The 112,855-nt window shown below is 60.7% G+C and carries 116 protein-coding genes and 2 tRNA genes (2 of these 118 only partly in view); 28 read left to right on the top strand and 90 right to left on the bottom strand.

What is annotated here, in order from left to right; all coding sequences use genetic code 11:
* The 5 genes from M0654_RS08890 to edd form a co-directional block, all read left to right on the top strand.
* A protein-coding gene (locus M0654_RS08890; RefSeq protein ID WP_248682789.1) for a glutamine synthetase family protein crosses the window boundary here: on the top strand, positions 1 to 411 show its final stretch. It extends 1,044 nt beyond the left edge of the window; only the last 411 of its 1,455 coding nucleotides appear in the window; its start codon lies beyond the left edge, outside the window; its stop codon occupies positions 409 to 411.
* Positions 412 to 424: 13 nt separating this feature from the next.
* A complete protein-coding gene (locus tag M0654_RS08895; protein ID WP_248682790.1) occupies positions 425 to 1,726 on the top strand; it encodes an NAD(P)/FAD-dependent oxidoreductase in 1,302 nt (433 codons plus the stop codon).
* A 103-nt stretch (positions 1,727 to 1,829) separates the two neighbouring features.
* Positions 1,830 to 3,302, top strand: a complete 1,473-nt coding sequence (gene zwf, locus M0654_RS08900; protein ID WP_248682791.1) for a glucose-6-phosphate dehydrogenase — start codon at positions 1,830 to 1,832, stop codon at positions 3,300 to 3,302.
* A gap of 9 nt (positions 3,303 to 3,311) precedes the next feature.
* Positions 3,312 to 4,010, top strand: coding sequence for a 6-phosphogluconolactonase (gene pgl, locus M0654_RS08905; RefSeq protein WP_248682792.1), 699 nt, complete (start codon positions 3,312 to 3,314; stop codon positions 4,008 to 4,010).
* 93 nt (positions 4,011 to 4,103) lie between these two features.
* The gene (gene edd / locus M0654_RS08910; RefSeq protein WP_248682793.1) at positions 4,104 to 5,921 is read left to right on the top strand and encodes a phosphogluconate dehydratase; all 1,818 of its coding nucleotides are present in this window, start codon (positions 4,104 to 4,106) and stop codon (positions 5,919 to 5,921) included.
* A 65-nt stretch (positions 5,922 to 5,986) separates the two neighbouring features.
* On the opposite strand, the gene M0654_RS08915 is transcribed toward edd, so the two are convergent.
* From M0654_RS08915 to M0654_RS09075, 33 genes are all read right to left on the bottom strand, one after another.
* Entirely contained in the window at positions 5,987 to 6,343 is a 357-nt protein-coding gene (locus M0654_RS08915; protein WP_199925181.1) for a hypothetical protein, read from the bottom strand.
* A 176-nt stretch (positions 6,344 to 6,519) separates the two neighbouring features.
* Positions 6,520 to 7,608, bottom strand: a complete 1,089-nt coding sequence (locus M0654_RS08920) for an ABC transporter ATP-binding protein (protein WP_248682794.1) — start codon at positions 7,606 to 7,608, stop codon at positions 6,520 to 6,522.
* Positions 7,609 to 7,629: 21 nt separating this feature from the next.
* The gene (bglA, locus tag M0654_RS08925; protein ID WP_248682795.1) at positions 7,630 to 9,285 is read right to left on the bottom strand and encodes a beta-galactosidase BglA; all 1,656 of its coding nucleotides are present in this window, start codon (positions 9,283 to 9,285) and stop codon (positions 7,630 to 7,632) included.
* Positions 9,286 to 9,324: 39 nt separating this feature from the next.
* Positions 9,325 to 10,485, bottom strand: coding sequence for a carbohydrate ABC transporter permease (locus M0654_RS08930; protein WP_248682796.1), 1,161 nt, complete (start codon positions 10,483 to 10,485; stop codon positions 9,325 to 9,327).
* Between the two features lies 1 nt (position 10,486).
* Positions 10,487 to 11,500 (bottom strand): carbohydrate ABC transporter permease, encoded by a 1,014-nt coding sequence (locus tag M0654_RS08935; protein WP_248682797.1) that lies wholly within the window; start codon positions 11,498 to 11,500, stop codon positions 10,487 to 10,489.
* An 88-nt stretch (positions 11,501 to 11,588) separates the two neighbouring features.
* A complete protein-coding gene (locus M0654_RS08940) occupies positions 11,589 to 12,950 on the bottom strand; it encodes an ABC transporter substrate-binding protein (RefSeq protein WP_248682798.1) in 1,362 nt (453 codons plus the stop codon).
* A gap of 133 nt (positions 12,951 to 13,083) precedes the next feature.
* Positions 13,084 to 13,983, bottom strand: a complete 900-nt coding sequence (folD, locus tag M0654_RS08945; RefSeq protein WP_248682799.1) for a bifunctional methylenetetrahydrofolate dehydrogenase/methenyltetrahydrofolate cyclohydrolase FolD — start codon at positions 13,981 to 13,983, stop codon at positions 13,084 to 13,086.
* A 104-nt stretch (positions 13,984 to 14,087) separates the two neighbouring features.
* Positions 14,088 to 15,839: a hypothetical protein gene (locus M0654_RS08950; protein ID WP_248682800.1), complete on the bottom strand. Its 1,752-nt coding sequence runs from the start codon at positions 15,837 to 15,839 to the stop codon at positions 14,088 to 14,090.
* A gap of 149 nt (positions 15,840 to 15,988) precedes the next feature.
* Complete coding sequence (locus tag M0654_RS08955; protein ID WP_248682801.1) at positions 15,989 to 16,531, bottom strand: hypothetical protein; 543 nt, start codon at positions 16,529 to 16,531, stop codon at positions 15,989 to 15,991.
* Positions 16,531 to 16,896 (bottom strand): hypothetical protein, encoded by a 366-nt coding sequence (locus M0654_RS08960; RefSeq protein ID WP_118851415.1) that lies wholly within the window; start codon positions 16,894 to 16,896, stop codon positions 16,531 to 16,533. Before M0654_RS08960 ends, M0654_RS08955 begins: the two co-directional genes overlap by 1 nt.
* Before the next feature lie 26 nt (positions 16,897 to 16,922).
* Positions 16,923 to 17,474 carry a rod-binding protein gene (locus tag M0654_RS08965; RefSeq protein WP_118851414.1) on the bottom strand — a complete coding sequence of 184 codons (552 nt, stop codon included), beginning with the start codon at positions 17,472 to 17,474 and terminating at the stop codon, positions 16,923 to 16,925.
* Between the two features lie 199 nt (positions 17,475 to 17,673).
* Positions 17,674 to 18,084: a hypothetical protein gene (locus M0654_RS08970; protein ID WP_118848725.1), complete on the bottom strand. Its 411-nt coding sequence runs from the start codon at positions 18,082 to 18,084 to the stop codon at positions 17,674 to 17,676.
* 10 nt (positions 18,085 to 18,094) lie between these two features.
* Entirely contained in the window at positions 18,095 to 18,847 is a 753-nt protein-coding gene (gene fliR, locus M0654_RS08975) for a flagellar biosynthetic protein FliR (protein WP_118848724.1), read from the bottom strand.
* Positions 18,848 to 18,920: 73 nt separating this feature from the next.
* Positions 18,921 to 21,008: a flagellar biosynthesis protein FlhA gene (gene flhA / locus M0654_RS08980; RefSeq protein ID WP_248682802.1), complete on the bottom strand. Its 2,088-nt coding sequence runs from the start codon at positions 21,006 to 21,008 to the stop codon at positions 18,921 to 18,923.
* A gap of 126 nt (positions 21,009 to 21,134) precedes the next feature.
* A complete protein-coding gene (fliQ, locus tag M0654_RS08985; protein WP_118848722.1) occupies positions 21,135 to 21,401 on the bottom strand; it encodes a flagellar biosynthesis protein FliQ in 267 nt (88 codons plus the stop codon).
* Positions 21,402 to 21,433: 32 nt separating this feature from the next.
* Entirely contained in the window at positions 21,434 to 21,901 is a 468-nt protein-coding gene (gene flgD, locus M0654_RS08990) for a flagellar hook assembly protein FlgD (protein WP_248682803.1), read from the bottom strand.
* A complete protein-coding gene (gene flbT / locus M0654_RS08995; RefSeq protein ID WP_118848720.1) occupies positions 21,892 to 22,341 on the bottom strand; it encodes a flagellar biosynthesis repressor FlbT in 450 nt (149 codons plus the stop codon). The genes flgD and flbT overlap by 10 nt, the downstream gene beginning before the upstream one ends.
* On the bottom strand, positions 22,338 to 22,685 hold the full coding sequence (flaF, locus tag M0654_RS09000; protein ID WP_118848719.1) for a flagellar biosynthesis regulator FlaF: 348 nt from the start codon (positions 22,683 to 22,685) through the stop codon (positions 22,338 to 22,340). The genes flbT and flaF overlap by 4 nt, the downstream gene beginning before the upstream one ends.
* Before the next feature lie 36 nt (positions 22,686 to 22,721).
* Entirely contained in the window at positions 22,722 to 23,825 is a 1,104-nt protein-coding gene (locus M0654_RS09005) for a flagellar hook-associated family protein (RefSeq protein WP_118848718.1), read from the bottom strand.
* A 2-nt stretch (positions 23,826 to 23,827) separates the two neighbouring features.
* A complete protein-coding gene (flgK, locus tag M0654_RS09010) occupies positions 23,828 to 25,300 on the bottom strand; it encodes a flagellar hook-associated protein FlgK (protein WP_248682804.1) in 1,473 nt (490 codons plus the stop codon).
* Positions 25,301 to 25,343: 43 nt separating this feature from the next.
* Positions 25,344 to 26,633 carry a flagellar hook protein FlgE gene (locus M0654_RS09015; protein WP_248682805.1) on the bottom strand — a complete coding sequence of 430 codons (1,290 nt, stop codon included), beginning with the start codon at positions 26,631 to 26,633 and terminating at the stop codon, positions 25,344 to 25,346.
* A 108-nt stretch (positions 26,634 to 26,741) separates the two neighbouring features.
* Positions 26,742 to 27,413 (bottom strand): transcriptional activator Rem, encoded by a 672-nt coding sequence (gene rem, locus M0654_RS09020; protein ID WP_248682806.1) that lies wholly within the window; start codon positions 27,411 to 27,413, stop codon positions 26,742 to 26,744.
* 282 nt (positions 27,414 to 27,695) lie between these two features.
* On the bottom strand, positions 27,696 to 28,226 hold the full coding sequence (locus M0654_RS09025; protein ID WP_248683053.1) for a lytic transglycosylase domain-containing protein: 531 nt from the start codon (positions 28,224 to 28,226) through the stop codon (positions 27,696 to 27,698).
* Positions 28,227 to 28,359: 133 nt separating this feature from the next.
* Complete coding sequence (fliK, locus tag M0654_RS09030) at positions 28,360 to 29,802, bottom strand: flagellar hook-length control protein FliK (protein ID WP_248682807.1); 1,443 nt, start codon at positions 29,800 to 29,802, stop codon at positions 28,360 to 28,362.
* Positions 29,799 to 31,067 (bottom strand): chemotaxis protein MotC, encoded by a 1,269-nt coding sequence (motC, locus tag M0654_RS09035; protein WP_248682808.1) that lies wholly within the window; start codon positions 31,065 to 31,067, stop codon positions 29,799 to 29,801. The genes fliK and motC overlap by 4 nt, the downstream gene beginning before the upstream one ends.
* A gap of 3 nt (positions 31,068 to 31,070) precedes the next feature.
* Positions 31,071 to 32,354: a MotB family protein gene (locus M0654_RS09040; protein ID WP_248682809.1), complete on the bottom strand. Its 1,284-nt coding sequence runs from the start codon at positions 32,352 to 32,354 to the stop codon at positions 31,071 to 31,073.
* Entirely contained in the window at positions 32,351 to 32,992 is a 642-nt protein-coding gene (locus M0654_RS09045; RefSeq protein ID WP_248682810.1) for a hypothetical protein, read from the bottom strand. Before M0654_RS09045 ends, M0654_RS09040 begins: the two co-directional genes overlap by 4 nt.
* A 253-nt stretch (positions 32,993 to 33,245) precedes the next feature.
* Complete coding sequence (locus M0654_RS09050) at positions 33,246 to 34,214, bottom strand: flagellin N-terminal helical domain-containing protein (RefSeq protein WP_248682811.1); 969 nt, start codon at positions 34,212 to 34,214, stop codon at positions 33,246 to 33,248.
* 254 nt (positions 34,215 to 34,468) lie between these two features.
* Entirely contained in the window at positions 34,469 to 35,419 is a 951-nt protein-coding gene (locus tag M0654_RS09055) for a flagellin N-terminal helical domain-containing protein (protein WP_248682812.1), read from the bottom strand.
* 298 nt (positions 35,420 to 35,717) lie between these two features.
* Positions 35,718 to 36,734, bottom strand: a complete 1,017-nt coding sequence (locus M0654_RS09060; protein ID WP_248682813.1) for a UDP-glucuronic acid decarboxylase family protein — start codon at positions 36,732 to 36,734, stop codon at positions 35,718 to 35,720.
* 31 nt (positions 36,735 to 36,765) lie between these two features.
* Positions 36,766 to 37,824, bottom strand: coding sequence for a glycosyltransferase family 61 protein (locus tag M0654_RS09065; protein WP_248682814.1), 1,059 nt, complete (start codon positions 37,822 to 37,824; stop codon positions 36,766 to 36,768).
* A gap of 103 nt (positions 37,825 to 37,927) precedes the next feature.
* Entirely contained in the window at positions 37,928 to 38,542 is a 615-nt protein-coding gene (locus M0654_RS09070; protein WP_248682815.1) for an FkbM family methyltransferase, read from the bottom strand.
* A 93-nt stretch (positions 38,543 to 38,635) separates the two neighbouring features.
* Positions 38,636 to 40,552: an O-linked N-acetylglucosamine transferase, SPINDLY family protein gene (locus M0654_RS09075; protein ID WP_248682816.1), complete on the bottom strand. Its 1,917-nt coding sequence runs from the start codon at positions 40,550 to 40,552 to the stop codon at positions 38,636 to 38,638.
* Positions 40,553 to 40,840: 288 nt separating this feature from the next.
* Here M0654_RS09075 and M0654_RS09080 point away from each other — a divergent pair, with 288 nt between their 5' ends.
* The gene (locus M0654_RS09080; RefSeq protein ID WP_248682817.1) at positions 40,841 to 41,791 is read left to right on the top strand and encodes a flagellin N-terminal helical domain-containing protein; all 951 of its coding nucleotides are present in this window, start codon (positions 40,841 to 40,843) and stop codon (positions 41,789 to 41,791) included.
* An 80-nt stretch (positions 41,792 to 41,871) separates the two neighbouring features.
* On the opposite strand, the gene M0654_RS09085 is transcribed toward M0654_RS09080, so the two are convergent.
* The 16 genes from M0654_RS09085 to M0654_RS09160 all read right to left on the bottom strand — a co-directional run bounded on the left by M0654_RS09085 (position 41,872) and on the right by M0654_RS09160 (position 54,239).
* Complete coding sequence (locus M0654_RS09085; RefSeq protein WP_150132677.1) at positions 41,872 to 42,639, bottom strand: class I SAM-dependent methyltransferase; 768 nt, start codon at positions 42,637 to 42,639, stop codon at positions 41,872 to 41,874.
* A gap of 83 nt (positions 42,640 to 42,722) precedes the next feature.
* Positions 42,723 to 44,288: a glycosyltransferase gene (locus tag M0654_RS09090; RefSeq protein ID WP_248682818.1), complete on the bottom strand. Its 1,566-nt coding sequence runs from the start codon at positions 44,286 to 44,288 to the stop codon at positions 42,723 to 42,725.
* A 100-nt stretch (positions 44,289 to 44,388) separates the two neighbouring features.
* Positions 44,389 to 45,126 (bottom strand): flagellar type III secretion system pore protein FliP, encoded by a 738-nt coding sequence (gene fliP, locus M0654_RS09095; RefSeq protein ID WP_248682819.1) that lies wholly within the window; start codon positions 45,124 to 45,126, stop codon positions 44,389 to 44,391.
* Positions 45,127 to 45,267: 141 nt separating this feature from the next.
* Positions 45,268 to 45,783: a flagellar basal body-associated FliL family protein gene (locus M0654_RS09100; RefSeq protein ID WP_248682820.1), complete on the bottom strand. Its 516-nt coding sequence runs from the start codon at positions 45,781 to 45,783 to the stop codon at positions 45,268 to 45,270.
* 41 nt (positions 45,784 to 45,824) lie between these two features.
* Entirely contained in the window at positions 45,825 to 46,544 is a 720-nt protein-coding gene (gene flgH / locus M0654_RS09105) for a flagellar basal body L-ring protein FlgH (RefSeq protein WP_118848699.1), read from the bottom strand.
* Complete coding sequence (locus M0654_RS09110; protein ID WP_248682821.1) at positions 46,541 to 47,101, bottom strand: MotE family protein; 561 nt, start codon at positions 47,099 to 47,101, stop codon at positions 46,541 to 46,543. The genes flgH and M0654_RS09110 overlap by 4 nt, the downstream gene beginning before the upstream one ends.
* Positions 47,098 to 48,225, bottom strand: coding sequence for a flagellar basal body P-ring protein FlgI (locus M0654_RS09115; protein ID WP_199925178.1), 1,128 nt, complete (start codon positions 48,223 to 48,225; stop codon positions 47,098 to 47,100). The genes M0654_RS09110 and M0654_RS09115 overlap by 4 nt, the downstream gene beginning before the upstream one ends.
* Complete coding sequence (gene flgA / locus M0654_RS09120; RefSeq protein WP_390919864.1) at positions 48,222 to 48,707, bottom strand: flagellar basal body P-ring formation chaperone FlgA; 486 nt, start codon at positions 48,705 to 48,707, stop codon at positions 48,222 to 48,224. The genes M0654_RS09115 and flgA overlap by 4 nt, the downstream gene beginning before the upstream one ends.
* Positions 48,708 to 48,726: 19 nt before the next feature.
* On the bottom strand, positions 48,727 to 49,515 hold the full coding sequence (gene flgG, locus M0654_RS09125) for a flagellar basal-body rod protein FlgG (protein WP_118848696.1): 789 nt from the start codon (positions 49,513 to 49,515) through the stop codon (positions 48,727 to 48,729).
* 17 nt (positions 49,516 to 49,532) lie between these two features.
* The gene (locus tag M0654_RS09130; RefSeq protein ID WP_248682822.1) at positions 49,533 to 49,868 is read right to left on the bottom strand and encodes a flagellar hook-basal body complex protein FliE; all 336 of its coding nucleotides are present in this window, start codon (positions 49,866 to 49,868) and stop codon (positions 49,533 to 49,535) included.
* Positions 49,865 to 50,284 (bottom strand): flagellar basal body rod protein FlgC, encoded by a 420-nt coding sequence (flgC, locus tag M0654_RS09135; protein WP_118848694.1) that lies wholly within the window; start codon positions 50,282 to 50,284, stop codon positions 49,865 to 49,867. The genes M0654_RS09130 and flgC overlap by 4 nt, the downstream gene beginning before the upstream one ends.
* A gap of 7 nt (positions 50,285 to 50,291) precedes the next feature.
* Positions 50,292 to 50,681, bottom strand: coding sequence for a flagellar basal body rod protein FlgB (gene flgB / locus M0654_RS09140; protein ID WP_248682823.1), 390 nt, complete (start codon positions 50,679 to 50,681; stop codon positions 50,292 to 50,294).
* A 52-nt stretch (positions 50,682 to 50,733) separates the two neighbouring features.
* Complete coding sequence (locus M0654_RS09145; RefSeq protein WP_248682824.1) at positions 50,734 to 51,303, bottom strand: flagellar protein; 570 nt, start codon at positions 51,301 to 51,303, stop codon at positions 50,734 to 50,736.
* 4 nt (positions 51,304 to 51,307) lie between these two features.
* Entirely contained in the window at positions 51,308 to 52,705 is a 1,398-nt protein-coding gene (fliI, locus tag M0654_RS09150) for a flagellar protein export ATPase FliI (protein ID WP_248682825.1), read from the bottom strand.
* Between the two features lie 21 nt (positions 52,706 to 52,726).
* On the bottom strand, positions 52,727 to 53,461 hold the full coding sequence (flgF, locus tag M0654_RS09155) for a flagellar basal-body rod protein FlgF (RefSeq protein WP_118848690.1): 735 nt from the start codon (positions 53,459 to 53,461) through the stop codon (positions 52,727 to 52,729).
* Position 53,462: 1 nt separating this feature from the next.
* Positions 53,463 to 54,239 (bottom strand): DUF1217 domain-containing protein, encoded by a 777-nt coding sequence (locus M0654_RS09160; RefSeq protein ID WP_248682826.1) that lies wholly within the window; start codon positions 54,237 to 54,239, stop codon positions 53,463 to 53,465.
* Positions 54,240 to 54,444: 205 nt separating this feature from the next.
* On the opposite strand from M0654_RS09160, the gene motA reads away from it, so the two are divergent.
* From motA to M0654_RS09190, 6 genes are all read left to right on the top strand, one after another.
* Positions 54,445 to 55,314: a flagellar motor stator protein MotA gene (gene motA / locus M0654_RS09165; RefSeq protein WP_118848688.1), complete on the top strand. Its 870-nt coding sequence runs from the start codon at positions 54,445 to 54,447 to the stop codon at positions 55,312 to 55,314.
* On the top strand, positions 55,311 to 56,267 hold the full coding sequence (locus tag M0654_RS09170; RefSeq protein WP_248682827.1) for a FliM/FliN family flagellar motor switch protein: 957 nt from the start codon (positions 55,311 to 55,313) through the stop codon (positions 56,265 to 56,267). Before motA ends, M0654_RS09170 begins: the two co-directional genes overlap by 4 nt.
* Positions 56,268 to 56,339: 72 nt before the next feature.
* On the top strand, positions 56,340 to 56,921 hold the full coding sequence (gene fliN, locus M0654_RS09175) for a flagellar motor switch protein FliN (protein ID WP_248682828.1): 582 nt from the start codon (positions 56,340 to 56,342) through the stop codon (positions 56,919 to 56,921).
* Between the two features lie 31 nt (positions 56,922 to 56,952).
* Entirely contained in the window at positions 56,953 to 57,990 is a 1,038-nt protein-coding gene (gene fliG, locus M0654_RS09180) for a flagellar motor switch protein FliG (RefSeq protein ID WP_118848685.1), read from the top strand.
* Positions 57,991 to 58,217: 227 nt separating this feature from the next.
* Positions 58,218 to 59,297, top strand: coding sequence for a flagellar biosynthesis protein FlhB (flhB, locus tag M0654_RS09185; RefSeq protein WP_248682829.1), 1,080 nt, complete (start codon positions 58,218 to 58,220; stop codon positions 59,295 to 59,297).
* 5 nt (positions 59,298 to 59,302) lie between these two features.
* Positions 59,303 to 59,734 (top strand): hypothetical protein, encoded by a 432-nt coding sequence (locus M0654_RS09190; RefSeq protein ID WP_248682830.1) that lies wholly within the window; start codon positions 59,303 to 59,305, stop codon positions 59,732 to 59,734.
* Between the two features lie 28 nt (positions 59,735 to 59,762).
* Here the strand turns inward: M0654_RS09190 and visR are convergent, their stop codons facing one another.
* The 14 genes from visR to M0654_RS09260 form a co-directional block, all read right to left on the bottom strand.
* Positions 59,763 to 60,509: a transcriptional regulator VisR gene (gene visR / locus M0654_RS09195; protein ID WP_248682831.1), complete on the bottom strand. Its 747-nt coding sequence runs from the start codon at positions 60,507 to 60,509 to the stop codon at positions 59,763 to 59,765.
* 15 nt (positions 60,510 to 60,524) lie between these two features.
* A complete protein-coding gene (gene visN, locus M0654_RS09200) occupies positions 60,525 to 61,217 on the bottom strand; it encodes a transcriptional regulator VisN (protein ID WP_245450370.1) in 693 nt (230 codons plus the stop codon).
* Positions 61,218 to 61,641: 424 nt separating this feature from the next.
* Complete coding sequence (gene fliF, locus M0654_RS09205) at positions 61,642 to 63,315, bottom strand: flagellar basal-body MS-ring/collar protein FliF (protein WP_118848680.1); 1,674 nt, start codon at positions 63,313 to 63,315, stop codon at positions 61,642 to 61,644.
* Positions 63,316 to 63,464: 149 nt separating this feature from the next.
* The gene (gene cheT, locus M0654_RS09210; protein ID WP_118848679.1) at positions 63,465 to 63,854 is read right to left on the bottom strand and encodes a chemotaxis protein CheT; all 390 of its coding nucleotides are present in this window, start codon (positions 63,852 to 63,854) and stop codon (positions 63,465 to 63,467) included.
* 14 nt (positions 63,855 to 63,868) lie between these two features.
* Positions 63,869 to 64,426 carry a chemoreceptor glutamine deamidase CheD gene (cheD, locus tag M0654_RS09215; protein WP_118848678.1) on the bottom strand — a complete coding sequence of 186 codons (558 nt, stop codon included), beginning with the start codon at positions 64,424 to 64,426 and terminating at the stop codon, positions 63,869 to 63,871.
* A complete protein-coding gene (locus M0654_RS09220) occupies positions 64,423 to 64,812 on the bottom strand; it encodes a response regulator (RefSeq protein WP_118848677.1) in 390 nt (129 codons plus the stop codon). The genes cheD and M0654_RS09220 overlap by 4 nt, the downstream gene beginning before the upstream one ends.
* On the bottom strand, positions 64,813 to 65,850 hold the full coding sequence (cheB, locus tag M0654_RS09225) for a protein-glutamate O-methylesterase CheB (protein ID WP_248682832.1): 1,038 nt from the start codon (positions 65,848 to 65,850) through the stop codon (positions 64,813 to 64,815).
* The gene (gene cheR / locus M0654_RS09230) at positions 65,847 to 66,755 is read right to left on the bottom strand and encodes a protein-glutamate O-methyltransferase CheR (RefSeq protein WP_248682833.1); all 909 of its coding nucleotides are present in this window, start codon (positions 66,753 to 66,755) and stop codon (positions 65,847 to 65,849) included. Before cheR ends, cheB begins: the two co-directional genes overlap by 4 nt.
* Complete coding sequence (locus M0654_RS09235; RefSeq protein WP_118848674.1) at positions 66,752 to 67,219, bottom strand: chemotaxis protein CheW; 468 nt, start codon at positions 67,217 to 67,219, stop codon at positions 66,752 to 66,754. Before M0654_RS09235 ends, cheR begins: the two co-directional genes overlap by 4 nt.
* A 15-nt stretch (positions 67,220 to 67,234) precedes the next feature.
* A complete protein-coding gene (locus tag M0654_RS09240; RefSeq protein WP_248682834.1) occupies positions 67,235 to 69,481 on the bottom strand; it encodes a chemotaxis protein CheA in 2,247 nt (748 codons plus the stop codon).
* A 16-nt stretch (positions 69,482 to 69,497) separates the two neighbouring features.
* A complete protein-coding gene (cheY1, locus tag M0654_RS09245; RefSeq protein WP_038539665.1) occupies positions 69,498 to 69,863 on the bottom strand; it encodes a chemotaxis response regulator CheY1 in 366 nt (121 codons plus the stop codon).
* Positions 69,864 to 69,865: 2 nt separating this feature from the next.
* Positions 69,866 to 70,159 carry an STAS domain-containing protein gene (locus M0654_RS09250; protein WP_118848672.1) on the bottom strand — a complete coding sequence of 98 codons (294 nt, stop codon included), beginning with the start codon at positions 70,157 to 70,159 and terminating at the stop codon, positions 69,866 to 69,868.
* Positions 70,159 to 71,769, bottom strand: coding sequence for a globin-coupled sensor protein (locus tag M0654_RS09255; RefSeq protein WP_248682835.1), 1,611 nt, complete (start codon positions 71,767 to 71,769; stop codon positions 70,159 to 70,161). Before M0654_RS09255 ends, M0654_RS09250 begins: the two co-directional genes overlap by 1 nt.
* Positions 71,770 to 72,125: 356 nt before the next feature.
* Positions 72,126 to 74,534 carry a cellulose synthase gene (locus M0654_RS09260; RefSeq protein WP_248682836.1) on the bottom strand — a complete coding sequence of 803 codons (2,409 nt, stop codon included), beginning with the start codon at positions 74,532 to 74,534 and terminating at the stop codon, positions 72,126 to 72,128.
* Between the two features lie 249 nt (positions 74,535 to 74,783).
* On the opposite strand from M0654_RS09260, the gene bcsN reads away from it, so the two are divergent.
* The 3 genes from bcsN to M0654_RS09275 are packed head-to-tail and all read left to right on the top strand — an operon-like array spanning position 74,784 to position 80,550.
* Positions 74,784 to 75,866, top strand: coding sequence for a cellulose biosynthesis protein BcsN (gene bcsN, locus M0654_RS09265; protein WP_248682837.1), 1,083 nt, complete (start codon positions 74,784 to 74,786; stop codon positions 75,864 to 75,866).
* Between the two features lie 33 nt (positions 75,867 to 75,899).
* Entirely contained in the window at positions 75,900 to 78,077 is a 2,178-nt protein-coding gene (gene bcsA, locus M0654_RS09270) for a UDP-forming cellulose synthase catalytic subunit (RefSeq protein ID WP_248682838.1), read from the top strand.
* A 10-nt stretch (positions 78,078 to 78,087) separates the two neighbouring features.
* Entirely contained in the window at positions 78,088 to 80,550 is a 2,463-nt protein-coding gene (locus M0654_RS09275) for a cellulose biosynthesis cyclic di-GMP-binding regulatory protein BcsB (RefSeq protein ID WP_248682839.1), read from the top strand.
* Positions 80,551 to 80,556: 6 nt separating this feature from the next.
* Here M0654_RS09275 and M0654_RS09280 read toward each other — a convergent pair whose 3' ends face one another.
* Together M0654_RS09280 and M0654_RS09285 are read right to left on the bottom strand one after the other, a co-directional pair.
* Positions 80,557 to 81,144 (bottom strand): DNA-3-methyladenine glycosylase, encoded by a 588-nt coding sequence (locus tag M0654_RS09280; protein WP_248682840.1) that lies wholly within the window; start codon positions 81,142 to 81,144, stop codon positions 80,557 to 80,559.
* A 14-nt stretch (positions 81,145 to 81,158) separates the two neighbouring features.
* Positions 81,159 to 81,713 (bottom strand): DUF4334 domain-containing protein, encoded by a 555-nt coding sequence (locus M0654_RS09285; protein WP_248682841.1) that lies wholly within the window; start codon positions 81,711 to 81,713, stop codon positions 81,159 to 81,161.
* A 157-nt stretch (positions 81,714 to 81,870) separates the two neighbouring features.
* Here M0654_RS09285 and M0654_RS09290 point away from each other — a divergent pair, with 157 nt between their 5' ends.
* From M0654_RS09290 to M0654_RS09300, 3 genes are all read left to right on the top strand, one after another.
* Positions 81,871 to 82,770: an SMP-30/gluconolactonase/LRE family protein gene (locus tag M0654_RS09290; protein ID WP_248682842.1), complete on the top strand. Its 900-nt coding sequence runs from the start codon at positions 81,871 to 81,873 to the stop codon at positions 82,768 to 82,770.
* Complete coding sequence (locus M0654_RS09295) at positions 82,767 to 83,741, top strand: TIGR03885 family FMN-dependent LLM class oxidoreductase (RefSeq protein WP_248682843.1); 975 nt, start codon at positions 82,767 to 82,769, stop codon at positions 83,739 to 83,741. The genes M0654_RS09290 and M0654_RS09295 overlap by 4 nt, the downstream gene beginning before the upstream one ends.
* A 187-nt stretch (positions 83,742 to 83,928) precedes the next feature.
* Complete coding sequence (locus M0654_RS09300) at positions 83,929 to 84,381, top strand: helix-turn-helix domain-containing protein (RefSeq protein WP_248682844.1); 453 nt, start codon at positions 83,929 to 83,931, stop codon at positions 84,379 to 84,381.
* Positions 84,382 to 84,430: 49 nt separating this feature from the next.
* Here M0654_RS09300 and M0654_RS09305 read toward each other — a convergent pair whose 3' ends face one another.
* A complete protein-coding gene (locus M0654_RS09305) occupies positions 84,431 to 84,574 on the bottom strand; it encodes a hypothetical protein (protein WP_248682845.1) in 144 nt (47 codons plus the stop codon).
* Positions 84,575 to 84,709: 135 nt separating this feature from the next.
* Between M0654_RS09305 and M0654_RS09310 the strand changes: the two genes are divergently transcribed.
* Entirely contained in the window at positions 84,710 to 85,594 is an 885-nt protein-coding gene (locus M0654_RS09310; RefSeq protein WP_248682846.1) for an MBL fold metallo-hydrolase, read from the top strand.
* Between the two features lie 26 nt (positions 85,595 to 85,620).
* On the opposite strand, the gene M0654_RS22925 is transcribed toward M0654_RS09310, so the two are convergent.
* The 8 genes from M0654_RS22925 to M0654_RS22760 form a co-directional block, all read right to left on the bottom strand.
* Positions 85,621 to 85,854: a LuxR C-terminal-related transcriptional regulator gene (locus M0654_RS22925; RefSeq protein ID WP_390919876.1), complete on the bottom strand. Its 234-nt coding sequence runs from the start codon at positions 85,852 to 85,854 to the stop codon at positions 85,621 to 85,623.
* Positions 85,760 to 86,293 carry a hypothetical protein gene (locus M0654_RS09315; RefSeq protein WP_248682847.1) on the bottom strand — a complete coding sequence of 178 codons (534 nt, stop codon included), beginning with the start codon at positions 86,291 to 86,293 and terminating at the stop codon, positions 85,760 to 85,762. The genes M0654_RS22925 and M0654_RS09315 overlap by 95 nt, the downstream gene beginning before the upstream one ends.
* 851 nt (positions 86,294 to 87,144) lie before the next feature.
* A protein-coding gene (locus tag M0654_RS09320; RefSeq protein WP_248682848.1) for an IS3 family transposase occupies positions 87,145 to 88,256 on the bottom strand; the annotation gives its coding sequence in 2 pieces (ribosomal slippage) (positions 87,145 to 88,004 and positions 88,004 to 88,256; 1,113 coding nt in all).
* A gap of 782 nt (positions 88,257 to 89,038) precedes the next feature.
* On the bottom strand, positions 89,039 to 89,290 hold the full coding sequence (locus tag M0654_RS09325; RefSeq protein ID WP_248682849.1) for a DUF6894 family protein: 252 nt from the start codon (positions 89,288 to 89,290) through the stop codon (positions 89,039 to 89,041).
* Between the two features lie 118 nt (positions 89,291 to 89,408).
* A complete protein-coding gene (locus tag M0654_RS09330; protein ID WP_248682850.1) occupies positions 89,409 to 90,116 on the bottom strand; it encodes a hypothetical protein in 708 nt (235 codons plus the stop codon).
* 118 nt (positions 90,117 to 90,234) lie between these two features.
* Positions 90,235 to 90,513 carry an immunity protein Imm33 domain-containing protein gene (locus M0654_RS23035; RefSeq protein WP_449289662.1) on the bottom strand — a complete coding sequence of 93 codons (279 nt, stop codon included), beginning with the start codon at positions 90,511 to 90,513 and terminating at the stop codon, positions 90,235 to 90,237.
* Positions 90,514 to 90,680: 167 nt separating this feature from the next.
* Complete coding sequence (locus M0654_RS22755; protein WP_282571589.1) at positions 90,681 to 91,244, bottom strand: CatB-related O-acetyltransferase; 564 nt, start codon at positions 91,242 to 91,244, stop codon at positions 90,681 to 90,683.
* 180 nt (positions 91,245 to 91,424) lie between these two features.
* The gene (locus M0654_RS22760) at positions 91,425 to 91,559 is read right to left on the bottom strand and encodes a hypothetical protein (RefSeq protein WP_282571590.1); all 135 of its coding nucleotides are present in this window, start codon (positions 91,557 to 91,559) and stop codon (positions 91,425 to 91,427) included.
* 224 nt (positions 91,560 to 91,783) lie between these two features.
* Between M0654_RS22760 and M0654_RS09340 the strand changes: the two genes are divergently transcribed.
* Entirely contained in the window at positions 91,784 to 92,305 is a 522-nt protein-coding gene (locus M0654_RS09340) for a tyrosine-type recombinase/integrase (RefSeq protein ID WP_248682851.1), read from the top strand.
* 63 nt (positions 92,306 to 92,368) lie between these two features.
* Here M0654_RS09340 and M0654_RS09345 read toward each other — a convergent pair.
* The 11 genes from M0654_RS09345 to M0654_RS09395 form a co-directional block, all read right to left on the bottom strand.
* Positions 92,369 to 92,444, bottom strand: a tRNA-Phe gene (locus M0654_RS09345).
* Positions 92,445 to 92,676: 232 nt separating this feature from the next.
* Positions 92,677 to 92,892 carry a DNA gyrase inhibitor YacG gene (yacG, locus tag M0654_RS09350; RefSeq protein ID WP_118848660.1) on the bottom strand — a complete coding sequence of 72 codons (216 nt, stop codon included), beginning with the start codon at positions 92,890 to 92,892 and terminating at the stop codon, positions 92,677 to 92,679.
* A gap of 65 nt (positions 92,893 to 92,957) precedes the next feature.
* Positions 92,958 to 93,578 carry a Maf-like protein gene (locus M0654_RS09355; RefSeq protein WP_118848659.1) on the bottom strand — a complete coding sequence of 207 codons (621 nt, stop codon included), beginning with the start codon at positions 93,576 to 93,578 and terminating at the stop codon, positions 92,958 to 92,960.
* 26 nt (positions 93,579 to 93,604) lie between these two features.
* Positions 93,605 to 93,823 (bottom strand): translation initiation factor IF-1, encoded by a 219-nt coding sequence (gene infA / locus M0654_RS09360; protein WP_069060068.1) that lies wholly within the window; start codon positions 93,821 to 93,823, stop codon positions 93,605 to 93,607.
* A 128-nt stretch (positions 93,824 to 93,951) separates the two neighbouring features.
* On the bottom strand, positions 93,952 to 94,374 hold the full coding sequence (locus M0654_RS09365; protein WP_118851410.1) for an arsenate-mycothiol transferase ArsC: 423 nt from the start codon (positions 94,372 to 94,374) through the stop codon (positions 93,952 to 93,954).
* A 65-nt stretch (positions 94,375 to 94,439) separates the two neighbouring features.
* Complete coding sequence (locus tag M0654_RS09370) at positions 94,440 to 94,913, bottom strand: UPF0262 family protein (protein ID WP_248682852.1); 474 nt, start codon at positions 94,911 to 94,913, stop codon at positions 94,440 to 94,442.
* A 5-nt stretch (positions 94,914 to 94,918) separates the two neighbouring features.
* Positions 94,919 to 96,232 carry a histidinol dehydrogenase gene (gene hisD / locus M0654_RS09375; protein WP_248682853.1) on the bottom strand — a complete coding sequence of 438 codons (1,314 nt, stop codon included), beginning with the start codon at positions 96,230 to 96,232 and terminating at the stop codon, positions 94,919 to 94,921.
* Positions 96,233 to 96,285: 53 nt separating this feature from the next.
* Positions 96,286 to 96,717 (bottom strand): DUF2948 family protein, encoded by a 432-nt coding sequence (locus M0654_RS09380; protein WP_248682854.1) that lies wholly within the window; start codon positions 96,715 to 96,717, stop codon positions 96,286 to 96,288.
* A 481-nt stretch (positions 96,718 to 97,198) separates the two neighbouring features.
* Complete coding sequence (locus M0654_RS09385) at positions 97,199 to 98,041, bottom strand: oxidoreductase (RefSeq protein ID WP_248682855.1); 843 nt, start codon at positions 98,039 to 98,041, stop codon at positions 97,199 to 97,201.
* Between the two features lie 132 nt (positions 98,042 to 98,173).
* Positions 98,174 to 99,466, bottom strand: a complete 1,293-nt coding sequence (murA, locus tag M0654_RS09390) for a UDP-N-acetylglucosamine 1-carboxyvinyltransferase (RefSeq protein WP_248682856.1) — start codon at positions 99,464 to 99,466, stop codon at positions 98,174 to 98,176.
* Positions 99,467 to 99,561: 95 nt separating this feature from the next.
* The gene (locus tag M0654_RS09395; RefSeq protein ID WP_248682857.1) at positions 99,562 to 99,792 is read right to left on the bottom strand and encodes a hypothetical protein; all 231 of its coding nucleotides are present in this window, start codon (positions 99,790 to 99,792) and stop codon (positions 99,562 to 99,564) included.
* A gap of 149 nt (positions 99,793 to 99,941) precedes the next feature.
* On the opposite strand from M0654_RS09395, the gene M0654_RS09400 reads away from it, so the two are divergent.
* From M0654_RS09400 to M0654_RS09415, 4 genes are all read left to right on the top strand, one after another.
* Positions 99,942 to 100,016 (top strand) — tRNA-Thr (locus M0654_RS09400).
* Positions 100,017 to 100,332: 316 nt separating this feature from the next.
* Positions 100,333 to 101,754: a phosphomannomutase gene (locus tag M0654_RS09405; protein ID WP_248682858.1), complete on the top strand. Its 1,422-nt coding sequence runs from the start codon at positions 100,333 to 100,335 to the stop codon at positions 101,752 to 101,754.
* A gap of 49 nt (positions 101,755 to 101,803) precedes the next feature.
* Positions 101,804 to 103,231, top strand: a complete 1,428-nt coding sequence (locus tag M0654_RS09410; protein WP_248682859.1) for a mannose-1-phosphate guanylyltransferase/mannose-6-phosphate isomerase — start codon at positions 101,804 to 101,806, stop codon at positions 103,229 to 103,231.
* Between the two features lie 230 nt (positions 103,232 to 103,461).
* Positions 103,462 to 105,240: an ABC transporter ATP-binding protein gene (locus M0654_RS09415; protein WP_248682860.1), complete on the top strand. Its 1,779-nt coding sequence runs from the start codon at positions 103,462 to 103,464 to the stop codon at positions 105,238 to 105,240.
* Between the two features lie 42 nt (positions 105,241 to 105,282).
* On the opposite strand, the gene M0654_RS09420 is transcribed toward M0654_RS09415, so the two are convergent.
* The 5 genes from M0654_RS09420 to M0654_RS09440 all read right to left on the bottom strand — a co-directional run bounded on the left by M0654_RS09420 (position 105,283) and on the right by M0654_RS09440 (position 109,647).
* Complete coding sequence (locus M0654_RS09420) at positions 105,283 to 106,146, bottom strand: alpha-1,2-fucosyltransferase (RefSeq protein WP_248682861.1); 864 nt, start codon at positions 106,144 to 106,146, stop codon at positions 105,283 to 105,285.
* Between the two features lie 29 nt (positions 106,147 to 106,175).
* On the bottom strand, positions 106,176 to 106,955 hold the full coding sequence (locus M0654_RS09425) for a glycosyltransferase family 25 protein (RefSeq protein WP_248682862.1): 780 nt from the start codon (positions 106,953 to 106,955) through the stop codon (positions 106,176 to 106,178).
* Between the two features lie 21 nt (positions 106,956 to 106,976).
* Positions 106,977 to 107,759, bottom strand: a complete 783-nt coding sequence (locus M0654_RS09430; protein WP_248682863.1) for an FkbM family methyltransferase — start codon at positions 107,757 to 107,759, stop codon at positions 106,977 to 106,979.
* Positions 107,760 to 107,858: 99 nt separating this feature from the next.
* Positions 107,859 to 108,929 (bottom strand): glycosyltransferase family 10 domain-containing protein, encoded by a 1,071-nt coding sequence (locus M0654_RS09435; RefSeq protein WP_248683055.1) that lies wholly within the window; start codon positions 108,927 to 108,929, stop codon positions 107,859 to 107,861.
* Positions 108,892 to 109,647: a DUF268 domain-containing protein gene (locus M0654_RS09440; RefSeq protein WP_248682864.1), complete on the bottom strand. Its 756-nt coding sequence runs from the start codon at positions 109,645 to 109,647 to the stop codon at positions 108,892 to 108,894. Before M0654_RS09440 ends, M0654_RS09435 begins: the two co-directional genes overlap by 38 nt.
* 240 nt (positions 109,648 to 109,887) lie before the next feature.
* Here M0654_RS09440 and M0654_RS09445 point away from each other — a divergent pair, with 240 nt between their 5' ends.
* From M0654_RS09445 to M0654_RS09460, 4 genes are all read left to right on the top strand, one after another.
* Positions 109,888 to 110,277, top strand: a complete 390-nt coding sequence (locus M0654_RS09445) for a hypothetical protein (RefSeq protein WP_248682865.1) — start codon at positions 109,888 to 109,890, stop codon at positions 110,275 to 110,277.
* A 117-nt stretch (positions 110,278 to 110,394) separates the two neighbouring features.
* Positions 110,395 to 111,798 carry a sensor histidine kinase gene (locus M0654_RS09450; protein WP_248682866.1) on the top strand — a complete coding sequence of 468 codons (1,404 nt, stop codon included), beginning with the start codon at positions 110,395 to 110,397 and terminating at the stop codon, positions 111,796 to 111,798.
* The gene (locus M0654_RS09455) at positions 111,792 to 112,460 is read left to right on the top strand and encodes a LuxR C-terminal-related transcriptional regulator (protein ID WP_118848645.1); all 669 of its coding nucleotides are present in this window, start codon (positions 111,792 to 111,794) and stop codon (positions 112,458 to 112,460) included. Before M0654_RS09450 ends, M0654_RS09455 begins: the two co-directional genes overlap by 7 nt.
* Before the next feature lie 362 nt (positions 112,461 to 112,822).
* A protein-coding gene (locus tag M0654_RS09460; RefSeq protein WP_248682867.1) for a DUF1236 domain-containing protein crosses the window boundary here: on the top strand, positions 112,823 to 112,855 show its 5' portion. Its footprint extends 762 nt past the window's final position; only the first 33 of its 795 coding nucleotides appear in the window; it begins with the start codon at positions 112,823 to 112,825; the stop codon falls past the right edge of the window.

The raw sequence follows: 112,855 nt of genomic DNA on the forward strand, positions 1-112,855 counted from the left end.
ACACCGGACATGTCTGCCCCGGTGAACACCGCCTGGGGTTACGACAACCGGACAACCGCCTTCCGCGTACCGGTATCGGATGCCGCCGCGCGGCGCGTCGAGAACCGCCTGCCCTCGTCGGACGCAAACCCTTACCTTGCGCTGGCAGCATCGCTCGGTTGCGGCCTGCTCGGCATCATGAACGGCATCGACCCGACGCCGCCGACGGAAGACACGGCCAACGAAGGTGATATTGAACTGCCACGCGGCCTGCTCGAGGCCGTTTCGCTGCTCGAATCTGATCCGGCGCTCGCCGACGTGCTGAGCTCAGAGTTCATCGGCCTTTATGCCGGCGTCAAACGTGGCGAGTTCGAAACCTTCATGCAGGTGATCAGCCCCTGGGAACGCGAGTTCCTGCTCCTCAACGTCTGAGGAGGCTTGGATTTTGGATCAATGGCAGAGCCCGATCGCCTCAGGCATTTCGTGGTATCAGGAAAGCGTCGGCGAGCGGCCGACCTATCCGACCCTCGACGGCTCCAGAACGGTGGACGTCGCTATCATCGGCGGCGGCTATACGGGGCTGCAGGCGGCGTTCAATCTCGCCCGTGCCGGCGTTTCGGTGGCACTCCTGGAAGCGGCGCGGCTGGGTGATGGCGCATCGGGGCGCAATGGCGGGCAGTTGAACACCGGGCAACGGTGGTGGCCGGAAGACCTTGAAAAGCAGGTCGGCTACGAACGTTCGAAGATCCTGTTCGACATGGCCGAGGATGCAAAACGGCATCTCCTCGATTTCGCGTCCGCGCACGGGATCGAGATGGACTACAGGCCCGGCCAGTTGAACGTATCGCACAAGCGCGGCCACGAGCGGGAATACCAGGCGAACGCGCAGATCGCTGCTGAGCGCTACAATTACCCGCATATCTCCTTCATGGACGGCAAGGAAACGGCGGAACGGCTCGGCAGCACCAGTTACCACTGCGGCGTGCGAGACACCGGCACCGGCCATGTCCATCCCTTGAAGCTTCTTGTTGGCCTCGCTCGCGTGGCAAGCAGCGCCGGCGCGCAGATCTACGAGAACACCCGCGCGACGGCGATCGAGAAAACGCGCAACGGCCCGGGTGGCAAGATCCTGGTCAAGACCGCCAAGGGCACGCTGAGCGCGGATCGGGTGCTGATCGCCACCAACGCCTATATCGGCAATCTGGAACCCGTCACGGCCGCGCATATCATGCCGATCGGGTCGTTCATCGCCGCCACCGCACCGCTCGATGATTTTCCGGACGTGATCCCCGGTGGCGAAGCGGTCGCCGACTCACGATTTGTTGTTCGCTATTTTCGCAAGGACAAGGACAACCGGCTGCTGTTCGGCGGGCGCGAGGTTTATTCGTCGAAGAACCCGCAGGACACCGCCCAGGCAATCCGCAAGCAGATCGTCGAAACCTACCCTGCTCTGAAGGACGTGCCGGTCACCCACGCCTGGGGCGGCAATGTTGGGATTACCCTGCCGCGCCAACCCTTTGTGCGCGAGGTCATGCCGGGGGTCACCTCGATTGGTGGCTATTCCGGCCACGGCGTAATGCTGTCAAATTACTGCGGCAAGCTCTACGCAGACACGGTTCTCGGCAAGGCTACCGATCTTGACCACCTCGCTGCGCTCAACATCCGCGCATTCCCCGGCGGGACACATATGCGCACGCCCCTTCTGTTCCTTGCTCTCACCTGGTTCGCCTTGCGCGACAGGCTCTGACAAGCCAACAATATTAGTGGCGCCTTGACGGCAATTCGGGGCTAGCGATTTTAAATCGATTAGATTACATAAGCCCCAACAATGCAGGAAGAAAGAATTAGCGATGAGCAGCCAGATCATCCCAGTCGAACCTTTTGATTGCGTCGTGTTCGGCGGCACAGGCGACCTTGCAGAACGCAAGCTCCTTCCCGCCCTCTACCATCGGCAAATCGAAGGCCAGTTCATTGAGCCGACTCGCATCATTGGAGCTTCGCGCAGTTCGCTGTCGCATGACGAGTACCGCAAGTTTGCCGAGGACGCGCTGAAGGAACACCTGAAGCCGGCCGAGTATGACGAAGCGGAGGTCGCAAAGTTTTGCCAGCGGCTTTATTATGTTTCGGTCGATGCCAAAGCTGACGGTGGCTGGCCGGAACTGACGGCACTGCTTCAAGAGGGCGAAGATCGCATTCGCGTCTTCTATCTTGCCGTTGCCCCCGGCATCTTCGGCGCGATCTCCGAAAAGATCCGCGACCACCAGCTCATTACAGACAAGACCCGCATCGTCGTCGAAAAGCCGATCGGCCGTGATCTTGCGTCCGCGCTGCAGCTCAACGACACGATCGGCAAGGTGTTCAGCGAAGAACAGATCTTCCGCATCGACCACTATCTCGGCAAGGAAACCGTCCAGAACCTGATGGCGCTCCGGTTCGCCAACGCGCTTTACGAGCCGCTCTGGAACGCCCAGCACATCGACCACGTGCAGATTACCGTGGCGGAAGCCGTCGGCCTGGAAGGCCGCGCCGGCTACTACGACACGGCGGGCGCCCTGCGCGACATGGTGCAGAACCATATCCTGCAGCTTCTCTGCCTTGTCGCCATGGAAGTGCCCTCCTCCATGTATTCGGAATCGGTTCGCGACGAGAAGCTCAAGGTCCTGCGGGCCCTGAAGCCCATCACCGAAGCGAATGTCGAGCAACTGACGGTGCGCGGACAGTATCGCGCTGGGGCTTCGGCGGGCGGCGCGGTCAAGGGCTACCTGGAAGAGCTCGAAGGTGGCGTATCCAACACCGAGACATTTGTCGCCATCAAGGCCGAGATCGGCAACTGGCGCTGGGCCGGCGTTCCCTTCTACATCCGCACCGGCAAGCGTCTCGCCAACCGTGTTTCCGAGATCGTCATCACCTTCAAGCCGATCCCGCACAACATCTTCGACAGCTCGGCCGGTCGCATCTCCGCCAACCAGCTGATCATCCGCCTGCAGCCCGACGAAGGCGTCAAGCAGTCGTTGATGATCAAGGATCCGGGCCCGGGCGGCATGCGCTTGCGCGAAGTGTCGCTCGACATGAGCTTCGCGCAGGCCTTCAACGTCCGTAATCCGGACGCCTACGAGCGCCTGCTCACCGACACGATCCGCTCCAACCAGACGCTGTTCATGCGTCGCGATGAAGTGGAAGCGGCTTGGCGCTGGGTCGACCCGATCCTCAAGGGTTGGGAAGCGACCGGACAGCAGGTCCAGGGTTATACCGCGGGCACTTGGGGCCCGAGCCAGGCCATTGCTCTCATCGAGCGCGATGGCCGCACCTGGCACGAATCCTGAGTGGTCGCCATGACGGACCGGATGCACGAATTTTCCGATGCCGCGTCTCTTGCCTCCGCATTGGCGGATGAGGTTGCGGCACGCCTTGCAGCCGCCCTTCGTGATCGAGGCACAGCTTCGATCGCGGTCTCCGGCGGGTCGACGCCGAAGAAGTTCTTCGAGGCGCTTTCGACACGCGACATCGACTGGAGCAAGGTCACCGTCACCCTGGTGGACGAACGTTTCGTCCCTGCCGACAGCGACCGTTCCAATCATCGCCTCGTCCAGACGCATCTGCTGAAGGACAAGGCGGCGAATGCTAGGTTCCTTCCGCTGTTCTACGACGTCGCGTCGATCCAGGACGCGGCCGACAAGGCGACGGAGGAAACTGCCGGGATCGACAACCCGTTCGACGTGGTCATTCTCGGCATGGGCAATGACGGGCACACGGCCTCGTTCTTCCCGCATGGAAACAACCTGGCGCAGGCGATCGACCTGTCTGGCCCGCGTGGCGTGCTGACGATGCGCGCCGACGGAGCAGGCGAGGAACGGCTTACCTTCTCCTTTGCGAGCCTCTCGGATGCGCGCTTCCTGGCGCTTCACATCGAGGGCCAGGGCAAGAAGGACGTCCTGGACCAGGCGAAGGCCGGCTCCGATGAAAACGAAATGCCGATCCGCGCCGTGCTGAACAGAGCCGCGACGCCGGTGGACATATATTGGGCGCCCTGACCGCCCTGATTTGTAAAACAACAGCAATCCCGTTCGGCACTGACCCTCGTCCCTGCCACTCCCAGAGCGGGATTGATGACAAGAGGACATGCCATGGCCGCTCACTCGCGCATCGAGGCGATTACCGCCCGTATCGTCGAACGCTCCAAACCTCATCGCGAAGCCTATCTCGATCGGCTGCGCCGTGCGGCATCCAAGGGACCACATCGGGCGACCTTGTCCTGCGGAAACCTGGCGCATGGCTTTGCCGTCTGTTCCCCCTCGGAGAAGGCGGCGCTTGCGGGTGACGTGGTCCCGAACCTCGGCATCATCACCGCCTATAACGACATGCTCTCGGCCCACCAGCCCTACGAGACTTTCCCGCCGATCATCCGGGAAGCGGCGCGCGAGGCAGGCGGCATTGCGCAAGTGGCCGGTGGCGTACCGGCCATGTGCGATGGCGTGACCCAGGGCCAGCCGGGCATGGAGCTGTCACTGTTTTCTCGTGACGCGATCGCCATGGCGGCCGGTATCGGCCTGTCGCACAACATGTTCGACGCGGCCGTTTATCTCGGCATCTGCGACAAGATCGTTCCGGGCCTTGTGATTGCCGCACTGTCCTTCGGCCACCTGCCGGCCGTCTTCATCCCAGCGGGGCCCATGACATCCGGCCTTCCAAACGACGAGAAGTCGCGCATCCGCCAGCTTTACGCGGAAGGCAAGGTTGGACGGGCGGAATTGCTCGAAGCGGAGTCCAAATCTTACCACGGCCCCGGCACCTGCACCTTCTACGGCACAGCCAACTCCAACCAGATGCTGATGGAGATCATGGGTTTCCACCTGCCCGGTGCCTCCTTCGTCAACCCGGGCACCAAGCTGCGCGAAGCGCTGACCCGCGAAGCCGCAAAGCGGGCGCTGGCGATTACCGCGCTCGGCAACGAATTTACCCCGGCCGGCGAGATGATCGACGAGCGCTCGATCGTCAACGGCGTGGTCGGCCTGCATGCAACAGGCGGCTCCACGAACCATACGCTGCATCTCGTTGCGATGGCGCGCGCCGCTGGCATCCTTCTCACCTGGCAGGACATTTCCGAACTTTCGGACGTCGTACCGCTTCTGGCGCGCGTTTACCCCAACGGCTTGGCAGACGTGAACCACTTCCACGCGGCAGGCGGCATGGGCTTCCTCATCAAGCAGCTCCTGAAGCAGGGCTACCTGCATGACGACGTCCGCACCGTCTTCGGCCAAGGGCTTGAAGTCTATACGGTCGAGGCAAAGCTTGGCGCCGACGGGCAGATCGTTCGTGAGCCTGTTCCGGAAGAGAGCGGCGACCCAAAGGTACTGACGACGGTCGAAACACCGTTCCAGTCCAATGGCGGGCTCAAGATGCTGACCGGCAATATTGGCCGCGGCGTCATCAAGATCTCGGCGGTAAAACCTGAGCGGCATGTGGTCGAAGCGCCCGCGATCGTTTTCCATGACCAGCAGGAACTGCAGGAGGCCTTCAAGCGTGGAGACCTCAACCGCGACTTCGTGGCGGTCGTGCGCTTCCAGGGCCCCAAGGCGAATGGCATGCCGGAACTGCACCGCCTGACGCCGCCGCTCGGCGTCCTCCAGGACCGCGGCTTCAAGGTCGCACTCGTCACCGACGGGCGCATGTCCGGCGCCTCCGGCAAGGTGCCGGCCGCCATTCATCTCACGCCGGAAGCCTCCGACGGCGGCCCGATCGCCAAGATCAAGGACGGCGACATGATTCGTCTCGACGCCGTCAACGGCACGCTTGAAGTGCTGGTGGACGAAGCCGAGTTGGCGGCCCGCGCTCCGGCTGTTGCCGATCTGTCGGAAAACGAGTTCGGCATGGGCCGCGAGCTGTTTGCCGCGTTTCGCCGCAACGTCGGCCATGCTGACCAGGGTGCCAGCGTCTTCGCCTGAACAAGAAGCCATAAACGAGAAAAGGCGGCTCCAGGCCGCCTTTTTCATGTCTAAGTGCTCGATCCTTACCAGGAGCGGACGTCGAGCTTGAAGTCCTTGTGCCGGGGATGTGTCGAGAACACAAAGATCCGGTTCAATTCCTTCTCGGTCAGCACCCGCAGGAACCGAACCTCGATGGTGTTGTTCTGATTGGCGCGCGTCAGGAGGCAGCCAATCTTGCTGATCCGCGCGTCCGGAATATCGAGATAGAATTGCGACGGCAGGTCGTAATTGGTCAGCAGGCCGAGCACTGCCTGGCTGCGCGAAATGCGGATAACATCGCACCGGCGCTGGGCCATGTTGAGAACGCCTTTTTCCGTATATTCGATACGGCCTGCATTCATCGTGTCTTCCATTTTGAACCGCGTTTCGCGGTCGTACATGAAAGACTCTTCCTTATTCAAAAAATGATCTTTGTTCGCTGGAGCCGCTACCACGACACTCTCCTTGGCTTTATGGCCGCAGGCTAGTGGTGGAAGTTTAACAGAGGGTTTGGCAACCGCGCCGCATGCAGGTTTCCAACATCTGCGCCGGATTCTGGTGAACCAAGGCTTAAACGTTACTGCCGGTAGCTGCGCCCATCTGCATCGAAGAGGTGCAGCTTTGTACGATCGGCAGCAAACCGCATCGTGTCGCCCTTCTTGACGTTGAGGATGCCGGGGATCTTGGCGATGTTCGGCTCCTCGCCCGCCAGCCCGTCGATGTAGAGCAGCGTTACTTCGCCAAGGGCCTCGACGATCGAAACACGTCCCTCGAACAGATAATCCTCGCCGGACGCGACCGTCAGGTCTTCGGGGCGAATGCCGAAGCTTGCGTTCTTTCCGTTCGCGGACGCCGGCGTCTCGATCGGGATGGTCAAGGCCTTCCCACCCGCAAGGGCCACCGAAGTCTCCGGGCCAGCCGAGGAGATGGTGACCGGGATGATGTTCATGGCCGGGGAGCCGATGAAGCGGGCGACAAAGAGGTTCTTCGGGCGCTCGTATAATTCCAGCGGCGGGCCGACCTGCTCGATACGGCCAGCAGACAGCACGACAATCCGGTCGGCGAGCGTCATCGCCTCCACCTGGTCGTGGGTAACATAGATCATCGTCGTATCGGCCATCTGCTCCTTGAGCTTGGCGATCTCGATGCGGGTCGCGACACGCAGCGCGGCATCGAGGTTCGACAGGGGCTCGTCGAACAGGAAGACCTTTGGGTTGCGGCAAATCGCTCGACCGATCGCAACGCGCTGGCGCTGGCCGCCGGAAAGCGCCTTCGGCAGGCGGTCGAGGTAAGGGGTCAGTTGCAGGATGTCGGCCGCCGCGCGAACGCGCCGGTCAATCTCGGCCTTGTTCTCCTTCGCGATCCGCATCCCGAAGGCCATGTTGTCGTAGACCGTGTAGTGCGGATAAAGCGCATAGGACTGGAAGACCATGGCGATGCCGCGACGCGAGGGAGGAACGTCATTGACGAGCTGTCCATCGATGTACATCTCACCGCCGGTGATGCTCTCAAGCCCTGAGATCATGCGCAGGAGCGTGGACTTGCCGCAGCCGGACGGCCCGACAAACACCACGAACTCGCCCTGCTCGATGTCCAGGTCGATGCCGTGCAGCACCTTCACCTGGCCATAGGACTTGCGGATATCCTTCAGAACAACACCAGCCATGACTTCCCTCCCTGATCCTCGTTACGCGTGACGGGCGAAGAACGCCCCCCAAGCCGGCAGTTCCAAATGCCTGTCTTCCAGCCGCGCTTCGAAGCCGTGGCCGGTCAGGACTTCCCATTCACCAACAGGTAGCTGCGTGCTCACGCCTTCGGGGCTCATGTTGAACATGCACAGCAGGACCTCGTTGCCATACTGCCGCTTGTAGCCAAGGACCGATCCGTCTTCCGGCAGGAACAGGATATCCCCCTTCGACAGGGCCGGATGCTGCTTGCGGAAAGCGAGGAAGCGGCGGTAGTGCTCAAGCACGGATGCCGGGTCGCCATATTGAGCGCCGACTGCGCGCAACTGATGCTCGACGGGGATCGGCAGCCAAGTCTTCTCTGCAGTGGAGAAACCTGCCTGCAGTGCCTGACTGTCCCACACCATCGGGGTGCGGCAACCATCGCGCCCCTTGAACTCCGGCCAGAACTGGATGCCATAAGGGTCCTGCAGGTCAGCGTAAGCGATATCGGCTTCGGTGAGACCAAGCTCTTCGCCCTGGTAGATGCAGATTGAGCCGCGCTGCGTCATCAGGATGGCCGAGACCATCTTGGCGTAGCTGTCGCGGTCGAGCACGTCCTGGCCCCAGCGGCTGACATGGCGCACGACATCATGGTTGGAGAAGGCCCAGCAGGCCCAGCCTTCGGGTGCTGCGGCAGAAAAGGCGTTCTGCACCTCGGCAACACGCGTCGGTGTCAGCGGGTCCGGCGCCAGGAACTCAAAGGCGTAGCACATCTGCATCTTGTCGCCCCCGGAGGTGTATTCCCCGACGATCTCCAGACCGCGCTGGCTGTCGCCCACCTCCCCCACGGCGGCAATCGCCGGGAACTCCTCGAGCACGGCGCGGAAGCGCTTCAGGAATTCCAGGTTCTCCGGCCGGTTCTTGTCATAGAGGTGTTCCTGGAAATTGTACGGGTTGACCGCCGGTGCGGTCGAGGCATTGCGACGCGATGGATCCAGCGACGGGTTGTCGCGCAACAGCTTGTCATGGAAATAGAAGTTGATGGTGTCGAGACGGAAGCCATCGACACCGCGCTCCAGCCAGAACCGCGTCATGTCCAGCAGCGCATCCTGAACTTCCGGGTTGTGAAGGTTGAGGTCCGGCTGCGAGATCAGGAAGTTGTGCATGTAATATTGCATGCGGGTCGGGTCCCAGTGCCAGGCCGAACCGCCGAAGATCGACAACCAGTTGTTGGGCGGCGTGCCATCCGGCTTCGCGTCGGCCCAAACGTACCAATCCGCCTTGGGATTGAAGCGGCTCGACCGGCTCTCGATGAACCAGGGGTGCTGGTCGGAGCTGTGCGACATCACGAGGTCGATCATCACCTTGATGCCGAGCCGGTGCGCCTCTGCGATCATGCCGTCGAAATCCGACAACGAACCGAACATCGGATCCACATCCGTATAGTTCGACACGTCATAGCCGAAATCCTTCATCGGCGACGGGAAGAACGGCGAGATCCAGATCGCATCGGCACCGAGCGCTGCAATATGCGGCAGGCGCGCGGTGATGCCCTTCAGGTCACCGATGCCGTCGCCGTTCGAGTCCTGGTAGGACCGAGGGTAGATCTGGTAAATAACGGCCCCACGCCACCAGTCCTTATCCGGCGCTGCAGGGGCCTCTGCGGGAATGCTCATTCACTATCCTGTTGTCGTTCGATTGTTTGTCGCAGCCGGTTAACCGCCCTTGACCGAGCCGGCAAGCAAGCCCCGTACGAGATATCGCTGCAGTGCAAAAAAGACGATAATCGGGACAATGATGGTGATGAATGCGGATGCGGTGAGAATTTCCCACTTGCCGCCCATCGAACCAAGCAGAGCATTCAGTGCGCCCGTCAGAACCAGTTGATCCTTGCCGGTACCAAGGAAGACCATGGCGACGAGAAGGTCGTTCCAGGTCCACAGGAACTGGAAGATCGAAAAGGAGGCAAGCGCCGGGAAGGACAAGGGCAGGATGATCTTCACGAAGATCTCGAAATCGCTTGCCCCATCGACCCGCGCCGACTCGATGATCTCGCGCGGCAGGCCGGCAATGTAGTTGCGCAGCAGGTAGATCGCGAGCGGCATGCCAAAGGCGGAGTGCGCCAGCCAGATACCCGCATAACTTCGAGACGGCAGGCCAAACAGGTTGCCGATCTCGTTATACATGCTCAGCAGCGGAATGAGTGCCATCTGCAGCGGCACGACGATCAGCCCGACCACGAGCGCGATGATCAGCGCCCTCCCCGGAAACTCCATCCATGAAAGCGCGTAAGCTGCAAAGGCGGCGATGAGGATTGGAATGATCGTGGCCGGTACAGCCACCGTCAGCGAGTTGACGAAGGACTGGCCGATCCCCTGCGAGGTCAGCACGGTGCGGTAGTTGTCGAGCGTGAAGGTGGGCGGCTGGGCGATCGACAGGTAGACGCGCTTGCCGCGGCCGTCACCGAAGGGCGCGTTCTTCGTATAGGTGTAGGTGCCGTCCGCGTTGACCACCAAGGTTTCGCCGTCACCGATGTCGGCGGCTTCACCGGCATCGTACTCGGTCGGTGCAGCAACACGGGTGCCGAAAGCCCGCACGGTGCCGGATTTCCCCTCCTCGAACACCGAGCCGGAGATCACGTAGTTCGAGCCCTCCTGCTTTGCCGTCGAAGGGTCGGCGAGGCGCGCCGCGCTGGTCTCGGCTGCACCGGTCAGCGCCGTCCACCAACCCGACGCGGTGATCTGACCAGCTTCCCGGAACGACGTGACAAGAATGCCGGCCGTCGGGATGAGCCAGAGGAGGCAGATCAGCAGCACCGAGAGATGAAGGAAAAGACGGGGGAGGCCGATGCGGCGAAGGCTTGCGGTCGCGTTCATGTCAGTGGCCCCCTGTTTCCTTGTTCGCCTGACGGATGTTCCAGATCATGATCGGCGTAACGGCCGCCATCAGGACAAGCGCGATCACCGCGCTTCGGCCGCTGTCGCCGCCGCCGCGGAACATCCAGTCGAACATCAGGTTGGCGAGCACCATCGTGTTCCACTGGCCGTTGGTCATGGTCAGCACGATGTCAAAGACCTTGAGCACGAGAATGGTGATGGTGGTCCAGACCACGGCGATCGTGCCCCAGATCTGCGGCACCATTATCTTCCAGAAGATCTGCCAGCCATTGGCTCCATCGATGACCGCCGCCTCAATGGTTTCTTCCGGAATGCCGCGCAGGGTGGCCGAGAGGATCACCATGGCAAAGCCGGTCTGGATCCAGACCAGGATCGCCATCAGAAAGAAGTTGTTCCAGAACGGCAGCGCGATCCACACCTGTGGATCCCCGCCGAAGAACTGAACGATTGCGTTGAGGAGGCCGATCTGCGTTTCGCTGCCGCCGCGATATTCGTAGATGAACTTCCAGATGACGGAGGCGCCGACAAACGAAATCGCCATCGGCATGAAGATCAGGCTTTTGGCAATATTACCCCACCAGATGCGATCGGTGAGCACCGCGATCACCAGTCCGAAGAAGGTGCAGGCGGCAGGCACGACGGCAAGCCAGAGGATGTTGTTGAAGATCGACTGGCGGAACTGCGCGTCCTGGATCGCCCAGCGGTAGTTGGCGAGACCGACGAAGTTGGTGCCGGAGCGATCGTAGAAGGACAGGATGAAGGTCGCCACGACCGGGTAGACGAGATAGACGGCGAGCAACACGAGCGCGGGCCCGAGGAACAGCCACGGCCGCACCACCGCACGCCGGTTGAGGTTGACCGATGCCTTGCGGACGTTATCGACCGGCACCGGGAAGATGACCTGCAGAACCTTGTCGGACAGCCAGTAATAAAGTGCACAGACAAACACGCCGGCGATCACCACGCCGACGGACGAAACAATCTGCCATGCCATGCCCAGCCCCTCCGACCAGTTGTGCGGGTCTTATTATCCGAGCCGGAAGTTTCCGGCTCGGTCAGTCGTCAAACGCGTTCCCACGGAATTATTTCAGCCCGTCCCAGGCCTTCTGGATATCGGCGCCGACCGTCTGCGCGTCCTTGCCGCCGACATAGTCGATCATCCCGGTCCAGAAGGCACCGGCACCGATCTTGCCCGGCATCAGGTCGGAGGCATCGAAGCGGAAGGTGGTGGCCGTCGTTAGGATCTCGCCCTGCTTCTTCAGGATGTCGTTGGCATAGGCTTCCGGATTGACTTCCTTGTAGGGGGTCAGGAACGAGGCCTGCGCCATCCAGACTTCATGCGCAATCGGCGTCTTCAGGAATTCGATGAATGCCTTGGCGGCCGGCGAATCCTTGGTGATGGCGAACATCGTGCCTGCCCCGAGAACGGGCGTGCCGAGGTCCGGCTTGGAGGCATAGGTCGGCATATAGAAGAAGTCGGCATCGACGCCGAGTTCGGTATCCGGCGGGAAGAAGGATGGAATGAAGGATGCCTGGTGGTGCAGGTAGCACTTCGGCGGAATGCCGAAGAGGCCCTTCGGGCTGTCGCGGAAGTCGGTCGAGGCGACGGCCGCAACGCCACCGCTCACATATTTGTCGTTCTTGGCAAACTTGCCGAATTCCTCGATCGCACCGACCACGGCCGGATCGTCGAACTTGATCTCGTTCGATACCCACTTGTCGTAGGTTTCCGCTGGCTGGGTGCGCAGCATCATGTCTTCCACCCAGTCGGTTGCCGGCCAGCCGGTCGCGCCGCCGGAGCCAAGCCCGATGCACCACGGAACGCCACCGTCTTCAACGATCTGGTCGCTGAGCTTGATGAGGTCTTCCATGGTTTTCGGAACCTCGTAGCCGGCTTCCTCGAAGTTCTCCGGCACATACCAGACCATAGACTTCAGGTCGGCCTTGTAGGGGAAGCCGAAGAAGGCCTCGTTGCCGTCCTTGCCCTTGTAGGTGCCATAGCGGATCCAGTCTTCGCCGGAGCCGTAATTGGTCTTCACCCAATCCGCGTTTTCCTGCCCAAGCGGCGTCAGGAACCCCTTGGTCGCGAGGTCCGCCAGAAGGCCCGGCTGCGGTATGATGGCGATGTTCGGCGGCGAGCCGGCTTGCGTATCGATGACGATCTGCTGCTCATAATTTTCGGAAGAGGAGTAGCGGCCGTTCACCCCGGTGGCGGCATTGAAATAAGCGAGCACGCTGTTGAAGAGCACTTCATCTTCGCCGCGCCAGGGTCCGAAAAGCGTCAGGCTCTGGCCCTTCAGGTCGGCATGTGCTGCCTTGAACTCGTCATAGCTCTTCCATGTGAAGCGCGAGTCTTCGCCCGGTGCGAATTTCAGTTCCTGTGCTACCGCGCCTCCCGCAATCAGCGCCGCGACAGCCGTTCCGATCCAAAACGAAGTTCTCATCAAACGTCCTCCCATTATCCGGCGTTGTACGCTGCCGGATGTTCAAGCATGGGAGGAAATTTAACGCGCTCTTGAAGGAGTCAAGGGTTGCACCGACACACGGGAACAATTCGCAGTTTCCCGCAGCCGGATGTCAGAACTTCGGCGGGGTCTTTCCGGCCGCGCGATGGGCGGCGATCACCGTGTTGGCCATCAGCATGGCAATCGTCATCGGGCCCACGCCGCCGGGAACGGGCGTGATTGCGCCAGCGACTTCTGCGGCCTCGGCGTAAGCGACATCGCCCACGAGGCGGGTCTTGCCCTCACCTTTGTCAGGCGCATCGACGCGGTTGATGCCGACATCGATGACTGTGGCGCCCGGCTTGACCCAGTCGCTCTTGACCATCTGCGCACGGCCAACCGCAGCCACCAGGATATCGGCGTTGCGGCAGACGGCAGCGAGGTCCTTGGTGCGCGAATGCGCCATGGTGACGGTGGCATTGGCGGCGAGCAGCAGAAGCCCCATCGGCTTGCCGAACAGGTTGGAGCGCCCGATCACCACCGCATTGAGGCCAGACAGGTCGTCGCCATGGATCTGCTTGACGAGCAGCATGGCGCCGGCCGGCGTGCAGGAGATGAGGCCCGTGGACAGGTCACCGGTGGCGATCTTGCCGGCGTTGACGACATGCAGCCCGTCAACATCCTTTTCCGGCGAGATTGAGAGAATGACCGGCTCGGCATTCAAATGCTTCGGCAGCGGCAACTGCACGAGGATCCCATGGATCGCCGGATCAGCATTCAGTTCGGCCACGAGCTTCTCGAGCTCTTCCTGTGTGGTTTCTTCCGGCAGGCTGTGCTGAATCGAGTTGAAGCCGCACTGCTTGGCCATCTTGCTCTTGGAATTGACATAGGCGTGGCTTGCCGGATCGTTTCCGACAATGACGACCGCCAGGCCCGGCTTGACGCCCACTTCGGCTTCGAGCTTGCCTGCCGCTTCCGTTACGGCTGCAACAACAGAGGCTGCCGCCTGTTTTCCATCGATAACCAAAGCCACGCTTCCCTCCAAACTGACTGTCCATGTATACACGAACGTGCTGAGCTAGCGCCTACGGCTATGCGACCCGCAGGCACCAAAAGCAAGCAGATTCGGGACGCGGATTACCTGCGGCCAGCCATACGGCTAGCGGAATGTAGTTCGACACGCTCGCGCAGATCCGCCATGTGCTGGCGCAGCCTGCGAAGCTCTTCCGCCTTCTGACGCTCTTCGTCTGACATGCGCGGAGCATAGGTCGGTGCGGTGTGCAGGCCTGAACTGACGGCGGCGACGAGCGGCGGGAGCGCTTCGGTCGCCGGGCGACGGTTTGCCATCAACAGGTCACGGATCTGGTCGCCCAGAAGCACATCGTTGGCCGCGGCCGGATAGGCGCGATATGCGGCAGTAGGCCGGTAATCGTCGTCGTCGAAATCGTCTTGCGGCTCTTGGACGTAGTCGTCGTAGAACGCAGGTTCCTCGGCGTAGTCGGCGGCTTCGTCTGGCTCGGGATACGCTAGAGCCTCGTGCTCGTGTTCAACAGCGTGCGAAGTCTCCGCCTCGACCTCGTCCTCATGCTTCCGTCTGCCGAACATGCTGAAGAACGCGCCGAGACCAACGCCCGCAAGCGCACCGCCCCCGGCCATCTGCTCCAGTGTCCAGCCGAGCCGCGTCGCCGCCGCTGCCGTGGCAGGAATGATCACTTCCGTCTCAGCGAGCGGACCTGTCGGCTGCGTTTCGGCGCGCTGCTGCGCCTCAAGATAGTTTTCGCGCGCCTCACGCACCGCCGTTTCCAGAACCTGAAGACGGGCGGCGGCATCGGCTGCAGTCTTATCCTGTGGGTCTGTCTTCTGCTTCGCCTTGAGGTCGGCGAGAAGCTTGTTGTTTTCCGCCTCCTGCTGCCGAAGAGAGGAAACCAGCCGCTTCAGCGCATCCTGGATGCCGCTGCGGACTTCGTCCAGTGCGGTCTGAGCCGCGAGAAGCTTTGGATGGCGGGGGCCAAGACTGCCCGAAAACTGGTCGACCAGCAGCCTTGCCTCGACGTAATGCTGCCGCTGATAATCAAGTCCGGTATATTCCAGTGCATCAGGAAGCGGGTTGGCCAGCACGTCAGCGAGCTTCAGCGCCGAAGCCTGGGCAATCTTCGTCTTCAGCTCAGCCGCGCGTGCTTCGGCCGCAGCAATCTCGGCTGCACGCTGGCTGCTTTCGCGTCCGCGGCGCCGCAACTCCCCGACCTTCTGCTGGCCGACCTTCTCGACATAACCCGAAAGTGCAGCTTCCGCACGCTCCAGCGTCTGCCGCAGCTTCTCAACGATCGGCTGCGACGCCTCGGACTGCGCCCGGATCAACTCGTTGCGGAAGGTCTGGCCTACCAGATTGGCAATGCGGGCTGCTTCGGCGGGATCGGCCGCGGTGGCTGAAATTCGTGCCTGTCTTGCCGCTTCGTCATAACGGAAGTCGATCGCCTTCCCCAGCGTCTCGCGCAGAGCGCTTTCGGCTTTGGCCACAGTGTTTTCACGACCGGTGACGATATCGGAAACGATCCGAACAGCGCTTGGCCGCGCCGTCTCGCCATTGAGGTTGAGCGCGCGAACGAGATTGTCGAGGTTTGTCTTCGAGCGCAGCATGGAAGAGGCGTTGGCAACGGTGATTTCGCCGGCGCCTTCCACCTTGAGCAGTGTTTCGGCACTGTATTCCCCCGGCGTCATGGCGAACAGCCCGGCGCCCGAGGCAAGACCGACCGCCGCCCAGAGCCCGAGCTTCAGCGGCATACGCCGCAGCGATCGCGACGGACGAAATGCTGCCTTGTGCTCATGGGCCTCTTCGTCACGGCCCTGATCCGGTTCTAGCCAATGCTGCATAAGGGCGACCACGCTCATTCCTGCTACCGGCGGGCAGCATATGAACACAGCCTAAATTTTCATGGCAAAGAAATCGTTAATGCAACGGAGGAAGACCATGCGCAGCCGCCCATAAAACGAGAAAAGCCGGCCACAAGGACCGGCTCTCGTAGTTTCCAGAATGACGATCAGTGGCCGGCGGTTTTTGCCGGTTCCTCGATCTTCACGCCCTCAACGATCTTCTGGCCGGGATTGGGGTTCTTGTTGCCCCGGGATGAATTGTTGCGAATGTCTTCCTTGGAAAGGTAGTCCAGCTGTTCGACCAGCACCTCAGCAACCAGGCCGTCGCCGAGCCTCTTGTTGATGCTGTCCTTGATGTTCGAGCGGAACTTGTCGAGCTCGAAGCTGCCCGGCTTGCTCAGATCGACCATCTTGTTGCCGATCAGATGCGTGAAAAGCTCGTCGGTCGTCAGCTCCGTCATCGGCAGCTTGACGCCCTTGATCTTCTCCTTGTCCATCATGAACGAGATCCGGCTCAGGAAGTAGCCGGTAATCACGCCATCGGACAGTACCGGCACGGTGATGGACTCACCGCGCACCAGTTCCTGCATTTCCTTTTTCTTGGCCTCTTCGTCCACCGGGGGTGCCGGCTTGTTCATCTGCACGGCGCCATAAACCGCGCCGAGCGTGACAACGCAGACCCAGAGACCTGTCAAAAGGATCTTGATCATCAGACTTCGCCGTAAGTGAACTGTTCTTGCGTGTAGGTGCCGTCACCGTCGGCGTCACGTGCTGCATTCTTCAAGAGGTCAGCGACGGTGCGAACGGCATGAAGGTGAGCCTCGACGCGGCGTGCGTTGACCGCGAGCTTTTCCTTCAGGCCATGCATCTGGTCGATATAACCGACAGCCAGATCCTTCGGATCGGTGCCGCGGAACAACATGGTGAGTTCGTAGAGGCAGCGGCTCTTGTGGGCATTCGAGACCTTCAGGTCGAATTCCGGGTCGCGGCCAATCCGTTCATTTTCATTATCGATTATCATTTCCAGGCGTCCGAGGACGGTCTTGATTCGATAATCGTTCGATACGACTTCCATGTTCTCTGTCCCAGTCTGAATCATTATCAGGCCTCATCCTTTTTGCCGACGCCCAGAACCTGACGTTCGAAATCGGTCACCATGCTCATGGCGCGGCTGCGGTCTGTCTCATTTGTGGTCGCGTTCAGTTCGCTCTTGTTCGCCGCCCGGTTCAGGGCCTGCGCATACATCTGTTCCGCAATGCCGACGCCGCCGCGTTGCGACATCTCCTCGGCAATCTTTTCGGCCATCATGCTCTTCCAGAATTCACCGGCAGAGCCCTTGCCGTAGACTTCTTCGGTTTCCTTCGGCAGCATGGTGTTGATGAAGTTCTGCAAGATCGTGGCCTCGAACTTGCGGTATTCATCCGGCATTTCCGCCAGCTTCTTCGGCGCTTCGGCATTTCCAAGCCCGGCGCGCGTCGCCGACTGGTCGATGATGTTCATCGCCGCGCCGAATCCCTTGCCGGTTTCAGCGAGACTGGAAGCCGCAAATGCAGCCTTGTTCGCCTTCAGCTTTGCCTGTGCCTCCTGCACGGCATTGGGATCGGCGGCACGGACAACGTCCAGAACCAGATCGCTTGGAGGTGAAATCGCCACGTCACGTCCTTTCATCAGCACCTGGCGCATTCCCTGGGATGTGCCGGCGCGCAGCAAGAGTTGAATCAGCATCTGATCCACCAGCGCCACGTCGAAGAGCGGCGCGTGATCAGTACTAGATCTCAACTATGACAATTGAAGCTTGCAGGAGGCTGATCAGTGTAAAGGGCAGCGCTAATTATCGCATAGGTTGCCGCAATTAGTCCTTTGGTTCGATGGCCTGGAGGCTCATCGTCATGTCGATCAGTTCGTAGATCGCGTTATCGGCAGCCTCGCGGTCTTCATGTTCGCGCGCTTCCTTCATGTTGTCCTGCAGGCGGTCACCTTTGGTGCGCTCGCGCATCACCTTCATTTCCTGGATCTGCTGGACGCCCGCGAGCTGCTTTTCCTTGACCGTCAGGCGGCTGAATCGCTCGGAATATTGATAGGCGAACTGGCGATGAATCGGGTTCACCGAGCCGATTGCCTCAATGACCTCTTCCATGGACTGGTTGACCTCGGCGCGATGGCGCGTGGTCGCGGCAAGCTCGTGTTCGGCCATCTTTTCCAGGTGCCGCTGGACCGCCACGAGGCGCTTGAGCTTTTCGGATCGCTTGACGGGAGAGGCCATGTTCCAGCTCTCAGAAGGATGTGAAGATCGGCGCGAACCCGCCGGCATACTGGCGGATGAGCGCTGCAATCGAAAGGTACATCATGAACAGCCCGCCCATGATGAGGAAGGGCGCCGAAATGAAGAAGATCGGGATCTGTGGCGCGAGCTTGTTGATGAGGCCGATGCCGACGTTGAACATCAGGCCGAGAATCAGGAACGGGCTCGCAAGCCGCAACATGATCATCGTTGATGCGCGCAGGGTGTCGGTCAAGGTGATCAGCATCTTCTGCGGATCGACGATCGCGCCGACGGGCGTCGCGTTGTAGGAATCGACCAGCGCGCGGAACACCAGATGGTGGAAGTCCATCATGAACAGCAGCAGCAGGCCGCTCAAGGTCAGGATGTTGGTGAGTGCGTTTTCCTGCGTGTCTTCGATGACGTCCGCACCACCAGGAGCGGTGAAACCGATCGACATCGCGGTAATCGTGCCCGCATACTGCAGCCCGAGCGTATAAAGCCTGGCGATCAGGCCGTAGACCATGCCAACCAGCGCCTCAGTGAAGATCAGGCCGATGAAGGTTGCGCCGGGTGCGGACGCTTTCGGGTAGATCATGTCCCAAAGAACAGGCAGGACCGCCATCGAAAGTGCGATCGCGGTCAACAGCTTGATCTGCTGCGGAATCCGCGAGCTTCCGAAACCCGGAAGGGTCATCACGCATCCGCCAATCCGGCAGAAGCAGAGAAACAGGGCAAGTATGGTCCCTTGCGGATCCGTGATCATGAGAGAATCGTCCTTCGCGGACAATGTAGAACACGCCGGAGCGGAATACCAATCACCGCTCCGGCGTATCCCCTTACGAGATTGACCCGAGGATCTTGATGTCGAGACCCTTCGCGAGTTCGACATGCGAGAGCACGGGCAGCGTGGCAAACAGTCGCTCGATGATCATGCGGACGTAAGAGCGCGTCTCCGGCGAGGTGACGAGCACGAAGGGCAGGCCTCGGTCCATGAACTCGCGGATCACCTTGGTCGCCTGCTCGCTGAACTCCTCAAGCGTGCGCGGGTCGATGTCGAACTCGATCACTTCGCCCTTGTTGTCGCGCTTCAGCGCCTGGTGGAACAGCATGTCCCACTTGTTGCCGAGGCGCAGCACGCGCAGGACGCCGTTGTCGGCCAGGTCGCCGCAGAGTTGCTGCGACATGCGAACGCGAACGTGCTCGACGATCTGCTCGGTCTTGCGGACATGTGGTGCAAGCTCGGCCACCGCTTCGAGGATGAGGTGCAGGTTGCGGATCGAGACGCGCTCGGCAAGCAGCAGCTTCAGCACCGCCTGCAGGCCGGAATACGACATATGCGAAGAGCAGATCTCGTCGGCGAGCTTCTTGTATTCCGGATCGAGACGATCGATCAGGATCTTGACGTCCTTGTAAGACAGAAGCTGCGGCAGGTTGTTGCGAATGACTTCCGACATATGCGTCAGCACGACCGAAACGTTGTCGATCGGATGGAAGCCTTCGCGCTTCAAATCTTCGGCGAAGGTTTCGAGGATCGAGACCGCCGGCATGCCGAATGCGGGTTCGCGGATCTCGTCGCCCGGGATGCTCGGCTTGCGGCCCGAACCCGTGACGACCAGAACGTCGCCGACGCGCAGCGTGTTCGAGGCGATCGTCGTGCCGTGGATGCGGATCTGGTAGGACTTCTCGGCGATTGCGATGTCGTCGGAGACCTTGATCTCGGGCACCACGAAACCGTATTGCGTCGCGAACTTCTTGCGCATCTTGCCGACGCGGAAGGCCAGTTCCTGGTGCTGTCCAAGCAGTCGGGTCGAGACCTGCTTGCCGAGCGCCAGTTCGATCTCGGCGGTCTTGAGCGCAGACTTGACGGAATCCTTCTCGGCTTCCTTGGTCTGGACGACCTTCTTTTCCTCGTCTTCGCGACGCAGCTTGTTTTCAGCTTCGATACGACGTGGAACAAGCCAGGCGCCAAAGCCCAACAGGCCGCCCAACGTCACGAACGGCAGGAAGGGCAGACCCGGAATAACTGCAAGCAGGCCCATCAGGCCACCGGCCATCGAAAGCGCGCGCGGGTAACCGCCGAGCTGGTCGATGACCGCCTTGTCGGTCGAACCGGAGGTGCCGCCGCGGGTGACCAGAAGGCCGGCTGCCAGCGAAACGATCAGGGCCGGGATCTGCGAAACAATACCGTCGCCAACCGACAGCTTGACAAAAACGTCGGCCGCTTCGCCAATCGGCAGGCCGTGGCGGAAGTAACCGATAATGATGCCGCCGAAGACGTTGATCGCGGTGATGATCAGGCCGGCGATTGCATCGCCACGGACGAATTTGGATGCACCGTCCATGGCCCCGAAGAAGGAGCTTTCTTCCTCGAGTTCGGAGCGACGACGCTGCGCCTCCTTCTCATCGATGATGCCGGCCGAAAGGTCGGCGTCGATCGACATCTGCTTGCCGGGGATGGCATCAAGGGTGAAGCGGGCGCCGACTTCGGCGATACGGGTAGCACCCTTGGTGATGACGATGAAGTTGACGGTGATCAGGATCATGAAGACGATCACACCGATCACGAAATCGCCCGACATGACGAGGCCGGAGAAGCCGGCGATCACGCCGCCGGCGGCGTCGTGGCCTTCGTGGCCATGCGAGAGGATCACACGAGTCGTCGCGATGTTGAGCGACAAACGCACCATTGTCGCGATCAGCAGGATGGTCGGGAAAGAGGAGAAGTCCAGTGGCCGCTGGATCCACAATGCCACCATCAGGATCAGCACGGAAAAGGCGATCGAGAAGGCAAGACCGACGTCGATGAGGAACGCCGGGATTGGCAGGAAGAGGATACAGAGAATGGCGACGATACCGGCAGCAAAGCCGACGTCTCTGCCGTTCGGTGTCACCTTCGGGATGGATAATGCAGGTGGTTGCGCCATGGTGCTTCCGTCTCTTCATGAGAAGGTGGCAGGGAGTTTCCTGCCAATTTCACCACCGGCTCTAAAGGATGAAGCTTGCGCGAAGGTGGGCAAGCTTGCGCTTTTCAGCCTGTGCGGCTGAACCGGTCAGAAGCCTGACTGGACGCGGGAGAAGACAAGGTTGGCGAAGAGGTTGATCTGCCCGCCGATGAACGGCGCCGTGATGCCGATCGTGACCATGATCGCAACGATCTTCGGGACGAAGGTCAGCGTCATTTCCTGGATTTGTGTCAGTGCCTGGAGGAAGGCGATGGTGACACCAACCACCATTGCCACCAGGACCGCCGGACCGGACGCCACGAGGACAGTCCAGATGGCGGCCTGCATGATATCAAGGGCATCGGCTTCATTCATTGCGCCGGCTCCAACATTCTAGATGCTCGGCGTCATGCCGAAGTTTCGTCACTGCCCGTGTCGTTGCCGCCGGTGCTCGGTCCAGGCTGATTCGAAATCACGATGCCAGGCTGGATGAGTACCTTATCACCCTTCTCGGTGACAGCCACCAGACCATCGGAATAAACTTCGACCTGCTTCACCACGCCGGTGATCTTGTCGTCGGCGCTGGTGATGGTCTTGCCCACCATGTCAGCGGCCTGCGAGAAGGCGTTCGCCTGGATCAGCGACTGCAGGTTCGAGTTCATCTTCACGGACTGCTCGACCTGGGAGAATGTGGCCAACTGGGCAACCTGCTCGCTCGCGTCCATGGGGTCGGTCGGATCCTGATACTTCATCTGCGCGATGAGGAGTTTCAGGAAGCTGTTGTAGTTCAGGCTCGCCGCCGACGAGTCCGTCTTGGCCGCTGCGCCATTGCCGGCAGCGTAGGGGTTGTTGGCGTTGATGCCGTCTACCGCCACGGTGCGATCTCCTTGCGGATGAGCTCGACCGTCGCCGGTGCGATTTCCTGGTTGTTCAGGATCCGGTCCTCGATCGGGTAGAGAGCGCGGATGGCCTTCAGTGCGTCGAAGGCGCGACCCGAGGCAACCATGCCATCGATACGCTTCAGTTCAGCCAGCACCTCGTCGTCCTGGAAGCAGGTGAGCAGCATGGCCACCGACTTGCGGAACAGCGCGCTCGACTGGTCCTTGCCTTCCGGGTTGATCAGCATCATCTGGGCGATGAAGTAGAGCTGACGCAGCGGCGTCGTGGCATCTTCCGGCTGAAGAACATGGTTTTCCAGAAGGAACGTGACGTCGTTGAGGAATTCCAGCGCGACCTTGCGATCAACGCGCAACACGGCGCCGTTGATGAAGATCCGCTCGCCGGACTTCAGAGAGATGCGAAGCGTACTTTTCATTTAAGTCCATCCCTAATGATGGTTGTCACGTCGATGATGCCCTGGAAGTTGGTGGATTCACGCTTCCGGATCTTTTCGCATTCCTTGAGGATCCAGATGGCAATCGAGATCAAGTCTGCGCGAAGTTCAGTGGCAAGTTCGTTATCAGGCTGCTTCAGATCCTCGATGAAACGGATCCAGACGCGCCGGGTATAAAACAGTGCTTCAATCGTGGTGCGGGAGTAGCTTCCCTCATCACGAGCTGCCGCCAAAAGCTCAATAGAGCGATCGAGGGCCTGCCGTTCACGATCCTTGGCGTTGGCAACGCCATCTTCCATGATTTCGGCATAAGAAAACTGGTACATCATGTATCCTTCATCTTCACGAGCTTCCCCTGATCATCAAAGGAAGTTTGCTAGACTTAACTGTTGTATCTTGGCCGTGACCGCGTAGGCGGTTTCGAGAAGCGTCTTCATCGTATTGAGGCGGGTCGCCGCCTCCTCCGGATCGACACCTTCCATCGCCACCAGACCCTTGGTCAGAATATCTTCTTGCGCCTGCAAGCTTTCGCCAGCCTTGGCAACGCGTTCGGTCGAGATACCAATCGTGGTGCGCTGCTGGTTGATGCTGTCGACGCCGTTCATGGCGCGAGCAATGACGGTGGTGGTGCGGGTTGCGACAGCTTCGCGCGCGCCCTGGCTCATTTCGCCCTTCAGGAACTCCATCGAGATGATCGAGGCGAAGGCGAAGTTGCGCATCCCCTGGCTGTTGGCGTTGGTGGAACTTTCCACCACTTCGCTCGGGCTGATACGGACCTTCATGTTCTCGTCGCTGGCATCAGAGAACACAGCCTTCCAGAGATCCTGGCCGGCGATCGCTGCTGCGTGCGGCGGAGACGACAGAGGCACCTCACCCGTGAACTTCTTCTCGAGGCCGGTGAGGAAGCTCTCCATCTGGTCCTTGGTCATGGCCGAAGCAGAAGCGATGCTGTTCGAGCTCAAGAAATGATTGAATTCCGCATCGATAGCCGCCTTGGCCGGTGAACCTGCGGCAAAGTAATCGTTCATCGGCTTCACGTCGGAATTGATGCCGGCGAAGATATACTCGCCCTGGACCGCCGTGTTCGCGAAGGTCGTGAAGGATTCAAGCGCGTTGGTCATGGCCTTGCGCGCCGTTGCCAGGCTTCCCTCGTCGCCGGAGTTACCGAGCGTCAGGATTGCGCTCTGGATGGTCAGCGCCGATTCGTTCATGTTCGCCAGCGCAAGCTCGGTCGTCTCGAGACGCTGGGTCGCCAGCGCCGCAGAGCTGACCAGGCTGTTTATGCGGGTGATTTCACGAGACAGATCAAGCGCGCGGGAGGTGTTTGCGCCAAGCGCTACGCCCAGGTCCGCGTGCTTCATGGTGACGGCTTCCTGGTTGGCCTTCACCATTTCACGCTGAACGCCAGCGATCGAATTACGCATCGTCGTCTGGATGGACAGCGTGGATACGAAAGAAGTCTTCATGATCAGCTCGCCATTGCCAAGAGTGCTTCCATCATCTCGTCGATGGTCGACAGAAGCTTGGTTCCAGCCTTGTAAGACTGCTCGATGTCGAGGAGCAGCGAGAGTTCTTCATCAAGGCTGACACCCGTGGTGCTGGAAAACACTTCCAGCGTGCGCGTCAGGAGCGCGGTCTTCGTTTCGTCCGAAGACGTTGCCGTGCTGCGGATCTGTTCGAGCCAACCCATCGAGTCCGCCGTCAGCGAAATGAGGTTAGGCGCATCACTAATCTCGGTGCGGCTGTCGAAGGCCATCGGGTTGGAGAGGTTTTCGTTGTACTTGTCGAGGAGCGCGCCGTAGCTGCTGCCGCCGGTGTTGACGACGTAAGGCCCGCCATTGATACCGCCGTCGCGCAGCTTGTCGGGGGAACCTGCCGGCGGCACGACGACCGGATTGACCAGGATGCGGGATGCGAGACCCGGAATAATGGTGCCGACTGGCGGGACATCGCTCTGCTGGACGCCCGATGTATCGCGGAAGGTGAACAGGCCGGTCTTTGGCGTCAGTGTGCCGGTCGGGCCGGTTTCGGCAAAGGCCGTGATCAGGCCGCGGGCGATTTCGTCGAGCTGGTTCTGGAAGGTCGGCGCGATCTTGTCGCGAAGCTGGAGATGGGCCTGCAACGAGCCCTTGGCAGTCGTGCTTGCGCCGTCACCGGCCTTGAGCAGGACGCCATCGATATAAACGCCATTGCCGACCGTCGACGCGTCGTAGCCGATCGTGGCTTCGAAGGTCACTTTGCGTGGCACCGCTTCGAACAACGTCACGCCGTCGGTGGTGTAGAGCACCATGTCGTTGTTGTCGCCGCGCGTGTAAGAGGTGACGCCAACGATCTCGGAAATCTTCTTGACCAGCGCATCACGCTCATCGAGCGCGTCGTTGGCATCAGCGCCCGTCGCGCTGGCATTCTTGACGCGATTGTTGGCGACTTCGAACTTGGCCAGAAGCGAGTTCAGGTCATTGACGTTCTGCTTGATCTGGTCGTCCGCATCCTTACGGATCAGCTGCAGCTTGTCGGAGGCCGTGTTGAGCGCGGTTGCAAGGTCGCGGGCACCGGAAATGACTGCGATGCCGATGCCGCTATCATTGGCCTTGGCCGAGAACGCATCCAGGTTGGTGCGGAAATTGGCGATCAGGACGGCGGGGGAGAACTCGTTATTGTTGCCCCCCATCAGGCTCTTGATCTCGGATACGCCATTCAGAAGTGTGCGCTGGCCTACGGCGATCGACGTGCTTTCGATCGTCTGGCGCATGAGCGGGGAGTTCCCCGCTCGTGCGATTTCTCCGATCATCGCGCCGTTGCCGCCGGTTACGACGAGTGCCGAACGGCGGACGTAGTCCGGGTTCTGGGCATTCGCGATATTCTTCGAAACAACGCTGGCCTGGGTGCCTGAATTGTTGAAGATCGACTGCGCCGTGGATAATGCGGATGCGAGCGACATTTTTTATGAGCCTCTTGAGATTAATTCTCGCGATCAGTTCGAACTATCTCTTCAGATTGATAAGAACGTCCATCAAATCGGAGCCGGTCTGGAAGACCTTGGAGTTCGCGGTGTAGACGCGCTGCGCCTCGATCATGTCCGTCAGCTCGCTCGCAATATCGACGTTCGAGCTTTCCAGAGCACCGGAGTAGATCTGGCCGAAGGAACCCGACTGCGGGAAGCCGATGGTCACGACGCCGGAGTCATTCGTCGGCAGGTAGGTGTTGCCGTTCTGGGGTTTCAGCTTGTCGATGGCCGGCACGGTCGCGATGGCGATCTGGTAGATCGGCCGGCGTCCGCCGTCCTGGTAGACAGCCGTGACCACGCCATCACCACCGATTTCAACGTCGGTGATCGGGCTTGGCGCGTTGCCGTCGATGATGCCCTTGCCGGGCGTGAAGTCGCTGGCAAACTGGGTCATGTTCGACAGATCGATCTCGATATTGAGGCCGCCGGTTGCTCCGTCATTCGGATCAGAGATCACGATCTTGTCTGGAGACGACGACGCCAATTTATTGGTGTTCGGATCAAAGGTCAGGGTAACGACAGACTTCACCAGATTTGCTGCCGGCGTTGCCGTGTAGGGGAAGCCCCCGTTGGTGGACTGGTCCTGACGATAGACTGCAACCTCCCACTGATTGTTGCCGGTCTTCGTGTAGTAGAAGTCGTACAGAACTTTTGCGCCGGCATGGTCGTAACCGGTCAAGGAGCTCTTGTTGCCAACCACCGCGCTCGCATTATTCGTGCTCGGTCTATCCGCTAAAACGGTGACCGCGTCAGCCCGCTTGTCGAGGTTTGCCGGGAAGCTACCGGCGCTCGACGGCGAGGAGACCAGGCCGAAGTCGTTGATGTTGATCGCTTCCAGACCATTGAAGCCGTTGACGACGGCTGCCGGCGGGTTGGAGCCGTAGGGGTAACCCATCAGCTGGAAGCCGGCCGTGTTCGTGAGGTAGCCGTTGGCGTCCTTCTGGAAGGCGCCTGCACGGGTCAGATATGGCGTGCCGTTCAGGTCACTGACGATGAAGAAACCTTCGCCCTGGATGGCGAGGTCGGTATTCGACGTCGTGTACTGGATGCCGCCCTGCTCGGAGATGCTGTAGCGAACGTTGGTCGATACGCCACCCGATGAATACGAGCCCTGCGTGGAAGGCAGAACCAGCGTCGAAAAAGCCGTCGACGAACGCTTGTAGCCGACAGTGCTCGAGTTGGCGATGTTGTCGCCGACAGTTCCGAGACGGTTTGCCTGAGCATTCATACCCGAGACCGACGTCTTCATCGTGCCGAAAATACTCATCGGAAATCTCCTTATTGTGTGATTTGGAGAGTATCGTGCGGGCCTTGCGTGAAGCTGTCTGCTTATCGGTTTCCGCCGAAATTGCGGAATGCAAGGCCCTGCTGAAAATCAGTTCCAGTCGATGCAGTAGCCGAGGAAACGCTTGGAATCGACCGGGTCAAAGCCGAGCTTCTTGCGCAGCTTCTTGCGCAGCTTGCTGATGTGGCTTTCGACGACGTTCTCTTCGACTTCTTCGTCGAAGATGCCGTAGATGGCATTGAAGATCTGGGTCTTCGACACGCGACGTCCGCGGTTCGCGACTAGGTATTCCAGGATGCGGCGCTCGCGGCGCGGCAGGGGGAAGACTTCGCCGTCGATTTCCGGATCACGGCCGTCGGAGAAAACCCGGATCGCGCCGATGTCGGTGTAGTTCGAGATTGCCTTCAGCCGGCGACGGATCGCAGCGGCACGCGCCAGGATCTCGCGGGGATGAACAGGCTTCCTGACAACATCGTCAACGCCGCTGTCGAAAAAGGCCAGGGTGGCTTCCAGGGATGGATGGTCGCTGACTGCGATTACCGGAGCCATCGAACGGTCGCGAATGGCCCTCGGCAGCTCGAGCGAACGATCGCCCTGGCCGATGAGGAAGGCTTCGACTGCCGCGATATCCGAGTCAGCTGCCGTGTTTACCCATTCGCCGAACTCCCGCGGGTCGAAACCCGTGGAAGGTATACCTTCGCGTCCAAAAAGGGATGTGTATCCGTCTTTAACGAGCTCGCGCTCATCAACCACTACGATCATTCGTCCGCCTCCGAATCAGTTGTGGTGTTTCAATGGAGCTATGGGTACGAATCGACGGAATCTGGCACAAGCTGTGTGAAGTTAACCAAACAAATTAATAGTTGATTAAGAGTGGTGCCGCGATTTGCACTAGATCTAGTGTGTGCCTCGATTTGGCACACAAAAATCCAGTGGAAAAATTAACACATCGTAAATACGTGCTTGCGTGGCAAAATCTTGCCACATGAGTGCCACAATGCAATCCAGCAACTCTGGACACTGGGCGAAACAATCTGTGGTTGCTTAGCCGTTGCAGAATCCGGACGCGTTCGGCGTCCATTGGCCGTAGCCGGTGGCGACCAGATTGCTGATCACGCGGCATACATATCGCTTCTGAGCGGGGTTGTTATTTGGCCCCGCATGGTATCTTGCTACCGCCATAGTCCAGGTTTCATGCCTGTCATGAAGGTTGCGGAGAAACTTCGCCGCATACTCGACGTTGCGCCGAGGATCGAACATTTCGGCAGGCGAGGAAAAGTGTTCGCCATGAAAATGATGGTTGATCTGCATGCAGCCGATGTCGATCAGCTTCTTGCCGCTCTGCCGCGCCGCGTAGAAGGTGTTCATCGCCTCCTGCTGCGAAGGCGGGAAGAAGGCCTTGCCTTCGACATTCATAGCAAGCGGACTGAGGTTTCCCTTGCGGCCGCTCTCCGTCAGCCCGACCGAATATAGTACCCCTTCAGGAACGCCATACTTTGCCGCTGCAGCCTGGATCTCACGCTCACAGACACCGCCATGCGTCGACACAGCTGCGTTGGCAGGCGCACGCCCCATGGGAGCCACTTTGGTTGGTTGCACCTGTGATCGCGGCGCAGGCCGGGCTCTGGGGGCTGACTGGGAGACAACAGGTGGCGCCTCGACGTTGCCGCCCCAGCCGCCGGGGCTGAAGAGCGAGCCCGCCTGAGCGTCAAAGGTAGAGCTGACCAGGCCGACCGTTACCAGAACCCGCAGTTTGAGAGTCGTCTGATACCGCATCGATGCCCCTCGCGCCCTGCACCGTTCTCTGGCGTGCTTCTGGCTGTTCCTGTCCCCTGCCGGCGGAGAAGCCCTGCTTCCCCCCGTCAGCGGCGCTCTGCTGGCTCTGCTGGCCCGCCTGGTCCTGTCGGCCGCCGCTCTTGTCCGAGTCCGCCGTTGGCGAAATGCTGATGGTCACCTGGTCGACTGCAAAGCCCTGCGCCCTCAGCGCGTCAACGATGCCGCCGCTGTCTTCGCTGAGCTGCCTGTAGGCCGCACGTGTTTCCACCACGAGATGGACATTCAGTTCCTCGCCATGCAGGCGCAGCGTCGCCGTCACCTGACCGAGGTCATGCGGGTTCATCTGCAGCTTCAGCATATTGACGACCGTGCCGGTACCGCTCTGCGCAGCTGCATTGGACAAGCTGGAGCTTGGCTGCATCGCTGCCGACCACTCGGAGTCCCCCGAGATCAGTGCCGTCAGGTTGGCGCTGTTGGAATTTGGCGCCAGACCAAGGAAACGGCGCGAGTCGATCACGGTAACCGTCTCGGCACCTGTGTTTGAAGATGCCTTGAACTCGACCGAGCGCTCTGCGGCATTGCCGCCGATGCGCATGTCGACGCGCTGGTCGTTGCGCGCATTCGTCAAACGGAATGTCCGGCCTGCCGCATCGGGGGCTTCAGTGCCCGCCGGCATGGCAAGCGGATCCGGAGACGTGCGCGTGCCAGCGACGGCGTTCTTCGAGCCCGCCTCGGAAACGATCTCGGCCGATTGAGCCTTGCCCTCGGTGTCGCGCACACGCTTCGATGGCGCGTTCGCCGCCGGTCTCTGAATCAGGCTGCTGATTTCGGCAGCGGGTCCCGCGCCTTCGCCCAGCAGCGACAGCATGTCGGCCACCTTCGCATCGTCTGCCTTCAGAATGGTAGTATCCGGCTCGGACGACATCGCAGCATCGGCTTGCAAGTCGCTCTTCGCAGACTTCACCCGCTCAAGCTCCTCGGACTTCTTCACCGCGTCCTTGGCGCTCAAGAGAGCGTCACGCAGCTTGCGCTCTGCCGGCGTCAGCTTGACGTCCTTCGGCGCGTCGCCACGTGCATTAGCGATCTCGCCGCTTGCGCGCTTCGCAAATTCAGGCCGGATGTCGATGATCGGCCTCGCCTTGACCGGCTTGGCTTCGACCTGGACCTCAACCGCATCTTCTGCGGCGACGTCCATCTCCAAGTCCTCGGCCGCGCCCCCCGCATTGCCCTTGCCGCCCTCGCCGTCGAAGCCGGACAGCGCATCGGAAAAGCCGTTGGATTGCGCGCCGGCACCCTTTTGGCTGGAGCCAGCCTGCTTTGCCGTCGTGGCCGCGTCCACGCCGGGCGCCTTGCCACCAAGAATGTCGGTAATCATTGAGACAGCCCCTCATCCTTCAACAACGCGTCAACGGCATCCAACCTCTTGCGACCGGTGTCGACATAGGTTCGGAAAGCGGGATCAATCGCCGCAGCCGCCTCGTCGGATTGTTCCGGCGCGGCAGGCGCTTGTGCTTGATCCCGTGTCAGTGAAGCATTTGTCTGTGTGTCTGTTCCTTGGGGCACTCTGACTGGATCGTCTTGTGCGAAACTGTCCACGCTTGGACGACTAACAACTTGTTCGGCAATGGCTTTTGCCGCCTGCCTCAAGGCTCTGTCGCGCGGCGTCAGCGTTTCGTCCGCAACGGTGTCCATGGCTTGCACGGCGGAGGTGATATCCTTCGTGGGAACGCCTGCCAGCCCACCGTAGAGGCGCGCCAGGGCTTCCGGCGTCGGCCGCCCACCCAGCGCTTCCGCCTTGGCCGAGATCATGCGCGCCAGTTCCGTCTTGCCGGCAATCGCCGCAGAACGGGCAATGCGCAGGAAGATCTCCCGGCGGCGGTCGATATCCATCGCCTCCAGGGCTCCGTCGATATCGTCTTCGGTGATCTCGCCGAAATGCGCCACGACCAGTTGTACGAAGAAATCGGCAAACTGCGAGGCGTAGGGCGAATGGAGGAAGCGTCGTGCGTATTTGCGCGAATACGACAGCGCCTGCGGCACCATGTTGCCATCGACAGTGATCGCGACCGAGCGGCGCAGGGCCGCCTCCTCGATGATAGTGCCCGGTGCCGTCAGACGCGCCCAGTCATACGCCGACAGTGCCGCCTTCGGGTCTTTCTGGACGAGCACATTGCCGCTGACGAGCGCAAGGTATGGTCCGATCTTCTGGTCGCGATATTCTGTCGCCAACTCATTCAGCGTGTTCGACGCAAGGGTACCCTTGCCGCCGAGATATTTCCGAAGCGCATCGGCAACACGGTTGTCGAACTGGCCCGACAGGTCGCGCGAGGCGAGATACTCGAGCGTTGCCGGATTGCCGCCGCTCATCGCATAGATGAGCGCCGCATCGACATTGCGCGGATCTTCGAACACGGACGGATCTGCCGTGCGTAGCCGCTGGTCGATCGTGCCGAGCATGAAACGCTGCATCTCGCCAGCCGAGTGGTCGCCGTTGACGACCGAGTCCTGCACGAACTGCAGGGAGCGCAGCATCGCGTAAGGAGCCAGATCATTTCGCTCCTCTGCAGAAGCCGAATGGACCGGAATGCCCCCCAGCACGAGCCCGACAAGAAGGGCCGATCTTAACCGCGCCAAAGCCATGAACTATCCCTCATCGGCCTGGAGAAGGATCTCGATGCGGCGGTTGCCGGCAGCAAGCGGATCATTGGTGACCTGAAGGCGACGGTCCGCGAAACCGGAGACCTGCTTGATGCGCTCTTCCTTCAGCCCGCCGCGAACCAGCATGTAATAGGCACTGTGGGCGCGGGCCATGGAAAGCCGCCAGTTGTCGTTCTCGGTGCCCTTGAACTGGCGCCCGTCGGTGTGGCCGCGCAATACGACGCTGCCCTTGCGATCGGTGAGGATCTTGCCGATCTTCTCCATCGCCAACACCATTTCGCGGCGCGGGACGGCCGAACCGATATTGAACATCGCATCATCGGCCTGATCGGAGATTGTCACGAGCAGACCGCCTTCGGCCGGCGTCACGACAAGACCTTCGGCCAGCTTTCCGGCAACACCCGAGATCTGCGCCTGGATCTGCTGGCGCAGTTCCTCGGCGGCCTTCTTTGCCTGGGGATCGGCGTTCACGGCATCATCAGGCTTCTGTCCAGGAGCACCGGACGCCTTGTCGGTCTGGGCAGCATCGGGACGCGCGCTCGGCACGGCCATCGCGACCTGCGCATCGTTCGACTGCAGCTGGTTCTTGGTTTCGGTCGATTGCGGCATCGTCGCGGGGCTTGCCAGATCCGCCATCGGATTGTCGCTCGGCATCGACTTTGCAGGCTGCTCCGGCCCTTCGGACGACGTCACCTGCATCTGCTTCGTCCAGAAATCCGGATCGAAGGGATCACGATAGGCCTCGCCGCCATCGGCACCGGTTGCCGGACCGGAATCGGCAGCACCCGCCTCGCCCTTCGAGCTGACATTTGCCTGCTGGCCGATCTCCTGCGCGATCTCGGCCAGAACCGAGTAGGGGTTCTCGAAGTAATCCGCTTCCGAATAGTTCGGTTCATCGCCGGAGGTCGAGGTCATGTCGTCGCCGGTTGCGGCCGCGGTCCCCTGGACCTCGCCCTCACCCTTGACCTTGGACTTCTCGCTCTGCTCCTGACCGTCCGCTGCATCGACGGGCTTCTTCAGGCCCTTTTCGGCCGGCGTCTCGTCGGAAAGCTTGATGGGATTGAAGTAACTCGCCATCGAGGCCTTGGTTTCCTCATTGGCGGCGTTGACCAGCCACATGACGAGGAAGAAGGCCATCATGGCGGTCATGAAGTCGGCATAGGCGATCTTCCACGCGCCACCATGGTGGCCGTCGTCATGCCCGCCGCCATGTTTCTTGACGACGATGACTTCGTTCTTGCCGTGGTGGTGGTTTTCGCCCTCGCTCATTTCATTACCTTCTTAAGGGAAGCCGACCAGGCCGAAATCCGTGTCACAAGCGCCGTCTCACCAATGTCGACGGAGATGTCGAGATCCGGTGCCTCGATGTGGCGCAGAGCAGTGTTCTCCGCCCCGAGCGCCTCCTGCAGTTTTTCAAAAAGATGCACCGGGCCGCGCACCGTCAGCACGCCGGCATCACCGTCCAGGATGGCGGCACGAATGAGCGCTGCCATTTCACCGACGGCCTGGGCGGCCAGAGCCTCATCAACCAACGGCGCGAGAATCGCTGCCGTCTGGTCGCTGACGGCCTGCGCCGTCACCGCAGCAATCTCTTCGAGGCGGGAGGCGATCGTAGCCGCCGCCTGATTTTCGTATTGCTCACGCAAGCCGGCCAGTTCTGCCGCATGTGCGGCCACGAGCGCCTGGCGCTCCTCCTCGAACTCCCGCCGCAGTGTCTCGGAAGCTTCCTGGTAACCTTGCTGATGGGCCTCTGCCCGCTCCGCCTCAAGATCAACCAGCGGGGCCGCCGGGACCTCGAAATGAAGATCATCGTCAGTGCCGTGATCAAAGGCCGCACCCATCATGTCCGGTGGTGGTGCTTCCGGCTCGCTGAAATCGCGCAGGTAACGGGCAAGCATTGCACTCATCGCACAATCCCCTGCCCTGCCATAGCCGATCCCCGCCTGCTCATCATGAGCTTGCCGAAGGAGCGAATTTGCGCCGCTGCCATCATTGCATCATCCGATAGGTTGCCTTTTCCATGGCCCGACAAAGACGCAGCTCCGCCGGACCCTATGGGAACGGTACGCAAGGAAACTTGTGCGAGGATGAATCGAGGGCGTCTCCACCCCACGTTCATGAAGGAGCGCGCGAAACATCTGCCGCGCGCTCTTGATCGCCTTACTGCCGGAACAGCTGGAGGATGTTCTCTGCGTTGGTGTTGGCGATCTGCAGCGCCTGGATGCCAAGCTGCTGCTGTGTCTGCAGTGCCTTGAGCCGTGTCGACTCCTCGTTCATGTCCGCATCAACGAGACGGCCGATGCCCTTGTCGATCACGTCCGTCAGGGAGGCGACGAAGCTTTCCTGCATGTCGATGCGCTTGGTGATGGCGCCGAGCGTCGAGGCTGAATCCGTCAGCCGCTGCAGCATGGTTTCCACCGCGAGCAACATGCCGGCGAGTGAATCCGCCGAGGTCGTCGTCGTCAGCTTGATTTCCGATCCAGTGGCGGCCACGTCCGAATTGGCGTTCACCAGGTAATAGCTGACGCTTGTTGTGCCTGCCGTACCGTTAGGCTGAACAACCGGCCAGTCGCGTGTCAGCAACCCACGGCTTGCATCGTACTTGTCGATCAGGACAGACGCGGACGCATCAAATTTGAGCGTGGTCAGGGATATGCCGCCATCCGGCGCACGGTTGAAGGACGCCACGATGTCCTTGGTCCCGGCACCCGTGGTGGCCGTGTTGTAAAGCCAGTTTTCACCGGAGAAAGATGCAGACTCGGCTATCGATGCGAGCTGGTTCTTCAGCTGGGACAGTTCCTTGTCGATCTTCGTCTTGTCGACGCCCGGCTCGGAAGCGGCGGTGATCTTGGACTTGATTTCGTCAACGACGGCGATGGCAGCTTCGAGACCGGTGTAAGCCGTGTCAACCTTGGCGGCGCCAAGCCCGAGAGCATCCTCGACGGTGGAAAGGGCCTTGCGGTCAGAGCGCATGGTGGTCGCGATCGACCAGTATGCAGCGTTATCAGCTGCCGTTTCGACACGGTAACCGGACGAGATCCGGCTCTGCGTCGTTTCCATGTCCTTGTTCGTCTGCCGAAGCGTCTGGAGCGCGGAAAGCGCGCCTACATTGGTAATAATACTGGCCATAAACACTGCCCCTGAAGGATGACGGGACATACCGGAGCTTCGCCGGTTACGCTCCACAGCATCATGCTTCCGGGCCTACTCGGAGCAGGCTTGCCGGTGGGCGTCATACATGGCTGAGGGTCGCTGAACGTGATCTGCCCCAACCAATCCATGGGGCACTTAAAACCATAGAGCCTGTGCGAAGCTTTCGGCGCAGAAATGATAAAGGCCGCACGAGGCGGCCTTTATGCTTGAGCAGAGTGTTTTGATGCCGATTAACGGAACAGCGTAAGGAGGCTCTCCGAGGAGCTGTTGGCGATCGAGAGTGCCTGGATGCCGAGTTGCTGCTGCGTCTGCAGAGCCTTGAGGCGGGTCGACTCTTCGTTCATGTCAGCGTCAACCAGCTTGCCAACACCGGATTCGATTGAATCAGTCAGGTTTTCTACGAAGTTCTTCTGCAGTTCGATGCGCTTGTTGACTGCGCCGATGTCAGCAGCAGCGTTGGTCATCTCCTTCAAAGCCGATTCGGTCGCAGCCAGCGCAAGCGAAAGTTGATCCACGGTCAAGTTGGTAATATCAAGGCCAATGACGCTCGTTGCGGCGCTACCGTTAACAACAGTACCGGCCGAGTTGGTGTAGGCGACCGAGTGGATCTTGGTCAGGATGCCGGTGGTCGTCAGGTTGGTGGTGCCGGTCTGGGCGATCAGCGACGAGCTGCCGGTGTTGTATTCCAGCGTCGTCAGGCTGATGTTACCAGCGTTGTCGCGGTTGAATGAACCAACAATGGCCTGCGTGCCGACGGTGTTGGTGCCGACCTGGTGGTAAACCCAATTCTGGCCAGAGAAGGCAGCAGACTTGGCGATCGAGATCAGTTGGTCCTGCAACTGGTCGATTTCCTTCTGGACCTTGCTCTTGTCAACGCCTGGCTGCGAAGCAGCCGTAATCTTCTGCTTGATTTCGTCTACAACCGAGATCGAGTTTTCAATTGCAGTGTAGGCAACATCGGTGATGGCAGCACCGAGGCCCAGCGCGTCCTTGACGGTGCTCAGTGCCTTGTTGTCGGAACGCATGGTCGTTGCAATCGACCAGTAAGCGGCGTTGTCGGAAGCTTTTTCGATACGGAAACCAGAGGATACCCGCTTCTGCGTGGTTTCCATGTCACTGCTGATGGTGCGGAGAGTGGAGAGCGCAGCCATAGCTGCGTTGTTCGTGATAATGCTGGTCATGATAGATGGCCCCTACAGTTTGGGTAATAAATGGGGACATTCCGGTTTAGGCCCGGCAAGAAGTGTTCCGCATCATGCTGCCTTGTCGATCTCCATCGACGGTGAGACACACTACTTGAGTGCGCTCAGATAATGCGATCATGGTTAAAGAAGACTTACGGCAATCGAGAATGTGTGAATTCTTCGATTTAACCGCGCGGGAGCGCCGTCACCGCCTCAGTGTGGAGACGGCTCCTTAGGGAACAACAGCTTTTCGAGCGGCTATGGCCGCTCTCGCCTCAGCGTCGCCGCACGCGGATCAGGATGCGCGTGCGACCGGTGTCATCATGCTGGCGTGCAGGTCGCGCAGCACCGGCACGTGGGTGTCGGCAGATACGCCGGACAACAGCTTGTCAAAATAGTCGATGGTGCGCAGCAATCCGTGCTCGATCTTGATGGCGGGTGTCCATTGCAGCTTGGTTTGCGCCAACTCGATATCAGGCTTGCGCTTCATCGGGTCGTCCGTCGGAATCGGTCGGTACACGATCTTCGACTTCGATCCGACGAGACGGATGATTGTCTCGGCGAGCGACGCGATGGTTTGCTCGACCGGATTGCCGAGGTTCACCGGCCCGGTGAAGCCATGTTCGGTCGCCATCATCCGGACCATTCCGTCAACAAGGTCGTCGACGAAACAGAAGGAGCGGGTCTGCTGACCGTTCCCGTAGATGGTGATGTCCTTGCCTTCGAGCGCCTGGACGATGAAGTTCGAGACGACCCGTCCATCGTTGCGGTGCATCCGCGGACCATAGGTGTTGAAGATCCGGATGACCTTGATGTCCACCTTGTGCTGGCGATGGTAGTCGAAGAACAGGGTTTCAGCGCAACGCTTGCCCTCGTCGTAGCAGGAGCGCGGACCGATCGGGTTCACATTGCCCCAATAGGACTCGACCTGCGGATGGATGTGCGGGTCGCCGTACACTTCCGAGGTCGATGCCTGGAGAACCGGGACCCGCAGCCGATGTGCAAGCCCCAGAACATTGATGGCACCCATGACACTCGTCTTCACGGTCTGCACCGGATCGAACTGGTAATGAACAGGGGATGCCGGACAGGCAAGATTGTAAATGCGATCCGCCTCAACATGCAGCGGCTGAGACACATCATGGCGCATCAGCTCGAAGCGCTTGTTGTCCATCAGGTGGAGGATGTTCTCGCGTCGTCCGGTAAAGTAGTTGTCAACGCACAGGACTTCGTGGCCTGCGTCCAGCAGGACCTCGCAAAGATGCGATCCAATGAAGCCGGCACCACCTGTGACCAAGATCCGTTCAGACATCATTCGTTTCCCACAAGTGGTGTTGATTTCCCTAGAGCTTGGCGATCACCGACTCGATCACGCCAAGATCGGCGAGGCATACCAAATCATTGACGGAGACACTGGTCGGCCGCGGCTCATTCTCATCGAGAAGGAGCCCGCCGGGGCTGACGATCGCCGTATAGTCCAAACCCTTGGCCTGGCAGATGCGGGCGTAACACGCATTGACGTAGTGCGACTGGAACAATTCTACTACACGCGGCCCCTTGGACGCCTGCGAGAACAGCAGGTTGGTCATGCCGGCGCCGTGCGCCCCGACAATGACGTCGGCATCGCGGAAAGTGGTGATCTGCTCTTCGACCGTCAGCTTGCCCGGCGTGATGATCTCGAAGCCATACGAGGCCATGAGCTCGCACACGGCGTCCTCGTTGAGGATGCGGCGCGTCGAACCCGCATCCAGGCGGGAGGCATAGATCTTTCGCCCGCGCTCGCTTGGCACGTCCACCGCTTGCGCGATGTCTTCGAACTGCGACGTCACGAGGACATGCGGCGCGAATGCGAACTCACCACCAGTCAGGTTGCTCCGAAAGCCTTTGCCGCAGAAGAAGATGTCCGTCTTGTCGAGTTCGAAACGCTCACCTTCGAAGTCGATCATCGACAGTGTTTGTGACTGCCAACTGTTCAACGCCGGCATCACGGTCACGAACTCTTTCCAGGGGGCGAACTGCCGGAACAGCAGGAGGCTCGCCAGGCACTGGAAGTTCCAATGGTAATAATTATCCGACGCCATGTTGCCGATGACGAGCGCCGGCATATCGCCGTCATAGCGCGACACCGTGGCATCAACCCGCAGCGTCTGTTCCCACGACAGCTTTGGGATCAGATAAAAGGAGTCCTGGACGACCCCCATTTTTTCCGATTTCACGGTGAAGGCGCTGCCCGTTACGACCGTCGTGCCCAGGTCGGAGAAAACGATCTCAGGCGTCTCATACGCTAGCGGTGCGGTCTTCAGAAAGTTCCGGAGGGACTCATCTTCCCCGACATCGTCAGAGACATGTACGGCAGGGTTCCATGCAGGGACCACGACCTTATCAATGCAGATTGATTGCATCTATGATTCGTTTCAGCGCGTTGTGAACGTCTAATTTAGTTATCGCACGAAACTTGTGCGGGATTGTCCCCGCAGAGCCCATGCCCGAACAGCTACCGCGTCCTCAGACGCGGGAGTAGAGAAGGTCCCAGCCGTGAGTGTCGAAGCCCAAGCCCGCTTCGCGGTATCCGCAATCGACCAGGTGCTGTAGGACGGCCGGCTTGCGGTCATGCAGATGGAGGATCTCGAAGGAGATGTTCTTGACGTTAAGCTGGGTCCAGTCGGTGTTAAGAATGATCTCCGCATCAAGACCTTCGATGTCGAGCGCGAGATATTCGACCGGGCGATTGCCAAGCGTGGTCTTCAGGAACTCGCTGAGCGTCATGACCTTCACCGACAAGCTCTTCAGGTCACTCTGCGGGTAGTGTTTCTTCACATGCTCCAAGCTGCATGAAAACACCTGGAAATGCGGACCGTCTTCGGGAGCCCAATAAAAGGTCAGAGACGTGTCTGAGACATTGTCCGGCACCACGCCCATCTGGAAGATGGCAGCCTGGGGATAATCGACCCAGCACTCCTGCAGCTTCGTGATGTTCACCGGGTTCGGCTCAACCAGAACAACATTTGCGACGTCGGTCTGCGGCAAGCCTTTTACGAACTCGCTGAAGCCGTCACGGAAGTTGGCGCGGGGGTCACGGTCACCTGCCCCCGCCCCGATCTGCACGAAAGTCTTTGCCATTCTTGTTCTCTTTCGGCGAGCGCAGACCCGATCCATGAATCCGCGCAAGCGCCATTGTGTTGAGCAGCCCTGATGACTGCTGAAAATTCCTGATTACTCAGACACAAAAAATGGTTCGGTCCGAGGCGGCAGGACCGGGACGTCGATGTGGTCAGGCTCCAGGTTCTGGCGCGCACGATCGACCATCATCTCGTAGGCTTTCTCGAGATGCTGACGGAAGCGGTCATGGTCGAACAGCGGCTTGATGCGCTTGTTCTCGACCAGGCGCTCCTTGTAGCTCTTGATCAACTCGCGGTTCTCGTAAAGCGCGACTGCCTTCTGGAAGTAGGCTTCTTCGGACTCGGCAACCAGTTCCGGCAAGCCGATCGCATTCAGCAGGCTTTCGCTGACGCGCGACGCGAAGTGATTGCCCTTCTTCGTCAGCACCGGGAGATTTGCCCAAAGCTGCTCGGAGGTGGTCGTATGGCCGTTGACCGGGAAGGTATCGAGGCCGAGGTCCGCCAGTCCCATGCGGGAGACATGCTCTTCGTAGCTGACGAGCGGCGTGAACTTGATACGCTTCCGGTTGATGCCAGCGCTCGTGATCTTCTTGATGATATTGTCGTGTGCTTCGTTGCTCGTGCACAGGACCCAGATCATGCTGTCAGGCGTAGCCTTGAGGATCCGGATCCACAGCTCGATGTTCTCGGTCGAGATCTTGCGGCTCGCATTCAGCGAGGCGAAGACGAACATGTCTTCCGGCAGGTTCGCATCCTTGCGGGTCAGCGGGATCATCTTCGGACGGTAGATCGGGTCGTTCGGCTGGTAGCATTCCGGCAGACGGACGAACTTTTCCCAATAATGTGGCTTTGACTCATCCGGCAGCACGTAGTGGTCGCCGATTACGTAATCGAGGTCGATGTTGACGGTCGTTCCGGGGAAACCGAGCCATGCGACATGGATCGGGGCTGCCTTGTGGTTGAGGATCGTCGAGCGGCTGAACCTGGTCTGGCCCTTCAGGTCGACGAGGATGTCGATTTCGTGGTCGCGGATGGTCTGCGCCGCCTCTTCGATCGACATGTCCCGGATGTTGACGATCTTGCCCCATTTCTCGCGGATCTCGTCCGGCTCGACATAAACCTTATCGGTGTAGCAGAACAAGGTGATGTCGAACTTCTCGCGGTCGTGATGCTCCAGCACGCCACGCACCAGCTTCATGGTCGCATGCGCTGACCAGAAGTCGCTCGACACATAACCGACACGAATGCGCTTGCCCCACGTGTGGGGCATCTGGCGGCGCTCGCGGGTGTGGCTCTCCGGTACCGCTGCCGGGTCATGCGCGACAATCTTGTTGATCGCCTCGTCCGGCAACCAGTGCAGGTTATAGAATGGCGACTCGTGCTTGAGGAACTTCAGATCGCCCATCTCGAGAAGACGATCCAGTACAGGCTGATATTTCGCCATGCCGTCGTAGTCGTTTACTTCGCGGCAGGTCACGAGGTAGGACTGGATGAGGAAGGTGCTCTGCGGATAACGCTTCAGCAGGAGCCGCATGATCTGCCGGTCGCGCGCGTCTTCCGGCATGTTGGTCAGAAGCAGGACCGCCAGGCTGTTGTGCTTGGAGTTGTCGCTTTCCGCCAGCACCTTGATGTAGACGCGGACGATGTCCTTGTCCTTTTTGTGCAGGAAGCAGGAGGCGATGTAGAAGGCAAGGTTTGCGTCCCGCTGAGCCTTTTCGGCAAGCGGACGCCCGACGGCAAGCGCATTGTCAAACTCGTTCAGCTCGTACCAGAGCTTCATCGCCTCTTCGCGATAGGCAAACTCTTCCTTGCCGCCGGCTTCCGCAGCGAGCTGGTAGGCGTGCGCTGCTTCCCGCTTCATATCCAGGCATGCCAGCGTCTTGGCCAGAAGGCAATAGGTTGCGGCATCGGCCTGCATGTCCAAGAGCTTGTTCAGGACAGTCAGCGTTTCGGTGTATTCACCCCGCCTGAAGCTTTTCTTGGCTGCGCTGAAGAGAGGGTTCTGGGACACTATCGGACTCCGGTTTCGGCATGACGACATGCAGTCAGGCAGTGCTTTACCGGCTAAAACTTGTGGCAGGCTGGTCTTCTATTCGCTTTGGCTGCTGCCATAGACGTTGCTTCAGCCAACGCAACTTAAAATTTATGCTTAAATATTTATCAACAATTATGGTTCATATTAACCATAGATGACGAGGCGAGGTTAGCAATCACCAGCAAGGCATGATGCCTATAGTCACTGCCGGTGCGTAAATCCGGCATGTCCCATCAGTAATTCGTTTTCAAAAAGGGACTGCGCATGACAAGTATTCTTACTAATAATTCGGCCATGGCCGCCCTTTCCACGCTCCGGACCATTGGTCAGGACATGGAACGGACGCAAAGCAGGATCTCCTCCGGTTACAAGGTCGAAAACGCATCCGACAACGCCGCCTACTGGTCGATCGCAACCACCATGCGTTCGGACAACAAGGCGCTGAGCACCGTCAAGGACGCTCTCGGCCTCGGTGCAGCCATCACCGACGTCGCCTATACTGCAATCGAAAATTCCATTTCCGTTGTTGACGAGATCAAGCAGAAGATCACCGCAGCTTCCCAGCCGGGCGTCGACAAGTCCAAGGTCCAGAAGGAAATCGACCAGCTGCAGGACCAGCTGATCTCGATCGCCAAGTCTGCTGCCTTCTCGGGCCAGAACTGGGTCTACCACCAGACCGGCAACAACACTGTCGGCACCCAGGCCATCGTTGGTTCGTTCAACCGCGACAACTCCGGCGCCATCAGCCTGACGACGCTGGAATACAACACCGGCAGCTCGTCGCTGATCGCCCAGACCGGTACCACCAACCTAACGAATGCAGGCATCCTGACCAAGCACCATGCGGTCACCTATACCAATTCGGCCGGTGCAACCGCGTCCGTTACGGCGACAAGCAGCGTCATCAGCCTCGACATCAGCACGATGGGTGCCGACCTGCTTTCCATCTCCCTGGCTGCGACCGAGTCTGCGCTGAAGGAAATGACCAACGCCGCTGCCGACATTGGTGCCGTCAACAAGCGCATCGAGCTGCAGAAGGCCTTTGTTGAAGATCTGTCTGACTCGATCCAGACGGGTGTTGGCAAGCTGGTTGACGCTGACATGAACGAAGAGTCGACCCGCCTCAAGGCTCTGCAGACGCAGCAGCAGCTCGGTGTACAGGCCCTGTCGATCGCCAACAGCGAAGCGCAGAACATCCTGACGCTCTTCCGCTAATCCCTAGCGCCAAAGCAAAAAATAGCGCCCTCGCGGGCGCTATTTTCGTTTGTGTGACGATCTAATCGACCGAAGCAGCCTTACGTGTTGAAGAACAGGCTGTGATTCATGTCGGCCAGAACCGCGTCCGTCTGGAAGACGTTGTTGCTGCGGTAGTGACTGACGATGGCTTCCTGGTCGTTCGGCTGCGTGAAGTAATCGCGCACGATATCCAGGTAGTTGTCCCGCAGCACCGTGTTCTGCGGGTCGAGGTTGGTCACGAAGACAAGACCGGTCGGCGGCGCATCGACAAGCATCACACGAAGGTCCGGACGATATTTCTGCAGGATCGGCACGATCTTCCAGACGTCACCGGTCCACCAGCCGGGATAGGCCGTATGAGCGCTGTTCTGGTTCGCGAAGTCCATGCTCCGGTGGGCCATGATGTGATTCAGCGGCAGGCAGTCATGGAGGCAGATCAGCGTGTTGCGGCTGCTGATCCGCTCGGTGTTGTAGAAGTCGCGCAGCAAGTATTCGAAGAGGTGCATCCCGTCCAGGAAGCACATGTCCGGATGGCCGCCGAATTCTGCTACGACGTCAACGTCCCGGAAAAACTCGTCGCTGGTCATCTGGAACAGGCGCGTCTGCTTCTTGTTCGCCGCCACATTCGCGTTGACGATGAATTCCGGATCCACGCCAAAGGCAATCTCTGCCTTCACGCCGCTGAACGTAATGCCACGCTGAACGCCGACTTCGAGATAGCGTTTGACGTTGCGAAGCGCGGATAGCCTCGCGATCACCTCATTGTAGTGAGTGCCGGGATGCTGTTGCGGTAGAGCTCCTGCCTCCAGGGAGACTATTGCGTTCATGATGGTTATCCTATTCAGATCAGGTCAATTAGCATTTTCTTGCATAGACAGCTTGCGCATAGCTGTTGGAAATCAGTCCGCACTCAGTTTGCGTAGGCCATGGAGTCGATCAGCGATCGCAGGAACATCGACTGAGGCCGGCTCGACATGAGACGGAAGCCTTCTTCCGCAAGCTTCTGCCGGCGCTCTTCATCGGCCACGAGTTCAACACAGCGGCTCACGAGTTCGTCGTAGGCCGCGACTTCAAGCCCGCCCCGATAAGGCGCGATCTCCGGATCGCCGGGGCGCCCTTCCGTCAGGACGCAGATGCGGTTGGCGAGCAGGTAGGACACCCGCACGATTTCGAACACGCCGTTTTCGCAATGCTGGACATTAAGGACGACCTTGGACCGACCGATCGCCGCATCGCGCTCCTCGCCATAGATCCCGAACAGGTGGACCACGTTGAGGCCCTGAGCACGCATCGCGTCAAGAAGCTCACCGCGGCGCTGGGTCATCGAGCCGTAGAACAGGACGTCGATATCCTTCACCGGTGCATGCTCGATCCGCGTCAGGCGATCGCTGTAGCCGATCTCAAGCGTCCGCACATGATCGAGGCCACGCCGAGCGATCTCCTTGCGGTTGCGCTCGGAGTAGTCGACAGTCGGGAATGCCTGCATGATGCTGATATACAGGTTGTTCATCCACTCGCTGCCCGGCAGCACCTGTTCCAGGTTCACGATGACCGATTCCGCCGGAAGCAGCCGTGCGACCTCGGCCGGCAACAACGTGGCGCCGAATACGATCGGGATGCGTCCGTTGAACTCCTCCATCGAGGTCACAACGGGAGCGGAACCGCCCATTTCCTCGAAGGCACATTGCAGCGTGAAGGCGACTTCCGCGAAGGCCTGCGAATGGACGTAGCCTGGAGGTGAGACAACCCAGATGCAATGCTTGTCCTTGTGGTTCTCCCACCCGCCTGCAAATGGGCGCAGGTCACGTATCGGCTGTGCGGGATGAGCAGCGACTGGCGCCGCTACGGGGTTTGGTTGGACCGGCGCTGCAGGAGCCTGCTCCGGCTCCGAATCCAGTTCTTCGGACGTGGAGACCTTCTGGAGCACTGCCGACAGACCCGCGATGGCGCGCGGATGACGCGCGACCTGTTCGGCCGCCATGCCAGTCTTGCTGAGTTCAACGCCAAAGGCGCTCGGGATGAAGTTCAAGGCCGCGAGCTCGAAACGGCTCTCCGCGTCCATGTCCTCCGCCATCCGCGCACAGAGCATCTGGAAGGTCAGCTCATTGAAGGCGCGCCGATTGGATGGGTCACCCCAGGCTTCAAGCGAGAGGTCGTATGGCACCGTCACTTCCAGCGTGCCCCCATCCTGAAGCAGGTAGAGGCAGGCTTCGATCGCCGCATCGAAGTCGCTCAGCTGCTGGAAGACATTGCGCGCCACGATGCGGCGAAAGCTCCCGCCCGTCAGCTCTACGAAGCCAAACCGTCGGCTATCGACTGAAAGCATTCCGCCTGGTTTGAAGTTGCTGATGTCGAAGGTAACATCTGCTTCCTGCGATGGCACGCGTCCAATGTTGAATGCGTCAGGCAGACACGTCGAGGCTCCGACCAGGTTGAGGACCTCGGGCAACAGTGTTTTTGTCACGGAACTGTTCATGGAGCGCTTTCTCTCAGGTTCAGTCGCTCTGTTAGCGGCTCAACCCTGCATAAAGCTTGCGCCTCAGCCCCTGACGAACATTATCTGAACGAAATATACGCTACCCGAACGAGCGGATCAGGCTTCCGACGAGCAGATTCCAGCCATCAATCAGGACGAAGAACAGGATCTTGAACGGCAGGGAAATCGAGGTCGGCGGCAGCATCATCATGCCCATGGCCATGGTGATGGCGGCGACGATCATGTCGATCACCAGGAACGGCAGGATGATCAGGAAGCCGATTTCAAAGCCGCGACGGATTTCCGACAGCATGAAAGCCGGGATCAGCACCCGGTAATCGATCGCTTCCGGCGTGCCGACTGACTGGTTGCGCTCGCGGGCGATCTCCACAAAGAGCTGGAGGTCGCGGTCGCGGGTGTTGGCCGACATGAAACCGCGGAAGGGTTCGGCGATCCGCTGCACGGCTTCCGCTTCGGTGATCTGGTTCTGCAGCAGCGGTTGCACGCCTTCGTTCCAGGCCCGGTCGAAGGTTGGCGACATGACATAGAAGGTCATGAACAGCGCCATCGAGATGAGGATCAGGTTGGAAGGCGCCGAGGCCAGGCCCATGCCGGAGCGCAGGATGGAGAAGGCGATCACGAAGCGCGGAAAGCTCGTGACCATGATCAGGATGCCGGGCGCCACCGAAAGGACGGTCAGAAGACCGAAGGTCCGGATGATCCAGGCCGCTGCAGATCCATCGACCGGCAGGTTCAGAAGATCGGCCGGCGACTGCTGCGCCGCCGCCAGATCTGGCAGGAACGCAAAGGCGACAAGGGCAAAGATCAGCCGAATCATCAAATCAGGACCATGGTGGACATCGCCCTCGATACGCCCCGGCGCGAACGAAGGTCAACACCAGGATCTTGTCCGTGTGCCATTCTTGAACAGGAAGCTTTCCCGGTGTGCCCTTGCCGCCCCAGCGGCAGGCGTTGCGGCCTATTCGATCACGAAGGTCCGCAGCATCACTTTGGCGACCTTGCCCTGCGAGCGCAGGTCGACGCGCTCCTGGATGTCGTCGCGCAGATACTGGAAGCCGCGCGGCCCCTCGATCTGCTGCAGGGAGACCGTGCGCATGTAAGCCAGGATGTCCTGGTGGATGCTCTCGGCCAGCGGCATTTCCGGCTGGCCCTTGAAGGCAAGCGCCACTTCCAGGCGAACCCAGTTTTCGGAAGGATAGGCTAAGTTGGTGGTGATCGGCTCCAGCATCACGACGCCACTAGCGGGCGTCGAGATATGCGGGAGGCCTTCATCCTTCTTGCCGGCTTCGCCATGCGCACCGGCCGCGGCCTCTTCATGCTCGGCGGTCGCCGCAGGCTCCTTCGGCGCAATCATGCCGCCGACAACCCAGCCACCACCGGCGCCGACAAGCGTCAGGATGCCGACGCCTGCGATCAACATGATGCCGGCCTTTTTCTTGGCGCCGCCTTCGGCTGTCTGTGCTTCGTCCGCCATGCTCAATCAAGCCTTCACTAGCAAGAGGTCTTCGCGCTTCATCAGAAGGGCGCGAAGAGATCCACGACCTGCTGGCCAACCGGAGGCTGCTGGACCTCTGTCAGGCGACCGCGTCCGCCGTAGGAGATACGGGCTTCGGCGATCTTGTCGTAGGAGATCATATTCTGCGAGTCGACGTCCTGCGGCCGCACGATACCGGCGACGTTCAGGATGCGGATCTCGTGGTTGACGCGAACTTCCTGCGAACCGCTGATCAGCAGGTTGCCGTTTTCGAGGATGCCGGTGACGACGGCCGCCACGAGAAGCTTCAGGGTCTCGGAACGCTTGGTCTTGCCCTTGCCTTCCGATTCGCTGCTCGAATCGTGGCCGAGGTCGCCCGTGGTTCCGGCTTCCGGCGTCCAGCCAAACAGGTTCGACAGGTTCAGGCCCCAGGTGAGGCTGGTCGAATTCTTGCGGTTGCGCTCGGTTTCGTTATCGAACGAGGCCTTGTCATTGATCTTGATGTCGACGGTGAGAATATCGCCGACGTTCAATGCACGGCTGTCCTTGAAGAGCGCCGCCTGGCTGTCGCTCCACAGTGAATAGCCGCTCGCCAGCTGGCGCGGCTGCTTCGGATAGGAAGACATCTGCGTCGTCTGCGCATATTGCAGGCCGCTGCCGATCGGGCTCATCGACGGTGCGTTACCGATCTCCTTGATCGTCTGGCTCTGGCAGCCTGCCAGAAAAAGAACAGCCGTAACGGCGGAAATGCGCTTCGTCATGAGGGTACTTTCGCGGAATCAGGAGTACGTGCTTTCGACGTATTGGGATCGGAAGCGCTGGAGATGATGGTGGAGATCATGCCCGCCTTCTGCGGGTCCATCTCGCTCAGGAACAGGGCCGACTGGCGTGCCGGAAGCTGCATGATGATTGCCGCTGCGACATCGAGCTTCATTTCGGCAAGCGCGGGTGCTGCGGCATCCGGCTTCATGGTCTTGTAGATATCGACGAGCCCTGCCTCTGCGCGTGCCAGGAAGTCGTTCCGGCGCTTCAGCCAGTCCTGGTATTCGGCGGTACGCTCTTCAAGCGTCTTGATGCGCTGATCGACATCGGCCTGCAACTGGTCGAGCTCCTGCTTCTGCAGCAGGTAACGCTGGTCGCGCGCGGCGTCTGCGATGTTGGTGCAGAACTTCTGGATTTCGTCCGCGGTCGAGGTTTCCGAGACGGTCGCCGGCTGCTGGGCGCCAACCTGGCTGACAACGGTCAGGACAGCTGCGGCAGCAAGTACGCGGCGCGCCATCCGCTTGGTGATGGAAATGGTGAACAAGGTCTCGGTCATTGCAGGACGAGCTCCGCTTGAAGGGCGCCGGCAGACTTGATGCCCTGGAGGATGGCGATGATGCCATCGGGCTTCACGCCGATGCCGTTGAGGCCGGCAACGAGGGTGCGCAGGTCCGGTCCGTTGAGGATGGCAACCTGGCCGCCGTCCTTCATCGCCATGATGTCGGTCTGGGGCTGAACCGCAGTTTCGCCGCGCGAGAATGGCTCCGGCTGGATGATTTGAGGCGTTTCGGTAACCTGGACGGTGAGCGTGCCGTAGCTGACGGCAACGCGGGAAATCTTCACGTCCGCACCGATGACAATCGTACCCGTGCGCTCGTTGATGACGACCTTGGCCGGGGTATCGGCTTCGACGACGAGGTTTTCGAGTTCGGCCATCAGGCGCGCCAGATCCGCACTGCGTGGCTTCTGGACCACCACTTCCTGGCTGTCACGCGCTTCGGCAATCGGTCCGCCGTAGCGGCGCTTCGCAAAACTGTTGACGGTGTCCGATACGCGAACCGCCGTCGAAAAGTCGGGGTTGCGCAGTTGCAGGACGAGGTTGACCGAGTCCTTGAACTTCGAGGGCAGCTCGCGCTCGATGATCGCGCCGTTCGGAACGCGCGCCGAGGTGGTGACGCCCTCGGTGAGCGTTGCCGCCTGGCCCTGCGCCGAGAAGCCCGACACGACGAGCGCGCCCTGGGCAACGGCGTAGATCTGGCCGTCGGCGCCCGAGAGCGACGTCATCACAAGCGTGCCGCCGCGCAGCGAAGTGGCGTCCCCGAGCGAGCTCACCGTCACGTCGATGCGGCTGCCGGGGCTTGCGAACGGCGGCAGGTTTGCCGTGACCATGACCGCCGCGACGTTCTTGGCGTTGGACTGGCTGCCCTGGGTGGAGATGCCGAGGTTTTGCAGCATCGCCCGCATGGACTGGTCGGTGAACGGCGAGGACCGCAGGCTGTCGCCCGAGCCCTGCAGACCCACGACCAGGCCGTAGCCGATCAGCTGGTTTTCACGACCAGCCTGCAGCGAGGCAATATCTTTGATGCGTGCTGATACGGAATTTGTCTGGCCGACGGCCGGGGCAGTCGCAAGCAAGGCGCCCACGAGCGCGATTGCTGCCATGAAGCAGTTCTTCTTCATTTTGCCACCACTTGTACTGAGCCATCCGCCATGACGGTGCCGCTGACCGTCACTCCGGAATCGATGTTGCGCACGCGGATGAGATCACCCACCGCCGCGTTTTCCAGCGGCGCGCCCTGCGCCGAGATCGTCATGCTGCCGACGGTGAACATCAGCCGGACCGCCTTGCCGCGGGTGACGGCGAAGGCTTCGCGCAGGGCAGAGACCGGGACGGTGCGACCCGGCAAGAGCGTGCGCTTGGCCACCATGCCGACGACCTGGCGCGTCTTGGTGGTGTAGTCGCCGGTGAGGTGGGGATTGGTCACCTCGACCTCCTGCACCATGCCCGGCATGATTTCCTCGCCGGGATAGATGGTTTGGGTCGGAACAACCGCGGTGCGCATCTGCGCGGCGGCCGGTGCGAAGGACGCGGCGGCGACCAACGCTGCCATCAGCAGTCGTGCCGCGCCCGCACCAATCATGTTCATCCGGCGAAACATCATGTCTGCCTGTCTCCTGGTCTTACTTCAGGTTCTTGCTGACGATCGAAGCCATCTCATCTGCGGTGGTGATGACCTTGGAGTTCATCTCGTAGGCGCGCTGGGCAGAGATCAGGTCCGTGATCTCGCGCACCGCATCGACGTTGGAACCTTCCAGGTATCCCTGCTTCAGGTAACCGAAGCCCGGATCTTCCGGAGCCGCCACGATCGGCTCGCCAGAGGCGGCCGTCTGCTGGAACAGGTTGTCGCCGAGCGGCTTCAAACCGGCTTCGTTGACGAAGTTGGCGATCGTCAGCTGACCGATTTCGGTGAAGTCCGGATCGTTGCCGATACGGACCATGACCTGGCCGGTGCGGGTGATTTTGGTTTCGCTGACATCAGCCGGGAAGGTGATGTTCGGAACGACGGCGTAACCGTCGATCGTTACCATCTGGCCTTCGGCATTCTTGTTGAAGGTGCCGGCGCGGCTATAGAGCGTCTGCCCGTCCGGGGTCTGGATCTGGTACCAGCCACGGCCCACGATTGCGACATCGAGGTCGTTTTCCGTGTGCGTCAGCTCACCCTGGGTGTGGATGTTGCGGACCGCCGAGGTCTGCACACCGAGACCGATATTGGCACCTTCCGGCACGATCGCCTGGTTGGCACGGTTCGGCACGCCGCCGGCACGTTCGGTCTGGTAGAGCAGATCGGAAAACTCGGCGCGGGCGCGCTTGAAACCGGTCGTGTTGATGTTGGCGATGTTGTTCGCGATGACCTCGAGATTGGTCTGCTGGGCTTCCATGCCCGTGGCTGCGACGGAAAGCGCTCTCATGTCTTCGTCCTCAAACTCTAAATTTGCATCTTCGTGATATCGAGATAGGCGGAGACGATCTTGTCGCGGAGCGCGGTTGCCGTCTGGAGCGACTGCTGGGCCTCAAGAACGGCGTCCACGACTTCGCGCGTGTTGGCCTTGCCCTGGATGGCCTTGAAGGACATTGCTTCGGCGCCCTTCAGGCTCGTCATCGTGTCGGTCGCCATGTTGCCGAGAACGGTGGCGAAATCCATGCCAGGAGCCTGGCCGGGCGTCGCACCCGGTGTGCCCATGATGGAGCTTGCCGTCTTGCCGATCTGATCGACACCGTTGGAGCCGGTGAGCGAAGCGATGCTTTGGATCCGGTTAATCATTGTGCCGCCTTCAGCAGGTCAATCGTTGCAGCCACGAGTTCGCGCGTCTGCTTGATGGTTTGGAGATTGGCTTCGTAGGAGCGGTTGGCTTCCCGCATGTCGGCCATCTCGATGAGCATGTTGACGTTCGGCACCTTGACCATGCCGCGTTCATCGGCCGCCGGATGAGCCGGGTCGTATTCCTCGATGAACTTCGACTTGTCTTCGCCGAGCTTCTTGACCTCGACGAGATCGACACCGCTTGCCCGGTCGAGCTCGGACCCGAAGGTGATCGTCTTGCGACGGTAGGGGTCGGCGCCTGGCGTGTCGCCCGTGGAGCGGGCGTTGGCGATGTTTTCCGAGACGATACGCAGGCGGGTGGCCTGCGCTTCCAGGCCGGAGCCTGCAATCTTGGAAGCGGCTGAAAGCGGATCCATTTGCTTCTTACCTTCTGACTGTCAGCAGCATCATGCTGTGAAACGACTTCACGAGACCTGCACCTAATTCGTATTGACGCTTGATTTCGCCCGTCTTGGTCATCTCTGCGGTGAGCGAGACGGTGTTGCCCGATTCCTGTACGCCGATTTCCTGGTTGAGCTTCGACTCCTTGATGTCGATTTCGTCGCTCATCGAGTTTGCGGCGATGTGGCCCGGATGCGTGCGCGCCATCGCCATGTTCTGGGTCTTGTCCAGAACCGCGTCGAAGGGCGTTACATCCTTGGCCTTGAATTTCGGGGTGTTGGCATTGGCGATGTTGCCCGCCACGACCTCCTGACGAACCGATAGCCACTGAGCTTGACGACCGGCCAGAGCAAAGAGTTCAATCGAGGACATATGCTTTCTCCATCATTTGACTGGAGAGTAGCCTCGTAACCTTGCGTCGGACTTACGGGCTTGCAGCGCCGTTTTCGGTGTAAAGCTGGCCCGTCGAAGTAATGATCACCCAGCGACCGTCGCGTTGCTCGAGCGTTGCGAGCTTGCTGTTGTCAGGCAGGATCGAGCCCACCTGAACCATATACATGCCGGAGCCGTCTTCGATGAGCGCACGGCCGTTTGCGACGTGCAGGAGGCGGAATTCGCTCTTGCCGGGAAACGGTTGTTCTTCCCGGAAGGCACCGTTGTCGCGTGCCTTGCCGAGCGCCGAGGTCGTCGCCGTGGTGAGCTCGTCCATCGGATCGGGCGCGGTCGGACGATCGTCCTTGGTGCTGTCGGTCATGGCAAGCGGCGAAACGCTGACCACCGGGCGGCCATTGCCGGGCGGCAGGTCGCGGGTGCGGTCCATGGCTTCCGGACGGATACCGAACTTGTCTTCGTTGAGGAAGACATACCAGGGAAAGAACGCCGCAGCTGCGGCCAGCGCCACGCCGGTTGCCGCAAGCAGCGTGTCGCTGAGGCGCGAGGTGCTCGCTTCGGGCTTGTGAGCTGCAATCTTGTCTTCGGACTGTTCCACGCTCATGTTCCTATCTTCTCGCTGCACCCGGCTGCATGCCGCCCTGCCCTGCCGCAGCGCGGAGGGCATTGGCGAGATCTCCATAGGCATCTGCTGAAGGGCGCTCGCCCGGCGTCTGCTTCAGGACCTCGTAGATGATCGGTACCTGCTTGATCGCCATGTCGAGATCCGGATCGCTGCCCGGGCGGTAACCACCGATGAGGCGCAGGTCGCGCGTTTCCTCGTAGCGGTGGACGAGCGCCTTCAGCCGCGACACCAGCTTTTCCTGGTCGTCGGTCCAGGCCTTGCGGGCGAGACGCGAAATCGAGGCGAGCGGGTTGATCGGCGGATAACGCCCTTCTTCCGCCAGCGAACGATCGAGCACCAGGTGCCCGTCCAGAATGCCGCGAACGGAGTCGGCGATCGGATCGTTGTGGTTGTCGCCGTCGACGAGGATCGAGATGATCGCGGTGATCGTCCCGGCACCCTCGACGCCCGGCCCTGCCCGCTCCAGGAGCCGCGGCAGTTCCGTGAAGACCGAGGCCGGATAACCCCGCGCGATCGGCGGCTCGCCGGATGCGACGGCCACTTCGCGGATGGCGTGGGCAAAACGCGTCACGCTGTCGGCGATGAACAGGACGTTCTGGCCCTGGTCACGGAAATGTTCTGCGATCGAGATCGCGACCAGCGGCGCCATCTTGCGCAGCATCGGGCTTTCATCGCTGGTGGCAACCACGGCGATCGACTTCGCCATGTCTTCCCCAAGCGTATCCTCGATGAATTCGCGCACTTCGCGGCCACGTTCGCCGACAAGCGCGATCACCACCTTGTCGAAGGCGTCAGCGCGCGCCAGCATCGACAGGAGCGTCGACTTGCCGACGCCCGAACCTGCGAAAATGCCAAGACGCTGACCGAGGCAAAGCGGCGAGAAGATATCGATGGCACGAACGCCGGTCTTGAACCCGGTCTCGACGCGGCTGCGGGTCATGGACGGCGGCGCAGTCGCCGCAATCGGGCGCGGATGAAGCCCACGACCAATCGCTCCCTTGCCGTCGATCGGCTCGCCGAGCGAATTGATGACGCGGCCACACCAGCTTTCATCCGGGGCGACCCGGAACGCACCCTTGCGGATCACGGTGTCGCCGATGCCGATCGGTTCGCCCGGTTCGATCGGGCAAACATAGACCACGTCCTGCTCGACGCGCACGACCTCGCCGAGGTGAATGCCCGAGGCGCTCCGATGCGCCACGAATTCACCAAGCCGTACATGCTTGGAAAGGCCGGCCACGGTATAGTGACCGGCTGCGATCGCCCGGACATGGCCGCCATAGGCCACCGAGACGGCGGGATCGGCATAATGCTTCGCAAGTGTCGCGAGCTGTGCCAGCTTTCCGCCGTTGACCGCATTGAGGATAGCCGCTTCCATCATGGTGGGCTCACGTCCTTACGCCTAGTTGGAACCGCCAAGGGTCCGGATGGCTTCGTTGAGCGCGGACTCGCTGTCGCGCATCAGAGCCGAGATGCTCTCGAAGGCGCGATTGACCTGGATAAGCTGCGTCATCTCGCTGATGCCATTGACGTTCGACTGCTCGACATAACCCTGGGCGATCGAGTTCTCGATGCCTTCCACAACCGGCTGCGGGTTATCGACGGGGATGACCCCTTCGTTCTCGTAGCGGATGAAGCCCTTGGTGATGTCGGCCGTGAAGAGGCCAAGCGTCGCGACCGGCTGGCCGTTCTGCAGGATGATGCCGTCAGCGCCGATGGTCGGCGGGCCGGCGTCGCGGTTGAGCTGGATCGGCGCACCGCCGGCATCCATCACGGCATAACCGCGAATAGAGCGCAGCTGGCCGTTCTCGTCGATCGTGAAGCGGCCGTCGCGAGTGAGAACCTGGCCAACCGGCGTGTCGATCGCGAAGAACGCCTCGCCCTTGATGGCGAAGTCGAGCGGGTTGCCGGTCTGCTGCAGCTGCCCGGTGCGGGTTGAAAGATAGTCGTTGCCCTGGGTGACGAAGGCGACCTTTGCGTTGAGGTCGTTACGCGTCTTGCTCAGCACCTCGTCGAATTTCACTTCCGTGGCACGGAAGCCAACGGTGTTCATGTTCGCCATGTTGTCGGCGATGGTGTTCAGGCGACGCTCGAGCGCAATCTGGGATGACACGCCGACATAAAGTCCGGATTGCATATCATTTGCCTCCGAGTTTCAGTTTGTTGATGGAAATGAGAAGGTCCGTCGAAATGCCGTTCGACGGAGCGTTGAAGGCAGCCAGCGGATCGTAGTTGTCCGATGGATTGTTCATTTCCCACATCGCTGCAAAGCGCTCGAGGAACTTGGCGACCTTCTTCGGATCCTGGAAATCGGGGATGTTGACGACTTCCTCGATGTATTTTGCCTGGCGGTCGATGTCGGCGCCGGCGATCTCGCTCGGCATGCCGAGTGCGGTACGCACGACTTCGGCAAGCGCATCGTCGGCGAGGATTTCCATGCCGGACTTGATGGTGGGAGCGGTGCGCTCGAAATAAAGCGCCAGGCGCACGCCCATGTTTTCGGCGCCGGCTTCTTCTTCGAGCGTCTGGCGCTGGAACTTCTCGACGACCGCCTTCTGGGCCTTGTCGAAGCTCGTCGCGGCCGCGCCGAAAGCAGCAAAGTTCAGCGACTCGACCAGCGACTTGTAACGCGGATCGGAAAGCTTTTTGGCGAAGTCGGCATCGTCATCGACGCCTTCCGTCAGCACCTTGCGGACGAAGGCCTTGGCATAAGCCATGTCTTCAAGACCGTGTGCCTTCAGCGCATAGTTATAAATGCGCGTGTCGGCCATGAAGTCGTCGATGGTCTTGATCGAGCCGATCTTCGACAGATAGTACTCGGTCTCGCGCGCTACATCCGGTTTCTCGGCGACCCGCGCCAGCGACTTCGGAAGGTCGCGGCTGATCATCGTGTAACTTGTATAGGTCGTGATCACTTCTAGCTCACCCAAGGTCCGCGGAAGCGGCGGACAGCGCCCGGCAACCGGCAATCCGGTCCCCAATCGTCGCGGAAGCTATGTGTGAAGACTTGTGCGAGGCTGGCCCTTTACCGATGCCGCCAATGAGGTCCGACAATCAGCCTCACGCAAGCCAGAGCCCGTATTTCCCGAAACAACGAACACGATCGGGCACAGGTACGCGATGAATATTGTTATTGGATTTGTCATCACCGTTGGCTGTATTCTCGGCGGCTTCATGGCGATGGGCGGTCATCTGGACGTCCTGTTCCAGCCCTACGAGCTGGTGATCATCGGCGGTGCGGGTCTCGGCGGCTTCATCATGGCCAACCCGATGAAGGTGGTGAAGGATTCCGGCAAGGCACTGGGCGAAGCCTTCAAGTATGCGGTGCCGAAGGAACGCCATTACCTGGACGTTCTCGGCGTCCTGTATTCGCTGATGCGCGACCTTCGCACCAAGTCCCGCAACGAGATCGAAGCGCATATCGACAACCCGGATGAATCCTCGATCTTCCAGACGGCCCCGACCGTTCTGAAGAACAAGGAACTCACGGCGTTCATCTGCGACTATGTCCGCCTCATCATCATCGGCAACGCCCGCTCCCACGAGATCGAGGCGCTGATGGACGAAGAGCTCGACACGATGTTTGCCGACAAGATGAAGCCGTACCACGCGATCACCGCGATGGGCGACAGCTTCCCGGCCATCGGTATCGTCGCGGCCGTTCTCGGCGTCATCAAGGCCATGGGCAAGATCAACGAGTCGCCTGAGGTTCTCGGCGCTCTCATCGGCGCCGCGCTCGTCGGCACCATGCTCGGCATCATCCTGTCCTATTCGGTCTGCAACCCGCTGACCTCGCAGATCAAGATCGTGCGCACCAAGCAGCACCGCCTGTTCATCATCGTCAAGCAGACCCTGCTCGCCTACATGAACGGCTCTGTACCGCAGGTCGCGCTCGAATACGGACGCAAGACGATTTCCAACAAGGAACGACCCTCGATCGACTCGGTCGAGCAGGAAATGATGAATCCTGGTGGTGAAAAGGCAGCATGATCATGATGAATCAGGCAATTCAAACGGGCGCACCCGGAATGGACCTCGCGCTTCTCGCAAAGCTCACCGGTGGCCTGGGTGACAAGCGTACGGTGGAGCGGATCAGCGGCGACTTCGCCCAGCTCTATTCCGAATTCCTGCCGGACGTCTTCCACAGCGAGACCGGCATCCGTATCGAATGCGCCTATGCCGGCTGCACCTCCGGCCTGATGGAAGACCTGGTGGCCGACCTCGGCGACAACTTCGTGCTGACGGACGGCGCCCTGCGCAACTGGTCGCCCAACTTCGTGCTTGCCTGCGGCAGCAGCTTCATCATTGCGCTGATGGAACTGATGCTCGGCGCCGCACCTGGCAACATCTCCCAACCGGAAGATCGCCCGCTGTCCGCTATCGAGCTCGACCTTGCTGTCATGGTCTTCGACCGGATCGCCAGCGTGCTTCGCTCCGGCGTCAATGCGCCGGGCGGTTTCGAAGCAAGCCTGGAGCGTCCCTACAATGCCGAAGATCGTCCGAAGGCCGATGATCTGGCACGGCCGGAATTCGGCGTGGCAATCCGCATGACGCTCGGCTTCGGCTCGATCAAATCCAATTTCGCACTGGTGATCCCGCAGCGCGCCTTCCTCAAGACGAAGGTTGAAGCGCCAAAGGCGAAGAACCAGCCGGCAAAGACCCAACAGGAATGGACGGATCGCGTGCAGGACCAGGTAAAGCGCTCGCAAGTCACACTGGAAGCCCGCATCCGGCTCCAGAACCTGACGCTTGGCACCATTTCGCGGCTCGCCGCGGGCGACGTCATCGCCTTCCAGGACCGGGGCGACGTCAAGGTGCAGGTCAGCGCCAACGGCCGTGACATGTATTCCTGCGAGTTCGGCCGCGCCGGCGAGCAGTACATGGTCCGCGTCAAGGACAACATCAGCACGGATGACGAAATCCTGCAGCACCTGATCGGCTAAGGCAGCTTCCGGCTGCTCTCGGATCGGCGTCGAGGGCAGGCTGACGCAAGTTTCAACAGGAATAATGACCGCATGGCTACGAAGAAGACACCTCTCACCGAAGACGACTCGCTGATGCCGCTCGGCAATGAGAACGAGCTGGATCAGGCAATCGACGATCTGCGCGGCGTGTTGAAAGCTGACGCCACCGGCGATGCCCCGGCCTTCGATGCCGATTTCAACGCAGCTCCGGCCGGCGACTTCTCCGCCGACGCGGGCTCCTTCGGTGGCGGCTTCGAGGCTCCGGCCGAAAACTTCGACGCTTCGCCAAGCCTCGGCGGCAGCGATTTTGGCGCAGGCAGCAGCTTCAACAGCGCGCCGGCCACCGCACCTTCCTACCAGCCCCCGGGCAGCGCGCTGAACGCCAATCTCGACCTGATCATGGATATCCCGATCGATGTCGAGATCGTCCTGGGCACCAGCCGCATGCAGGTTTCCGGCCTGATGAGCCTGGAAGAAGGCGCAACGATTTCCCTCGACAAGAAGATCGGTGAACCTGTCGAGATCATGGTGAACGGCCGCCGCATCGGCAAGGGCGAGATCACCGTACTGGAAAATGACGACACGCGTTTTGGCGTGAGACTGACGGAAGTGCTGAGCACGAGAAGAACCTGATCCCGGTGTATGGGACAGGAGAAGGAAGACCATGATGGACTTTGAGGATTTCGGTGGCGGCGCGCTTTCAACGAAGCCGCTGTCGCAGGCCGAAAAAGCGGCGGCTGTGCTCCTTGCCATGGGCAAGGGGGTCGCTGGCAAGCTTCTCAAGTATTTTACCCAGAGTGAACTGCAAAACATCATCGCCTGCGCTCAGGGGCTCAGATCAATCCCGCCGGACGAGCTGCTCGAGCTCGTGAATGAATTCGAGGATCTGTTCACCGAAGGAACGGGTCTCATGGACAATGCCGCGGCCATCGAGGACATTCTCGAAGCCGGCCTGACGCCGGAAGAGGTCGACGGGTTGCTTGGTCGCCGCACCGGGTTCGAGAGCTACGAAGCCAGCATCTGGGATCGTCTCGGCGAAGCCGACCCGGTCTTCGTTGGCCAGTTCCTGTCGCGCGAACATCCCCAGACGGTCGCCTATATCCTCTCGCAGATGCCGTCGAGCTTTGGCGCCAAGGTTCTCCTGCAGCTTCCCGACAACCGCCGCGCCGACATCATGAACCGCGCCGTCAACATGAAGGAAGTGAGCCCGAAGGCCGCCGAGATCATCGAGAAGCGCGTGATGGAACTGGTGGCAGCGGTCGACGCGGAACGCGCATCGAACGGCTCCGCGAAGGTTGCCGAACTGATGAACGAGCTGGAAAAGAGCCAGGTCGATACCTTGCTCACCTCGCTCGAGACGATCAGCAAGGAAGCCGTCAACAAGGTTCGCCCGAAGATCTTCCTGTTCGAAGACCTCCTCTACATGCCGCAGCGCAGCCGCGTGCTGCTGCTCAACGACGTGGCGGCCGACGTGCTTACCATGTCGCTGCGTGGCGCGAGCGAAGAGATCAAGGAATGTGTGCTCTCGGCGATCAGCCCTCGCCAGCGCCGCATGATCGAAAGCGACCTTGCCGTCCAGCCGGCAAGCCTCAACCCGCGCGAAGTGGCCATGGCTCGCCGCGCGGTTGCCCAGGAAGCCATCCGGCTTGCAACCTCCGGCCAGATCATCCTCAAGGAAGAGAAGCCGGCCGAAGCGGCCTGATCAAAAAAGTTAATGCACGAGGAAGAGAACGGAGCGGGCTTTGTCCCGCTCCGTTTTCGTTTCGGCCGGCGCCTGTGCACGCCGCTTCCGCCCCCGAAGGCCCGAAACCCACAGTCTTTTTGTTGACTCGATTCGCGGCTACGGGCGGTTTCGCTATCATGGGGGTGTAACGGCGGCCGATTCGTTGTGCCACGTCCTCCAACACGAAGGTCGATTGGTGCCCGCACGTGGCTGACGACGATAAAGACAGTAAAACAGAAAACCCTACCGCCAAAAAGCTGGCCGACGCGGCGGAGAAGGGTAACGTTCCGCTATCGCGAGAGGCGACGCTTTTTGCCTCGATCCTCGCCTTCTATGTCTTCCTCGTCTTCTTCATGCCGTCCGGCATGGCGAAAATGGCCGAGACGCTGAAGGACCTGTTCGAGCAGCCGGACCAGTGGCGGCTTGAAAACGCAACCGACGTGGTTTCCTTGAGCGTCCACCTCGGCTGGGCGATTTCCGCCTTTCTGCTGCCGCCGATGGCGATCTTCATCATCTTCGGCCTCGGATCCGCCTTCGCGCAGAACATGCCGTCCATGGTGCTCGAACGCGTGCGGCCGCAGGCATCGCGCCTGTCGCCCATGAAGGGCTTCAAGCGCATCTACAGCCTTCCCGGCTTCATCGAATTCTGCAAGTCGATCTTCAAGATCCTGGTCGTGTCGCTGATCATGTATTTCGCCCTTCGCAGCGAATATTTCGCGGCGATCGAGGCCATGCTGTCCGATCCACAGGTGATCTTCGTCAAGCTCGACGGCATCGTTCGCAAGATGGTAGTCGTGGTGATTCTGGCCGCCGGCCTGCTGGCCGTGGCCGACGTCATGTGGACGCGATACCACTGGTACCAGCAGCTGAAGATGACCAAGCAGGAGGTCAAGGACGAATACAAGCAGTCCCAGGGTGACCCGGTCGTCAAGTCGCGCCAGAAGTCGGTCGCCCGCGATCGCGCCCGCCGCCGCATGATCAACAACGTGCCGCGCGCCACGCTCGTCATCGCAAACCCGACGCACTATGCGGTGGCGCTGCGTTATGTGCGCGAGGAAAACGACGCTCCGGTGGTTGTTGCCAAGGGTCAGGACCTCATCGCGCTCAAGATCCGCGAGATTGCAGAAAGCAACGGAATACCCGTTTTTGAAGATCCGCCACTCGCCCGCTCCATGTTTGCGCAAGTCTCGGTGGATAGTGTCATCCCACCTGCCTTCTACAAGGCGGTGGCAGAACTCGTGCATCGGGTCTACGCAGCCCGATCGCGCCAGAAACGGACACGCTGAGCGTCATGATGAAAAGCGCCTTTTCCGCGGAACGTGAAGAAATCGTCGCCAAGGCCCTCAGCCCGGTGGCAACAGAATTGCGCCTGCTCGACGCAGGCGATCTTATCTCGCTCTTACGTCTGGAATGCTACAGCAGCCTTGCCGATCTCGTTTCGTCGGCAGCCGAACTGTATTTCCACCCCGGCACGGTAAGCTTCGGCGCCGGCGGCGAATACAAGCTGGAATGGGGCGGCAAGCCGGAGGTCGCGCTCGACCTCGAGATCAAGCCACGCGGCGTTTCCGTTTATGCCCGCCTGACGCTTGCCGACCAGATTGCCGGCGTCGAGATCGACCATATCGCCTTCCATGAGCCGTCCGACGATCCGGATGAGAACACGGCGTTCCTGGCGCAGACGCTGCAGGACGCCAAGTTCGTCAAGATGAGCGCAACGCAGTAACAACTGCCGTCGCCCCACCCTACTATCATCAGTGGATGTAACCGAGCCGGATCGCCTTGGCGATCGCCTGGATGCGGTTGACCGAGTCCAGTTTGATCGTTGCTGATCCGAGATATGCGTTGACGGTGTGGACCGACAGGCCGAGCTTTTCGGCAATTTCTTCGCTGATGCGGCCGTCGCCCGCAAGCTGCAGGCAGGCGATCTCGCGCTCGCTGAGCGTCTCGGCCGGCACGCTGCGTCGCTCGTCGAGCGCCAGCAGGTCCATCATCACCTGGCAGCTGCGCACATGCTGGTCGATGATGACATCGCTGCTCAGATCCAGCGTGGTTGCTAGGAACGTCACATAGCCGTTGCCGAGCGCGCCGAGGCGCACCGGGAAGGCAACGCCGGAGAACGGCACCGCATCAGCGCCAAGGCGGCGCGTGAGCGGCGAAAACTCGCCGGCTTCCGCAAAGGCGGTGTTCTCGGAGCCATTCCAGATCAGGGGAAGAAGCGACAGCTCAATGTGGTCGAGCATGACTTCGCCAAAGGCGTTGATCAGTTGCTGCCCGGATTCCAGCGTTCCTGTCGCCCAGTTGTCCAGTTCGCAGACCAGCTTGCGCTTGTTGGGCAGCCCTGCCCCGGCGATCCGAAAGACGGCGAAGTTGCGCGCCTTGAGGCTCTTCTGCATCGCGATCAGCTTGGGAAAGATGTCTGACCGGCTCGAAGCGCGCTGGAGACGCAGATACTGGATACTCCCAGGTCCCTCTGCCGTACCGCTCCGCGAATAACTCATTAAAAGTCTAAGCCCCTATACCAGATTGTTCCGGACTGCGTAGGCAATCGCTTCCGAGCGTGTCTTGGTGGCAGTCTTGCGCATCACGCTCGTGATGTAGTTGTTGATGGTGTTGCGCGAGATGCCGAGGATGACCGCGATCTCGTCGCTGGTCTTGCCTTCGGCGATCCAGAAGAGACATTCCAGTTCGCGCTCGGTCAGTTCGAAGTCACGTTCGGTGCGGTTGTCGGTCTCGTCGCCGAAGCTCGTGCCATAGGCGGCAAGCAGCCCCACTTCCTTCAGGCGCTCCTGGGAGAGGATGATGCCCTCGAGGAACAGCAGCATCAGCGAGAAGCGGGCGCGGCCGACGCAGAAGGTCAGCGAACAGTATTGGCGGCTGATGTCGTCAGGAAGCGTCACATCGTCCGGCAGCAGCGAGAAGCTTGGGGTCAGCAGCGAGAGACATTTTTCAAGTTCGGTGGAGCGAGCGTAACCGCTGGCGAGCTCGGAGCCCAAGCGGCGGACAAGATCGAAGGGCCAATTGGAGGTGACGATGAAGTCGAGGCCCTGTTCCTGGATCAGGTCGTACCGCGCCAGGAGAAAATGAGAGGCGCCTACATAGTCAGCCAGTAGGCGCATGACCGCCTGCACGTTGTTTGAACCTGCGACTGCCGCCAAACGCCGAACCAAATGCTCTCTCGAGAGAACCCGGGAACCAGGCGCTTCCATGCGAATGCGCCCGACTGCCGCTTTGTCTACCCCCGACAACTCCATCCGTCTTCCGCTCCTTGCTGTGTCGTGCGGTATCTGAGTGCACGCTCACAGCCGTTTCGATCGACGCACAACTATCCCAAATGCCGAACGATCCAATTGCGAACATAAAGCGGCTACAATTGATACAACCGTTTCGTGTTACCGCTGATGATCGTTCGACAGACCCTACTCTCGCGGACCCTCGGATTTACCATGCGAATCATAGTCATTTTAGAAAAGGCTACCGCAAATACCATTGGTCTTACGGACTAAATGCCCAGTGTTGCCAATCAGCAGCCGAATCGCGAATCACTGAAATAAGCCAAGTATGTGGCAGTGCAACAAAAAAGTAGGGCCGGCAGCTGCCGACCCTGTCTGATCATATTTCCGTGAAGTCTTATCAGGCCGCTTTTTCCAGTGCCCATTTACGGAGGATCTTGGCGGCGCGCTCTTCGGAAATCTCCACCATGCGGGCCAGGCGCTTCTCGGGACCTTCCTTGACACGGCGGTTGAAGCCATCGTCGTCGGCGCCTCCGAGCATGTCGCCCGCGCTGTCGAAGCCGAAGTCGGAACCGAAGCCATCCATGAGAGCAGGCGCACCGGTTGCAGGCGAGAAGTCCGGCAGTTCCAGTCCGCCGCCATCGGCCAGCGCATCGCTGTTGGCTGCGGTGCCGCTGACGCTGCGGACCAGGGGACGTACACCGAGCCAGACGACCAGGAAGGCGACCACAACGAAGGCAAGCGAGTTGATGATGCCGCCGATATTCCGGTTGAGGACTTCCATCAGGCCAGGGCCGCTCGAAGCGTCTTCCAGGAGCTGGCTTTCGACAAAGTCCATGGCCGTCAAGGTAACCACGTCGCCGCGCTCGGAATTGATGCCTGCAGCCGAGGTTACGATCTTCTGCATTTCTGCAAGATAGGCATCGATCTTCGCCTGGTCAGCCGGCTCGCCGACCATCTGGGCGAGACGTCCCTTGTTGACGACAACGGCGACGGAGACCTTTTCGATCTGGTAGCTGTTGCGGGTCGTCGCGACCGTCTTCTGGTTGATCTCGTAGTTGGTCTGCTCTTCCTTCTTGTCGGACTGATCAGACTGCTGCGGACCCGTGGCGCCACCCGGTGTCGGAGCGGCCTGCGGCACGTTCTGCTCGACGGTGGTGGCGTTGTCGTTGTTGGTCTGCTGCGACTTCTGCGCTTCCTTCAGGGTGCGCACCGAACGCTCGACACGGGAGTTCGGATCGAAGACCGTTTCCTGGATCTGCTGGCTGTCGGTGTTCAAGGCAGCCGTGACGCTCGACCGGAAGTTATCCATGCCGAGGAAGGGTGCGAGCGCCTTGTCGATATTGCTTTCGATTTCCTGCTGGACCGACTGGACGATGGAGAGCGAGCGGCTCGCCTGGCTGCCGCCGTATTCGTCGCCTGCCGCGAGAAGCTGGCCGGTGGAATCGAGAATGGTAACGTCATCGACCTCAAGGCCCGGAACGGCCGAGGCGACGAGGTGTCGAATGGACGAAGCGGCCTTGCGCCCGGCCTGGGCGTTGGCGCGGATCATGACGGAGGCGGTGGGCTTCTGCTCGCCGCGGCGGAAGTTGCCGACGTCGGGCATGACGATGTGAACGCGGGCAGCGGAGACGCCCTGGATCTGCGAGATCGACCGACCGATTTCACCCTCAAGGGCGCGAACGCGGGTGACTTCCTGCATGAAGGAGGTGAGGCCGAGCGATCCGACGTTGTCGAAGAGTTCGTAACCGGCATTGGCGCTGTTCGGCAGGCCGCGTTCTGCAAGAAGCAGTCGCGCCTTGCCGGTGGTGCCGACCGGGACCTGGATGCTTGAACCGTCCGAGCCAACTTCGAAGGCCATGTTGGCTTCCGCCAGCGCAACGCTGACCTGGTTGAGATCGGATGACTCGAGATTGACGTAAAGCGTCTCGTATGCCGGCTTGTTGACGAAAATCGCCGCTGCCAAAACAATCGCTATCGAAACGACGCCGACGGCGCCCAATGCAATAAGTTTCGTCTGGCCTAGACCGGCCAGATTTTTAGTTACTTGTGAAAATTGAGCCAACAGATTCATTCTGTTCCCACATCGTCAATCGAGGTATCAGAGCCCTACGCCCACCGGCACCTCTAGGAAACGAAGCTTGTGCGAGCGTTTCGATAGAAATGCGGGGGTGACGAATGTGGATGTTGGCGTCAGGCGCGGCGGGCGCGCCATCCAGAAAATCAGAAGAAGTCGAAGTCGCCGGCGGCCTTGCCGAGCGGCTGGGAATGGCCGTGGCGGTGCCCGCTTGCGAGCGCCTTTTGCATGTCTGCGAGCTTCACGAGGCTGAGCGCCGTCGACACATCCACCACCCAGTTATCCGGGATTGCACCGGTAATGGTGTCAATGAATTCGGCGATGCCGCGGGTCTTCTGGACCGCAAGGTCGATGCCCTGGAGCACCTTGATGGCGTCCGTCGAACCAAGAAGCGCGTCGCCGCCGATTTCCAGGAGTTGGGGCTCAATGCGCTCGATGAGATAAGCGACGTCATGAAGCTCCGACACCAGCCGCATCAGGATCTCGGGGAGCGGCTCCTCGAGAGAGGCGATTGGCGGCATTACGATGTCGTTCATTACCGTTTCCGTGATTAGAAGAATTCGATCGAGCTTTCGGCGGGCTTGGGCGGCATCCGGATCGGACGCTGTTCCAGGGCCACCGTGCGCTGTGTCTCGGCGCCCGTGAGCGGATATTGCCGTGCACGACCGCTGACCGGCCAGTATTCCAGCTTGCGACCATGGTCTCCGCCGGTGGAGGAGCCGACGATCGGGATCCCCTCATCCTTGAGGAACTGCATGGCAAAAGCCGCATTCTGCTCGCCGACATTCGAAAAGCTGGCGATCGTCTTTGCGCCGCCGAAGATCTTTGCTTCCAGTCGATCGCGACGGGCGCCCTGTTTCAGGAGGCCGTTGATCAGCAGTTCCATGAGATGCACGCCGTAACGCGTCGCGTCGCCGCCCGATGACGTGGAACTTGCCGAGCCCGGCAGCAGGAAATGATTCATGCCGCCGACGCCAGCAACCGGATCGCGAAGACATGCAGCCACGCAGGAGCCAAGGATGGTCGACAGAACGACGTTGGGATCGTTGACGACCTTGAACTCTCCTTGAATGATATGCACCCGCTTGGCTGCAGCGGCCTCATTCATTTCAGCGCTCCGAACACGGCTTCAATCGCAGCCTTCATCTTTTCGATGGTGAAGGGCTTTGCGAGCACGTTGTTGGCGCCGAGCTGGGCCGCCTTTTGCACCAGGGCACGGTCTCCCTGTGCGGTCAGGATGATGAAGGCCGCCTTCTTGGTGTTCGGGTTCGACCGAACAGCCTGCAGGAAGTTGATGCCATCCATCTTCGGCATATTGAAGTCGGAGATCACCAGGTGATGCGGCTGCTCCGTCATGATCTTCATGCCCTGCTCGCCATCGCCAGCGGCAGTGATCTGCTTGAAGCCGAGCTGTGTCAGAGCGTCGCTGAGCAGCAGGCGGCTGGTCACCTGATCATCGACGATCAGAACTTTGATTTTTTCAGCGAGAGACATTTATTCGGTACCTTCTTTTCGGGCGGCAGTTAATCTCAAAACTTCTTCTCCTATGGCGTTGAGCGGCAGCTGCTGCTCGACGGCGCCAATTTCATGAGCGACCCTCGGCATGCCGTAGACCACGCATGTCTTTTCGTTCTGCCCAATGGTGCGCGCGCCCGCGCTGCGCATCCTGAGCAACCCTGATGCCCCGTCCCGGCCCATGCCCGTCAGGATGACCCCGACGGCATTGCGGCCGGCCAGTTCCGCAACCGAATCGAAGAGCACATCCACCGACGGCCTGTGGCCGTTCACCGGATCCTTTTCGACCAGTCGGCAGCACGGTGCCGATGGGTTGACCACCTGGAGGTGCCGTTCGCCACCCGGCGCCAGATAGATCTTGCCGATCTCCAGCCTTGCGCCGTCCGTCGCTTCCTGCACCACCGGGGCGCAGATACGATTAAGGCGTTCGGCAAAACTTTTAGTAAACGTCGACGGCATGTGCTGGGTGATTACCGTCGGCGGGCAGTTCTGCGGGAACTTCTGCAGCACCGCGATCAGCGCCTCGACGCCGCCCGTGGAAGAGCCGATGGCGACGACCTTGCGGCCGACGCGATATTCCGTGGCAGGAGAAACCGACACGGCAGGCGCCAGAGTGCGCCGATGCAGCGACCGTGCCGCGGCCTTCACCTTCTCGGCCAGATCGCCGAACGGGCGGGGCTCGCCCGGGCCCGGCTTGCCAACGCAGTCGAAGGCGCCGATTTCAAGCGCCGCAAGGCTCGCATTGGCGCCGTGGTGGGTCATGGTGGACACCATGATGACCGGCATCGGGCGCAGGCGCATGATCTTCTCGAGGAATTCCAGCCCGTTCATGTTGGGCATCTCGATGTCGAGCGTCACCACGTCCGGGTTCAACTGCTTGATTGCCGCGCGTGCTTCCATGGCGTCGCCGGCCTGGCCGATAACACGCACTTCCGGATCCGAGTTGAGAACCGCCGTGATCAGCCCCCGCATGGTGGGGGAATCATCCACGACGAGAACGCGCGCAGGTGCAGTCATGCTTTCCTCCCTGCATTCTTGCCGCAAAAGCGGTAGGTCGTAATGCCGATATTGTCGAAGAGATGTTTCGGCTCGCCCGACACGCGTTCGGAGTGGCCGATATAGAGATGCCCGCCTTCCGGCAGCAGCGAGGCAAAGCGCGACCAGATCTTCACCTGCGTCGGCTCATCGAAATAGATGACGACGTTGCGGCAGAAGATGACGTCGAAATTGCCCTTGAAGGGCCACTGGCCCATGAGGTTCAGCTCGTTGAAGGTGATGAGCCGCTTGACGCGTTCGTCGATCTGCAGCTTGCGCCGACCGCCGACGTCGACCTCGCGGAACCACTGCTTGCGCATGGCCGGCGTCATCGTCTCGGTGGCGTTCTCGTCGTAGATGCCGGCGCGGGCTGCAGCCAGGATCTTCGGGTCGATGTCGGTCGCCAGGATCTTGAAGTCGTAGTCAGCGGCATTCGGCAGCAGTGACAGCACGGTAAGCGCTATCGAATAGGGCTCCTGCCCGTCCGAACAGGCGGCCGACCAGATGCGCACGCGTCCGCCAGCCTTTGCGCGGGCGATCAGCCCCGGCAGGACTTCATCGCGCAGGTGCTCGAAATGATGGTTCTCGCGGTAAAAGCGGGTGAAGTTGGTCGTCAGATGCGACAGCATCTCGCGACGCGCCGCCGCCCCTTCGGGCGAACTTACCAGGGCGACATAGTCCTTGAAGCCGCGCAAGCCTAGCGCACGGATATGCTTCGACAGACGCGAATAGACCAGCGACGCCTTGGAATCGTTGAGGTAGATCCCGGCATCGGAATAGATCATCGCCGCGATTTCGGTGAGGTCACGGCGGGTGAGCGGGTATTCGCCGCTCGCCAAGACCTCATCCGGCGACGGCCGGGTCTCGATCGCGCCCAGGGCTATCATGCGGCTTCGCTTTCCTTTTCCGCGAAAAGGGCATCCAGATCGATCATGCAGATCATCCGCTTGTCGATGGCCAGAATGCCCCTGGCGTATTGCTTCTCCAGCTCGGAAGAGACTTCCGGGACTGGCTGGATATTGTCGTCGGTAATCGTAAGGATATCGGAAACAGCCTCGACGAGCAGACCAACTATTTTAGTTTTCACTTGAGCAACGATGATGACGTGGCGCGCCGTCGGCTCGGCTTCCTTCATGCCCAGACGGGCGGAAAGATCGATGATCGGCAGCACCGCGCCACGCAGGTTGATGACGCCCATCATGTAGGCGGGCGCATGCGGCATGGGCGTTGCAGGCGTCCATCCGCGGATTTCACGGACAGACATGATGTTGACGCAGAATTCCTGATCACCGATGCGGAAGGCGATGAGCTCGCGGCCTTCCTGGACAAGGTTTTTTACGGCATACGACATACTGGCTAACCTGTTTTAACCTGTAGCTGCGAACGACATTTCAGGCTTGAGGGACTGGCCTCGCGATGCTGCCACAACGGCATCGACGTCGAGGATGAGCGCAACGCGTCCGTCACCAAGGATGGTCGCGGCGGCAATGCCCGGGACGTTGGTGTAGTTCGCTTCCAGCGACTTGATGACCACCTGGCGCTGGCCCTGGATCGCATCGACCATGAGGGCGCGCTGACCACCGCCTTCCGATTCCACCAGGAGCGCGACACCTTCGACAGGGTTAGCCTGGGTTGCGCGGTAGTTGAGGACACGACCGACATCCACCAGCGGGCAGAAGGAGTTGCGGATCGAGATGAGCCGCTGTGTTGCGCCAAACGAATGGATGGCTGAGGCTTCCGGCTGCAGCGTTTCGACGATCGCGGTCAACGGAACCACCAGCGTCTGGCCGGCAACCGTCACCACCATGCCGTCGAGGACGGCGAGCGTCAGCGGCAGGCTCATGGTGAAGGTGGAGCCGAAGCCTGGGCGCGACGAGATCGAAATGCGACCGCCAAGCGCCTGGATCGAACGCTTGACCACGTCCATGCCGACGCCGCGGCCGGAAATGTCGGAGATCTTGTCGGCCGTTGAGAAGCCCGGCATGAAGATCAGGTTGTCGATTTCATCGTCCGACAGGTTCGCATCGGCCGCGATGAGGTCGTTGTCGATCGCCTTCTGGCGGACGCGTTCGCGGTTGATGCCGGCGCCGTCGTCCTGGAGCTCGATCAGGATGCGGCCGGAGCGATGCTTGGCGCTGAGCTTGATCGTGCCTTCCGGGTTCTTGCCGGCGGCTTCACGCTTTTCTGGCGATTCGATGCCGTGGTCGACCGCATTGCGGATCATGTGGGTTAGCGGCTCGGCGAGCTTGTCGATGACCGTCTTGTCGACTTCCGTGTTTTCGCCTTCGGTGACGAGGCGGATCTGCTTGCCCACCATGTCGGCCACTTCGCGAACGATACGCGACATGCGCTGGAAGACGGGCTTCACCGGCTGGGCGCGGATCGCCATCACCGAGTCCTGGATCTCGCGGGTAAGCTGCTGCAGCTCTTCCAGGCCCATGTTGATGGACGAAGTGCCGGTGTTGTCGTTCTCGATAACACTCTGCGACAGCATCGCCTGGTTGATCACGAGCTCGCCGACGAGGTTGATGAGGCGGTCGACACGATCGAGATCAACGCGGATAGTCTGAGGAGCGGCAGCGGCTGCTGCGGCAGGCGTGGCAGGTGCTGCGGCTTCCTTCTTTTCGGCAGCGCGCGCGACGGCCTTGGCAACGCCGGTCGCCGCTTCGGCAGCAGCGACCGCGTTGGCAGCCGGGTCTTCAGCCGGAGCGGCAGCCTTTTCTTCTTCAGCCGGTGCCGCAGAATCGTCAAGGATGGAAAGGTCGAACGGAACCGGCGTCATCGGCAGTTCCTCATCCGAGGTGTTCTCCTCGGCAACCTTCACCTCAAGTTCGCAATCCCATTCCGCAAACTCGAAGACGGCGCGGATGTCGTCTTCGCTCTTGGTGGTCTTGAGCGAGATCTTCCAGGCAAAATAGGAGGCTTCCGGATCCATCTTGTCGAGGGCCGGCAGCGCATCCATGTCGCAGTTGATGCTCATCTCGCCAAGGCGGGAGAGATCGCGCAAGAGCAGAGCGGCTTCGTTGCCCTTGGCATAAAGTTCGCGGCGCGGCTTGAAGGTGATCTCGTAGGTCGAGCCTTCGATCGCCGGCTCTTCGTCGTCACCAAAACCTTCGAAGGTGAACGGGATCGGCTGGAAACCGCTGTCGTCGGTCGGCGCCGGCGCTTCCGCCTTCGGAGCCGGAGCGGCTGGAGCAGCCTTCGGCGCTTCGTGACCGCCTGCCGGAAGCTCGGCCTTTGCAAGCGCTTCCAGTTCCTTCACCAGCCCGCGGGTACGCGATTCATCGACGCTGCCGCCGTCACGCGAGGCGCTGACGAGGTCGGCCAGCACGTCCGCCGACTTCAGCATGACCTTCAGGACATCGTGGTTCGGCTCCAGCTTGTTGGAGCGAACGCAATCGAGCGTCGTTTCAAAAACGTGCGCGAAGGCGACGAGGTCATCGAGACCGAACGCGCCAGCACCTCCCTTGATGGAATGAACGGCGCGAAACACGGCATTGACCGTCTCGGGGTCGCGGTCCCCGTCGTTCAGCTTGAGAAGACCCGACTCCAGTTCAGCGAGCTGCTCTTCGCATTCCTGAAAGAAGATCTCTTTGATTTCGTTCATATCCATCGGAAGAATTCCTGGCTCAGGCGGTTACACGCTCGATCGCATCAATGAGTTTGGCAGGGTCGAAAGGCTTGACGATCCAGCCCGTGGCGCCGGCCTGGCGGGCACGGTTCTTCTTTTCCGCGTCGCTTTCGGTCGTCAGCACGAGGATCGGCACCGCACGGTACTTCTCGTTGCGCCGCACCCCCTCGATGAAGCCGAAGCCATCGAGCCGCGGCATGTTGATATCGGTGACGATGACGTCGGGGTTGCATCCCTCAAGTACTTCGAGACCTTCAATGCCGTCTTCGGCCTGAATGGTTTCGAAACCTGCATTGTTGAGGGTCACCAGAAGCATGTTCCGGATCGTCCGTGAATCATCCACGGTCAGTACTTTTTTCTTCATTGCTAGAGCTCCTTAGCAACCAAATTGTTTGTATCGATGCCAATCAACTGCATCGTCTTCTCAAATGCATCTGACGCCTTCTCGACAAGGAAGGACTTCTGATCTTCGTCCCAGGCCCGCTTGCCGGCCACCAGCACCTGGGCGCATTGCGCACCGACCCGCTCGACGGCAGATGCGTCGATGACGATGTCGCTGCCTCGCATGGAGGTGAGCTTCCCGTGCAGGACGGATGCCTCGTTGAGGTCCAGGACGGCCGACAGCTGGAGAGTTCCTGAGCCTGTCTTGCTTGCTGCCATCAGTAAAATCCTTGTCTTTTCGATAAGAAATAGTCGGCCTCTTCGGGCCGCTCGACGGGAATCGGGGCCAGCGCAACAAGCGCCGGCTTGGACGCGACAGTGCGTCGTGGTTCCGCAAAATGGTTCTGCCGCTCGATGCGGAACTCGCGCACGGTGCGGCCAAGTTCCAGGATCACGGTATGGAGGTCGTCGGCGCCCTCGCCTGCCCGGCTGGCGACTGCCGCATTGGAAGCCACCTGTTCGCTGACGGCGCCAATCTGGGTGGTCAGGTTGTCCAGCCCGCTCGCATGGTCGTGGCTGTCGCGCGAGATGCCGGCAATGGCGTCATTGATCTCCGACACCTGCCGGACGATGCCGCCAATCGCATCCTGCGTCTTGTGGACCATGTCGACGCCTGCATCGACCTGGCCCTTGGTGGTGCTGACCAGCGTCTTGATCTCGCGGGCGGCTTCGGCCGAACGCTGCGCCAGGGCCCGGACTTCCTGCGCCACGACGGCAAAACCGCGCCCGCTGTCGCCAGCGCGCGCTGCCTCGATGCCGGCGTTCAGCGCCAGCAGGTTGGTCTGGAAGGCAATCTCGTCGATCACGCCGATGATTTCGCCGATCTTTTCGGCGGAGGTCTCGATATCGGCCATGGCGCTGATGGCGCGGCCTACGACGTCACCGCTCTGCTCGGCAGCCCTGCGCGTATCGGCAGCGGCCTTTTCGGCAGCGGCGGTTTCCGCAGCACTTCCCTTGACGCGATGGCCGAGATCGGCGAGCGCCCGAACAGCATCCTGCAGGCGGCCGGACTGTTCGGCAGACGCTTCGGCGACGGTGCGCGCGCTGTCCACGATCGTTTGGGTGAGCGCATCAGCCTTGCCGCTGTGCTCGGCCGTCGTCTGCACGGAAGATCGGATGGTGGCGACCGCCTTGTTCAGGAGATCGGCCAGTTCGCGATGCGCCGGCGGCACGTCGCCGGGAAGTTCTGCCGTCAGGTCGCGCTCGGCAAGAGCTGCAATGACATCGGAGAAGGCATCCACTGTCTGCGCGTGGTCAGCCTGGCGCTGCTCGGCAAGCGCGCGCTGATGCTTGTGGCGAAGATCATTGAAGCGCAGCGAAACGGCGATCTCGACATCGACCATCACCAGCCGGATGACGGCGCTGATCAGGTCTAGAAGTTCCTGCTCGCGCTTGCGTGCGCCCGGCAGAATGGACTTCGGCGCCATGTCGACGACGATGCCGGCGATCAGGTGCTCGAGCATGATGCCGTGGCCGGCAATGTGCCAGCGCGGGTCCATGCCCATGCGGATCTCCGCATCCGACAGAACCTTGACGCGCTCGGCATAAAGCGCATCGAAGCGCGCGTCGGTCAGCACGCTCCAGTGCGAGGCGAGCAGGTCGTGGAGACGCTCGATCTGCTGTTCGCTCTCGAAAAGGCGTGCGGCTTCCGGGAATGTCTGAAAACGGTGGAAGAGGTCACGCAGGCCGGTCTTGGAGTGGCCCTCGATCTGCGGGCGCACACGCCGAAGGAGGTCGCGCAGTTCCGCGTCGAGCCCGGCAAAAGCCAGCCTCTCGCCCAGGCTGCCTGCCTGGCTCCGTCGCGCCTGATCCGAGGGCGTTTCCTGCACTGATCATGTCCCCAATTAACCAACCAAGCCGTGAAGGTCTGGCTTCATGCTGCTCATGACACCCAGCGTCCGGGGCGAGCACGCAGCACCGGCCAGGGCGGACCACCGTCCGTCAGGCACAGGCAACATCGGTCGCCAGAAGGTTCCTGGATTTCATGATTGGATACCGGATTGTCACCGGTACGGCTGGGCGGCGTCATGCCTTGTGGGAGAACGCAGTCCGCCCACCTCGCCGTGATCCCCAATTTGTATGGTTAATTCCTTGCGTGAAGGTTAATAGACGGTATGAGAAACCGCCTTTGGCTTCTTGCAGTTGATTTAATTCAGCATCTTCGAATACGGGCAGAAAATCGCCCTCAGAATTGAGCGCCGATGTCCGCAAGACCGCGCAATCCGTCCTTGTTGCCGATGTCCGCAAGCGCCTGGAAGATGCGCTTGGCATCCGCAAGACGGCCGAGATTGAGATGCGCATAACCCCGCAACGCCATCAGGTCGGCCTGCTCCGGCGCAATCTGTGCGCGCTGGTCGAGCGCAATCAGCGTTTCGCGGTAGCGGGCCCGCTTGAAGGCGTTGAGCGCGCGGTCGGCAAGAATCGCCGTCTGGAGCTCCACGGCGCGGCGGTTCGTCTGCCCGACATCGGCGGCCGCAACCGCTGCCTTGTCGGTCAGCCCAACGCGCAGGTAGGCGAGGCTCTTGCCATAGGCGGCATCCGAGCGGGTGTCGGCGGAAGTGCTGGCATAGGCCGCGTCAAAGGCCTGCACGGCCTCCATCGGCCGGTTCAGGTCCATCAGGCACCAGCCTCTTGCAAGTGCGGCATCCGGTGACAGTTGCCGTGCGTCAAGCGTGGTGGAGCATTGGCCGCGGCGGGTCGTCGTCTGGACCTGCACCCGGTTTACGCGGCGCGTTGTCTGCACCGGCTTTGTCTCGACGACCACCGTCTCGGAACGCGAAACAGGCTGCGCCTGGCGCACCTGCTGGGCGGGCACCGGCGTAGATTCGGCATCCGTCGCTGGCGCCTGGTTCTGGCGATCGACCGGGTTGGCGCGGGCGGCGCGGCGACGGGCCTCGGTTTCTTCTTCCGGTTCGCCAAGCCGGGCGATCCGCTCGGACCGTCCAGCCCAGTTGCGCTGAATCTGCGCTACAGCCGCCTCGTCGCCGAGATCATTGCGGGTGAGCGCCAGGCCGTAGGCCGACGGCTCGTCATCTGCGCGCCAAGATAAGGCTGCCGAGAACCATTCAGCGGCAGTCTCCAGCTGCTGCATGGCGCGTGCATACCAGCCGAACTGCTGGGCAGCATTGACGCCACGCTCGGCAATCACCACCGGCGCCATCCGCTGCAGGACCTCCTGCTGCAGGACCGGCGGCGGATCGAGCGCGAGCAGGTTCGCAACAGCGGCAAGATAGGCCTGCTTCGAGCCCGGCGAGGAATCGCGCCAGCGGTAAAGCACACTCTCGGCCTCGACGGGCGATTTCTGCGCAATAAGCGTGAGCGCCAGCCCTTCGGCGGCAGACGCGGTTTCTTCCTTGGCGAAGGCGCGGCGGAACCAGCGCTCGGCAGCGCCGAGGTTTTCACGCCGGTAGTAATACCAGCCGAGCAGCAGCGCATCGGATGCGAGCCCGTTGGCTTCGGCCACGCGCTCAAGCCGCGTCAGGTACTTTTCCGGCACGACCAGCTTTTCGTCGCTATTGCCCTGGCCGACCAGGCGGCGGGCGATATCGTCACGCAGCGGCTCGAATTCCGGCTGGCCACCCGTCGGTGTGCGCTCCTTTGAGAGGAGGTCGTCCAGCATGTCGATCGGCAAAAGCTCGGCCGCCTTCTGGAGCGTCGCGAAACGCTCCGAAGCATTGTCGCAATTGTCGAGGACATAGGCGTAGGCGTCGCGGGCGCGGCCCTTCTTGTCGGTCTGGGCAAAGCTTTCCGCCACCCGCCACAAGACATCCACTTCGCTGCAGGTGAGCAGGCTCGGGTTTTCTGCCGCGGTGCGCAGCACGGCTTCATGGTTCTTTGCATCGGATGCGGCGACCAGGCTGGCGCGCGCTTCGGCAAGCTTCAAGCGGTCGAGGAGATCGGCTGGCGGCTGCCACCCCTGCTCCGTCGCCTGCCGGTCGGCGATCGCCTTGCGCACCTCGGCATAACGCGATTGCGCGTAAAGCGCCCACATCTCTTCAAGCTGGCGGTCGGCATTGACCCGCACGGCCAGCGGATCGGCCGGAGGGGTCCAGTTCGGGTAAAGGGTACGAAGCCTAGAGATTTCCGCCTGCAAGCGGGCGGTGTCGCCACGCGCCGCAAAGTAGCGCAGCGCGCTTTCATCCACCACCGGCTCCTCATTCCCGCGTGTCGTCGACGGGACGGTGATTACGGTCTGCGGATTGACCTGGGCAACGGTTTCGGGCTCGTCGGCATCGAAGGGCGGCTTTTGCAGCGATGGCGCGGACTGCGCGACCACAAGTGCCGCCGGGTCTGGCTTAGCGGCGGCCTGCGGCTGCGGCTGCCGGTTCGGATAGATAAGCTGCGACACCATCCGCTCGGTCTTTTCGACGGACGTCGTTGGCTGAGATCCTGCCGCGGTCAGTTCAGGGGCACTTCCATCCTCGATCGTGGTCGCTTCTGCGGCGGTCGGCTCTTCGACGGGCGAATCACTTGGTCCGCCCGGAGAGATCGAGCTCGTGATGAGGCCAAGATCCACGGACTCGCTGCTTTTCAGCGCGTAGAGCCCCATGGCGGCAATGCCCAAGGCAGTGAGTAAGATGAGCGAGAACCGCATTCTATCTTCCGCATCGTCCTTTCCGCGCCACCGCCAACCCTTCAGAGAGAGGTATGGCACGACGACCAAACTTGGCGGGACATTGATACGATATGGTTAACGAACATTTAGAATTTCAGAATTAGGAAAGTCTTATTCGACCGGGATCATCGCTTTGTGTTTGCGTCGGTGCCCCGCTTATGGACGGTGGAAAGCCTGGCTTATTAGCCACAGCTCAAACGACGAAGCTCACATATGGCGGACGATCATTTGATTCGAATCATCAACCCTCGCAGCCAAGGCCGCACCAGGACGAGGACGCTGCTGGCGCTTTTGCTGCCGCTCGTTGCTGCTGGATGCGCCGGCAATCCAACCCAGCTTGGCACATTTGCCAAGACCGTGCCGAACGAAGAAGCGCGGCTTTTGCCGCCGCCAAGCGGCCCCGCCATCGTCAGCGTTATCGAGCGGCGCTACAACAATGCCGTGGCGCAGGATATCTACCTCGCCACCTCGGCTGCAACGCCCGGGCAGAATTCCTTCAAGGTGGAGTTCTTCGGTACCGCAAACCCCTTCCTTTATGGCGACAACAACCTGACATCGCGACCCGTGACGCAGTCCGGCATCGCATCGGAAATGCGCCAGGCGCTGCCCGGCATCCGCATGCAGCGGTCCGCCTTCTTCGTGCAGAACAATTACGGGCCGTTCGGTTACGCCTTCGGGCATGGCGCCGGACGCGACCTCTGCCTTTACGCTTGGCAGCAGATCCGCTCGCCGGGCGGCACCGTTTCGCCGCTTGCCAACAACGGCTCAATCCAGGTCAGGCTGAGGCTTTGCCAGACGGATGCGACCGAAGAGCGCCTGCTGGCAGTGATGTATAACTACACCATCACCGGGTCAGTGGATTCCAACACCTGGAACCCGTACGGCGAACCGAAACCGGTTTCGTCCGATCTTGGCGGCGTCGGCGCCCCGATCTACCCGCGGCCTTCCACCGGCGAGCCGATCGTTCCGGTGCTGCCGGAGCGGCGCGTGGTTTATACGGGCGCGATTTCGGCACCTCCTGTCCAGCGGGTCGCGACCCAAACTTCCGCGGGACCGCGCCGACAGGCAGCCGCACCAGCTTCCGTTCCAACAACTCCTGTGGCGAATTCGGGGATCACGGTGCCACGTCCGGGCATCCAGGCCTCAAATGTGGCGGCTTCCACCACAACAGCGACACAATCTGGCATCACCAACGCACCCGTTTCAAAACCGGTCATTCCTTCACCATCGGGCTTTGAAAGGAGCCAACGCGTAACGGTTCCTTCACCTAGATGCGCAGGATCAATGAACACTGCTGCCAACGGATGCTAGCGAGGACCAGGCAGCAATAAAAACGAGTAAAGCATGCGAGTCTTTCTTTCCGCGGTTGTCTGGGCGCTTGCGAGTGTACTGATCATCACCCTCGTAACGCTTCCTATCAACACGCGGACGCAGTTGATCGCTAGCCTGCTCGTTGTCGGTGTCATGGCGATCATCCGCGTGCTGAAGGCGGAAGGAAAGTGGCGCCTCGTGGCGCTTGCCTTCGGTTCAGCGATGATCCTGCGTTATGTCTATTGGCGCACCACCAGCACGCTGCCGCCGGTGAACCAGCTGGAAAACTTCATCCCCGGCCTGCTCGTCTACCTCGCCGAGATGTACAGCGTCCTGATGCTGGCCTTGAGCTTGTTCGTGGTGTCGATGCCGCTGCCGCCTCGTCCGCCCTACAGCAAACGGCAGGACGGCGAGTTGCCAACGGTCGATGTATTCGTTCCGACCTATAACGAGGACGAAGGCCTGCTCGCCAACACGCTCGCCGCGGCGCGCAATCTCGATTACCCGCCGGAAAAGCTTACCGTCTGGCTACTCGATGACGGCGGCACGCTGCAGAAGCGCAAGTCTGCCAACGTGCTCGACGCCCGCGCCGCCGAACAGCGACACAACTCACTGAAGCTGCTGTGCAAGGACCTTGGCGTCAACTACCTTACCCGCGACAAGAACGAGCATGCCAAGGCGGGCAACCTCAACAATGGTCTGAAGCATTCGACCGGCGATCTCGTCGCCGTCTTCGATGCAGACCACGCACCAGCGCGCGACTTTCTTCTGGAAACGGTCGGCTTCTTCGCAGACGACCCGAAGCTTTTCCTCGTCCAGACGCCGCACTTCTTCCTGAACCCGGACCCGGTCGAGCGGAACCTGCGCACTTTCGAAAAGATGCCAAGCGAGAACGAGATGTTCTACGGCATCATCCAGCGCGGTCTCGACAAATGGGACGCCGCCTTCTTCTGCGGCTCGGCAGCGGTGTTGAACCGCAAGGCGCTTGACGTTTCGAACGGCTTCTCGGGCGTCAGCATCACCGAAGACTGCGAAACCGCGCTCGACCTGCACAGCCGCGGCTGGCACAGTATCTACCTCGACCGGCCGCTGATCGCCGGCCTGCAGCCTGCAACCTTCGCAAGCTTCATCGGCCAGCGCAGCCGCTGGGCCCAAGGCATGATGCAGATCCTGCGCTTCCGCTTCCCGCCGTTGAAGCGCGGCCTCTCTTTCCCGCAGCGCCTTTGCTACATGTCATCGACGCTCTTCTGGCTCTTCCCCTTCCCGCGCACGATCTTCCTGTTCGCGCCGCTCTTCTACCTGTTCTTCGACCTGCAGATCTTCACCTCCTCGGGTGGAGAGTTCCTCGTCTATTCGCTGGCCTACATGGTCGTGAACCTGATGATGCAAAACTACCTCTATGGGTCGTTCCGCTGGCCGTGGATCTCCGAGCTTTATGAGTATGTGCAGACGGTTCACCTGCTTCCCGCCGTCGTGTCGGTGATGCTCAACCCGCGCAAGCCCACCTTCAAGGTGACGGCCAAGGACGAATCCGTCTCGGTCAGCCGCTTGTCGGAAATCAGCCGGCCCTTCTTCGTGATCTTCTTCGTGCTGCTGGTCGCCTTTGCGATCAGCGTCTACCGGGTCTATTCCGAACCCTACAAGGCAGACGTGACGCTGGTCGTCGGCGGCTGGAACCTGCTCAACATCATCCTCGCCGGCTGCGCGCTCGGCGTCGTTTCCGAACGCGGCGAACGCCAGTCGTCGCGGCGCGTGAAGGTCAGCCGCCGCTGCGAGTTCGGCATCGACGGTCGCTGGTTTACCGCGACCATCGAGGACGTGTCGGCCAACGGCACTGCGGTCCAGGTTTATACCGAAGGCTTCCAGGGCATCTCCGTCGAGAAGCTCGGCACGCTGCGCTTCCAGCCTTACAGCGACCTGCCCGTCAGCGACCTGCCGGTGGAGATCCGCAACTTCGACACCGTCGGCGACGTCACCACGATCGGCTGCCGCTACAAGCCGCAGAAGGCGACGGACCACCGGCTGATCGCCGACCTGATCTTTGCGAATTCCGCGCAGTGGACGCAATTCCAGATTTCCCGGCGCCACAACCCGGGCATCATCGGCGGCACGATCTGGTTCTTGGGCCTGGCGACCTATCAGACCGGGCGCGGGCTTTCCTATCTCGTGCGCAACACCTCGCGCGACAGCGCTGCAGCGTCGCGGCGATAAGGAGGTGGCCATGAAAAACATTCTCGCCGCCCTCGTCTTCGTTCTTTCCGCCAGCATCGCAACCGCGCAGGCGCCTGCGCCATTCAACATGAACCCTGAAGGCGGCCCCAACGCCTCGCCTGCGGTCCAGCCACCCGTTGCCGCGCCACCCGCGCAACCGGAGCGTCCTGCCGCCCCCGCGAACCCCGCTCCTCCGCCGGCCGCTCCAGTATTACCGCAGTTGACGCAGCCAGTGCCGCCGGCCACCCCCGCACAACAGGACGTTCCGCGGCAGGCAGACCAGCAGAAGCCTGAGGAAGCCGAGGCAGCGAAGACGGCAGCCGGCCGGCGTTATCTCGTACCGGAGAAAAGCCTGCGTCTATCCGGCGAGAGCGCCCGGCGTTCCTGGTCCGTCTATCTCACGCCCGAACAAGCGGCCTCGCCCGCCAAGCTGCATCTTGGCTACCAGAACGCCATCGTTGTCGCGCCGGAGATCTCACGGCTCAACGTCACCATCAATGACGTGCCGATCCTCGACAACCCGATCGCCTTCACGGACCAGGTGGGCGACCAGGTCGTGACCGTGCCCGCCGGAACGCTGAAGGCCGGCGCCAACATTATTCAACTGCGCGCTGACCAGCGGCACCGCACCGACTGCACCATCGAGTCGACCTTCGAGCTCTGGACCGACATCGACCCGACCCGCACCTATCTTTCCTTCGAGGCGCCGGACATGCGCCGGTTCTCGCGGCTGGACGACATCCGGGCGCTCGGCGTCGACCCCGCCGGCAATACCCGCTTTCGGCTGATTGTCCCGGCGCTTGATCAGCTCGGCTCGACAGACGTGCTAATGCGACTGGCCCAGGGCCTGGCGCTGATGGGCAGCATGCCCAACCAGTCCTTCATCTTCGAGAAAGCCCCAAGCGCCCTGCCGCAGCCGGGCGAACTGCCAATCTTTGTCGGCACCCATGACGAATTGCAGGGCCTGCTTCCGGCGCTGACGTCTGCCGCCGCCAACGCGGCTGTCGCAAGCTTCCTCGATTACCCGGGATCCGACGGATCCTCTGCGCTGATCCTCTCCGGCCCAACCTGGCCGGCGCTCGAAGGTTTGGTCGACAGCTTCGTCGCCTCCACCAACGGCAGCACCACGCAACGGCGCGATACGCTCGCCACCCAGTCATGGCGTGGCGTCGAGACGCCGTTCCTGTTCTCCAAGGCGCAGCTCGATTTTTCGCAGCTTGGCATCGAAAGCCAGGAGTTCGGCGGACGCCTGTTCCGCACCAGCTTCACGATCGGCGTGCCGGCGGACTTCTATGCCACGGCCTACGGCGAGGCGCGCATCCTGCTCGACGCCGCCTATTCCGGCGCCGTCCAACCGGGCAGCCATATCGATGTCATTGTCAACGGCAATCTCGCCTCCACCGTGCCGGTCACGTCGTCGGGCGGTGCGGTGCTTCGGCACCTGCCGATCAAGCTCACCCTGCGCCACTTCAAGCCGGGCGTGAACACGATCACCATCGAGGCATCGCTGCGCACCGAGCAGGACCAGGTCTGCGCCCCAGGAGCCACGGCCGACAACAAGCCGCGCTTTGCGCTCTTCGGCACGTCGCAATTCCGGATGCCGGATTTTGCTCGCATTGCCCAGGTTCCGAATCTCGCCGCAACGGCCGGCACGGGCTTCCCGTACCGGACGAGCCCGAACCCGGTTTCGCTTTTCCTCGGACGCATCGAAGAAAACTCGCTCTCGGCCGCAGCCACTTTCCTCGGCAAGATGGCGGTTGCCTCGCACCACGTCATCCCGGTGGACGTGACCATTTCGGCCGCCCGCATTGCCGGCAGTGACGCGATCTTCGTGGGCGCGGTATCCGAAATGCCGACAAACATCCTGACCCAGCTGAACATCGACCAGGAAAGCCGCAGCAGCTGGAGCCCGGCCGGCACGCCCACCACGACCTCTGCCGGATCATCCGTGACGCTGCAGGACTGGCAGCAGCTGACCGGCGGAAATTTCTTCCGCCGCCAGTTTGAGGCCCTGAGCGACTGGGTCAAGGAGAACTTCGACCTCAGCCTTTCGATGCTGCGCTTCGCACCGGAAGCGGACGAGGCTTACAAGCCGTCGAAGGACGCCAAGATGATCATCGCGCAGGAAAGCGACCCGACCGATGTCGGCACCTGGACCGCGCTGATCGCGCCGGATTCGACGTCGCTCGCGGAAGGCATGCAGGCGCTGTCGAGCCGGCAGGAATGGGACAAGCTCGCCGGTCGGATCATCGCTTATGCCGGGCCCGACAAGGAGCCGGAAACGGTTGCAGTCAGCCGCTTCCGCTTCATGCCGACGCAGCCGATGTCGTTTGAGAACATCCGGCTGATCGCGGCAAACTGGCTGTCGGACAACATCATGTCCTATGCGCTGCTGCTCGGCGCCGGCGGCATCCTGCTTGGCCTTGCGACCTACGGCCTGCTCACCCTGCTCGGGCGCAGGTACGAGGACTAGGGCCAATCAGGGCCCGGGCGCTGCATCTTGTGGCGCCAGCCCACCCTTGCCGGTAAACCTGCGGCTGATGTGGGCGGAGCCGGAAAGTCCGAACCGCCATGGCAGGTCGACCGCCTTGCTGATGCCGATGCGGCGGCCGGTGACGACCATCGGTTCGGCCCCAGGTGGCGAAAGCGCGAACGGTGGCTCGAACAGCGGCAAACCATTGTGTTCGATGGTGATGCCGAGCGCCTGGCACAGCCGCCCCGGCCCCGAACAGAGGAGAACCGGGTCCGCCAGACCCCTTCGCCGCTCCATCTCCTCCAGTCCCCGGATCGGGTGAAGAGCGCGGATCAGCACTGCGCTGCCGGGCTTGCAGACGAAGTTAAGGCACCAGTGGATGCCGTAGGAGCGATAGACATAAGCATGGCCGGCCGGGCCGAACATCACGGCGTTGCGGGCGCTCGGGCCACGAAAGCTGTGCGAGGCGGGATCATCCGGTTCATAGGCTTCCGTTTCCACGATGACGCCGCCGGCGCCTGCCACATCCAGCTCGGCACCGATGAGGTCACGCGCCACGTCCACGGCGCGTCTGTCGAAAAAGACAGGGTCCATAGCCTGTAGATGGCTCACGGCTTAGGATTTGTCACGGGTCGTGGTGCTGCGGCACCTGCTTCTTCCACGCGGGCCAGTTCGAAGAAGTAGAACCGCTCGTCCCACTCGATCGTCATGACGCCCATCAGCCGGTTCCCGTCGATCAGCCGGAAATGATCGATGATCGGCTGCTTGTCATAGACCATCGCGGCGCTCAGCATGCCGCGGAAGGCGAGCGTTTTAACCGAAGCGACCGTTTCTTCTGCCCGGAACCTGAGCTTCAGGTGGCTGAACAGATTGCGTGCGGCGCCAGTGCGCCCGAAACCGGACAGGCGCACGGCCAGGCGAAGCGGCACATATTTGGGATCGACAGGCACAAGGCGCCGCTCGCCGGCAGTGAAAAGCAGCGCATCGGCACGGCCATCCGCGGTGAACCGCTTGCCGAACCAGCCGAGATTTTCCAGCACGCCATCCAGCGGATGCCCGGTCGGCAACCCTGTGCCGCGCCACAGGCCAACCATCTGCGCCGGGTCCACCGGCGACAGCGCCTCGAACCGCTCCAGCGCCTGCGCCGGGGTCTGCCTTGTCATGCGATCCCTTTCCCTTGGGTGGTGTCGTGTAACCCGCACCCGGTTCGGGAAGTTCCGCTAAGGGGCAACCTGGAGCGAACTGCCGGTGGAACCACGCACCACGCAAAGGGTTTCTCCGGACGCGCTGGCAAAGGCCAGGGCGCGCACGAGGAACGGAATGGCCCAAGCTCAACCTCTCAATCTCGACCTGCCCCGCTGCCGGCTCGGCGAAGGCATGTTCTGGGACGCGATCACGTCGCGCCTGTTCTGGGTCGACATCGATGGCCAGCAGATCCATTCCTGCAATGCTCTGGGTCGCGACCTGCAGACCATCAGCACACGCCTGCCCGTGAGCTTCGTGTTTCCGATCGAGGGCGCCACACTGCTAGCCGGCCTGGCCGATGCCATCGCGCTGCTTGATCGGGCTACCGGGCAGGAGACGTCGCTTGCCACGCTCAACCTGCCGGAAGGCCACCGGTTGAACGACGGCAAATGTGATCCGGACGGGCGGCTCTGGGCCGGGACCATCAATACGTCGAACGAGCCTTCTGAAACCGCCGCACTTTATCGCCTCGGCCAGCACGGCCTGTCGGAAATCGAGGGCGGCTACAAGAACGCCAACGGCAAGGCGTGGAGCCCTGACGGCGCGGTCATGTACCATGCCGACACCAGCCGCGGCATCATCTGGCAATATGACTACGACCTCCAAACCGGCGTGGCCGATCACAAGCGCGTCTTCGTCAACCTGGGCGAGGCAAACCCGGACGGGCTCACCAGCGATGCCGACGGCAATGTCTATGCCGCGATCTTCGGCGGCTCCTGTGTCCAGGTGTTTTCGCCGCGCGGCGCAAGGATCGACGAGATCGCGGTCCCGGTTCCGAATGTGACGAGCTGCGCCTTTGGTGGCGAGGATCTGCGCACGCTCTTCATCACTACGGCGTTCGAAGGCATGGATGATGCGGCGCTGAAGGCTGCTCCGCTTTCCGGCCACGTTTTCTTCATCGACCGAACGGTTGCCGGCCAGCCGTCTCCCCCACCATCGAAACAGCACATCCCTTCTCCGCAGGACCCAAGATGATCATTGGTTACCACGCATCCCACGAGCAGTTTACGCCGAGCGAGCTCCTTCATTACGCCAAGGCGGCCGAAGACGGCGGCTTCGGTGCGGTCATGACCTCCGACCATATCGCGCCCTGGAGCGTGCGGCAGGCAAACTCCGGCAACAACTGGGCGTGGCTCGGCGCTGCCTTGGCGCAGACATCCGAGGTCCCCTTCGGGAGCCTCGCCATTCCCGGTGGCTGGCGGTACCACCCCACCGTGCTCGCCCACCTCATCGCGACGCTCTCCGAGATGTTTCCCGGGCGCGTGCCGTGGATCGCGCTTGGCAGCGGCGAAGCTTTGAACGAGATGGTCGTTGGTGAAGGCTGGCCGGAGAAGGAAGAACGCAACGAGCGCCTGAAGACGGCCGCCGGCATCATCCGTGACCTGCTGCGCGGTGAAACCGTAACGGCGCATCATCCGTGGTTCGACGTGGATGAGGCCAAGCTGTGGTCGCTGCCGCCGCAGCCGCCGGCCCTCTTTGGTGCCGCGCTGACTGCGAAGACGGCGGCCTGGCTCGGCTCCTGGGCGGACGGGCTGATCACCATCCGCAAACCCAAAGATGAGTTGATGGAGATGGTGGCGGCCTTCCGCAACAATGGCGGCGCGGGCAAGCCGATGGCGCTGCAGTTGCAGCTCTCCTGGGCCGCGACCCGCGACGAGGCCCGGCAGATTGCCTGGCAGCAATGGCGCAACGCCGCCGCCACCCCCGACAAACTGGCGGATCTGCGCCGGCCGGAGGATTTCGACAAGGCGACGGAGGACGTGACGCCGGAGCAGATGGAGGATGTCATGCCGCTGATTACCAAGGGAGACGAGCTGCTGGCGGTAATCGAGGAATACCGCCCCTGCGGTTTTGGCGAGCTCTACATCCATAACGTCTCGCGCGACCAGGAAGGCTTCATCCAGTTCATGGCCCGCGAGGTGCTTCCCGCGCTTCGCCAAGCTTGAAATGAGGGCTCCGGAACCACATCTAGAGGATGCGATCACGGGGCCTTTGCCCCTGCGGCTGGATCGTCCACACGCACAGCGAAACCCTTGGCACCTCCTCGTGCATCGGTTCTCCGTGTCTTTGTTTTCACGACTTTGAACGTGTTCTGCGAGGCAACTCGCGAGGATGATGGTTGCTGTTTACGATATGACGCTTCAAGCTCCCGTTTTGACACCCTACCAGGCCCAGCTGCGCCAGGCGCACCGGCTGCGGCAGCAGAAATTCGCCCGTGCTGCCTGCAAGGCGCGCCTGTCCAAGCCGCAGATCGAGGTGATGGACCGCCCGCCGCTCTGGAAGACGGCGCAGATCGCCTTTGATGCGCATGTGCGCGCCTACCAGCTGCATCTCGCCAACCGGCTGGTGCGGCCGGAGGTGCTGTACCTGAAGCAGCGCTGCGCCGAACTCCACATTCCCTACCGTGAGGTCATCGGCAAGAATGCGCTCAAACCTGTTGTGGAGGCGCGCCGGCTGATCATGTGGGAGATCCGCGAAAAGTTCGGACTTTCCTATGCCGATGTCGGCAGGGCCTTTGGCCGCGACCAATCAACGGCGATCAGCGCGATCCAGACGGTGGAAGCCCGGCGCGGGCTCAAGCGGTGACGGAAGGGAACGTGACGAGGCCAATCGGCCTCCGTCACTCCGTTATAGCTCATGAGCGCGGTTGTGCCGGGCCCTTCTGACCTGCCTTGTCGCCGCCATCCGGCTTGTTGTTGCCATCGCCCTGGCGGGCCAATTCCTTGTCGATCGTTTCGCGCGAACCTTCCGCCGGGTCCTTGTCCTTCGGATCTGCCATCATCGCCTCCTTGGTGCGTCGTCAGATGCGTTCCAAACCGCAGCCAGCTCGCTTGGTTCCTCCCCGCCACCGCTAGTGTCAGGAACTTTGCCGCGACGAGCAGGTTTGCCCGCACATGCGACAAAGGAGAATTTCATGACGGTTCAGCTTTCGCTCGACGACAGCGATCTTGCTCCGGTGACAGAGGCCGGCTCTGGCACGATGGTGTTCGCGCCCGACCTTGCCTACAAGCGCCTGTCGATCGTCAACGTGATCTTTTACGGCGATCCGGCCCGCGGCAGCGACTGGGTGCTGATCGATGCGGGCCTGCCGACCTCAAAGAGCGGAATCATCGAAGCTGCCGAGAGCCGCTTCGGGCGCGCCTCGCGACCATCGGCGATCATCATGACGCATGGCCACTTCGACCACGCAGGGTCGCTAGAGGCACTGGCGCAGCACTGGGACGTGCCGGTTTACGCGCATCCAGTGGAGTTTCCGTACCTCAACGGCCAAGCGTCATACCCGCCGGCCGACCCGATGGTCGGCGGCGGCGCCATGGCGCTGCTCTCCCCGCTTTTCCCACGTTCGCCCTTCGATGTCGGCAACAGGCTGAAGGCGCTGCCTGCCGACCAGGGCGTGCCCGGAATGCCGGGTTGGAAATGGCTTCATACGCCGGGACACGCGCCCGGGCACATTTCGCTCTGGCGCGAAAGCGACCGCACACTGATTGCCGGCGATGCCATCGTCACCACCGGCCAGGAATCGGTGTATGAAGTGCTGACCCAGAAACCAGAAATGCACGGGCCGCCGCGGTACCTGACGCCGGATTGGGACGAGGCGGAACGATCGGTGGCGCTGCTGGCCTCACTTGAGCCGGAGGTGGTCATCACCGGTCACGGCCGCCCGGTAAAGGGCGAAACCATGCGCGCACGGCTGAAGGAGCTGTCGGCAAATTTCCTGTCGGTTGCCGTACCCGAAGGTCGGCGTTATGCCATTGATCCGGCCAAACCCGGCAAGAGCAACAACGACGCCTACCGGTAAGGAGCATCGCTCCTGCCAAAAGCGGTTCAGGCGGTTTCCCTGTCCTTGCGACCCACCTGGTTGGCAACAAGCTTTGCCACCAGATGCACGAGGTTGCGGGCCTCGAACCGGGTCTTGAGCCGGTCTATGCGGTGCTCGATCGTGCGTGGCGAAAGCTGCAGCAGGTCACCGATCTCCTTGGTGGTCTGCCCTTCGATGAGAAAGCTGGATGATGTTGTCGTCGGTGATGTCTGTCTTGGCGTCCTGGATCGGCGACACAAAAAAGCGCCCCTCGACCAGGCTGATGCACCAGGCGGGTTTGTCTTCAGACTTTTGTGGCAGGACGAGGCGTTCGTACCCGATGCTGACGCCCATGACCTTGGTCCGGACGAGTTCAAGGGTCGGCCGCCCTACCTCCAGCACCCTCGAATAGGCCGGGATGATGGAGGTTTCGATGAAGCTGCGGTCATGATCGCGCAGCGGCGCATCCGGGAACTGCTCCTTCAGCCGGTTGAGCAGGTGGCTCTTGAAGCCAAAGTCCCTCACCCGGCGAAACCGCCAGTCATACGGATTGTCGGCGGCGGTGGTGACCACCGACAGCGCCATCTTGATGCTCAGTCGCCCGAGGATCCCGTTGTACAGGCTCTCCGGCGTGGTGGTTTTATCCGACTGAAGCCAGAGGTCGATCAGGTCGCGGGTAATGGAATTATATGAACTCATTGACTAAGCAGCGCATGACGGGTGTTGCAAGTCGTAGGGTGACATAGTTTCCGAAAAGTTGCTGAGCGGTGCCTAATATTTATCTACGATTGAGTTAGAGGATGTGCGAGATGGGGGTTTGCGCCAGGCTAATAATCCAGCACCCGCGACAACCTTCAAAGCCTTGAAACAGATCATTTCACGGTTCCGCTCGTCACGTGGACGTGCCGAGTTCCTACGGAAGGAACGAGGAAGCAAGCGAAATCGCGTGGAACGGTTGCAGCATCGAGGCATCGATTTAACTAGAACCATATTCAATTACGCTAACAATACGCTAATTCCGAGGAACTGAGGCCTCACTGCAAGCACAGCGTTTCGAGGATCTTCGATCTCATACTAGATAGGTCTTTCGCGCACGCTAAAAACATGCCGACATCGTTCAGCGCCAGCAAACAGTAGCTCATTGCCCAGCCGTGTGGCTTAGCTCTCCAAGAGCGGGGGTTCTTGCGTCAAACTCTCCTCAATAAAAAATTGCATGCTCCCGGCTTCCTCGTTCCTGCCGTCCATCCCGTTATTTTCTTGCGCGTCGAAATCCGTCGCCCCGGTTACTAACCCTACGAAATCCGGAGGTGACACCATGCTCGCGCGAATGGTGCCTGGAGTGAGCTCCACGGGATTACCCGACGCCTGTCCCGGCCTGCACGGGGCTGTCCCTGCTGCCATCTTAACCAGGCTGCAAGAACTCAAAATTAACGTTTGCCACCTTAGTTGGCACAAGTTGATTGATTGGAGCCTTGGCTGCGTGTTGCATCGCCTCGTGGACATCCTGAGCCTCTGCAAGGCAGGTGACCTGCTTCCCTGATTGTCCGCGTTTATAAGTTAGCTCTGTTCATATTTTGGTCCTCTCTGGACCGGGTTGCAAGCTCGTAAGGGGTTAAGCCGTCGAGGCTGGTATGCGGGCGGTTCAGGTTATAGTCGTTTCTCCAGTCTTCGATAATCTCCCTCGCGTGGCGGTAGCTGGTGAAGAGGTGCTCGTTGAGGCATTCATCGCGCAGCCGACCATTGAAGCTTTCCACGAAGCCATTTTGCATGGGCTTACCTGGCGCAATGTAGTGCCACTCGACGGCGTGGTCCTGTTGCCATTTGAGGATGGCGTTCGATGTCAGCTCGGTGCCATTGTCCGAGACGACCATGCAGGGATACCCGATGCTGAGGGCGATTCTGTCCAACTCACGGCCGACACGCTCACCAGACAGCGAGTTGTCGACCACCGTGGCAAGGCACTCCCGGCTGAAGTCATCGAGAACGCACAGGATGCGGAACCGCCTGCCGTCGACCAGGGCATCCGAGACGAAGTCCAGGCTCCATCGCTGGTTCTGCCCTTGTGGGATCGTCAGCGGCGCTCGGGTTCCCAAGGCGCGTTTGCGGCCGCCACGCTTGCGCACGGTCAGGCGCTCCTCCCTGTAGAGCCGATAGAGCTTCTTCCAGTTGATCTCGACGCCTTCCCGCCTGAGCAGAATATGCAGGCGACGATATCGCAAGCGACGCCTTTGGCTGGCCAGTTCCTTGAGCCTCGTTCGGATCGCGATATCATCGCCCCGCGTCGACCGATAGCGGAACACACGCGGATCGATATCCACCAGGCCGCAAGCCCGACGCTGCGAATAGCCCTTTTCCTTCATGGCCCAGGTCACGGCATTCCTCCTTGAACCGGGCTTCAGAAGTTTTTTGCGAGCATCTCCTTCAACGTCGATACATCAAGCATCGCGTTGGCCAGGAGGCGCTTCAGTTTGCCGTTCTCTTCTTCAAGAGCCTTCAGCCGTTTGGCCTCGGCCACTTCCATGCCGCCATACTTCGAACGCCACTTGTAGAAGGTCGCGTCGCTGACACCGTATTTGCGGCACAGCTCAACAGCCGAAAGCCCGGCCTGGTGCTCCTCCAAAATACTGATGATCTGCTCGTCGCTGAAACGGGAACGCTTCATTATATCTGTCTCCTTCTCGGGAGAACAGACTAACCTCAAACCGAGGACATTCGAGGGGAGCAGGTCAAGACTCTTGTAGAATCGCGCTAAGAGCCGGCCCCACCTCGCCAACATCGTCTGCCGGTTAGGCCCCTCACAACCTGCTAGGTCAAGCGAATGTTTCCAAAAACCCTGAGGATTTAGGGCGAGGTAGCGGCCGGGGTGAGAGGGGGAACCCACCGCGACCGCCCGCTCGGTTTCTTCCTGCGCGCGCCGAGCAACTGACTTAGGGCTCGAGGGCTATCAACGCCATCTTCGGTCGGTGATGTCCCCAAAAGTGAGGTGGCGCCGTGCTGTGCTCAGACAACTCGAGATTAGATGCTGGGAACGGAGAAGCGCGTGCATCCCCAAGAGCACGCGCTTCCCACGAAACTGAGACTCTTCTGGGCTCGGTCATGCAGATGGTACCCCAGTCGAATAGGACGGCAATTGCATCGACAGATTTAGATGGAACTCGACGTCGTCACGGACGCTCAAACGTCACATGCAAAGGAGAGCCACCCTGGCGGGGGTAGCTCTCCTTCAAGCCTCATTGGAGGTGAGGGTCGATAGCCGAACCGGTTGGGTGGTTGGTTGAATACAAGATAGCTCGACCTCGCCATGCCGGGGTATCGTTACAAACGCGGTACAGGCTACCTAAAGAGAAGAAGGACCCAGCCGTTTTTCCCGCCTGAGCCCCCAAAGCTGTTGGATACATCTTTAGGTTAGGTTAATTTAGCGTTGAGTCAACTAAATCGTTTGGTCTACCTCGGACGCTTCTCTCCATCATTTGAAACAAAATCCGTCACGGATAATGTGCGAATTAGATTGCCCTCAGCATTGACGATATCGACACGATCGAGCGGAACAGGTTCGCCGCGAGCCTTCATCTCACCAACGATTTCGGACAGAGAGGTTACAATCTCGGCAACAGCTTGATCTTGAGAAGAAAATTCAAGCCCATCTTGATCGATCACAGAGTCCAGCGCCCCTTGGGCGTGGATATAGTATTTCATCTAGCAGGTATTTTTCCATGCAACTGGTGCTTGCCGACTAGGGCTTGACCGAACGTGATCAAGCGACTGCATCGTGGCGTTTAGATGTCCCCCCGATGCATCTGCTGCAGACTAGCAATCAGCGGGTGGTAGGGACCATGGGCTTCGCTTTCGGAAGACCGCGTCGCCTGAGCGATCCGCCAAACAAATAGTTCCACCTTCGCCGGATGATATCGAGCGGTGAATGATGGAACTTTATTTTCATATCGAGTAGTGAGCTCAGAGACTTAGCTAACGCAGCTGCCTCAACCGGCATGATGTGAACGCCGTCATCAGAGAATTTTCGACGCAGTCCACCCCGTGCGTCTGCGTACTTCCTGGGAAAAGGCAGATAGTGCAACCCAGCTGCGTCGGCGGCAAGCATCAGATGCTTTGAAAGCGCTTGGTGGGTGTCGATGCGATGCTGAAGAGAGCCTATGAATGGCAGCTCTGGGTTTGAGCGCCTATCAGCTGGGTAAGGGGGCTGCACGATAACTGCAGCGTTGGAAGGGCCGATGAGTTGAGAAATGGCTAACACATAGCGATGAGCAAGCTTCGCCGCCTCATCATCGACCGAACTGCCAGATCGTTCAGCGACTGGAATGAGATGGCATCGGATATCGATTTCTCCAAGTATAAAAACAACAATGTCATCAGCTTCGACATCGCTTAGGAGTGGTCGAATTATCTGCTCAGCATCACGCGCCGCTCGATGCATAGTGAGCGGGCCGAGCCATTTGATGACTGCGTTTTCAAAGCGGTCAAAGCAGTAGGCGGAATGGCTGTCGCCGCAGACGTGCAAACGCATAGTAAGCCCCAACGCTGGAATCGAGTATTGCAGACGTTCTTGTATCGAAGGAAACCCTGCGCCGCCATCTGAGGTTCAAAGGCTGGCGGCACTGCTCAACAAGGCAGCATCTGCATTGCTAAACGTCCAGTAAGCTTGGGTCGAACCACACATGTTCGTAGTCCAGTGCGATCAAGAACCGCCACCCCGGAGGAAGCCTCAGATAGGGTAAGACTGCCGGGCAACGCTGTGATAGATGAGACACGTGCATCTGCTTGAAGAACTCGTCGTAATCAAGAGGAAAATCTGGACCGCTCCAGATGTACCAGCCGCAGGTTCCATTTTTCGGCGGATGCCTCAAGCCATTTAGAGGCTGCTCTCCCTGCAGTGCGCCTTCGGAAATGCCACTTTGGAGAATGGATCAGCGGCGCTGAATGAGACATTGAAACGACGGCACACCTCGACTTGATCTTGATCCACGGCGTACTCCTTGATCACCTGAGCGTAAGCAAAGGGTAGATCGGAGGCAAGAGCTGTCGGTGGCCACAATCCTGACACGCCACCACCCGATTCACAAAGTCGGGCTTATCGATATCGTCGAATGAAATTTGCCAGGTTGCTGCTCTGCAGTTCGTGTACAGCAGCCCTGACGTTCTCATCCGGCCAGTCCCACCAGCCGATTGCTTCCAGGTCTTTGCATACCTCATCAGTGAATCTCTTCCTGATGGGCTTCGCGGGATTGCCGCCAACTATCGTATAAGCGGGCACATCACGAGTAACCAGCGATCGCGCACCTATCACGGCACCATTTCCTATCGTGACGCCCGAGAGAATGGATGCGCCATCGCCGATCCATACGTCACTACCGACCGTTACATTTCCATTCGTTGCAGGGTGGCCGACAATACCTTTTGCCTCTGGCCAAGCTTGCTCAAGTGCACTGAAGGGATAGGTGGTAACCCAATCATGCCTGTGGTTGCCTCCCAAAAAGATCGTCATGTTCTCAGCTAGCGAGCAGTATTTACCGATTGAGAACTTTGCCTGTTCGCCCCACCAAAAAATTTTGAGGGCTCCATAGGTATGATCGCCGACTTCGGCAATGCCATGCGCAATATATTGTTGAAGGTAATCCTTAGTGAAATAAGCCATTGCCAAATTTCTTCATACTACTTCGCGATACATTATGCCGGTCAACCGCGTAATAATTCAGCAGTTATATGATGGATGGATTCGGCTTGCGCGAAGATTGCGGCTGGAAGAACAACTCAGTGTTACTTAACATCAAGCCGTACGGCTAACCCCCACCTCGCCAACATAAGGCGGGGGTGATCATTCCGAAACGAAGACGCTACGGATAAACCAGAACAGCCCGAACTGGTGAAGGATCATCGCCGCCCGCAGGACAGCGGAGATGATGAACCATAAAATCGACAGCATGAGGAACCAGAAGTATGACCTGCTCACTGCTGTCGCTCCCCAATCTCCCGACTAGTCCTCTGACCAGGTGACGGTGCTTGAACTATGGGCGCCGCCCACATCGGAGTAAACCAGCTCGCGCCGGCTGACTTCAAATTTCCGCATCAACGCGCGGGCGATGTCGCGCGCGGCCTCGTGACGGGCGGCGTCCCACATGGTGCTGTCCGTCCACTGGCGTGCGTCCTCGTCGTCAATGTCGAATACCCGATCACATGGTCCTGCCGATCAGCCTTATGATATTTTACGGGCTCGAGCCCCAGGATGCTCTTGCACTGCCGAAGACCGCCATTTCATCTGCTGGAATCGACACGCGACGGCAGAAGACCGGCGAACCGCTCTATCATCCGCTGTTCGAACCGGTGTCTGACGCTCTCGCGAAGGCGCCAAAGCACGATGCGATCACCCTCTGCGCGAACAGCTGGGGCAAGCCTTGGACCTACAACGGGTTCAGCACGAATTGGGATAAGCTGAAGCGTGTGCTGGAAGCCGAGCAGAAGATCCAGCCTGGGCTAACCCTTAAGGGCCTGCGACACACTGTCGGGACGATCCTTGCCGAAATGGGCAAGGACAACGGAACTATCGCTCTCGTCCTCGGACATGCGACCGAGGCGATGGCCAAGCACTACTCACGGCGCGCGAATCGGTCGCGTCAGGCCTCGGCTGCGATCGTCGATCTTGAGGCCGAAGTGAACAGAAGAAAAACGAAAGTCGTCAAACCCGCTGAACAAATCTGACAAACTCAGATTTATAAGGAAGGATGCGGATATAAAAAAGATAGGCGCAATAAGAGCTTAGAATGGTGCCCGGAGGCGGATTTGAACCACCGACACGCGGATTTTCAATCCGCTGCTCTACCAACTGAGCTATCCGGGCATCTGGGCCTTGCGGCCTCCGGTAAAAACCGGCGGGGGTGTCTCCCCCGGAAGCGAGCGGGGTTATAACATCTTGTTCGGCCATGTCCAGCGGTTGGGCGGACTTTTTTGCGAGGAAAAGACGATTCCAAAATTATCGAGTAAAAACAGAGGCACACGGCGGCCTTGAGGCTGTGGAAGACGGGCAAACGCCCGAATGAGGCTGGCCGCCGGCGCGGCCAGCTCCGGTAACTCTATTCGCGGTCGTCCGTGCCGTCAGCCTTGGCTTCGTCATCGGCGACGGGAATGGCATACGAGCCTTTCAGCCAGCGCGACAGGTCCAGCGTGCGGCAACGGTCGGAGCAGAAGGGATAGTGTTCACGCGCGGATGGCTTGCCGCATTCCGGGCATGGCCGGGTCTTGCGAAGCGGCTCGACCTTGCCGCCCGCCTTGATGGGTTCAGATGTCATGTGCCCAAGCACTCCTTGATGAGAGGAACGTGGCCGGTTCTTCAGTTTTGCTTATGTAAGGGCGCTCAGCCCTGCGGCCAAGCCGCGGCGACGTCGAAGCCTTCGCCCGCCAGCAACGAGGTGACCTCGTAAAGCGGCAGCCCGACGACGTTGGAATAGGATCCGACGAGTTTCTGCACGAAGGCCCCGGCAATGCCCTGGATGGCATAGGCGCCGGCCTTGCCACGCCATTCGCCGGACGCGATGTAGTTGTCGATCTCGCGCACCGAAAGCCGCTTGAAGCGCACCTTGGTCTCGACGATCTTCTGGCGGAACTGGCCGCCCGGGGTAACGAGGCAGACGCCGGTATATACCCAGTGGCCGCGGCCGGAGAGCAGGTTCAGCGCAGCAGACGCCTCTTCGGTATATTCCGTCTTTTCCAGGATGCGGCGGCCCACGGCAACAACGGTATCGGCCGACAGGATATAGCTGTGGCGCCAGGCCGGATCGCCCTTCACCAGCGCATAGGCCGCTTCCGCCTTTTCCGTCGAAAGCCGGCGTGCCAGCGAACGCGGGTGCTCGGACCGCTTCGGCGTTTCGTCGATGTCCATCGGCATCAAGCGCGCCGGCGTAATGCCTGCCTGATTGAGAAGATCGAGGCGGCGCGGCGAACCGGAGGCCAATATCAGCTTTTGTTCAAGCGCCATGGAAAGGTGCTGCCGCCTGTGCGAGATTACTTGAAGCGGTAGGTGATGCGGCCCTTGGTCAGGTCGTAGGGCGTCATTTCGACCAGGACCTTGTCGCCAGCGAGAACGCGGATGCGGTTCTTGCGCATGCGGCCAGCCGTATGAGCGATGATCTCGTGCTCGTTTTCCAGCTTTACGCGAAAGGTTGCGTTCGGCAGGAGTTCGGTGACAGTGCCTGGAAATTCAAGGACTTCTTCTTTAGCCATCTAGTGGTTTTCTTTCTGTGGGTTGGGACGGGCAGCAGCTTTGTCCAGCCGGCCCGGAAAATGTGCGCGGAAACTACACAAAGATGCCTCCTTTGTGAACCGTGCAATTAAAACGATTCTCATGTCTTTCAAGCGCCCTCCGCCGAGTGGCGGCGAATAGGCTTCATGCGCTTGTCGATCAGCTTCCAGAGATGCTCGCGAACCTCACGATAAGCATCGAGCACCTGCTCGCGCGTGCCGGTGGTCGCGGTGGGATCCATCGTTGGCCAATAGACCACATCGACCGGGCTCGTTCGGGTCAGTTCGAGCGCTGCGTGATGCGCCTCGGGAGTGAGGGTTACGATCAGGTCGAAGAAGTCGTCTTCCAGGTCATCCAGCGTTCGCGGCTGGTGGCGGCCGATCGACAGGCCAACCTCATCCAGCACCGCATCCACGAAAGGATCCCGTTCGCCGGAGCGCACGCCGGCCGACTGGATGTAAATATCGGGCTTCAGCAGCCGTTTTGCAATGGCTTCCGCCATCGGCGAGCGGATCGAGTTCCAGCCGCACATGAAGAGGATCGAGTGGGGGATGCCGATCGACGGTTTGGCTGCCGGCTTTTCCTCCTCGCCCATGGTTACCCGCGCCAGTAGAGCACGCAGACGAGCGTGAAGAGCCGGCGGGCCGTATCGAAGTCCACCGTGATCTTGCCGTTCAGCCGGTCCATCAGGGTCTGTGAGCCTTCGTTGTGGATGCCGCGCCGGCCCATGTCGATTGCCTCGATGCGGCTCGGCGTCGAGGAGCGGATCGCTTCATAATAGCTTTCGCAGATCATGAAGTAGTCCTTGATGATCCGGCGGAAGGGCGTGAGCGAGAGGATGTGGGTCGCGACATCCTGGCCGTCTTCGGTGGTGATGCCAAGCATCAGCTTGGAGTCGACCAGCGAAAGCTTCAGCCGGTAAGGTCCGCCGGGATGGCCAGCGGGCTGGAAGGAGTTCTCCTCGATGAGATCGAAGATCGCGACCGCCCGCTCATGCTCCACATCGGGCGTCGAGCGACCGATGGAGTCGTCGAGCACAACGTCGCACAGCCGGTAGTCTCCTCCCGCCATGGCGATCAGTCCCCGTCGCCGGTGGGGCTGAGGTTGAGGCGGATTGCAACCGAGCGGGCATGCGCATCAAGCCCTTCCGAATTCGCAAGGGTGATCGCCGCGGGCGCCAACTGGCGCAATTGCTCGGGGCCGAGCCGCAGGATCGAGGTGCGCTTGACGAAATCGAGCGTCGAGAGACCGGAGGAGAAGCGTGCCGAGCGCGCCGTCGGCAGCACGTGGTTGGAGCCGCCGACATAATCGCCGATCACTTCCGGCGTGTGGCGACCGATGAAGATCGCGCCGGCATTGCGGATACCGGCGAGCAGCGCATCGGGATCGGCGACCGCAAGCTCCAGGTGTTCGGCGGCAATGCGGTTGGCAAGTGGCAGCGAGGCCTGGAGGTCCGGCACGAGGATGATGGCGCCGAAATCCCGCCAGCTGGCGGCTGCCGTTTCAGAGCGCGACAGGGTCTTCAGCTGCCGCTCGACAGCAGCCTCCACCGCGCGACCGAGTTCGGCATCATCGGTGACAAGAATCGACTGAGCGCCGGCGTCATGCTCCGCCTGCGCCAGCAGGTCAGCCGCCAGCCAATCCGGATTGTTGTCCTTGTCGGCAATGACCAGCACTTCCGATGGTCCGGCGATCATGTCAATGCCGACCGTGCCGAACACATGCCGCTTGGCTGCCGCCACATAAGCATTGCCCGGGCCGACGATCTTGGCGACCGGGGCGATGGTCTCGGTTCCATAAGCAAGAGCTGCTACGGCCTGGGCGCCACCAATGCGGTAGATCTCGGTGATGCCGGCAATGCGCGCGGCAGCCAGCACCGCGGGATTGATTGCGCCGCCGCCTGCGGGCACGACCATGACGAGGCGCGGCACGCCGGCAACCTTGGCCGGCATCGCGTTCATCAAGACGGAGCTTGGATAACTTGCGGTGCCGCCCGGGACATAGAGGCCGACCGCTTCAATTGCGGTCCAGCGGGAACCAAGGCCAACACCGATCGCGTCTTCGTAGATGTCGTCCTTCGGCATCTGCCGGGCGTGGTGCCGCTCGATGCGCTCGGCAGCAAGCTTCAGCGCGTCGAAGACCTTCGGGTCGGTCGCGGCCACAGCTGCGTCAACCTCGGCGTCAGTGACCTGGATGCCGACCTCGGCCAGGTCGATGCCATCGAACCGCTTCGAGTAATCGATCAGGGCTGCGTCACCCCGGGCTCGCACATCATCGATGATGGCGCGCACCACGGCGTTCACATCTTCCGAAACCTCACGCTTTGTCGAAAGGAAGGCACTGAACCGTGCCTCGAAATCCTGCGATGCCTGCTCCAGCCAGATTGCCAAGCGGATATTCCTTCCCAGTCAGACTACGATACCATCCGCCGGGGCATGATCGCCTATGGGTGGCGGGGCTTTGATGCCGTTTCCCACGCCCCGCCGACATCTGCAAGAGCAACTTCAATGCATTCGACATCTAGCGCAATGGTTGCGTTGCCGGAGAGCACCAGTTCCACTGTTCCCTCGGGCCCCTCCCCCTTCTGGTTGAAGGTGATGGCCAGCAGCGACAGGACCTCCTCCTTGCGATTGCGGTTGATGCCGGTGGAGCGGACGGCTTCCACCCTCTTGAAGACGAGCGCGGCGCGGCGACGTTCATAAGACTTGCGGCGCTTGCCGGCTTCTTCCCAGACGAACCGGTTGGCGGCGAGCGACAAGGTACGCTCAGGGGCGGACCAGCGCACATCGCCCATCTTGAAGACGGCATCCTGCATATGGGCGGAAACAATGCCCAGGTCATCGGTATCAAGGGCAAGCAGTTTGAGCTCGGTCATCGCGTTCGTGGTCCATTCATGGTGCGCAGCTGGCGCGGAGGGTCAGGCCCTGAGATAGGATGCCGAAGTGCCCGAGGCAACTGTGACAGGAAGAGGCAACTGTGACGGGAACCGGCTGTGCCATATGGAGCACTGCCCACGCGGCTCCGCCTCCGCCGGAGGGGAGTATCCGGCGGGGGTGACGCTGGGATGGGGCAGGCATGGCATTCCAGGTATGTGGTCAAGCATTTTTGCCTGCCCCGACCGCTCCAGGTGAGGGGAGGATTTCCGAGCCCTCCGAACACCCTTCGCGGCCATCATCGGAACCGGCTTCTCAGAACCCGAGGAGGAGGCCGGTTCGCGAACCCGGTTCCCATCCGATGACGTGATCAGTATGCCGGAAGCTTCAATCCCGTGGACGTTTCCAAAATGCTAAGGCCTTGAACCGACTGGCAGATGATTTCCTCAGCCGGTTTTTTATCCACGCCCTCGGATGTCGTGCTTAGTCGGGAAAATCGGCGGAGCGGCTGGTTTCTTCCCATGCCTTGATCTGCGACAGCCGTTCGCCGAGCTTCTTGGTGACATTGTCATACGCGATCGCACCCAGCACGAGGTGGCGCGGTGCCTCGGCCGCCTCGGTTGCCGCAATCATCGCCTCGGCTGCCCGTGCCGGATCACCCGGCTGCTTGCCGCTATAGCCTGCCGTGGTCGCCATGCGTGCACCGGCGGTCTGCGCATACTCCTCGATGCGGTTTGGTGTCTGCTTGAGCGACCGACCCGCCCAGTCGGTGCGGAAGGGACCGGGTGCTACGCAGGTGACCTTGATCCCGAGCGGCGCACCTTCCAGTGCCAGCGCATCGGAAAAACCTTCCACTGCATGCTTGGTGGCGGCGTAATAACCGGAGCTTGGAAGGCCCATGAAGCCCGCCATGGAGGTGATGTTGAGGATGTGCCCGCGGCGACGGCTGCGCATGCCCGGCAGTACGGCGCGCGTCATGGCAAACAGGCCGAAGACATTGGCATCGAACATGGCGCGGATTTCCGCTTCCTCACCCTCCTCGATGGAAGCCTGGTAGCCGTAACCGGCATTGTTCACCAGCACATCGACCCGCCCGAACTTTTCCTCTGCCGCCTTCACGGCCGCGGCGATCTGGCCGGCATCCGTGACATCAAGATCAAGCGCCAGAGCATGATCGCGCCCTTCTGCGAGGTCGGCAACGCGGCCCTTGTCACGCGCCGTTACGATGGTCGGCCAGCCGCGATCAAGCGTTGCCTTTGCCAGCTCGCGGCCAAAGCCGGTTGAACAGCCGGTGATGAACCAGACAGGGGAAGAGAGATCAGCCATGGGGCAGCTCCAGGAGATGTTTGAGATTGTGGCGAAGAGGATGAGACCCTTGACTGGACATAGGCAAGAAAAAAGGGACGACAAGGCGTGAACCCTGTCGTCCCCCATCACATCACGAGGAGTGTCTGTAGGTCAGTCGCTGACGCGCTCGACCACGGCTCCGCAGCGATTGAGCTTTTCTTCAAGGCGCTCAAAACCGCGGTCCAGGTGGTAGACGCGGTTCACCATGGTTTCGCCTTCGGCCGCAAGACCAGCAATGACCAGCGATACGGAGGCACGCAGGTCGGTCGCCATGACCGGTGCGCCGCGCAGCCGCGGCACGCCTTCAACGCGCGCGGTCTGGCCGGAGAGCGAGATCCGGGCGCCAAGGCGCGCCAGTTCCTGCACGTGCATGAAGCGGTTTTCGAAGATGGTCTCGGTGATGTTCGAGACGCCCGACGAGCGCGTCATCAGCGCCATGAACTGCGCCTGCAGGTCCGTCGGGAAACCCGGGAATGGTTCGGTCGTGACATCGACCGGCTGGATGCCGTTGCCGTTGCGCACGACGCGCAGGCCGGTTTCCGTTTCGGTGATCTCGGCGCCGGCCATGCGCAGCGTCTCGAGCGCGTTGTCGAGAAGCGCAGCTTCCGTGCCTTCCAGCACGACATCGCCGCCGGCCATGGCCACCGCCATGGCATAGGTGCCGGTTTCGATGCGGTCGGGCAGGACGCGGTGGCGGGCACCCGAAAGCGACGTCACGCCTTCGACCGTGATCGTGCTGGTCCCGGCGCCGGAGATCCGGGCGCCCATGGCGGTGAGGCATTTGGCAAGATCAACGATCTCCGGCTCGCGCGCCGCGTTTTCAATCACCGTCGTGCCCTTGGCGAGCGTCGCCGCCATCAGCATCACATGCGTCGCACCAACGGACACCTTCGGGAACACGTAGCGCGCGCCGACGAGCCCGCCCTGCGGCGCGGTGGCGGTCACATAACCACCATCGACCTCAAGGTTGGCGCCGAGCGCCTGCAGGCCATCCAGGAACAGGTCGACGGGGCGCGTACCAATCGCACAGCCACCCGGCAACGACACCCGTGCACGCCCCTCACGGGCCAGAAGCGGACCGATGACCCAGAAGCTTGCCCGCATCTTCGAAACGAGCTCGTATGGCGCGGTGGTATCGACGATGGTGCGGCAGGTGAAGTTGATGGTGCGCGAATAACCCTCTTCCTGGCGCTCCCGACGGCCGTTGACGGCAATATCAACCCCATGGTTGCCGAGGATGCGCATCAGCTGCTCGACGTCTGCCAGATGCGGCACGTTTTCGAGCGTCAGCGTGTCGCTCGTCAGAAGGGACGCAATCATCAGCGGCAGGGCGGCGTTCTTTGCGCCGGAAATCGGGATGACGCCGTTCAGCTGGTTGCCGCCGGAAATTCTGATGCGATCCATACGTTCTCACTTTTCTTCTGAAAGCACAAAAAGGCGCCGCTTCTGTTCCCGCCGCCGTTTGCCGCTAATTAGGTGACCTGTCCGCAAAAGACAGATCAGGATGATTCGTCCGTTTTTGCGGCAGGAAGACCTTGCGCCTCATCGGCAGCACCAGCACGCCGGGCGCGCGCCTGCGTTTTTCGCCGCATCAGATTTTCACGAAGCTTGGCCGCCGCCTTCGCCTTGCGTTCCGCCTGGCGCACAGCCGCAGCGTTTCGCGCGCGTTTGCCCCGCGCTGCGGCACTTTCCGCCTGTTCCGACTTTCGAAAATCGTCTTCGTTCGCCATGGCCCTCCTTAGCGAAAAAGCATGCGAAACGAAAGCGGCAGCTGCTTTTGCGGCGAGCCGACAAAAGAAGTTGGAATTTGCAGCTTGCGCTGCCCGCGAACCTGTGGCAATAGCCCCCTCGCCGACGGATCAACGCCCGCCGGCCCAATGCTGCTATAGCTCAGGGGTAGAGCACTCCCTTGGTAAGGGAGAGGCCGAGAGTTCAAATCTCTCTAGCAGCACCAGCTTTCCTTTATCCCCAAACCATAGATCGCTTCAGACGCGTTGCTGCCTGCAGTCTCTATTATGTCTCCCAATTTTCGATTTGGTTGGACCTCTATACCATCTTCAGAACATTAAAGAACGAGTTGATAGGCGGAATTGGGCTCTGACATTGCCCCTAGACCTTTGACAACGCCCTGCCTTCTGACTGGACTTCCTCTTCCATAAGGTTCTCGTCGAAACGGCACTAAGTTACCGGTTGTCTCGGCTATGAGACATCCGTTAACCTCTTTGTTGCTTATGATCTCCCGTAGATACTGTGCATGAAGGCAGAGGCTCATGAAATTTGGGACGAGCGGGCTACGGGGCCTTGTGGTTGACCTTAAAGGTCGTGCTTCGGCGCTTTATGCACAGGCGTTTGCACGGCACCTGATTGAGACAGGTGCGGCCAAAACGGGCGACCGGATTCTGGTTGGGTGGGACTTCCGTCCGTCGAGCCCTGACATTGCAGCTACATGTATAGGGGCGCTGGTACGCGCCGGACTTTCGCCCATCAATTGCGGCGCTCTCCCTACCCCGGCACTCGCGTTCTATAGCCTGAAGCAGCGATCTGCCTCTCTTATGGTGACAGGCTCCCACATCCCGGCAGATCGTAACGGCATCAAGTTCTACCGTCCCGACGGCGAGATCGGCAAGCAGGATGAAGCGGGCATCACGGCCATTGCCGCAGAGCTGAACAAGGCTGATGTGGACGCCACTCCCGACGAAGCGCCGGATCACTCGGCTAAAGCGCGCTCCCTGTTCCTGGACCGCAATCGCAGCCTGTTGTCGCCTGGCGCCCTCGCGGGCTTGAAGATTGGGGTGTATCAGCATTCAACCGTAGCACGAGACCTGCTGGTTGAGGTGCTCCGAGGCTATGGCGCCGACATCGTTGCGCTTGGCTGGTCGGATGAGTTCATTCCGGTAGATACGGAGGCGGTCTCAGAAGAAACCATTGCTCTTCTTCAGGGCTGGGCCCAGGAGCATCAGCTGGATGCTATCGTGTCGGCCGATGGCGATGGCGATCGGCCGCTGGTGGCGGATGAGACAGGAGTGCCGCTGAGGGGAGACCTGCTTGGCCTGATCACCGCGCAGTTTCTTGGAGCACAAGTGGTGGTAACGCCAGTGACGTCAAACTCCGGCATCGAGAAGGCCGGTAGCTTTACCGTCATCCGCACCAAAGTTGGCTCTCCCTTTGTCATCGCCGGCATGAGCGAAGCTCTCGCCGCAGGCGAGACTGGTGTAATGGGTTTCGAGGCCAATGGTGGTGTGCTGACCGCATCTGAATTCGGCGGCGGCGGCGCGCTTGCGCCTTTGCCGACGCGCGACAGCTTTCTGCCGATCCTGGCAGTGTTGTCGCTCGCGGCGCAGCAAAAGATGCCATTGTCAAACGTCGCTGCGTCGTTTGCCCTTCCCCACGCGGCAGCTGACCGGCTGGAGAATTTTCCCGTCGAGACAAGTGCAGCACTGATGGCCCATCTGCGTGCCTCTGACGACAACCTCGCAGCATTTCTTGCTCCTCTCGGAACCGTCGCCTCCAAGAGCGATATTGACGGACTGAGGGTGACACTCGCTGATTGCCGGATCATCCATCTGCGCCCCTCAGGCAACGCCCCGGAAATGCGTTGTTATGTGGAAGCAGCAACGGCACAAGACGCCGAGGCGCTGCTTGGAAAGGGCCTCAACCTGATTCGAGCCTGGGTCGATCATGAGCAGCGCTGAAACAGAATTTAACCGCGCGACATTAACGGACGGACTGGAGAATAAAAACGTGAGCAACAAGATCGTGCCCGTGATCATGGCCGGCGGCAAGGGCACCAGGCTTTGGCCACTCTCCCGCGCCGCGGCGCCCAAGCAGTTCATCCAGTTCGTTGGTGACACGACGCTTTTCCAGGCAACCCTTTCCCGCGTCTCCGACATGACGCTTTATGAGGCGCCCATCGTCATCACCAATGAAGACTTCCGCTTTCTGGTAGCAGAACAGGCTCGTGAACTTGGCATCACACTCTCCGGCATCCTGCTGGAACCTGTCGCGCGCAACACGGCACCTGCTGTTGCCGCTGCCGCCGTCTTTGTCGCCGAGCGTTTTGGTGATGATGCCGTCATGCAGGTGCTGGCGTCGGACCATGAGATCACCGCCGATCCCGTTTATTTCGCGGCCATTCAGACGGCACGCGACACAGCCCGCTCTGGCAAGCTCGTCACCTTCGGCATTACCCCAACCGAGCCTGCCACGGGATATGGCTATATCGAGATCGGCGACGCGCTGGAAACCGGTGCGCACGCCGTTAAACGCTTTGTCGAAAAGCCAGCACTTGCCGATGCTCAGACGATGCTCGCATCCGGCGGCTTCGCCTGGAACTCCGGCATCTTCATGTTCCCGGTCAAACAACTGCTGGCGGAAGTGAAAAACCTGTCTTCGGAGGTGGAGCAGGCAGCGCGCGCAGCTGTTGCCAAGGCCGCTGGTGATCTCGACTTCATTCGGTTGGATGCAGAGGCCTTCAGTGCAAGCCCCGATATCTCCATTGACTACGCCGTCATGGAAAAGACATCAAACGCCGCCGTCGTCCCCGCTTCCTTTGCCTGGTCCGACCTCGGCAGCTGGGATGCGGTGTGGAAGCTGGGCTACCGCGACGACGCCGGCAACGTCACCTCCGGTAATGCCACGCTCATCAACACGAAGAACTCGCTGGTGATGTCGCGGCACGGTCACCTCGCCGTTCAAGGCCTAGAAGGTGTGGCCGTCATTGCCAGTGAAGATGCCGTCTATGTTGGTCGCCTCGACGACAGCCAGAATGTCGGCAAGCTCGTCAAGCACCTAGCCTCGGCCAAGGCCACAGCGTCATTGACCGAGACGCACCCGACCTCCTACCGCCCCTGGGGCGGCTATACGTCAGTGCTTAATGGCGACCGCTTCCAAGTGAAGCGCCTCTTCGTGACGCCGGGCAAGAAGCTGTCGCTACAAAAACACCATCACCGCTCCGAGCACTGGATCTGCGTGAAGGGTACGGCGGAAGTGACGATCGGCGACACGGTGCAGACGGTGCGCGAGAACGAAAGCGTCTACATTCCGCAAGGTGAAGTCCACCGCCTCGCCAATCCCGGCAAGATCATGCTCGAGATGATCGAGGTCCAGACCGGCTCATACCTCGGCGAAGACGACATCATCCGCATTGTCGACGAGTTCGGGAGGGATTGAGAGCCAGTTCTGTAGCTAGCGCGTGCAGCCGCGTCATCGTTGGCGTCTGATCGCCATGAACCCGACCGAAGGGCTACGTCGATTCTCGAGCGGGACGAACTACCCGGCACCCACAACCCAACGGCAACACCCTCCCCCTATTCACCTGTCGCCGCTGGAAAAACCGGCCTGGGGCGTTTATAGGCCTGTACTTGCACGAAGTTGGTCTGCTCCTCTCACTGGACACCCTGTTGAACTCAAAGAAAACCAAGAAGCAGCACGTTGATACCGGCACGATCACCAGCGTCCTCAAGCGGGTGATCGCGGAAAACGGTCGCGACCACATCCGCGGTTATGCCTTTGCGATCTTCTGCCTAGTAGCGACCGCAATGTCGACGGCGTTCACGGCCTGGATCATGGAGTCGGTCGTCAACGAGGCGTTCGCCAACAAGCGCGCCGACATGGTGCTGATGATCTGCTTTGCGATCTTCGCGGCGTTTACGATCCGCGGGCTTGCGACCTATGGCCAGGCGGTCACGCTGTCGAAGATCGGTAACAACATCGTTTCGCGCTACCAGCAGCGCGTGTTCCGACACCTGATGACGCTCTCGGTGGGCTTCTTTGCCGAAGCCCGCTCCGCGCATCTTGCCGCACAGCTTGGACAGAATATCGGCGGCGTGCGCGATGTCCTCAATCTCATCGTCACCTCCACGGCGCGCGATCTCCTGACGCTCATCTCGCTGATCGCGGTGATGGTGGCGAAGGATTGGGTTCTTTCGCTCATCGTCTTTGCAGTCGCGCCGCCGCTGATTTTCGCGCTGCGTTATGTGTCGCAGCGGGTGCGCAGCGTCACCCGCGAAGCGGTCGAGGTCAGCAGCAAGGTCTTCGGCGCCATGCAGGAGACCATCCAGGGCATTACCGTCGTCAAGGCCTTCACGATGGAACAGCAGCTCGAAGACAAGGTGCGCCGTATCATCGAGTCGTCCGAACGCCAGAGCAACCGCATCGCGCGCCTGTCGGAGCGGACTGCGCCGCTCACCGAAACCTTCGCCGGCGCGGCGATCGCCAGCGTTATCGGTTATGCCGCGTTCCGTTCCATTTATGATGACGTGCCGCCGGGCGCCTTCTTCGCCTTCATCACCGCGCTGCTGATGGCCTACGACCCTGCACGGCGGCTTGCCCGCATGCAGGTCCAGATTGACCGCGCCGTCGTCAACGCACGCATGCTCTATGATCTCCTCGACATGCAGCCGCTGCAGCGCGAAAAGCCGAACGCGCCGGATCTCGTGGTGACCAATGCGACGATCGAGCTGAAGGGCGTTGTCTTCGGTTATGGCGAAGGTACGCCGATCCTGCGCGGCATCGATCTTGTCGCCCAGGGCGGGCAGACAACGGCGCTCGTCGGTCCGTCGGGTGCCGGCAAATCGACAATCATCTCGTTGATCCCGCGCTTCTATGACCCGGCGGAGGGCCAGATCCTGATCGATGGCCAGGACATCGCCACCGTCACCAAGGCCTCGCTGCGCCATGCGCTCGCTTATGTCACGCAGCAGCCGTATCTTTTCGAAGGCACGATCCGCGACAACATCCGCTACGGGCGGCCCGAGGCGACCGACGCCGAGGTCGAGGAAGCGGCGCGGCTCGCGCATGCGCATGATTTCATCATGGCACAGCCTTTGGGCTACGAAACCCCCGTCGGCGAAAACGGCATGACGCTTTCCGGCGGCCAGAGGCAGCGCTTGTCGATTGCCCGCGCGCTGGTGCGCAACGCCCCGATCCTGCTGCTTGATGAAGCCACCTCGGCGCTCGACAATGAATCGGAAGCCGCGGTGCAGCGTGCGCTCGATACGGCGATGCAGGGGCGCACCGTAGTTGTCATCGCGCACCGCCTCTCGACGGTGGTGAATGCCGACAAGATCATCGTCATGCACGAAGGCCGTGCGGTCGAGGAAGGCACGCATGAGGAACTTGCCCAGCGCAAGGACGGTCTTTACGCCCGCCTGAACAACCTCCAGTCGCCGGCAAGCTGACGTAGATTTGTCGGCAGGCCGTTCGAGCGGAACCGTGAGCGGCTAGAGGCGCTCCCAGGAAGCCGGGATGATGTCGCGATCATCCTTGTCCTGCGCCTTGAACCATTGCCGCGGTGCGATCACATGCTTGTCCATGCGCGGGTTGAGCCATGCGCCCCACCAGCTGAAGGAACTGTTGGCGATGATATGGTCGTGGCAGGCAGCCATCAGGTGCATGTCCTCGCCATCGCGGCCGTCGCCTTGCGGTTCAACAAAGTGCATCGGGCTCGTGGAATGCAGGTTTTCGCGCGCCCATTGCGGATCGTCGGAAAAGATGAAGAAGGTCACGTTCGCGTGGCGCTGCTGCATGCGGCTCATGGCCTCGTCGTACCATTCCGGCGGGCAGGTGCCGTGCACAGCGTTGGCCGCGGGATTCGTGACATAATCGCCCCGACGCACGTGAACGGACACCGGCGATGCTGCCGAGACGATTTGCGTTCGCGTTCCGTCGCGCATCTCGCTCATGGCACCCTTGAGGTTGAAGTCGGAGCGGATCTCTGCCGCCACTGCGCTGAAATATTTCTCGCTCTGCCAGTAGCCGGACAGGTAAATCTCGCCGCGACGCTGCAGCACCGTCGGGTCAAACGTCATACTCGTTTCAACCACGTGCTCGTAGTGCGGTCGCCGGTTCCAGATTCCCGAAACACGATCGATAAGCGTTTTCGGCCGCCGCGCGGGCAGTTCGGCGGGCTTGGCCGGCTGCACCTGGATCTTGAACTGGTCGAGAGCAAAACTACGGAGCTTGTATTTCTCCATCTCCGAGAGGTCGAGCTTCAGCGGAGCTTGGCTGGCGATGGCGAGCGCCCGGCCTGCCGCGTACTGAAACATCTGGTTGCCCAGGCCGCCGATGATGCGTGTTACGATCAAGGATCCATCCCCATGCTTCGATTGCCGGCTCAGCCTTCGACCCAACGTCCGATGTAGGGCAGGTTGAAGATGAAGCGCCCGATGTCGTCGCTGGCCCGGTAAAGCGCCCTCAGCTTACGGAACCGCCGCGACTTCCGGTCGCGCTTCTTGCCCTGCCAGATCTCGGATTGCTCTTCCGTTTCCGCCACATGCGTCACCGGCATCGGTCGCAGCCCAAAGCTCCCGACCCCATGGGTCCAGAACCGGTCCAGATGCACATCAACCGGCTCGAACCATACATCTGCCTTGGCGATGAGCTTCGCCGCCGCCCAGGGCGCCACGGCATAACAGGAGGTGCCGTGCGGACCGATCTTGAAGCGGATGATGTCCATCCCCTCTTGCGTTGTCTCGCAGACATGGAAGCTGCGCTTCTTGTGGCCGGAGAGCCGTAGCAGCCCGTAACGCTCAATTTTTTCCGCCACCAGTTGATAAGCCTGCGGAAATGTGTCGCTGACCGAAACATCATCTTCAAAGATGAGCAGCGGTCGCTTCTCGCGAACGCATCTTTCCCACAGCAGATAGTGGCTCGCAAAGCAGCCCAGTTCGCCCGCGTTCAGGATGAATCCGCGCCTGATTTCGGCGAGCTTTGGATCGAACCGGTCGAACAGCGGGTGACCGTCACGCCCCTCTACCGCGTCGAAGAAAGTATAAGGCAGGCTGAACGGCTGAAGGGTCTCGATCATCTTGGCGCGACGCTCGGTGGAGCGAGCGAGGTTGACCACGACGATCTCGAGGGAGCGTTGTTCAGCCATGGTTGGGTCAGGTGTCATGGAGCTCATCGTATTGGCATGTCAGGCGCGTATATACCAGTCGTCGAAGCGCGACACCTTTTCCCATACCCGGACATAACCATTCGCCACCAGAAGATCGTGGATCTTTTCACGCTGTGGCGTGTAATTGTGCTCGCAGGTGATGATGCCGAACTCGTATTCGCCGAAATCGAGGGCCTGCAGGATGTCAAACTCGCTACCTTCAGTATCGATCGACAGGTAATCGATCTGCCGCGGCGCACCGTACTTGCGCAGCATGTCATTGAGTGAAATCGTGTTGACCGGATATTCGATGCTCAGTTGCCTTGCCTGCGAATGAGCATCTCCGCCAGAAAAGGCAGCGATCGTCGAGAGTTCCCCTTCGTCGGCCTGCCGAAACTGCAGCGTCTCGCCCGTAACGCGCCACACGCAGTCGGTTTCGACGTGGCATCCGCGATTTTTCTGTAGCTCAGCATGCCACTGCCTGGAAGGCTCGGCCAGGATGCCGCTCCAGCCAAACTCTTTCTCCAGCAGGAAGGTATTGCTGAGGTCGACGCCGTTCGTGGCACCAAATTCGACGAAATAACCACCGGTCTTGAGCTGGCTCCGCAGCAGCACGAAAACGTCCTGCAGGATCTGAGACCGTGACTTCGGGATCAGCCGAAGTGCCTCTCCGACCTCCTCATGCGACAATTCCCGCAGGAACGATGCCACCTGCTTCGGGTAACGCGTAGCGAAGACTTTCTGGTGAAGATCGTCATCGATCAGCTTTAGACGGCGGCGAGCCAGGTATTGCGTCAGGATGGCGTCTAGCGTCAACTTCATGTTGTTCTCCGCATCGCGTGTGCTGTCCGAGTCATGAGCTGCAGCAGGAGTGTTAATTTAGCGGCTGACCGGTGCCTAGATCCTGCACCGCCTGCATGACTATTGGAATAACCTCGCCACCTTCACAAATCGCTTGGCGATAGAGTTGCGAAGCTTTGCGCCCTTCGGCTTGAAGGCCCGTTCCGGCTTGAGCTTTGGCTGCTTGCCTTGAACCTGTATTGTGCCCCTTTGCCCAGCAACATCCTTGGCGACACCGGCAAGGATCGAGAACAGGTTGTGTTCGTTCAGCACGCGACGGCGGGCCTCTTCCAGGTAAGGCAGCGACCGTTCTGCGGTATCAGACTCAAGAACGCGCTTGATGATCCGAATCGCGCCATCGGCATCGTTGATATCGATCCGCGTCAGCGACTCTTTCGGGAAGTAGTCATGGACATTCTGGCTGCCGTGGTAGAGCGGGTAGGTCAGCGTCAGAAACGGGTCTGCCAGCTTCTCGGTCCAATAGTGGTCAGATACCGAGTTCTCGAGCGCGATGTGGTAACGATAGTCCTCCAGCACTTCGAGCTTGTCGGCGAAGGTATTGATGCCGCGCCCGAAGACATGCAGTTCATCACCGAAGTACGCCTTTGCACGCTCGACAAACTGCAGCCGGTCGCGGTGTCCCTGCGTATAGGCCTTGTTCGAAGACACGATCGAAATCTGTTTGGTTTTCGCCGGGCGCAGTTGCGCGAAATCGTTCCAGTTCGTGCCGACTGATTTCAATGCGCCTGACGCGTCCCAGGCGCCGGCGTGCCAGACCACCCCGGGCTGCGTAACCCGCATGTTAGAATGCACCGTCTGCGCGTCTGTTGTCAGGACGAGATCGAACTGAGCCAGGAAGCGCGGCAGGTATTGCTTGATGGCCGCTGGCTCCGAAGCGATGAACACCCGGAAGCCAGCCGTTGGCAGCTTCATATCGTGAGGTACGGCGTCATAAACGAAGAGCACATCATAGGCTGGCTCTTTGGGCTCGAATGAAAAACGCACGCCGTCCCATTCAGGCACCCGGTCGGGGAACTGGCGCCGCCAGTCCCATCCTGGGGACGACGAAACGAAAGCTGCTCTTATCAAGTTTGATTTCCAATCACCGTTGAAGTCAGCCCTGCTTGCGGAAGGTGTAGATTCCGCAGCCATACCGGACACTTGGGACGTTCGTTGCCAAGTCGACATCCAGATGCAAGTCACCGGCATCGTCGACGTAGTCGAACCGCTGAAGCGCCAGGCTATTGCGAACCACGTCGTAGCTGAGGATGCTGGTCGGATGAAAGACCCGGTGCGCGTTGAAATGAACCTCGTCGTTCCGGCCGATCGGGAAGCTGATGTAGAGCGTTCCGCCCTTCTTCACCATCGCGACGAGATTGGCGATCCCCTTCAGGTGGCCGTCGACATCGATCGGGTCGCCATATCGCCCGAGCCCGAAATGCTCGATCGTGTGGAGGCAGGACAGGGAGTCAGTGATCTCGGTCACGCATTCTCCCATCAGGTCGGCCTGGCGAAAGACGATGTTCTTGTGAGCAGTCGGGGGCAGTGGGCGCACGTCGAAGACTTCGATCGGACGGAAGGACGCGACGTGGGCGACAAACCCGTCGATGCGTGAGCCGACGTCGACATGCCGTTCCGGATTGCTGGCGTGAACAAACCCCGCGACAAGCAGGTCCTGATGGAAATAATGGCCCTTGGCCGTTCCGGCGCTGTCTTCGTAGTCCCCCAGGATCATGAACTTGCGGGTGATCTTGCCGCCTTGCCGAAGCCATTCCGCGCGTTGGCGCCGGAAGGCCGGTAGGTGATGGTAGTTCTTGATTACCGCAAGGTCCCATCCGACCGCCTTGGCAAACTTCTTCAAGAGACCCATTCCCCTGCCCTCATGTCCTCAGACTTCAAAGGTTTACCATCGCGTAATCTGGGTGAGCAAAGCAATGCCGACACCGCATGCGATAGCGATACATGATGCGATCTGCGACCTGAATCCCCAGATTTGCGAGAGTTCTCCATCATGTACGTCGTCGGTTTGGAAATTTGACTTTGTTCTGCCACGGTTCATCTTCGATGGATCAGAATGCAGCTACCTGGCAGATCTGGAGGAGGATGCGCGATGATACGCAGTTCGTTGGTAATGTTTGCAGGCATATGTGTTTCCGCCGTCTTGGGTTCGGTATCCGCACCGACAGCAGCGCAGGCACAGTTCGACATCAGAGGGGGCGGGTCCATCGAGCGCTACAACGGCGACGAATACGCCCAGGCACCGGACTACCGCGAGTTCCGCCGCGAACGCCACAGCGAAAGACGGTATGGTCGCGCGGGTTGCACCCCGCGACAGGCGCTCGCCGCGGCGTCGCGGTGGCTGGATGATCCGCAGATCCGCCGGGTCTACCGCTCCTATTACGACATCGACGGCTACGGGAAGCGCGGCGGCAACCGCGGTCGGCCGGACGGCGTGCGTATATCGACCGCGCCGGATTGCGCCCGCTCGGTTCCGCGCTGAGGCGAACGGCGGGGCGGCATAGCGACCTCAGCACATACACTCTGCAACCTCTGACCCTGTCAGGCGTTACTTGGCATCGGCTCGATCTGCGAGCTAGACGTCACATGCCGGTGCCCATTGAAGCTCAGCGCAGTGCTCGATCGCTGGAACAATCAGTCGCTTGCACGCCAGTTCCTCCTGGCCGGCGGGCTGGTGTCGCTTGCCGCCATGCTGCTGGTCGGCGCTTTTGTCACCAGCCTCATTGAAGCGGCAGTGACACGCAATTCCGCCGCCTCGACCGCGCTTTACGTCGACAGCATCATCGCGCCGCTGCTTCCGGACATGAAGACCAGCAACACGCTCGACGATGCTACCACCCGCGCGCTCGACGAAACCTTCAACCAGGGCGCGCTTGGCGGCAAGATCATCTCCTTCCGGCTCTGGCGGGCGGATGGCACGGTGCTGTATTCGACCGACAAGGACATGGTCGGCAAGCGTTTCGGCCCGAGCGAGGATCTGCAGCAGGCCTTTTCCGGCCAGATGGTTGCGCATTTCGGGCCGATCGAAGACCAGGAAAGCGAAACCGAGCGGGCACTGCAGCGGCCGCTTCTCGAAATCTACAACCCGATCCTCCAGCCGTGGTCGGGTGAAGTGGTTGCCGTCACCGAGTTCTATGAGGTGGCCGATGGTTTCCAGCAGAGCCTTTACCAGGCGCAGTTGCGCAGTTGGCTTGCCGTTGCGGGCGTCACGCTCGCCTTCTTTCTTCTCCTTTCGGCCATCGTCTTCCGCGGCAGCCGCATGATCGACAACCAGCGGGCGGCACTGAAGCAGCGGGTGGCAGAACTCTCGGAACTGCTGGCCCAGAACAAGGCGCTGCATGCCCGCGCCCAGCGCGCCTCGCAGCGGGCGACGGCGCTTAACGAAAGTTACCTGCGCCGCCTCGGCGCCGATCTGCATGACGGGCCGGCCCAGCTCGTCGCCTATGCGGCGCTTCGCGTCGACAGCGAGACCCTGACGGACCCCCAGACCCCTGCCTCCAGGCGCGAGGAAGAGATCATCAGCATCAAGGCGCGGCTGGACGAGGCGATGGACGAGATCCGCAGCATCTGCAGCGGGCTGGTTCTTCCGCAGATCGAAACCGCCGAACTGCCGGACGTGCTGCGGCGCGCGGTGAACGCCCACCGTCAGCGGACCGGCACCGAAGTGACGCTGACCATGGCTGAGGCGCCGCTTGCCATCTCGCCCTCGGCGAAGATCTGCATCTACCGGTTCGTGCAGGAGGCGCTGAACAACAGCTTTCGCCATGGCGGCGGTATCGGCCAGGCCGTGCGGCAGACGATCCGCGGCGGCAATGTGGTGATCGAAGTGTCTGACGCGGGCTCGGGATTTGATCCGGACGCCATCCGGCCGGGCGGGCTCGGCCTCGCGGGCCTTCGGGAACGGATCGAAAGCCTCGGTGGAACATTCAATATAACAACATCAAGCACCGGCACCACGGTGCAGATGTCCTTGAACGTGCAGGACATGGAGCAGGCATCATGAATCGGATCAAGATCGCGGTTGTGGACGACCACCCTCTTTTTCGAGAGGGCGTCATGCGCAGTCTGAGCGACATTCCCGAATTCGAGATGGTGGGCGAAGGCGGGTCGCGCGACGACGCGGTGCGGATTGTCCGCGACCTCTGTCCCGATGTCATGCTGATGGACATTTCCATGCCCGGCAATGGCCTGGAGGCCATCCGCGAGGCGCTCGACCAGTGCCCTGAACTGAAGATCGTCATGCTCACCGTATCGGAAACAAGCGAGGACATTTCCAAGGCGCTTCGGCTTGGCGCCAAGGGTTACGTGCTGAAGGGCGTCGGCTCGCGCGGGCTGGCAGATGTGGTGCGCACCGTTGCAGCAGGCGAAAGTTACGTGTCCCCTGCCCTGTCTGCCCGGCTGATTGCCGGACTTTCCAACCTGCCGGATCCGGAAGAGAAGGAAGACCCGCTTGCCGAACTCACCGAGCGCGAGCATGAAGTCCTGCAACTTGTGGCATCGGGCTTGAGCAATAAGCGGGTGGCGCGCGAGCTCGATCTCCACGAGAAGACCGTCAAGCACCACATGACCCGCATCCTGTCAAAGCTGAAGGTCACCAACCGCACGGAAGCGGCGCTCGCGTTGCGCGATGCCCGCGACCGGTCGGCTCAGCGCGATCATCTCTAAGGCCGCAGGCCGATCACCTTAGCCTGCCCAGACGCCGATGGCGGTCATGCAGACAAACAAGCCCGCCATCGGGAGCAATATCCACCTCGCTTGAAAAACGCTGTTCTCGTCCATGACGATACCCTCCTGTTGTGCTGCAGGAGCAAGCGCTTCATCGGCCTGATGTTCCTGGCGCGAACCGTTTTCAAGACTGCTTTTCCACCCCGTCGGACCAAAGGCCCAAGCCGCTTTGGGCCCAAGGTCCCGCGTGCGACCGACTGAAGCCCGTCTGCAGGAACAGGGTGGCGAAAGGCGACGTTTGGTCCGCGTATTGCAGCTCAAAAACGAGCCTCGCAAGCAGATAGAACAAGACGAGGAAGACAATGAAACTCTCACCGAAACACACACTCGCGGTA

Origin of the sequence: Neorhizobium turbinariae, from assembly GCF_023223505.1 — a bacterium.
Lineage (GTDB): Bacteria > Pseudomonadota > Alphaproteobacteria > Rhizobiales > Rhizobiaceae > Neorhizobium > Neorhizobium turbinariae.

Excerpts from the sequence above, each read along its gene's own strand:
- zwf (WP_248682791.1), top strand. The coding sequence starts at position 1,830 with ATGAGCAGCCAGATCATCCCAGTCGAACCTTTTGATTGCGTCGTGTTC.
- pgl (WP_248682792.1), top strand. The coding sequence starts at position 3,312 with ATGACGGACCGGATGCACGAATTTTCCGATGCCGCGTCTCTTGCCTCC.
- edd (WP_248682793.1), top strand. The coding sequence starts at position 4,104 with ATGGCCGCTCACTCGCGCATCGAGGCGATTACCGCCCGTATCGTCGAA.
- M0654_RS08915 (WP_199925181.1), bottom strand. The coding sequence starts at position 6,343 with ATGTACGACCGCGAAACGCGGTTCAAAATGGAAGACACGATGAATGCA.
- M0654_RS08920 (WP_248682794.1), bottom strand. The coding sequence starts at position 7,608 with ATGGCTGGTGTTGTTCTGAAGGATATCCGCAAGTCCTATGGCCAGGTG.
- bglA (WP_248682795.1), bottom strand. The coding sequence starts at position 9,285 with ATGAGCATTCCCGCAGAGGCCCCTGCAGCGCCGGATAAGGACTGGTGG.
- M0654_RS08930 (WP_248682796.1), bottom strand. The coding sequence starts at position 10,485 with ATGAACGCGACCGCAAGCCTTCGCCGCATCGGCCTCCCCCGTCTTTTC.
- M0654_RS08935 (WP_248682797.1), bottom strand. The coding sequence starts at position 11,500 with ATGGCATGGCAGATTGTTTCGTCCGTCGGCGTGGTGATCGCCGGCGTG.
- M0654_RS08940 (WP_248682798.1), bottom strand. The coding sequence starts at position 12,950 with ATGAGAACTTCGTTTTGGATCGGAACGGCTGTCGCGGCGCTGATTGCG.
- M0654_RS08950 (WP_248682800.1), bottom strand. The coding sequence starts at position 15,839 with ATGAGCGTGGTCGCCCTTATGCAGCATTGGCTAGAACCGGATCAGGGC.
- M0654_RS08955 (WP_248682801.1), bottom strand. The coding sequence starts at position 16,531 with ATGATCAAGATCCTTTTGACAGGTCTCTGGGTCTGCGTTGTCACGCTC.
- M0654_RS08960 (WP_118851415.1), bottom strand. The coding sequence starts at position 16,896 with ATGGAAGTCGTATCGAACGATTATCGAATCAAGACCGTCCTCGGACGC.
- M0654_RS08970 (WP_118848725.1), bottom strand. The coding sequence starts at position 18,084 with ATGGCCTCTCCCGTCAAGCGATCCGAAAAGCTCAAGCGCCTCGTGGCG.
- fliR (WP_118848724.1), bottom strand. The coding sequence starts at position 18,847 with ATGATCACGGATCCGCAAGGGACCATACTTGCCCTGTTTCTCTGCTTC.
- flhA (WP_248682802.1), bottom strand. The coding sequence starts at position 21,008 with ATGGCGCAACCACCTGCATTATCCATCCCGAAGGTGACACCGAACGGC.
- fliQ (WP_118848722.1), bottom strand. The coding sequence starts at position 21,401 with ATGAATGAAGCCGATGCCCTTGATATCATGCAGGCCGCCATCTGGACT.
- flbT (WP_118848720.1), bottom strand. The coding sequence starts at position 22,341 with ATGAAAAGTACGCTTCGCATCTCTCTGAAGTCCGGCGAGCGGATCTTC.
- flaF (WP_118848719.1), bottom strand. The coding sequence starts at position 22,685 with ATGTACCAGTTTTCTTATGCCGAAATCATGGAAGATGGCGTTGCCAAC.
- M0654_RS09005 (WP_118848718.1), bottom strand. The coding sequence starts at position 23,825 with ATGAAGACTTCTTTCGTATCCACGCTGTCCATCCAGACGACGATGCGT.
- flgK (WP_248682804.1), bottom strand. The coding sequence starts at position 25,300 with ATGTCGCTCGCATCCGCATTATCCACGGCGCAGTCGATCTTCAACAAT.
- M0654_RS09015 (WP_248682805.1), bottom strand. The coding sequence starts at position 26,633 with ATGAGTATTTTCGGCACGATGAAGACGTCGGTCTCGGGTATGAATGCT.
- rem (WP_248682806.1), bottom strand. The coding sequence starts at position 27,413 with ATGATCGTAGTGGTTGATGAGCGCGAGCTCGTTAAAGACGGATACACA.
- M0654_RS09025 (WP_248683053.1), bottom strand. The coding sequence starts at position 28,226 with ATGGGGCGTGCGCCTGCCAACGCAGCTGTGTCGACGCATGGCGGTGTC.
- fliK (WP_248682807.1), bottom strand. The coding sequence starts at position 29,802 with ATGATTACCGACATTCTTGGTGGCAAGGCGCCCGGCGTGGACGCGGCC.
- motC (WP_248682808.1), bottom strand. The coding sequence starts at position 31,067 with ATGGCTTTGGCGCGGTTAAGATCGGCCCTTCTTGTCGGGCTCGTGCTG.
- M0654_RS09040 (WP_248682809.1), bottom strand. The coding sequence starts at position 32,354 with ATGAGCGAGGGCGAAAACCACCACCACGGCAAGAACGAAGTCATCGTC.
- M0654_RS09045 (WP_248682810.1), bottom strand. The coding sequence starts at position 32,992 with ATGAGTGCAATGCTTGCCCGTTACCTGCGCGATTTCAGCGAGCCGGAA.
- M0654_RS09050 (WP_248682811.1), bottom strand. The coding sequence starts at position 34,214 with ATGGCCAGTATTATTACCAATGTAGGCGCGCTTTCCGCGCTCCAGACG.
- M0654_RS09055 (WP_248682812.1), bottom strand. The coding sequence starts at position 35,419 with ATGACCAGCATTATCACGAACAACGCAGCTATGGCTGCGCTCTCCACT.
- M0654_RS09060 (WP_248682813.1), bottom strand. The coding sequence starts at position 36,734 with ATGTCTGAACGGATCTTGGTCACAGGTGGTGCCGGCTTCATTGGATCG.
- M0654_RS09065 (WP_248682814.1), bottom strand. The coding sequence starts at position 37,824 with ATGCAATCAATCTGCATTGATAAGGTCGTGGTCCCTGCATGGAACCCT.
- M0654_RS09070 (WP_248682815.1), bottom strand. The coding sequence starts at position 38,542 with ATGGCAAAGACTTTCGTGCAGATCGGGGCGGGGGCAGGTGACCGTGAC.
- M0654_RS09080 (WP_248682817.1), top strand. The coding sequence starts at position 40,841 with ATGACAAGTATTCTTACTAATAATTCGGCCATGGCCGCCCTTTCCACG.
- M0654_RS09085 (WP_150132677.1), bottom strand. The coding sequence starts at position 42,639 with ATGAACGCAATAGTCTCCCTGGAGGCAGGAGCTCTACCGCAACAGCAT.
- M0654_RS09090 (WP_248682818.1), bottom strand. The coding sequence starts at position 44,288 with ATGAACAGTTCCGTGACAAAAACACTGTTGCCCGAGGTCCTCAACCTG.
- fliP (WP_248682819.1), bottom strand. The coding sequence starts at position 45,126 with ATGATTCGGCTGATCTTTGCCCTTGTCGCCTTTGCGTTCCTGCCAGAT.
- M0654_RS09100 (WP_248682820.1), bottom strand. The coding sequence starts at position 45,783 with ATGGCGGACGAAGCACAGACAGCCGAAGGCGGCGCCAAGAAAAAGGCC.
- flgH (WP_118848699.1), bottom strand. The coding sequence starts at position 46,544 with ATGACGAAGCGCATTTCCGCCGTTACGGCTGTTCTTTTTCTGGCAGGC.
- M0654_RS09110 (WP_248682821.1), bottom strand. The coding sequence starts at position 47,101 with ATGACCGAGACCTTGTTCACCATTTCCATCACCAAGCGGATGGCGCGC.
- M0654_RS09115 (WP_199925178.1), bottom strand. The coding sequence starts at position 48,225 with ATGAAGAAGAACTGCTTCATGGCAGCAATCGCGCTCGTGGGCGCCTTG.
- flgA (WP_390919864.1), bottom strand. The coding sequence starts at position 48,707 with ATGATGTTTCGCCGGATGAACATGATTGGTGCGGGCGCGGCACGACTG.
- flgG (WP_118848696.1), bottom strand. The coding sequence starts at position 49,515 with ATGAGAGCGCTTTCCGTCGCAGCCACGGGCATGGAAGCCCAGCAGACC.
- M0654_RS09130 (WP_248682822.1), bottom strand. The coding sequence starts at position 49,868 with ATGATTAACCGGATCCAAAGCATCGCTTCGCTCACCGGCTCCAACGGT.
- flgC (WP_118848694.1), bottom strand. The coding sequence starts at position 50,284 with ATGGATCCGCTTTCAGCCGCTTCCAAGATTGCAGGCTCCGGCCTGGAA.
- flgB (WP_248682823.1), bottom strand. The coding sequence starts at position 50,681 with ATGTCCTCGATTGAACTCTTTGCTCTGGCCGGTCGTCAAGCTCAGTGG.
- M0654_RS09145 (WP_248682824.1), bottom strand. The coding sequence starts at position 51,303 with ATGAGCGTGGAACAGTCCGAAGACAAGATTGCAGCTCACAAGCCCGAA.
- fliI (WP_248682825.1), bottom strand. The coding sequence starts at position 52,705 with ATGATGGAAGCGGCTATCCTCAATGCGGTCAACGGCGGAAAGCTGGCA.
- flgF (WP_118848690.1), bottom strand. The coding sequence starts at position 53,461 with ATGCAATCCGGACTTTATGTCGGCGTGTCATCCCAGATTGCGCTCGAG.
- motA (WP_118848688.1), top strand. The coding sequence starts at position 54,445 with ATGAATATTGTTATTGGATTTGTCATCACCGTTGGCTGTATTCTCGGC.
- M0654_RS09170 (WP_248682827.1), top strand. The coding sequence starts at position 55,311 with ATGATCATGATGAATCAGGCAATTCAAACGGGCGCACCCGGAATGGAC.
- fliN (WP_248682828.1), top strand. The coding sequence starts at position 56,340 with ATGGCTACGAAGAAGACACCTCTCACCGAAGACGACTCGCTGATGCCG.
- fliG (WP_118848685.1), top strand. The coding sequence starts at position 56,953 with ATGATGGACTTTGAGGATTTCGGTGGCGGCGCGCTTTCAACGAAGCCG.
- M0654_RS09190 (WP_248682830.1), top strand. The coding sequence starts at position 59,303 with ATGATGAAAAGCGCCTTTTCCGCGGAACGTGAAGAAATCGTCGCCAAG.
- visR (WP_248682831.1), bottom strand. The coding sequence starts at position 60,509 with ATGAGTTATTCGCGGAGCGGTACGGCAGAGGGACCTGGGAGTATCCAG.
- visN (WP_245450370.1), bottom strand. The coding sequence starts at position 61,217 with ATGGAAGCGCCTGGTTCCCGGGTTCTCTCGAGAGAGCATTTGGTTCGG.
- fliF (WP_118848680.1), bottom strand. The coding sequence starts at position 63,315 with ATGAATCTGTTGGCTCAATTTTCACAAGTAACTAAAAATCTGGCCGGT.
- cheT (WP_118848679.1), bottom strand. The coding sequence starts at position 63,854 with ATGAACGACATCGTAATGCCGCCAATCGCCTCTCTCGAGGAGCCGCTC.
- cheD (WP_118848678.1), bottom strand. The coding sequence starts at position 64,426 with ATGAATGAGGCCGCTGCAGCCAAGCGGGTGCATATCATTCAAGGAGAG.
- M0654_RS09220 (WP_118848677.1), bottom strand. The coding sequence starts at position 64,812 with ATGTCTCTCGCTGAAAAAATCAAAGTTCTGATCGTCGATGATCAGGTG.
- cheB (WP_248682832.1), bottom strand. The coding sequence starts at position 65,850 with ATGACTGCACCTGCGCGCGTTCTCGTCGTGGATGATTCCCCCACCATG.
- cheR (WP_248682833.1), bottom strand. The coding sequence starts at position 66,755 with ATGATAGCCCTGGGCGCGATCGAGACCCGGCCGTCGCCGGATGAGGTC.
- M0654_RS09235 (WP_118848674.1), bottom strand. The coding sequence starts at position 67,219 with ATGTCGTATGCCGTAAAAAACCTTGTCCAGGAAGGCCGCGAGCTCATC.
- M0654_RS09240 (WP_248682834.1), bottom strand. The coding sequence starts at position 69,481 with ATGGATATGAACGAAATCAAAGAGATCTTCTTTCAGGAATGCGAAGAG.
- cheY1 (WP_038539665.1), bottom strand. The coding sequence starts at position 69,863 with ATGAAGAAAAAAGTACTGACCGTGGATGATTCACGGACGATCCGGAAC.
- M0654_RS09250 (WP_118848672.1), bottom strand. The coding sequence starts at position 70,159 with ATGGCAGCAAGCAAGACAGGCTCAGGAACTCTCCAGCTGTCGGCCGTC.
- M0654_RS09260 (WP_248682836.1), bottom strand. The coding sequence starts at position 74,534 with ATGCGGTTCTCGCTCATCTTACTCACTGCCTTGGGCATTGCCGCCATG.
- bcsA (WP_248682838.1), top strand. The coding sequence starts at position 75,900 with ATGCGAGTCTTTCTTTCCGCGGTTGTCTGGGCGCTTGCGAGTGTACTG.
- M0654_RS09275 (WP_248682839.1), top strand. The coding sequence starts at position 78,088 with ATGAAAAACATTCTCGCCGCCCTCGTCTTCGTTCTTTCCGCCAGCATC.
- M0654_RS09280 (WP_248682840.1), bottom strand. The coding sequence starts at position 81,144 with ATGGACCCTGTCTTTTTCGACAGACGCGCCGTGGACGTGGCGCGTGAC.
- M0654_RS09285 (WP_248682841.1), bottom strand. The coding sequence starts at position 81,713 with ATGACAAGGCAGACCCCGGCGCAGGCGCTGGAGCGGTTCGAGGCGCTG.
- M0654_RS09290 (WP_248682842.1), top strand. The coding sequence starts at position 81,871 with ATGGCCCAAGCTCAACCTCTCAATCTCGACCTGCCCCGCTGCCGGCTC.
- M0654_RS09295 (WP_248682843.1), top strand. The coding sequence starts at position 82,767 with ATGATCATTGGTTACCACGCATCCCACGAGCAGTTTACGCCGAGCGAG.
- M0654_RS09300 (WP_248682844.1), top strand. The coding sequence starts at position 83,929 with ATGACGCTTCAAGCTCCCGTTTTGACACCCTACCAGGCCCAGCTGCGC.
- M0654_RS09305 (WP_248682845.1), bottom strand. The coding sequence starts at position 84,574 with ATGGCAGATCCGAAGGACAAGGACCCGGCGGAAGGTTCGCGCGAAACG.
- M0654_RS09310 (WP_248682846.1), top strand. The coding sequence starts at position 84,710 with ATGACGGTTCAGCTTTCGCTCGACGACAGCGATCTTGCTCCGGTGACA.
- M0654_RS09315 (WP_248682847.1), bottom strand. The coding sequence starts at position 86,293 with ATGAGTTCATATAATTCCATTACCCGCGACCTGATCGACCTCTGGCTT.
- M0654_RS09325 (WP_248682849.1), bottom strand. The coding sequence starts at position 89,290 with ATGAAATACTATATCCACGCCCAAGGGGCGCTGGACTCTGTGATCGAT.
- M0654_RS09330 (WP_248682850.1), bottom strand. The coding sequence starts at position 90,116 with ATGCGTTTGCACGTCTGCGGCGACAGCCATTCCGCCTACTGCTTTGAC.
- M0654_RS22755 (WP_282571589.1), bottom strand. The coding sequence starts at position 91,244 with ATGGCTTATTTCACTAAGGATTACCTTCAACAATATATTGCGCATGGC.
- M0654_RS09340 (WP_248682851.1), top strand. The coding sequence starts at position 91,784 with ATGGTCCTGCCGATCAGCCTTATGATATTTTACGGGCTCGAGCCCCAG.
- yacG (WP_118848660.1), bottom strand. The coding sequence starts at position 92,892 with ATGACATCTGAACCCATCAAGGCGGGCGGCAAGGTCGAGCCGCTTCGC.
- M0654_RS09355 (WP_118848659.1), bottom strand. The coding sequence starts at position 93,578 with ATGGCGCTTGAACAAAAGCTGATATTGGCCTCCGGTTCGCCGCGCCGC.
- infA (WP_069060068.1), bottom strand. The coding sequence starts at position 93,823 with ATGGCTAAAGAAGAAGTCCTTGAATTTCCAGGCACTGTCACCGAACTC.
- M0654_RS09365 (WP_118851410.1), bottom strand. The coding sequence starts at position 94,374 with ATGTGCGGCTGGAACTCGATCCGCTCGCCGATGGCGGAAGCCATTGCA.
- M0654_RS09370 (WP_248682852.1), bottom strand. The coding sequence starts at position 94,913 with ATGGCGGGAGGAGACTACCGGCTGTGCGACGTTGTGCTCGACGACTCC.
- M0654_RS09380 (WP_248682854.1), bottom strand. The coding sequence starts at position 96,717 with ATGACCGAGCTCAAACTGCTTGCCCTTGATACCGATGACCTGGGCATT.
- M0654_RS09385 (WP_248682855.1), bottom strand. The coding sequence starts at position 98,041 with ATGGCTGATCTCTCTTCCCCTGTCTGGTTCATCACCGGCTGTTCAACC.
- murA (WP_248682856.1), bottom strand. The coding sequence starts at position 99,466 with ATGGATCGCATCAGAATTTCCGGCGGCAACCAGCTGAACGGCGTCATC.
- M0654_RS09395 (WP_248682857.1), bottom strand. The coding sequence starts at position 99,792 with ATGGCGAACGAAGACGATTTTCGAAAGTCGGAACAGGCGGAAAGTGCC.
- M0654_RS09405 (WP_248682858.1), top strand. The coding sequence starts at position 100,333 with ATGAAATTTGGGACGAGCGGGCTACGGGGCCTTGTGGTTGACCTTAAA.
- M0654_RS09425 (WP_248682862.1), bottom strand. The coding sequence starts at position 106,955 with ATGACACCTGACCCAACCATGGCTGAACAACGCTCCCTCGAGATCGTC.
- M0654_RS09430 (WP_248682863.1), bottom strand. The coding sequence starts at position 107,759 with ATGAAGTTGACGCTAGACGCCATCCTGACGCAATACCTGGCTCGCCGC.
- M0654_RS09435 (WP_248683055.1), bottom strand. The coding sequence starts at position 108,929 with ATGGCTGCGGAATCTACACCTTCCGCAAGCAGGGCTGACTTCAACGGT.
- M0654_RS09440 (WP_248682864.1), bottom strand. The coding sequence starts at position 109,647 with ATGGGTCTCTTGAAGAAGTTTGCCAAGGCGGTCGGATGGGACCTTGCG.
- M0654_RS09445 (WP_248682865.1), top strand. The coding sequence starts at position 109,888 with ATGATACGCAGTTCGTTGGTAATGTTTGCAGGCATATGTGTTTCCGCC.